This is a genomic window from Paracidovorax valerianellae (genome assembly GCF_900102625.1).
Lineage (GTDB): Bacteria > Pseudomonadota > Gammaproteobacteria > Burkholderiales > Burkholderiaceae_C > Paracidovorax > Paracidovorax valerianellae.
The window spans coordinates 1-112,362 of sequence record NZ_FMZC01000001.1 but is presented as its reverse complement, the minus strand read 5'-3'; the positions used below and the strand labels follow the sequence as shown (position 1 = coordinate 112,362).

General features: G+C 65.0%; 106 protein-coding genes, 2 tRNA genes and 1 pseudogene (1 of these 109 only partly in view). 68 read left to right on the top strand and 41 right to left on the bottom strand.

Annotated features, from left to right (window positions below):
- On the bottom strand, positions 1–72 hold the beginning of the coding sequence (locus BLT03_RS00540) for an amino acid aminotransferase (RefSeq protein ID WP_092739262.1). 1,125 nt of this gene lie to the left of the window's left edge; only the first 72 of its 1,197 coding nucleotides appear in the window; its start codon is at positions 70–72; its stop codon lies beyond the left edge, outside the window.
- A 104-nt stretch (positions 73–176) separates the two neighbouring features.
- Here BLT03_RS00540 and uvrB point away from each other — a divergent pair, with 104 nt between their 5' ends.
- The 16 genes from uvrB (at position 177) to BLT03_RS00460 (ending at position 12,440) form a co-directional block, all read left to right on the top strand.
- Entirely contained in the window at positions 177–2,258 is a 2,082-nt protein-coding gene (gene uvrB, locus BLT03_RS00535; RefSeq protein WP_092739260.1) for an excinuclease ABC subunit UvrB, read from the top strand.
- Between the two features lie 247 nt (positions 2,259–2,505).
- The gene (gene iscR / locus BLT03_RS00530) at positions 2,506–3,042 is read left to right on the top strand and encodes a Fe-S cluster assembly transcriptional regulator IscR (RefSeq protein WP_092739258.1); all 537 of its coding nucleotides are present in this window, start codon (positions 2,506–2,508) and stop codon (positions 3,040–3,042) included.
- 88 nt (positions 3,043–3,130) lie between these two features.
- Entirely contained in the window at positions 3,131–4,351 is a 1,221-nt protein-coding gene (locus tag BLT03_RS00525; protein WP_092739256.1) for an IscS subfamily cysteine desulfurase, read from the top strand.
- A 34-nt stretch (positions 4,352–4,385) separates the two neighbouring features.
- Positions 4,386–4,784, top strand: coding sequence for a Fe-S cluster assembly scaffold IscU (iscU, locus tag BLT03_RS00520; RefSeq protein ID WP_092739254.1), 399 nt, complete (start codon positions 4,386–4,388; stop codon positions 4,782–4,784).
- Positions 4,785–4,798: 14 nt separating this feature from the next.
- The gene (gene iscA / locus BLT03_RS00515) at positions 4,799–5,122 is read left to right on the top strand and encodes an iron-sulfur cluster assembly protein IscA (protein ID WP_092739252.1); all 324 of its coding nucleotides are present in this window, start codon (positions 4,799–4,801) and stop codon (positions 5,120–5,122) included.
- Positions 5,123–5,186: 64 nt separating this feature from the next.
- Complete coding sequence (gene hscB, locus BLT03_RS00510) at positions 5,187–5,705, top strand: Fe-S protein assembly co-chaperone HscB (protein ID WP_092740013.1); 519 nt, start codon at positions 5,187–5,189, stop codon at positions 5,703–5,705.
- A 74-nt stretch (positions 5,706–5,779) separates the two neighbouring features.
- Entirely contained in the window at positions 5,780–7,651 is a 1,872-nt protein-coding gene (hscA, locus tag BLT03_RS00505; RefSeq protein ID WP_092739250.1) for a Fe-S protein assembly chaperone HscA, read from the top strand.
- A gap of 19 nt (positions 7,652–7,670) precedes the next feature.
- Positions 7,671–8,009, top strand: coding sequence for an ISC system 2Fe-2S type ferredoxin (gene fdx, locus BLT03_RS00500; protein ID WP_092739248.1), 339 nt, complete (start codon positions 7,671–7,673; stop codon positions 8,007–8,009).
- Entirely contained in the window at positions 8,009–8,737 is a 729-nt protein-coding gene (gene dnaQ / locus BLT03_RS00495) for a DNA polymerase III subunit epsilon (RefSeq protein WP_092739246.1), read from the top strand. The genes fdx and dnaQ overlap by 1 nt, the downstream gene beginning before the upstream one ends.
- Positions 8,738–8,762: 25 nt before the next feature.
- A tRNA-Val gene (locus BLT03_RS00490) sits at positions 8,763–8,837 on the top strand.
- A 42-nt stretch (positions 8,838–8,879) separates the two neighbouring features.
- A tRNA-Val gene (locus BLT03_RS00485) sits at positions 8,880–8,954 on the top strand.
- A gap of 114 nt (positions 8,955–9,068) precedes the next feature.
- On the top strand, positions 9,069–10,130 hold the full coding sequence (locus BLT03_RS00480) for a histone deacetylase family protein (RefSeq protein WP_092739244.1): 1,062 nt from the start codon (positions 9,069–9,071) through the stop codon (positions 10,128–10,130).
- The gene (locus BLT03_RS00475; RefSeq protein WP_245711176.1) at positions 10,127–11,239 is read left to right on the top strand and encodes an NAD(P)/FAD-dependent oxidoreductase; all 1,113 of its coding nucleotides are present in this window, start codon (positions 10,127–10,129) and stop codon (positions 11,237–11,239) included. Before BLT03_RS00480 ends, BLT03_RS00475 begins: the two co-directional genes overlap by 4 nt.
- A gap of 125 nt (positions 11,240–11,364) precedes the next feature.
- Entirely contained in the window at positions 11,365–11,673 is a 309-nt protein-coding gene (locus tag BLT03_RS00470) for an ElaB/YgaM/YqjD family protein (protein WP_092740009.1), read from the top strand.
- A gap of 42 nt (positions 11,674–11,715) precedes the next feature.
- Positions 11,716–12,111: a phage holin family protein gene (locus BLT03_RS00465; RefSeq protein WP_092739242.1), complete on the top strand. Its 396-nt coding sequence runs from the start codon at positions 11,716–11,718 to the stop codon at positions 12,109–12,111.
- A gap of 5 nt (positions 12,112–12,116) precedes the next feature.
- Complete coding sequence (locus tag BLT03_RS00460) at positions 12,117–12,440, top strand: hypothetical protein (RefSeq protein ID WP_092739240.1); 324 nt, start codon at positions 12,117–12,119, stop codon at positions 12,438–12,440.
- Positions 12,441–12,509: 69 nt separating this feature from the next.
- Here the strand turns inward: BLT03_RS00460 and BLT03_RS00455 are convergent, their stop codons facing one another.
- Positions 12,510–13,586: a quinone-dependent dihydroorotate dehydrogenase gene (locus tag BLT03_RS00455; RefSeq protein ID WP_092739238.1), complete on the bottom strand. Its 1,077-nt coding sequence runs from the start codon at positions 13,584–13,586 to the stop codon at positions 12,510–12,512.
- Positions 13,587–13,621: 35 nt separating this feature from the next.
- Between BLT03_RS00455 and rpiA the strand changes: the two genes are divergently transcribed.
- Entirely contained in the window at positions 13,622–14,311 is a 690-nt protein-coding gene (gene rpiA, locus BLT03_RS00450) for a ribose-5-phosphate isomerase RpiA (RefSeq protein ID WP_092739236.1), read from the top strand.
- A gap of 124 nt (positions 14,312–14,435) precedes the next feature.
- On the opposite strand, the gene BLT03_RS00445 is transcribed toward rpiA, so the two are convergent.
- The 5 genes from BLT03_RS00445 to BLT03_RS00425 all read right to left on the bottom strand — a co-directional run bounded on the left by BLT03_RS00445 (position 14,436) and on the right by BLT03_RS00425 (position 21,335).
- Positions 14,436–15,077, bottom strand: a complete 642-nt coding sequence (locus BLT03_RS00445; RefSeq protein ID WP_092739234.1) for a glutaredoxin family protein — start codon at positions 15,075–15,077, stop codon at positions 14,436–14,438.
- 41 nt (positions 15,078–15,118) lie between these two features.
- Entirely contained in the window at positions 15,119–17,158 is a 2,040-nt protein-coding gene (locus BLT03_RS00440; protein ID WP_092739232.1) for a M3 family metallopeptidase, read from the bottom strand.
- A 56-nt stretch (positions 17,159–17,214) separates the two neighbouring features.
- Positions 17,215–18,066, bottom strand: coding sequence for a bifunctional methylenetetrahydrofolate dehydrogenase/methenyltetrahydrofolate cyclohydrolase FolD (gene folD, locus BLT03_RS00435; protein ID WP_092739230.1), 852 nt, complete (start codon positions 18,064–18,066; stop codon positions 17,215–17,217).
- A gap of 87 nt (positions 18,067–18,153) precedes the next feature.
- Positions 18,154–18,780 (bottom strand): response regulator transcription factor, encoded by a 627-nt coding sequence (locus BLT03_RS00430; RefSeq protein ID WP_092739228.1) that lies wholly within the window; start codon positions 18,778–18,780, stop codon positions 18,154–18,156.
- Positions 18,777–21,335: a PAS domain S-box protein gene (locus BLT03_RS00425; protein WP_092740007.1), complete on the bottom strand. Its 2,559-nt coding sequence runs from the start codon at positions 21,333–21,335 to the stop codon at positions 18,777–18,779. Before BLT03_RS00425 ends, BLT03_RS00430 begins: the two co-directional genes overlap by 4 nt.
- Before the next feature lie 167 nt (positions 21,336–21,502).
- Here BLT03_RS00425 and aceE point away from each other — a divergent pair, with 167 nt between their 5' ends.
- From aceE to BLT03_RS00405, 4 genes are all read left to right on the top strand, one after another.
- A complete protein-coding gene (gene aceE, locus BLT03_RS00420; protein WP_092739226.1) occupies positions 21,503–24,226 on the top strand; it encodes a pyruvate dehydrogenase (acetyl-transferring), homodimeric type in 2,724 nt (907 codons plus the stop codon).
- 112 nt (positions 24,227–24,338) lie between these two features.
- On the top strand, positions 24,339–26,057 hold the full coding sequence (gene aceF / locus BLT03_RS00415) for a dihydrolipoyllysine-residue acetyltransferase (RefSeq protein WP_092739224.1): 1,719 nt from the start codon (positions 24,339–24,341) through the stop codon (positions 26,055–26,057).
- A gap of 12 nt (positions 26,058–26,069) precedes the next feature.
- Entirely contained in the window at positions 26,070–27,950 is a 1,881-nt protein-coding gene (gene lpdA / locus BLT03_RS00410) for a dihydrolipoyl dehydrogenase (protein WP_092739222.1), read from the top strand.
- Between the two features lie 31 nt (positions 27,951–27,981).
- On the top strand, positions 27,982–28,707 hold the full coding sequence (locus BLT03_RS00405; RefSeq protein ID WP_139160253.1) for a hypothetical protein: 726 nt from the start codon (positions 27,982–27,984) through the stop codon (positions 28,705–28,707).
- 37 nt (positions 28,708–28,744) lie between these two features.
- Here the strand turns inward: BLT03_RS00405 and BLT03_RS00400 are convergent, their stop codons facing one another.
- Positions 28,745–29,482 carry a hypothetical protein gene (locus BLT03_RS00400; protein WP_092739218.1) on the bottom strand — a complete coding sequence of 246 codons (738 nt, stop codon included), beginning with the start codon at positions 29,480–29,482 and terminating at the stop codon, positions 28,745–28,747.
- Between the two features lie 104 nt (positions 29,483–29,586).
- Positions 29,587–30,408: a DUF2167 domain-containing protein gene (locus tag BLT03_RS00395; RefSeq protein WP_245711175.1), complete on the bottom strand. Its 822-nt coding sequence runs from the start codon at positions 30,406–30,408 to the stop codon at positions 29,587–29,589.
- Between the two features lie 371 nt (positions 30,409–30,779).
- Between BLT03_RS00395 and BLT03_RS00390 the strand changes: the two genes are divergently transcribed.
- On the top strand, positions 30,780–31,745 hold the full coding sequence (locus BLT03_RS00390) for a tripartite tricarboxylate transporter substrate binding protein (RefSeq protein WP_092740005.1): 966 nt from the start codon (positions 30,780–30,782) through the stop codon (positions 31,743–31,745).
- A gap of 103 nt (positions 31,746–31,848) precedes the next feature.
- Here BLT03_RS00390 and BLT03_RS00385 read toward each other — a convergent pair whose 3' ends face one another.
- Positions 31,849–32,145 (bottom strand): putative quinol monooxygenase, encoded by a 297-nt coding sequence (locus BLT03_RS00385; protein WP_092740003.1) that lies wholly within the window; start codon positions 32,143–32,145, stop codon positions 31,849–31,851.
- 125 nt (positions 32,146–32,270) lie between these two features.
- Positions 32,271–33,242: an AraC family transcriptional regulator gene (locus BLT03_RS00380; protein ID WP_092739214.1), complete on the bottom strand. Its 972-nt coding sequence runs from the start codon at positions 33,240–33,242 to the stop codon at positions 32,271–32,273.
- A gap of 113 nt (positions 33,243–33,355) precedes the next feature.
- Here BLT03_RS00380 and BLT03_RS00375 point away from each other — a divergent pair, with 113 nt between their 5' ends.
- Positions 33,356–34,309 (top strand): class I SAM-dependent methyltransferase, encoded by a 954-nt coding sequence (locus BLT03_RS00375; RefSeq protein WP_092739212.1) that lies wholly within the window; start codon positions 33,356–33,358, stop codon positions 34,307–34,309.
- 67 nt (positions 34,310–34,376) lie between these two features.
- On the opposite strand, the gene BLT03_RS00370 is transcribed toward BLT03_RS00375, so the two are convergent.
- Positions 34,377–35,453: an alkene reductase gene (locus BLT03_RS00370; protein WP_092739210.1), complete on the bottom strand. Its 1,077-nt coding sequence runs from the start codon at positions 35,451–35,453 to the stop codon at positions 34,377–34,379.
- An 89-nt stretch (positions 35,454–35,542) separates the two neighbouring features.
- Positions 35,543–36,343 carry an SDR family NAD(P)-dependent oxidoreductase gene (locus tag BLT03_RS00365; RefSeq protein WP_092739208.1) on the bottom strand — a complete coding sequence of 267 codons (801 nt, stop codon included), beginning with the start codon at positions 36,341–36,343 and terminating at the stop codon, positions 35,543–35,545.
- Between the two features lie 119 nt (positions 36,344–36,462).
- On the opposite strand from BLT03_RS00365, the gene BLT03_RS00360 reads away from it, so the two are divergent.
- Positions 36,463–36,996 carry a MarR family winged helix-turn-helix transcriptional regulator gene (locus tag BLT03_RS00360; RefSeq protein WP_245711174.1) on the top strand — a complete coding sequence of 178 codons (534 nt, stop codon included), beginning with the start codon at positions 36,463–36,465 and terminating at the stop codon, positions 36,994–36,996.
- Here the strand turns inward: BLT03_RS00360 and BLT03_RS00355 are convergent.
- Positions 36,978–37,691, bottom strand: a complete 714-nt coding sequence (locus BLT03_RS00355; RefSeq protein WP_175537617.1) for a TetR/AcrR family transcriptional regulator — start codon at positions 37,689–37,691, stop codon at positions 36,978–36,980. The genes BLT03_RS00360 and BLT03_RS00355 overlap by 19 nt on opposite strands.
- 107 nt (positions 37,692–37,798) lie before the next feature.
- Here BLT03_RS00355 and BLT03_RS00350 point away from each other — a divergent pair, with 107 nt between their 5' ends.
- From BLT03_RS00350 to BLT03_RS00315, 8 genes are all read left to right on the top strand, one after another.
- Positions 37,799–38,236 (top strand): ABA4-like family protein, encoded by a 438-nt coding sequence (locus BLT03_RS00350; RefSeq protein WP_092739202.1) that lies wholly within the window; start codon positions 37,799–37,801, stop codon positions 38,234–38,236.
- Between the two features lie 21 nt (positions 38,237–38,257).
- Entirely contained in the window at positions 38,258–39,061 is an 804-nt protein-coding gene (locus BLT03_RS00345; protein WP_139160251.1) for a hypothetical protein, read from the top strand.
- Between the two features lie 165 nt (positions 39,062–39,226).
- Positions 39,227–39,775 carry a sigma-70 family RNA polymerase sigma factor gene (locus BLT03_RS00340; protein WP_092739198.1) on the top strand — a complete coding sequence of 183 codons (549 nt, stop codon included), beginning with the start codon at positions 39,227–39,229 and terminating at the stop codon, positions 39,773–39,775.
- An 82-nt stretch (positions 39,776–39,857) separates the two neighbouring features.
- Positions 39,858–40,967 (top strand): FecR family protein, encoded by a 1,110-nt coding sequence (locus BLT03_RS00335; RefSeq protein ID WP_092739196.1) that lies wholly within the window; start codon positions 39,858–39,860, stop codon positions 40,965–40,967.
- A gap of 148 nt (positions 40,968–41,115) precedes the next feature.
- On the top strand, positions 41,116–43,560 hold the full coding sequence (locus BLT03_RS00330) for a TonB-dependent siderophore receptor (protein WP_092739194.1): 2,445 nt from the start codon (positions 41,116–41,118) through the stop codon (positions 43,558–43,560).
- Between the two features lie 22 nt (positions 43,561–43,582).
- Positions 43,583–45,229, top strand: a complete 1,647-nt coding sequence (locus BLT03_RS00325) for a PepSY-associated TM helix domain-containing protein (RefSeq protein WP_245711173.1) — start codon at positions 43,583–43,585, stop codon at positions 45,227–45,229.
- Positions 45,226–45,531: a DUF3649 domain-containing protein gene (locus BLT03_RS24740; protein ID WP_092739192.1), complete on the top strand. Its 306-nt coding sequence runs from the start codon at positions 45,226–45,228 to the stop codon at positions 45,529–45,531. The genes BLT03_RS00325 and BLT03_RS24740 overlap by 4 nt, the downstream gene beginning before the upstream one ends.
- A complete protein-coding gene (locus tag BLT03_RS00315) occupies positions 45,467–46,444 on the top strand; it encodes an alpha/beta hydrolase (protein ID WP_245711172.1) in 978 nt (325 codons plus the stop codon). Before BLT03_RS24740 ends, BLT03_RS00315 begins: the two co-directional genes overlap by 65 nt.
- A gap of 57 nt (positions 46,445–46,501) precedes the next feature.
- Here BLT03_RS00315 and BLT03_RS00310 read toward each other — a convergent pair whose 3' ends face one another.
- The 4 genes from BLT03_RS00310 to BLT03_RS00295 form a co-directional block, all read right to left on the bottom strand.
- Complete coding sequence (locus tag BLT03_RS00310; RefSeq protein WP_092739188.1) at positions 46,502–47,029, bottom strand: EVE domain-containing protein; 528 nt, start codon at positions 47,027–47,029, stop codon at positions 46,502–46,504.
- A gap of 160 nt (positions 47,030–47,189) precedes the next feature.
- Positions 47,190–50,024, bottom strand: a complete 2,835-nt coding sequence (locus BLT03_RS00305) for a DEAD/DEAH box helicase (protein WP_092739186.1) — start codon at positions 50,022–50,024, stop codon at positions 47,190–47,192.
- Between the two features lie 95 nt (positions 50,025–50,119).
- Positions 50,120–50,641: a hypothetical protein gene (locus BLT03_RS00300; RefSeq protein ID WP_245711171.1), complete on the bottom strand. Its 522-nt coding sequence runs from the start codon at positions 50,639–50,641 to the stop codon at positions 50,120–50,122.
- Between the two features lie 16 nt (positions 50,642–50,657).
- A complete protein-coding gene (locus tag BLT03_RS00295) occupies positions 50,658–50,909 on the bottom strand; it encodes a GlsB/YeaQ/YmgE family stress response membrane protein (RefSeq protein WP_092739182.1) in 252 nt (83 codons plus the stop codon).
- 249 nt (positions 50,910–51,158) lie between these two features.
- On the opposite strand from BLT03_RS00295, the gene BLT03_RS00290 reads away from it, so the two are divergent.
- Positions 51,159–51,542 carry a hypothetical protein gene (locus tag BLT03_RS00290; RefSeq protein ID WP_245711170.1) on the top strand — a complete coding sequence of 128 codons (384 nt, stop codon included), beginning with the start codon at positions 51,159–51,161 and terminating at the stop codon, positions 51,540–51,542.
- Positions 51,543–51,591: 49 nt separating this feature from the next.
- Here the strand turns inward: BLT03_RS00290 and BLT03_RS00285 are convergent, their stop codons facing one another.
- Positions 51,592–52,146 (bottom strand): C40 family peptidase, encoded by a 555-nt coding sequence (locus tag BLT03_RS00285; RefSeq protein WP_092739178.1) that lies wholly within the window; start codon positions 52,144–52,146, stop codon positions 51,592–51,594.
- Positions 52,147–52,417: 271 nt separating this feature from the next.
- Here BLT03_RS00285 and BLT03_RS00280 point away from each other — a divergent pair, with 271 nt between their 5' ends.
- Positions 52,418–53,524, top strand: coding sequence for a PQQ-dependent sugar dehydrogenase (locus BLT03_RS00280; RefSeq protein WP_092739176.1), 1,107 nt, complete (start codon positions 52,418–52,420; stop codon positions 53,522–53,524).
- An 86-nt stretch (positions 53,525–53,610) separates the two neighbouring features.
- Complete coding sequence (locus tag BLT03_RS00275) at positions 53,611–54,213, top strand: isochorismatase family protein (RefSeq protein WP_092739999.1); 603 nt, start codon at positions 53,611–53,613, stop codon at positions 54,211–54,213.
- A 56-nt stretch (positions 54,214–54,269) separates the two neighbouring features.
- Here BLT03_RS00275 and BLT03_RS00270 read toward each other — a convergent pair whose 3' ends face one another.
- Together BLT03_RS00270 and BLT03_RS00265 are read right to left on the bottom strand one after the other, a co-directional pair.
- Positions 54,270–55,211 carry a sulfotransferase domain-containing protein gene (locus tag BLT03_RS00270; protein ID WP_092739174.1) on the bottom strand — a complete coding sequence of 314 codons (942 nt, stop codon included), beginning with the start codon at positions 55,209–55,211 and terminating at the stop codon, positions 54,270–54,272.
- A gap of 63 nt (positions 55,212–55,274) precedes the next feature.
- Positions 55,275–56,597: a cytochrome P450 gene (locus tag BLT03_RS00265; protein WP_092739172.1), complete on the bottom strand. Its 1,323-nt coding sequence runs from the start codon at positions 56,595–56,597 to the stop codon at positions 55,275–55,277.
- Between the two features lie 387 nt (positions 56,598–56,984).
- On the opposite strand from BLT03_RS00265, the gene BLT03_RS00260 reads away from it, so the two are divergent.
- Positions 56,985–57,746 (top strand): class I SAM-dependent DNA methyltransferase, encoded by a 762-nt coding sequence (locus BLT03_RS00260; RefSeq protein WP_217640120.1) that lies wholly within the window; start codon positions 56,985–56,987, stop codon positions 57,744–57,746.
- A gap of 117 nt (positions 57,747–57,863) precedes the next feature.
- Positions 57,864–58,571 (top strand): sulfotransferase family protein, encoded by a 708-nt coding sequence (locus BLT03_RS00255; RefSeq protein WP_092739168.1) that lies wholly within the window; start codon positions 57,864–57,866, stop codon positions 58,569–58,571.
- A 55-nt stretch (positions 58,572–58,626) separates the two neighbouring features.
- Here BLT03_RS00255 and BLT03_RS00250 read toward each other — a convergent pair whose 3' ends face one another.
- On the bottom strand, positions 58,627–60,246 hold the full coding sequence (locus BLT03_RS00250) for a methyl-accepting chemotaxis protein (RefSeq protein WP_092739166.1): 1,620 nt from the start codon (positions 60,244–60,246) through the stop codon (positions 58,627–58,629).
- A gap of 306 nt (positions 60,247–60,552) precedes the next feature.
- Here BLT03_RS00250 and BLT03_RS00245 point away from each other — a divergent pair, with 306 nt between their 5' ends.
- On the top strand, positions 60,553–62,499 hold the full coding sequence (locus BLT03_RS00245) for a propionate--CoA ligase (RefSeq protein ID WP_092739164.1): 1,947 nt from the start codon (positions 60,553–60,555) through the stop codon (positions 62,497–62,499).
- Positions 62,500–62,639: 140 nt separating this feature from the next.
- Here the strand turns inward: BLT03_RS00245 and BLT03_RS00240 are convergent, their stop codons facing one another.
- From BLT03_RS00240 to BLT03_RS00225, 4 genes are all read right to left on the bottom strand, one after another.
- Positions 62,640–66,494, bottom strand: a complete 3,855-nt coding sequence (locus BLT03_RS00240; protein WP_092739162.1) for an EAL domain-containing protein — start codon at positions 66,492–66,494, stop codon at positions 62,640–62,642.
- A 233-nt stretch (positions 66,495–66,727) separates the two neighbouring features.
- On the bottom strand, positions 66,728–67,651 hold the full coding sequence (locus BLT03_RS00235) for a DMT family transporter (protein WP_092739160.1): 924 nt from the start codon (positions 67,649–67,651) through the stop codon (positions 66,728–66,730).
- Positions 67,648–68,250: a methylated-DNA--[protein]-cysteine S-methyltransferase gene (locus tag BLT03_RS00230; RefSeq protein ID WP_092739158.1), complete on the bottom strand. Its 603-nt coding sequence runs from the start codon at positions 68,248–68,250 to the stop codon at positions 67,648–67,650. Before BLT03_RS00230 ends, BLT03_RS00235 begins: the two co-directional genes overlap by 4 nt.
- A 71-nt stretch (positions 68,251–68,321) precedes the next feature.
- On the bottom strand, positions 68,322–69,935 hold the full coding sequence (locus tag BLT03_RS00225; RefSeq protein ID WP_092739156.1) for a DNA-3-methyladenine glycosylase 2 family protein: 1,614 nt from the start codon (positions 69,933–69,935) through the stop codon (positions 68,322–68,324).
- Between the two features lie 242 nt (positions 69,936–70,177).
- On the opposite strand from BLT03_RS00225, the gene BLT03_RS00220 reads away from it, so the two are divergent.
- The 3 genes from BLT03_RS00220 (at position 70,178) to BLT03_RS00210 (ending at position 73,870) form a co-directional block, all read left to right on the top strand.
- Positions 70,178–71,566 carry a phosphomannomutase/phosphoglucomutase gene (locus tag BLT03_RS00220; RefSeq protein WP_092739154.1) on the top strand — a complete coding sequence of 463 codons (1,389 nt, stop codon included), beginning with the start codon at positions 70,178–70,180 and terminating at the stop codon, positions 71,564–71,566.
- 82 nt (positions 71,567–71,648) lie between these two features.
- Positions 71,649–72,494 carry a carbon-nitrogen hydrolase family protein gene (locus BLT03_RS00215; protein WP_271466390.1) on the top strand — a complete coding sequence of 282 codons (846 nt, stop codon included), beginning with the start codon at positions 71,649–71,651 and terminating at the stop codon, positions 72,492–72,494.
- On the top strand, positions 72,491–73,870 hold the full coding sequence (locus tag BLT03_RS00210) for a 3-deoxy-D-manno-octulosonic acid transferase (protein WP_092739152.1): 1,380 nt from the start codon (positions 72,491–72,493) through the stop codon (positions 73,868–73,870). Before BLT03_RS00215 ends, BLT03_RS00210 begins: the two co-directional genes overlap by 4 nt.
- Positions 73,871–73,913: 43 nt before the next feature.
- Here BLT03_RS00210 and map read toward each other — a convergent pair whose 3' ends face one another.
- Entirely contained in the window at positions 73,914–74,717 is an 804-nt protein-coding gene (gene map, locus BLT03_RS00205; RefSeq protein WP_092739150.1) for a type I methionyl aminopeptidase, read from the bottom strand.
- Between the two features lie 5 nt (positions 74,718–74,722).
- The gene (locus tag BLT03_RS00200) at positions 74,723–74,965 is read right to left on the bottom strand and encodes a ParD-like family protein (RefSeq protein WP_092739995.1); all 243 of its coding nucleotides are present in this window, start codon (positions 74,963–74,965) and stop codon (positions 74,723–74,725) included.
- A 345-nt stretch (positions 74,966–75,310) separates the two neighbouring features.
- On the opposite strand from BLT03_RS00200, the gene BLT03_RS00195 reads away from it, so the two are divergent.
- The 5 genes from BLT03_RS00195 (at position 75,311) to xopAU (ending at position 81,844) form a co-directional block, all read left to right on the top strand.
- Positions 75,311–76,246 (top strand): hypothetical protein, encoded by a 936-nt coding sequence (locus BLT03_RS00195; RefSeq protein WP_092739148.1) that lies wholly within the window; start codon positions 75,311–75,313, stop codon positions 76,244–76,246.
- Positions 76,243–76,728 (top strand): hypothetical protein, encoded by a 486-nt coding sequence (locus tag BLT03_RS00190; RefSeq protein WP_092739146.1) that lies wholly within the window; start codon positions 76,243–76,245, stop codon positions 76,726–76,728. Before BLT03_RS00195 ends, BLT03_RS00190 begins: the two co-directional genes overlap by 4 nt.
- Before the next feature lie 131 nt (positions 76,729–76,859).
- Positions 76,860–79,553: a bifunctional acetate--CoA ligase family protein/GNAT family N-acetyltransferase gene (locus BLT03_RS00185; RefSeq protein WP_092739144.1), complete on the top strand. Its 2,694-nt coding sequence runs from the start codon at positions 76,860–76,862 to the stop codon at positions 79,551–79,553.
- An 80-nt stretch (positions 79,554–79,633) separates the two neighbouring features.
- Positions 79,634–80,134, top strand: coding sequence for a nuclear transport factor 2 family protein (locus BLT03_RS00180; protein WP_092739142.1), 501 nt, complete (start codon positions 79,634–79,636; stop codon positions 80,132–80,134).
- A 165-nt stretch (positions 80,135–80,299) separates the two neighbouring features.
- Positions 80,300–81,844 (top strand): XopAU family type III secretion system effector serine/threonine kinase, encoded by a 1,545-nt coding sequence (gene xopAU, locus BLT03_RS00175; protein WP_271466389.1) that lies wholly within the window; start codon positions 80,300–80,302, stop codon positions 81,842–81,844.
- Between the two features lie 14 nt (positions 81,845–81,858).
- Here the strand turns inward: xopAU and BLT03_RS00170 are convergent, their stop codons facing one another.
- The 4 genes from BLT03_RS00170 to BLT03_RS00155 all read right to left on the bottom strand — a co-directional run bounded on the left by BLT03_RS00170 (position 81,859) and on the right by BLT03_RS00155 (position 85,085).
- Positions 81,859–83,187, bottom strand: a complete 1,329-nt coding sequence (locus tag BLT03_RS00170; protein ID WP_092739140.1) for a TolC family outer membrane protein — start codon at positions 83,185–83,187, stop codon at positions 81,859–81,861.
- 69 nt (positions 83,188–83,256) lie between these two features.
- On the bottom strand, positions 83,257–83,601 hold the full coding sequence (locus tag BLT03_RS00165; protein ID WP_092739138.1) for a rhodanese-like domain-containing protein: 345 nt from the start codon (positions 83,599–83,601) through the stop codon (positions 83,257–83,259).
- A 31-nt stretch (positions 83,602–83,632) separates the two neighbouring features.
- Positions 83,633–84,343: a protein-L-isoaspartate O-methyltransferase family protein gene (locus BLT03_RS00160; RefSeq protein WP_092739136.1), complete on the bottom strand. Its 711-nt coding sequence runs from the start codon at positions 84,341–84,343 to the stop codon at positions 83,633–83,635.
- 31 nt (positions 84,344–84,374) lie between these two features.
- On the bottom strand, positions 84,375–85,085 hold the full coding sequence (locus BLT03_RS00155; RefSeq protein WP_092739134.1) for a TetR/AcrR family transcriptional regulator: 711 nt from the start codon (positions 85,083–85,085) through the stop codon (positions 84,375–84,377).
- A gap of 107 nt (positions 85,086–85,192) precedes the next feature.
- Here BLT03_RS00155 and msrA point away from each other — a divergent pair, with 107 nt between their 5' ends.
- The 10 genes from msrA to BLT03_RS00105 all read left to right on the top strand — a co-directional run bounded on the left by msrA (position 85,193) and on the right by BLT03_RS00105 (position 92,972).
- Positions 85,193–85,732, top strand: a complete 540-nt coding sequence (msrA, locus tag BLT03_RS00150; protein WP_092739132.1) for a peptide-methionine (S)-S-oxide reductase MsrA — start codon at positions 85,193–85,195, stop codon at positions 85,730–85,732.
- A gap of 169 nt (positions 85,733–85,901) precedes the next feature.
- Positions 85,902–86,306, top strand: a complete 405-nt coding sequence (locus BLT03_RS00145) for a hypothetical protein (protein WP_139160249.1) — start codon at positions 85,902–85,904, stop codon at positions 86,304–86,306.
- Positions 86,307–86,311: 5 nt separating this feature from the next.
- A complete protein-coding gene (locus tag BLT03_RS00140) occupies positions 86,312–86,515 on the top strand; it encodes a hypothetical protein (protein ID WP_139160247.1) in 204 nt (67 codons plus the stop codon).
- Between the two features lie 103 nt (positions 86,516–86,618).
- A complete protein-coding gene (locus BLT03_RS00135; protein WP_092739126.1) occupies positions 86,619–87,095 on the top strand; it encodes a Fur family transcriptional regulator in 477 nt (158 codons plus the stop codon).
- Positions 87,092–87,778, top strand: coding sequence for an ABC transporter ATP-binding protein (locus BLT03_RS00130; protein ID WP_092739124.1), 687 nt, complete (start codon positions 87,092–87,094; stop codon positions 87,776–87,778). The genes BLT03_RS00135 and BLT03_RS00130 overlap by 4 nt, the downstream gene beginning before the upstream one ends.
- Positions 87,775–89,025, top strand: coding sequence for an FtsX-like permease family protein (locus tag BLT03_RS00125; protein WP_092739122.1), 1,251 nt, complete (start codon positions 87,775–87,777; stop codon positions 89,023–89,025). Before BLT03_RS00130 ends, BLT03_RS00125 begins: the two co-directional genes overlap by 4 nt.
- Positions 89,026–89,082: 57 nt before the next feature.
- Entirely contained in the window at positions 89,083–89,343 is a 261-nt protein-coding gene (locus BLT03_RS00120; RefSeq protein ID WP_092739120.1) for a hypothetical protein, read from the top strand.
- Between the two features lie 165 nt (positions 89,344–89,508).
- A complete protein-coding gene (locus tag BLT03_RS00115) occupies positions 89,509–90,063 on the top strand; it encodes a DUF3299 domain-containing protein (protein ID WP_092739118.1) in 555 nt (184 codons plus the stop codon).
- A gap of 43 nt (positions 90,064–90,106) precedes the next feature.
- Entirely contained in the window at positions 90,107–90,544 is a 438-nt protein-coding gene (locus BLT03_RS00110) for a hypothetical protein (RefSeq protein ID WP_092739116.1), read from the top strand.
- Between the two features lie 223 nt (positions 90,545–90,767).
- The gene (locus BLT03_RS00105) at positions 90,768–92,972 is read left to right on the top strand and encodes a TonB-dependent receptor (protein ID WP_092739991.1); all 2,205 of its coding nucleotides are present in this window, start codon (positions 90,768–90,770) and stop codon (positions 92,970–92,972) included.
- 142 nt (positions 92,973–93,114) lie between these two features.
- Here the strand turns inward: BLT03_RS00105 and BLT03_RS00100 are convergent, their stop codons facing one another.
- Positions 93,115–94,410, bottom strand: a complete 1,296-nt coding sequence (locus tag BLT03_RS00100) for an aspartate carbamoyltransferase (protein WP_092739114.1) — start codon at positions 94,408–94,410, stop codon at positions 93,115–93,117.
- Positions 94,411–94,654: 244 nt separating this feature from the next.
- On the opposite strand from BLT03_RS00100, the gene BLT03_RS00095 reads away from it, so the two are divergent.
- Positions 94,655–95,539, top strand: coding sequence for a hypothetical protein (locus BLT03_RS00095; RefSeq protein ID WP_092739112.1), 885 nt, complete (start codon positions 94,655–94,657; stop codon positions 95,537–95,539).
- A 105-nt stretch (positions 95,540–95,644) separates the two neighbouring features.
- Here the strand turns inward: BLT03_RS00095 and BLT03_RS00090 are convergent, their stop codons facing one another.
- Positions 95,645–96,115 (bottom strand): GNAT family N-acetyltransferase, encoded by a 471-nt coding sequence (locus BLT03_RS00090; protein ID WP_092739110.1) that lies wholly within the window; start codon positions 96,113–96,115, stop codon positions 95,645–95,647.
- A 329-nt stretch (positions 96,116–96,444) separates the two neighbouring features.
- Here BLT03_RS00090 and BLT03_RS00085 point away from each other — a divergent pair, with 329 nt between their 5' ends.
- A complete protein-coding gene (locus tag BLT03_RS00085) occupies positions 96,445–97,398 on the top strand; it encodes an AEC family transporter (protein WP_092739108.1) in 954 nt (317 codons plus the stop codon).
- 16 nt (positions 97,399–97,414) lie between these two features.
- Here the strand turns inward: BLT03_RS00085 and pdxH are convergent, their stop codons facing one another.
- Together pdxH and BLT03_RS00075 are read right to left on the bottom strand one after the other, a co-directional pair.
- Positions 97,415–98,062 carry a pyridoxamine 5'-phosphate oxidase gene (gene pdxH / locus BLT03_RS00080; RefSeq protein WP_092739106.1) on the bottom strand — a complete coding sequence of 216 codons (648 nt, stop codon included), beginning with the start codon at positions 98,060–98,062 and terminating at the stop codon, positions 97,415–97,417.
- 46 nt (positions 98,063–98,108) lie between these two features.
- Positions 98,109–98,702 (bottom strand): gamma-glutamylcyclotransferase, encoded by a 594-nt coding sequence (locus BLT03_RS00075; protein WP_092739104.1) that lies wholly within the window; start codon positions 98,700–98,702, stop codon positions 98,109–98,111.
- Between the two features lie 58 nt (positions 98,703–98,760).
- On the opposite strand from BLT03_RS00075, the gene BLT03_RS00070 reads away from it, so the two are divergent.
- Entirely contained in the window at positions 98,761–99,291 is a 531-nt protein-coding gene (locus tag BLT03_RS00070) for an OmpA family protein (RefSeq protein ID WP_092739102.1), read from the top strand.
- Between the two features lie 117 nt (positions 99,292–99,408).
- Here BLT03_RS00070 and gntR read toward each other — a convergent pair whose 3' ends face one another.
- Positions 99,409–100,437, bottom strand: coding sequence for an HTH-type transcriptional regulator GntR (gene gntR, locus BLT03_RS00065; RefSeq protein ID WP_092739100.1), 1,029 nt, complete (start codon positions 100,435–100,437; stop codon positions 99,409–99,411).
- Between the two features lie 185 nt (positions 100,438–100,622).
- Between gntR and BLT03_RS00060 the strand changes: the two genes are divergently transcribed.
- The 6 genes from BLT03_RS00060 (at position 100,623) to eda (ending at position 106,795) form a co-directional block, all read left to right on the top strand.
- Positions 100,623–101,207, top strand: coding sequence for a gluconokinase (locus BLT03_RS00060; RefSeq protein WP_175537616.1), 585 nt, complete (start codon positions 100,623–100,625; stop codon positions 101,205–101,207).
- Positions 101,204–101,737, top strand: coding sequence for a TRAP transporter small permease (locus BLT03_RS00055; protein WP_092739098.1), 534 nt, complete (start codon positions 101,204–101,206; stop codon positions 101,735–101,737). Before BLT03_RS00060 ends, BLT03_RS00055 begins: the two co-directional genes overlap by 4 nt.
- Before the next feature lie 8 nt (positions 101,738–101,745).
- Positions 101,746–103,026, top strand: a complete 1,281-nt coding sequence (locus BLT03_RS00050; RefSeq protein WP_092739096.1) for a TRAP transporter large permease — start codon at positions 101,746–101,748, stop codon at positions 103,024–103,026.
- Positions 103,027–103,128: 102 nt separating this feature from the next.
- Positions 103,129–104,139: a TRAP transporter substrate-binding protein gene (locus tag BLT03_RS00045; RefSeq protein WP_092739094.1), complete on the top strand. Its 1,011-nt coding sequence runs from the start codon at positions 103,129–103,131 to the stop codon at positions 104,137–104,139.
- A 191-nt stretch (positions 104,140–104,330) separates the two neighbouring features.
- Positions 104,331–106,139 (top strand): phosphogluconate dehydratase, encoded by a 1,809-nt coding sequence (edd, locus tag BLT03_RS00040; RefSeq protein ID WP_092739092.1) that lies wholly within the window; start codon positions 104,331–104,333, stop codon positions 106,137–106,139.
- Positions 106,130–106,795, top strand: a complete 666-nt coding sequence (gene eda / locus BLT03_RS00035; RefSeq protein WP_434802318.1) for a bifunctional 4-hydroxy-2-oxoglutarate aldolase/2-dehydro-3-deoxy-phosphogluconate aldolase — start codon at positions 106,130–106,132, stop codon at positions 106,793–106,795. Before edd ends, eda begins: the two co-directional genes overlap by 10 nt.
- A 139-nt stretch (positions 106,796–106,934) precedes the next feature.
- On the opposite strand, the gene gloA is transcribed toward eda, so the two are convergent.
- Both gloA and BLT03_RS00025 read right to left on the bottom strand, forming a co-directional pair.
- Positions 106,935–107,360 carry a lactoylglutathione lyase gene (gene gloA / locus BLT03_RS00030; RefSeq protein WP_092739088.1) on the bottom strand — a complete coding sequence of 142 codons (426 nt, stop codon included), beginning with the start codon at positions 107,358–107,360 and terminating at the stop codon, positions 106,935–106,937.
- Entirely contained in the window at positions 107,357–107,908 is a 552-nt protein-coding gene (locus tag BLT03_RS00025; RefSeq protein ID WP_092739086.1) for a PaaI family thioesterase, read from the bottom strand. The genes gloA and BLT03_RS00025 overlap by 4 nt, the downstream gene beginning before the upstream one ends.
- A 48-nt stretch (positions 107,909–107,956) precedes the next feature.
- Between BLT03_RS00025 and BLT03_RS00020 the strand changes: the two genes are divergently transcribed.
- From BLT03_RS00020 to BLT03_RS00010, 3 genes are read left to right on the top strand one after another with little or no spacing between them, the layout of a single operon-like run.
- Positions 107,957–108,406 (top strand): MarR family winged helix-turn-helix transcriptional regulator, encoded by a 450-nt coding sequence (locus BLT03_RS00020; RefSeq protein ID WP_092739084.1) that lies wholly within the window; start codon positions 107,957–107,959, stop codon positions 108,404–108,406.
- 54 nt (positions 108,407–108,460) lie between these two features.
- Positions 108,461–109,756 (top strand): MFS transporter, encoded by a 1,296-nt coding sequence (locus BLT03_RS00015; protein WP_092739082.1) that lies wholly within the window; start codon positions 108,461–108,463, stop codon positions 109,754–109,756.
- 12 nt (positions 109,757–109,768) lie between these two features.
- On the top strand, positions 109,769–111,208 hold the full coding sequence (locus BLT03_RS00010) for an MATE family efflux transporter (protein WP_092739080.1): 1,440 nt from the start codon (positions 109,769–109,771) through the stop codon (positions 111,206–111,208).
- Positions 111,209–111,498: 290 nt separating this feature from the next.
- Here the strand turns inward: BLT03_RS00010 and BLT03_RS23645 are convergent, their stop codons facing one another.
- Together BLT03_RS23645 and BLT03_RS00005 are read right to left on the bottom strand one after the other, a co-directional pair.
- Complete coding sequence (locus BLT03_RS23645; protein ID WP_139160245.1) at positions 111,499–111,942, bottom strand: hypothetical protein; 444 nt, start codon at positions 111,940–111,942, stop codon at positions 111,499–111,501.
- A 196-nt stretch (positions 111,943–112,138) separates the two neighbouring features.
- Positions 112,139–112,362 (bottom strand): annotated as a pseudogene (locus tag BLT03_RS00005) (IS5/IS1182 family transposase); the annotation flags it as partial.

Here is a 112,362-nt window from a genome sequence, read left to right as displayed (position 1 = left end):
CGCGTTGTATTGCTCATTCAGACCCAGGATCGGGTCGCGGGGGGCCATTTCGACGGCGGTGAACAGAGACATTGAATAGTCCTTGGAGGTTGGAAATCTGACGTTGCGCCCCAAGCTGCGATAGGCTTTCGGGTCAACCGCAGATTTTAGCGGCCCACGCAAGCGGACCTCACACCATGCACCCAGTCATCTCAGAACCCGTGACCGGCCAGTTCGTCAGCTTCGCGGACTCGCCGTTCGAGCTGTATCAGCCCTATCCTCCGGCGGGCGACCAGCCCGAGGCCATCGAAAAGCTCGTGGAAGGCATCCAGGACGGCGAGGTCTTCCAGACCTTGCTGGGGGTGACGGGCTCCGGCAAGACATTCACCATGGCCAACGTGATCGCGCGAATGGGGCGTCCGGCCATCGTTTTCGCGCCGAACAAGACGCTGGCCGCCCAGCTCTACAGCGAGTTCCGCGAGTTCTTTCCGAAGAACGCCGTCGAGTACTTCGTGAGCTATTACGACTATTACCAACCGGAAGCCTATGTGCCGCAGCGGGACCTTTTCATCGAGAAGGACTCGGCGATCAACGAGCACATCGAGCAGATGCGGCTGTCGTGTACGAAGAGCCTGATGGAGCGCCGCGACGTGGTCATCGTGGCCACCGTATCGGCGATCTACGGTATTGGCGAGCCGGAGAGCTACCACCGCATGGTGATGACGCTGCGCGTGGGCGACAAGCTCAGCCAGCGCGACGTGATCGGGCAACTGATCCGGATGCAATACCAGCGCAACGAACAGGATTTCAGCCGAGGCAAGTTCCGCGTGCGCGGCGACACCATCGACGTGTTTCCGGCCGAGCATTCCGAGCTGGCCATCCGCATCGAGTTGTTCGATGACGAGATCGAAAGCCTGCAGCTGTTCGATCCGCTCACTGGCCGGGTCAAGCAGAAGATTCCGCGCTTCACGGTGTACCCAAGCAGCCATTACGTGACGCCCCGCGACAAGGTGCTCACGGCGGTGGAAACCATCAAGCTCGAACTGGCGGAGCGCCTGGGCCAGTTCGTGTCCGAAGGCAAGCTGGTGGAGGCCCAACGCCTGGAACAGCGCACGCGGTTCGATCTGGAAATGCTCAGCGAAGTGGGGCACTGCAAGGGCATCGAAAACTACACCCGCCACCTGTCGGGCGCTGCCCCGGGGGACCCGCCCAGCACCTTGACGGATTACCTGCCCAGCGACGCGCTGATGTTCCTGGACGAGAGCCACCAGATGATCGGCCAGCTCAACGCCATGTACAGCGGCGACCGCTCCCGGAAGACGACCCTGGTCGAGTACGGATTTCGCCTGCCGTCCGCGCTGGACAACCGGCCGCTCAAATTCGAAGAGTTCGAGACGCGCATGCGCCAGGTGATCTTCGTCTCGGCCACGCCAGCGGATTATGAAAAGACCCACTCCGGGCAGGTCGTGGACCAGGTGGTCCGGCCGACCGGACTGATCGACCCCGAGGTCGAGGTGCGCCCGGCTACGCATCAGGTGGACGACGTGCTGCAGGAGATCCGCATCCGCGTGGACAAGGGCGAGCGCGTACTGATCACGACGCTGACCAAGCGGATGGCCGAGCAACTGACGGATTACCTGAGCGACAACGGCGTCAAGGTGCGCTACCTGCACTCGGACATCGACACCGTCGAACGGGTGGAAATCATCCGCGACCTGCGGCTTGGGGCATTCGACGTGCTGGTGGGTATCAACCTGCTGCGTGAAGGCTTGGACATTCCTGAGGTGTCGCTCGTGGCGATCCTGGATGCCGACAAGGAAGGTTTCTTGCGTGCCGAGCGGAGTTTGATCCAGACGATTGGCCGCGCCGCCCGAAATTTGAATGGCAAGGCCATCTTGTATGCGGACCGTGTCACCGAGTCCATGAAAAAAGCCATCGGCGAAACGGAACGTCGGCGCATCAAGCAGATCGCACACAACGAAGAGAATGGAATTACGCCGCGGAGCATTGTCAAGCAGGTGCGAGACCTGATTGACGGGGTCTACAGCGAGAAAGCCGGCAAGGAAGCTGATCGGCTGGAGCAGGAATCGATGCGCCGGGCCCAGGTCGAAGACATGTCCGAAAAAGACGTAGCCCGGGAAATCAAGCGGCTCGAAAAGCTCATGCTCGAACATGCCCGGAACCTGGAATTCGAACAAGCTGCCCGTGTGCGTGACCAGTTGGGTCAGCTCAAGGCGCAGGCTTTTGGGGCGGCGGGTGGCGATCACGTCGCGTTGTAACGGCTGCGTTTGCGACGGCTGGGGGGAAAAGGTGACTGATGGGTTTTGTTACCCGACAAAAACAATAAGGATTTGTGCTATACTTGGGTGAAACACTCAACAAAACAGCCCAACGATGAAGGGCTCCCAAGTCTCAGCTTTTCAGGCGTGAGACACGGAGTTAGGGGCGGAGACGGTGCCTCAGGCGGCAATCATGTTGCCTCGGGGCGTTTCTATAACGGACAAGCCTGAAGACAAGGAGCTTGCGATGCGTCTCACTACCAAAGGCCGTTTTGCGGTCACCGCCATGATCGATCTGGCCCTGCGCCAGAACAATGGCCCCGTCACTCTGGCGGCAATCAGCCAGCGACAACAAATTTCGCTCTCGTACCTGGAGCAGCTGTTCGGCAAACTGCGCCGGCACGAACTCGTCGAGTCGACGCGTGGTCCAGGTGGCGGTTATACCCTGGCACGCAAGGCGGCAGACATCACCGTAGCAGACATCATTGTCTCTGTGGACGAGCCGATCGATGCAACGCAATGCGGTGGCAAGGAAAATTGCCTTGGCGAAGCGGGTCGTTGCATGACACACGAACTCTGGGCTTCGCTGAACCAGCGAATGGTCGAGTTCCTGGATTCTGTCACTCTCCAGAAGCTGGTGGACGATCAGTTGGCCAAGGGTGTGCAGATCGAAGACAAACCGGTGGTTCGTCGCGCAATTTCGACCACGCCTGTCGTCAAGCCTATTCGCGTCAACGCTCCCAATTCGGTTTTCGCATTGGGCAACGTGTTCGCCAAATCGTGATTGGATGCCCGGCCTGCGCCGGGCTATCACCACACGCCGGATTTTTGATTTCTGACTCTCGCCAGCCAGACACTTTACTGAGCCAGCCATGGACATGACCCCGCACTTTCCTATCTACCTCGACTACGGTGCCACCACGCCAGTGGACCCGCGGGTCGTGGATGCCATGATTCCTTGGTTGAGAGAGCATTTCGGCAATCCTGCATCGCGGAGCCATGCGTGGGGTTGGGAGGCTGAAGAAGCGGTCGAAAATGCCCGTGTTGAAGTCGCTCGATTGATCAATGCCGATCCCCGCGAAATTGTTTGGACAAGTGGCGCGACCGAGTCCAACAACCTTGCCATTAAAGGGGCAGGGCATTTCTACAAGGGCAAGGGCAAACACCTGATTACGGTGAAAACCGAGCACAAAGCTGTGCTGGACACCATGCGTGAGATGGAGCGTCAGGGTTTTGAAGTCACTTACCTTGACGTTCTGGAAAACGGTTTGCTCGATTTCGAAGTGCTCAAGGCCGCAATCCGCCCTGACACCATTTTGCTGAGCGTGATGTTCGTGAACAACGAAATCGGCGTGATTCAGGATCTGCCTGCCATTGGTGCACTGTGTCGTGAAAAAGGCGTCATCTTCCATGTTGACGCGGCACAGGCCTCGGGCAAGGTGGATATTGATCTGTCGACCCTGCCAGTGGACCTGATGAGCTTGGCTTCGCACAAGACCTATGGTCCTAAGGGCATCGGTGCTTTGTATGTACGCCGTAAACCGCGCGTGCGCCTGGAAGCGCAGATGCACGGCGGCGGGCATGAGCGCGGCATGCGTTCCGGCACCCTGCCTACGCACCAGATCGTTGGGATGGGAGAGGCGTTCCGTATTGCTCGTGAAGAGATGGCGCAAGATCTGGCAAAGGCCAAGGCATTGCAAAAGCGTCTTCTTGACGGCTTGCAGGACATTGAACAGGTGTTCGTCAATGGGGATATGGAGCGCCGCGTGCCCCACAACCTGAACATCAGTTTCAACTACGTCGAAGGCGAGTCGCTGATCATGGGTATCAAGGGATTGGCGGTTTCGTCCGGCTCTGCTTGCACTTCTGCCAGCCTCGAACCCAGCTATGTGCTGCGTGCGTTAGGGCGGAGCGACGAATTGGCTCACAGCAGTTTGCGCATGACCATTGGTCGCTTCACCACCGAAGAGGAAATTGACTACGCGGTGTCCACCATTCGCCATAACGTGGCGAAGTTGCGTGAGCTCAGCCCGTTGTGGGAAATGTACAAAGACGGCGTCGATATCAGCGCCATTCAATGGGCTGCGCACTGATCGCGTCGCACACCAGATTTAAGAGGTAAACATCATGGCTTATTCAGACAAAGTGATCGACCATTACGAGAATCCTCGCAATGTGGGCTCGTTCGACAAGGGTGATGATTCGGTGGGTACGGGCATGGTGGGCGCACCTGCCTGCGGTGACGTGATGAAACTGCAAATCAAGGTCAACCCAGAAACCGGCGTGATCGAAGATGCCCGCTTCAAAACTTACGGTTGCGGTTCTGCTATTGCTTCGTCTTCCCTCGTGACCGAATGGGTCAAGGGTAAAACGTTGGACGAAGCTGCGGCGCTCAAGAATGCTGAAATTGCACAGGAATTGGCTCTGCCTCCCGTGAAAATTCATTGCTCCATTCTTGCGGAAGACGCCATCAAGGCAGCCGTTCAAGACTACAAGGCCAAGCACGCTGCTGTGGCCACTGCTTGAGGCGGAGGAGTGACATGGCGATCACATTGACCGAAGCTGCGGCCCGACATGTGAGCCGCTACCTGTCTCGCCGCGGTAAGGGGGTGGGCGTTCGGCTTGGCGTGAAGACGACAGGTTGTTCTGGCTTGGCCTATAAGTTGGAATATGTTGACGAGCAGGGTCCGGAAGACATGGTGTTTGAAGACCATGGAGTGAAGGTGCTCATCGATCCGAAAAGCCTTGCTTACATCGACGGAACGCAGCTGGATTTCGTGCGTGAGGGTTTGAACGAAGGGTTCAAATTCAATAATCCGAATGAGCGCGATCGGTGTGGTTGCGGAGAGAGCTTTCGGGTCTGACGTTTCTTTTCACCGTTGCCATGAACCGCCAACGCGTTCCGTGCTGGCGGTTTTTTTTCTTGACATGAACCTTCAATCCGACGATTTCGAACTGTTCGGCGTACCCCGCCAATTCGCCCAGGATCGATCCTTCATCGATGCGCGGTGGAAAGAATTGCAGCGTGAAGCGCATCCGGACCGATTCGCAATGCATGGCGCTGCAGCGCAGCGCAAGGCAATGCAATGGTCGGTGCGTATCAATGAGGCGTACCAGCGCATCAAAGAGCCCCTCAAGCGGGCGGCATACCTCTGCGAGTTGGCAGGCGCTCCTATCAGGGCCGAGGACAACACGGCCATGCCAACAGCGTTTCTGATGCAGCAAATGGAGTGGAGAGAGGCTCTGGACGAGGCTACCGACGCCCCTGCCTTTGAAGAGTTGGATCAGACCGTCCGGCAAGCGAGTTTGGCTGCCCTGCAGCGTTGTGAGCAATTGCTGGACCAGCAGCACGACTACACCGCGGCCGCTAACGAAGTCAGAGCCCTCATGTTCATTGCGCGATTTGCCGAGGATATCGATCGCCGCAGGGACGCGCTGGGACAATAGCGTCCGCTCCCTGTCGAATGAATGGATGCGGCAGCCAACATGCTGCCTCACCTGCCACCTAAGAAAAAGACCCCATGGCGCTTTTACAGATATCAGAACCTGGCCAATCCCCCGATCCGCACCAAAGGCGCATTGCCGTTGGGATCGATCTCGGCACAACGCATTCGCTGGTAGCCGCCGTACGCAACGGTTTGGCAGAGTGCCTGCCCGATGATCAAGGCCGAGTGCTGTTGCCCTCGGTCGTCCGTTATTTGGAGCAAGGTGGGCGGCAGATTGGTTATGAGGCGGCGGCGGCCCAAGCGTCTGACGCCCGCAACACGATTGCCTCTGCCAAACGCTTCATGGGGCGCGGCTTGCAGGATGTTGCGCATCCAGAAAAGCTTCCCTACGAGTTTGTAATGCCAGAGGGCGCTGACGAACGTGGCATGGTCTCATTGCAGACGGTGGACGGAGTTAAATCGCCAGTGGAGGTGAGTGCCGAAATTCTCGCAACGCTGCGATACCGTGCCGAAGACACTTTCAATGACGAGATTTACGGTGCAGTCATTACCGTACCGGCTTACTTTGACGATGCACAGCGCCAAGCTACCAAGGATGCAGCGCGCCTTTCTGGGTTGAATCTTCTGCGTCTCATTAATGAGCCAACCGCGGCGGCCATCGCTTACGGGCTCGACAATGCGAGTGAAGGTGTGTACGCGGTGTATGACTTGGGCGGCGGCACATTTGATGTCTCGATCCTGCGGTTGACGCAGGGTGTGTTCGAGGTGATCGCCACCGGCGGTGACTCCGCGCTGGGTGGGGACGACTACGACGCAGCGCTGGCAGATTGGGTGCTGCAGCAAAACGGTGTGACAGCAACGACGCCTCAAGACAAAGCAGCAGTTCGTCTGGCCGCCCGTGCGTGCAAAGAGGCTCTCAGCGCAGCTGATTCTGCGGCTTTCATCGCTGAGATCTCAGGTTCGATTCTGACCAAAGAGGTGCAGCGCTCCGACTTCGAGGCGGCAACTGCCGGGCTCACCCAACGTTCGATCGCCGCAGCAAGGCGCACCCTTCGCGATGCGCAACTTTCTGCGCAGGAGGTCCAAGGCGTAGTGATGGTCGGAGGATCAACGCGCATGCCCCAAGTGCAGCATGCCGTGCGAGATTTTTTTGGTTCGGAGCCGCTGAACAATTTGAATCCTGATGAGGTGGTGGCTTTAGGCGCTGCCTTGCAGGCCAATCAGCTGGCAGGCAATAACTCTTCCGGCGACATGCTTCTGTTGGATGTGATCCCCTTGTCGCTCGGCATCGAAACCATGGGCGGGCTGGTGGAGCGAATCGTTTCTCGCAATGAAACCATTCCCACCGCCAAAGCCCAGGACTTCACCACTTACAAGGACGGCCAGACGGCTTTGGCCATTCATGTGGTGCAGGGCGAAAGAGACTTGGTGGCTGACTGCCGCAGTCTGGCCCGGTTTGAACTCCGCGGCATTCCGCCCATGGCCGCAGGCGCAGCACGCATTCGTGTCACTTTCACAGTCGATGCTGACGGTTTGTTGAGTGTCAATGCCAAAGAGCAAGGCAGTGGCGTGGAAGCGCGTGTCGACGTCAAGCCGTCTTATGGGTTGTCCGATGATCACATCGCGCGGATGTTGCAAGAAGGATTTGCCACTGCAGCGCAGGACATGCGGGCGCGGGCATTGGTCGAAGCACGTGTGGATGCCGACCGCATGCTGATGGCCATAAAGAGCGCGTTGGATGCCGATGCCGACTTGCTTGAGCCTGGCGAGCGCGATGTGATCAATGCCTTGATGGAAGCGTTGCGCACCGCAAGCGATCTAGACGACGCCGCTGCCATTGACGCCGCCACCCAGGCACTGGCCCACGGTACCGAATCGTTCGCGGCCCAGCGGATGAATCGCGGCATTCAGCAAGCCCTTGGCGGCAAGAACGTGCAGAACCTCTAATCGAGACAAACCAGCCCCCATGCCTGTCATCAAAATACTGCCCCATTCCGAATATTGCCCTGCGGGAGCACAGATCACTGCGCCATCGGGTACCTCGATTTGCGAAGCCTTGCTCGACAACGGCATCAAGATCGAGCATGCCTGCGATATGAGCTGTGCCTGTACGACCTGTCATGTGATCGTGCGCGAGGGCGGTGCCTCCCTGAACGAAGCCGAGGAAGAAGAGGAAGATCTTCTGGACAGAGCTTGGGGCCTTGAGCCGCAATCCCGGCTCAGTTGCCAAGCTATCCTGGCTCAAAGCGATGTCACAGTAGAGATACCCAAGTACACCATCAACCATGCCAAGGAAAACCACTGATGTCTCGGCAGATCGTTCTGGACACTGAAACCACCGGTTTGTCGGCAGAAGGTGGAGACAGAATCATCGAGTTGGGCTGCGTGGAACTGCTGAATCGCAAACTCACGGGCAATAACCTGCATCTGTACTTCAATCCAGGCCGGGACAGCCACGAAGACGCGCTGAAGGTGCACGGCATTAGCAATGAGTTTCTGAGAGACAAGCCGAAGTTTGCAGAGATGGCGAACGACATCCTGCAGTATCTGCAGGGCGCTGAAATCATCATTCACAACGCTGCGTTCGATGTCGGCTTCCTCAACAAAGAACTGGAACTGACCGGTCGTCCTGGGTTCAAGACCTATGTAGAGAGCGTGACGGATACGCTCGTCATGGCCAAGGAAATGTTTCCAGGCAAGCGCAACTCGCTGGATGCGTTGTGTGATCGCTTGGGTGTCGACAATTCGGGCCGTACCTTGCACGGGGCGCTTCTGGATGCGGAGTTGCTGGCGGACGTCTACATCAACCTGACGCGTGGGCAGGATCCGTTGCTCATCTCCGACGACGAGAGCGAGGCCAAGTCTGGAATACGTGTCGCTCCTGTCGATCTGAGCGCCCTGGTTTTGCAGGTACTGACGGCCAGCGAACAAGAGTTATCGTTGCACGAAGAGACGCTCATTCAGATCGACAAGGCCAGCGGCGGAAAAACAATTTGGCGTGTCGAGTCCGGTATGGAAAAAGCTGTGCAATAATCATGGGCTTGTCGCAAGACAACACGGGTGATTAGCTCAGCGGTAGAGCACTGCCTTCACACGGCAGGGGTCACATGTTCGATCCATGTATCACCCACCAGTGTTTTTTGAGTCAGGAGTGCACAGCCATTGCTGACTCAGCGGGTGATTAGCTCAGCGGTAGAGCACTGCCTTCACACGGCAGGGGTCACATGTTCGATCCATGTATCACCCACCACATAAACCCCTGCAGACTTTGTCTGCAGGGGTTTTTTGTTGCGTGATGGTTGCTCGATATCGTCCCTGAAGCTTCGGCCACAATGTCTGGTTTCGACTTCGATACCGGCAGACGATGCTCACCTTTCACAATCCCCTGCACACTTCGCATGCCCCTGTGCATGAGTTCTTTCGTGGCGACCGTGTGCCCTGCTTTGAAAAGCCGGCGCGCCAGGATTATGTGGAGCAGCGTCTCAAGGAGCGAGGCCATGTTCTGCATGCACCTGATGTGGACAGCCTTGCAGTGCTCAAGCAGGTTCACGCGCCGAGGTACCTCGCTTTTTTGCAGACAGCTTGGCAACAGTGGATTGCGCAAGATCCAGCGAATGCCAGCGTCCAACCATTCCCGTCGGTGTGGCCAGTACGCAGTCTGCGATCCGACATCGAGCCGATGAACTTCACAGCGCGGCTGGGCCTTTATTCGATGGACAACGGGACCCCGTTGGCGCAGGGCACATGGGCTGCAGCCAAGGCCGGAGCAGATGCCGCTGCCAGTGCTGCCTCCGCGGTAGCAAGCGGCATCGCAAAAGCTGCTTTTTGTGTCACCCGCCCGCCGGGACACCATGCCGGGCCCGATTTCATGGGGGGGTATTGCTTTTTGAACAACGCGGCGGTTGCTGCGCAAACCTTGCTCAATTCAGGCATGGAGCGCGTCGTTGTGCTCGATGTGGACTACCACCATGGCAACGGAACCCAGAGCATTTTTTACGAGCGGCCTGACGTGTTGTTCATCAGCATTCACGGCGACCCGCTGACCGAATACCCTTTTTACCTTGGCCATGCGGATGAAACCGGGCAGGACGCGGGGGAGGGATTCAACTTGAATTTGCCTTTGCCGGCAGGCACTACGTTTGAAGAGTGGTTCGCGGCATTGGAGAAGGCTTGCGCGGCCATCTCGGTTTATGAACCACAGGCCCTGGTCGTCTCTCTGGGGCTGGACACTTTCGAGGGCGATCCCATTTCCCGCTTTTCACTGGCTTCCGATGATTTTTTGCAGATCGGCAAGCGATTGGCCCAATTGAAGGTGCCAACGGTATTTGTACTGGAAGGTGGTTACGCTGCGGCAGAGCTGGGCCTCAACGCAGTGAATGTGATAGATGGATTTGAGGCGATCGGACACAGCGGAGACATCGCGTGACGGGTTCCATAGATTCCGTCGATTGCGTCGTGATCGGCGCAGGCGTGGTGGGACTGGCCGTAGCGCGGGCCCTTGCACTGCGTGGCCGTGAAGTTCTGGTGCTAGAGGGTGCGGACGCCATCGGCACCGGTACCAGTTCACGCAACAGCGAAGTCATTCATGCAGGCATCTACTACCCCAAAGGCTCGCTCAAAGCGAGGCTTTGCGTGGAGGGCCGCGACATGCTGTACGCCTACTGTGAATCAAGGGGCATTCCCCATCGGCGTTGCGGAAAGCTGATCGTTGCAACGTCCGACGATCAAGTGAAAGCGCTGGAGGGAATCCGGCAGCGGGCTCTAGCCAACGGCGTATCCGATTTGCAATGGCTGACAAGGGACCAAGCCAGGGCCCTGGAGCCAGCGCTCGAATGCGTGGCTGCGCTACTGTCGCCCAGCACTGGCATCGTGGACAGCCACGCCTTCATGCTGTCTCTTCAAGGAGACTTGGAGCACGCCGGAGGAATCGTGGCGCTGAATTCGCCCGTGGCGCATGCTGAGACTGAGGGGGGTGCTATCGTTTTGGAAGCGGCCGACGGTACGAGGCTACAAGCGCGCGTATTGATCAACGCTGCCGGCCTCCAGGCGCCAGCCCTGGCGTCGCGGATTCGCGGGCTGGACCAGCGCCATGTTCCCGAGGCGCGGTACGCCAAAGGCAACTACTTCGTGCTCACGGGAGCATCGCCGTTTTCACGGTTGATCTATCCCGTGCCCGAAGCTGCAGGTTTGGGCGTGCATCTCACCCTCGACATGGGTCACCAGGCGAAGTTCGGTCCGGATGTGGAGTGGGTGGACTCTGCGGACGATCTCACGGTGGATCCGGCGCGCGGAGATGGCTTCTATGCCGAAGTGCGCCGCTACTGGCCAGGATTGCGCGACGGGGCATTGGTACCCGGCTATTCGGGCATCCGCCCGAAAATTAACGGTCCGCACGAAGCGGCAGCAGATTTCTGCATTCAGGGTCCAGAGACCCATGGTGTCCATGGCCTGGTCCAGCTGTTCGGTATCGAGTCACCCGGGCTTACCAGTGCAATGGCGCTGGGGGCGTATGTTGCGGAGAAGGCCTGTCGCTGACTTTCTCAGCCAAGCGGTCATGGCCTACGGCTCTGTGTAAAGGGTGTGACTAAGATGGGGCATCCGCCTACAACCTCGCTGGAGGCGGCGGATTACCTTTATTCCATGCTATGAAAGGCTTGTTCATGACTTCTGCATCCAACACCCTGTCTTCCGCGCAAAACGAATTGGAAAAACTGGTTTCCGATCTGCGAGGTCTCCTGTCGAGCAAGGATTTGGACAGCGTCCCTGAAATCAAGCAGCTTCGCCAACGTCTGGATGAAGGAATTCACTCGGTCCGCGATTCCGCCGTGCGTGCAGCACAGGATGCGGCTTATCAAGCCAAAGAGGCCGCACGCGCCGCTGACCGCTACGCCCACGACGAACCTTGGCGCGTGGCGACGGCTGCATTGGCTGCCGGTGCATTGGTCGGCTTCCTGCTGGCACGCCGTTAACCCCTTTCATATCAATTACCTGATGGCTCAAGAGAGGCGCGCATGAATTGGTTGGCACTTCTGGGTTTGGATGGCTGGGTGGCGCGATGGCGCGCTGCAGTCATTGAAGGGGCCATTGCTGCGGAAGATCGGCTGGATCTGGCAAGGCTGGAATGGGCCGATCAGAAACGCCGCTTGGGCCTGATGGTGGTGCTGGTGATCGCTCTGGGCGGCCTGACCGTGGTGACCATGGTGCTCGCCTCCCTTGCCATCCTGGTGCAGTTTTGGGACTCCCCCCAGCGCACGATGGTTGGGTGGCTTGTGGCAGGCACTTGGCTGGTGCTCTGGGCTGGCGCGCTGATCGCGTTGGTCTCCATAGCGCGAAAGGCCGGCAATGCCTTTGCATTGACCCGTCAAGAGCTCGCCCAGGATTGGCGTGATATCAAGGAAAGGCTGTGACGAGCATGGCATCTCAATCGAATAGTAATCAGGGAGCCACCGCTGCAAGTGAAAGCCAGCAGCGCGTTCTGGAGCGCATTGCCTTGCAGCGCCAGCGTCTGAGGGCGCGCCGCGCGGCGCACTCCCAAGCCATGCAGGTTCAGGCGGCGCAGGAACAACAACAGGCCAGCGATCCCGATACGCCCTTGAGCCTTCGGCTGCTGGCCTTTGCTCGCTCTCATCCTGCGGCCGTAGCGGTGGCAGCCGGCTTGGCCGTGGTCGCCGGTCCGTCGCGACTGATACGTTGGGCGGGATTGGTCATGCCGCTCATCATGCGGATGCGGCGTTGATCCGCCTTTGAAAAGGCGCTGGGCTAGCTCAGCGAATCGAATGATGAAAAGGACCCGCACGGGTCCTTTTCAGTTTCTGCCACTTGCCTTGATCGCGCGAGCGGCTTGGGGGATCAGCGCCGGGCCTTGGTAAATCAATCCTGTATAGATTTGCACGACATCCGCGCCGGCCTTTATTTTGCTGACGGCATCTTCCGCGCTGAAGATACCGCCCACCCCGATGATCGGAAATTCTGAGCCCAGTGCTTGACGCAATTGACGGATGACACGGTTGCTGGCCTCCAGCACCGGCGCTCCGCTGAGTCCACCGGTTTCTTCGGAATGGACCATGCCTTTGACTGCCTCCCGACTGATCGTCGTATTGGTCGCCACCACGCCGTCCATGCCATGACGCTGCAAAGTCGCTGCAATCAACTGCACCTGGGTGGCATCTAAATCGGGAGCGATCTTCACGAACAGTGGGACGCGGCGAGGCGCTCCATCTGCGCGCGGGTGGCGCAATGCCAGCACTTCTCTGCGTTCAGCGAGGGCGCCCAGCAGTCCGTCCAGTGCTTCATCGCTTTGGAGCGCACGAAGGTTCTGCGTATTGGGCGAGCTGATGTTGACCGTCACATAGTCCGCATGCGGATACACGCCGTCCAGACACGCAAGATAGTCCGCCGTAGCGTTCTCGATGGGTGTCGCCGCGTTTTTACCGATGTTCAGGCCCAGCAACATCGGACGCTTGCCCGCCTGCGTGCGAAAGCGCGCCCGCTGCACGTTGTGCAAAAACGCATCGAGTCCTTCGTTGTTGAACCCCAGCCGGTTGATGAGTGCATTGGCCTCTGGCAAACGGAACATGCGTGGCTTCGGGTTGCCTGGCTGGCCTTTGGGGGTGACCGTGCCCACCTCGACGAATCCGAAACCCATGGCGCCGAGGGCGTCGATACAACGTGCGTTCTTGTCCAGGCCTGCCGCCAGGCCAACGCGGTTTGGGAAAGTAAGGCCCGCCAAAGTCACCGGGTCTTCCACGGCTTCGTTGCACCAGGCCCACTGCAGGGGCGTGCGCTGACCGCGTGCCAGCATGTCCATGGTCAGTTCGTGGGCGGCTTCGGCATCCATGCCGAAAAGAAGAGGGCGTGCGAGGGCGTAGGGGATCAGTGACATGGGGATAATTCGGTGATTACTTCGGATTTTCCTCCATGACGACTCCTTCTTCCTTCACGCAAGACGAACTCAAGGCTCTGGTGGGCCAAGCGGCCTTGCAATATGTGGTGCCCGGCGAGATTGTTGGCGTAGGCACCGGCTCGACGGTGAACCACTTCATCACCGCACTTGCTGGCATGAAAAGCGAAATCCGCGGAGCCGTTTCCAGTTCGGAAGCCAGCACCCAAAGGCTCAAGGCTTTGGGCATTCCCGTATTCGATTCGAATGAAGTGGAGTCTCTCGCGGTGTACATCGATGGCGCCGATGAAATCGATGCCCACGGACACATGGTGAAAGGCGGAGGCGCCGCACTCACGCGGGAAAAAATAGTCGCCGCACTGGCCGGCCAGTTCGTCTGCATTGCCGATGAATCGAAACTGGTGGACACGCTGGGCCACTTTCCTTTGCCGGTGGAAGTGATCCCCATGGCGGCGCAGCAAATCGCTCGCCGGTTCGCAGCGATGGGCGGCCAGGCCACGCTGCGGCAAAAGGACGGTGCACCGCTGGTCACCGACAACCATCAGCACATTCTCGATGTGCGAGGGTTGCGCATCAGCGATCCGCTGGCATTCGAATCATTGGTGAACCAATGGCCGGGCGTCATAACGGTAGGCGTGTTTGCTCACCAGAAGGCCCACGTTTGTCTGCTGGGCACCGCACAGGGCGTGCGCACCGTTCAGTACTGAGCATCCACGCTTTAAATGCAGTCCCTTTGAATGCGCGCGTTCGAGCGGTGCAAACAATAACGGGATGCGCGATGGCTTAAAAACCGTCGCGCATCCCGTTGTGGGCAGTGACTGCCGTGTTTTTTTAGAAGCTGATGCCGGCGGGATTGCTTGGCGTTCTGCCGCCGTTGCCGGTTGGCGCGGCAGGGCGGGGTGCTTCTGCCGCGGGAGCCGCCTGCGTTGCAGCGGCTGCCGGCGCGGCCGGCTTGGCGGCCACCAGCGGCGAGGCAGGCGCGCGGCGATAGCTCGGCGGTAGCGCGGATTGCTTGGGGTAGCCGGCAGCATCCAGATACTGGGTCCATTCGCTGTCTGCAAAGCCGATCAGCTGTTGGGAGCCAATGGTCCCGAAGGGCAGGCTGGTCGATCCGCTCAGGCGCTTGAGCGCTTCGGCATCCTCTTCGGTGTTCACCGTTCGCTCCGAGAAAGGCACCCCCCGGTTCATCAGCAGGTTGCGCGCGCTCACGCAGGGTGTGCAATCGTTGCCGGTGTAGAGCGTGACAGGAAATCGCGTGGCCACCTGCTGCAACTCATACGGCAGCGCAGGGCCGGTGGCACGGCCGCCACCCACCTGTGCTGGCGGCGTCTTGGCATCGGGCGCGCGATCGGAAAAGGTCACCTTTCCATCAGGACCGACGATGCGGTACACCTGCTGGGCCTGTGCGGGCAGTGCGCTTGCCGCCAGGAGGGCAGAGGCCAGCAGCGCGGTGGCAAAGAGCGGTTGCGTCATGTCTGAAGACTCCAGAGCGAAAGAGGACGGTCGGAAAGAGGTCAGGCATTGCCGGCCATGCCCTGGTGGCGCAGCAGCGCGTCCAGGCTGGGCGCGCGGCCTCGGAACGCCTTGAACGATTCCATGGCAGGGCGGCTGCCGCCCGCTTCGAGAATGGCTTGGCGATAGCGCCGCCCGGTTTCTGCGCTGGGCATGCCATCTGTGCCGGCGGTTTCCTCGAAAGCGGCATAGGCATCCGCGCTGAGGACCTCCGCCCACTTGTAGCTGTAGTAGCCCGCAGCGTACCCACCGGCAAAAATGTGGCTGAAGGTGTGCGCGGTGCGGCTGAACGCAGGCGGCGTGAGCACCGATACCTCGCTGCGGACCTGCGCCAGCAGCGGCATGAAGTCTTGCGACGGGTCGTGCGAGGTGTGCAGCAACATGTCGAACAGTGCGAACTCGATTTGGCGCAGTGTGCCCATTCCGCTCTGAAAGTTCTTGGCCGCGATCATCTTGTCGAACAGTGCGCGCGGCAACGGCTCGCCGCTCTCCACATGGGCCGTCATGTGCTTGAGCACATCCCATTCCCAGCAGAAGTTCTCCATGAACTGGCTGGGCAGCTCGACGGCGTCCCACTCCACGCCGCTGATGCCGGAGACATCGCGCTCGTTGATCTGCGTGAGCATGTGGTGCAGGCCATGGCCGAACTCGTGGAACAGCGTGATGACGTCGTCGTGCGTGAGCAGCGGCGGCGCTCCGTTGACGCCCTCGGCAAAGTTGCACACCAGGTGCGCCACAGGCGTTTGCAGCTTGCCCGTGTCGGGCCGCAGCCAGCGTGTGCGCACGTCGTCCATCCACGCGCCGCCGCGTTTGCCGTTGCGTGCCGGCTGGTCGAGATAGAACTGGCCGACGAGTTCGCTGCCGCGTTCGATGCGATAGAACTCCACGGCCGGATTCCAGACGGGCGCGCTGTCGCGGCGGATGGCCACTTCGAACAGCGTTTCGACGATCTTGAACAGGCCGGCCAACACTTTCGGCGCGGTGAAATACTGTTTGACCTCTTGCTCGCTGAAGGCGTATCGAGCTTCCTTCAGCTTTTCGGAGATGTAAGGCCAGTCCCAGGCCTGCGGATCGGGGACCCCTAAGTCTTTTGCGGCAAAAGCGCGCATGTCGGCAATGTCTTTTTCAGCATAGGGCCGGGCGCGGCGGGCGAGGTCGCGCAGGAAGTCGATGACCTCCTGCGGGGAGTCGGCCATTTTCGCGACGACCGATACTTCCCCGAAATTGGCGTAGCCCAGCAATTGGGCTTCTTCCTTGCGCAGCGCGAGGATCTCGCGGATGAGCGCGCTGTTGTCGAAGCGCTTGGCGTCGCCCTCAGCCTGATCGGATGCGCGGGTGACGTATGCGCGGTACAGCGTTTCGCGCAGCTTGCTGCTGCGGGCGAACTGCATCACCGGCAGGTAGCACGGCATCTTCAGGGTGAGCTTGTAGCCTTCCTTGCCTTCGGCTTGCGCAGCAGCCAGCGCGGCTTGCTTCACGTCGTCTGGCAATCCTTCCAGCTCGTCTGCACCGGCGTAGTAGGCAAACGCATCGGTCGCATCGAGTGCGTTTTCGCTGAACTTCTGGCTCAACTCTGCTTGGCGTTCCTGGATTTGCGCGAAGCGTTCGCGAGCAGCACCTTGCGACTCTGCGCCCGACAGCACGAAATTGCGGATCGCATTGCGCCACGCCTGCCGTTGCTCGGTGTTCAAGGTTTGCGGGTCGATGGCCTTGTACTTGGCGTACAGGCGCTCGTCGGCACCCAGGCGCGTCCAGAACTCGGTCACACGCGGCAAGGCTTCGTTGTAGGCGGCCCGCAACTCGGGCGTGTCGGCCACGCTGTTCAAATGGCTCACGGCACCCCAGGCGCGTCCCAATGCTTCGGTGGCGACATCCAGAACCTCCGCGATCGATTCCCAGCGCGCCGGAAAGTCCGGCGCCGTGACGGTTTCCAGTGCGGCGCTGGCCCGTTGCAGCAGCACATCGACGGCGGGTGCCACGTCGGTGGGCTGAATGCGGTCGAACAGGGGAAGGTCGGAGGATTCGAGGAGGGGATTGCTCATGCGCGATTAGATGGCGTCGGATGGGGCAGGTTCAAGCCGGTCGTTTCAGCGAAATCTCAAGCCGCTGCGCGCTCCGCGGCTTCCAGGGTGTTCACGAGCAGCATGGTGATGGTCATGGGGCCGACACCACCGGGCACGGGCGTGATCCAGCCCGCCACCTCGCTCACGCCGGCAAAGTCCACGTCGCCGCAGAGCTTGCCTTCATGGTTGCGGTTCATGCCCACATCGATCACGACCGCCCCGGGCTTGACCATTTCGGCGGTGAGCACGTTGCGCTTGCCCACGGCAGCCACGATCACGTCGGCCTGCAGTGTCTGGGCTTTGAGGTCTTGCGTCGCGCTGTGGCAGATCGTCACGGTGGCGTTCTGTTGCAGCAGCATGAGCGCCATGGGCTTGCCCACGATGTTGCTGCGGCCGATGACCACCGCGTGCTTGCCCTTGAGCGAGTAGCCGATCGATTCGAGCATCTTCATGCAGCCGTAGGGCGTGCAGGGCCAGAAGCCGGCCATGCCGGTCATGAGCGCGCCGGCGCTGGCGATGTGAAAGCCGTCCACGTCCTTGGCGGGCGAGATGGCCTCGATCACCTTTTGCGCGTCGATGTGCGCCGGCAGCGGCAACTGCACCAGGATGCCGTGGATGGCGGGGTCGTTGTTCAGGGCATCGACGCGGGCGAGCAGCTCGGCCTCGGTCATGGTGGCGTCGTACTTTTCCATCACCGAATGCAGACCGCTGTCTTCGCACGCCTTGACCTTGTTGCGCACGTAGACCTGGCTGGCAGGGTTGTCGCCCACCAGAACCACGGCCAGGCCGGGAACGGTGCCCCGCGCTTTCAGGGCGGCGGCGCGCTGGGCCACTTCAGTGCGCAATTGGCGGGAGAGCGCGTTGCCGTCGATCAGTTGGGCTGTCATCGTCGAAAAACTCAGGTTAGCAATGAAAACTGCTGCCCACCGCCGTCTTTATTGCGCTGGCAGCTATCAAATCAGGAGCGACTGCCGTCAGCCCTTGGGAGCGTTTTGGCCGAGGGCGATCTTGAGCAGGTCGGCCACGGTGTTGGCGTTCAGCTTTTCCATGATGTTGGCGCGGTGCGCCTCCACCGTCTTGATGCTGATTCCGAGGTCGTCGGCGATCTGCTTGTTCAGGCGGCCAGCGACGATGCGCTCCAGCACCTGGGCTTCGCGGCCGGTGAGCTTGGACAGCAGAGCGTCGCGGCTGGCGGCCTGCTGGTGGCCGGCGAACGATTCACGCGCCCGGTCGAGCATGCGGTCAACCAGGCCCACGAGTTCTTCTTCGTTGAAGGGCTTCTGGATGAAGTCCAGCGCGCCTTTTTTCATGGTGTTCACGGCCATGGGCACGTCACCGTGGCCAGTGATGAAGACAACAGGCAGGGGGGATTTGCGTTCGAGCAGACGGTCTTGCAGTTCCAGGCCGGTCATGCCGCCCATGCGGATGTCCACGATCAGGCAGGCGACTTCGCGGGGGTCGTAGCGCGAGAGGAAGGATTCCGCCGAATCAAAGCAGCGCACCCGGTAGTCCTTGCCTTCCAGCAACCACTGCAGGGAGTCGCGGACGGCTTCGTCGTCATCCACGACGTAGACGGTGCCTTTTTTCGGAATCAAGCTCATGCAGGGGTCCTTGGATGTGATGCGTTTGCTACAGAATTCGTAGTGGCATCCGCAGGCTGCGCCAGCGGAAGCCAGAAGGAGAACCGGCAGCCGGTGACCTCCGTTCCATTGTAGAGGTTCTCCGCCTGCATCCTCCCCTGGTGGGACTCGACGATGCTGCGGCACAGGTTCAGGCCCATGCCCATGCCTTCCTGCTTGGTGGAGAAGAAAGCCTCGAACAGATGCTCCAGCACTTCGGGTGCCAGGCCCTTGCCGGTGTCCTGCACCGTGAACTCGATCACCTCGCGTCCTTCGACCTGTCGCGGCACGACCCGCAGCTCCACGCTGCGCCGTGGCGGCGGGCGCTGGGCGTGCTCGATGGACTCGGCGCCGTTCTTCATCAGGTTGACCAGCACCTGCTCGATCAGGATAGTGTCCGCCATCACCTGCGGCAGCCGCGCCGCCAGGTAATGGGTCAGGCGCACGTTGTGCCGGCGCAGCTCGATGTCGGCCAGTTCCACGGCCTCGGTCACCATGGTGTGGACGTCTGCCAGCGCCCGGTTGGGCTCGCTGCGTTTCACGAAGGCGCGGATGCGCTGGATGATCTGCCCCGCGCGCTGCGCCTGGTGAGCAGTCTTCTGCAACGCGGAGAGCAAGGCTTCTTCGGTGATCTGACCGCTTTCGATGCGCGAGACCATGCCGCTGCAGTAATTGCTGATGGCGGTGAGCGGCTGGTTCAACTCGTGTGCCACGCTGGAGGCCATCTCGCCCATGGTGATCAGGCGGCTGACCGACTGGGCTCGCTCGGCTTGGCGCGCGGCTTGCTCTTCGGCCTGCCGGCGCGGCGTGATGTCGGTGGCGATCACCATCTGCGCCAGGCGGCCGTCCACCCAGTTCAGGTAGCGTGATCGCACTTCCAGCCATTTGCCCAGGTCGGGCAGGTAGATTTCGGCGTTTTCCGACCGGGCGCTGGTGAGCGGATCGGTGGGCAGGCCCATCAGACCGTCTTCGTCGTCCATGCCGCGGGAACTGGCGGTGGTGGAGGGCAGCACGCCCGCCTGCGCCACCAGTTGCAGATGCCCGCCGGTCTGCGAGCCGAACCACTGGCGGTACAGCTTGTTGGCGAACAGCAGTTCCTCGCTGCCCAGGGGCGCCACCGACACCGAAGCGTCGAGGGACTCCAGCACGATGGTGAAGCGCTCGTGCGATGCAGAAAGCTGCTCGCGCACGCGGTTCGGCTCGGTGATGTCGGTCATCGACGTCATCCATCCGGTCTGGTGCCCGTGCGCGTCGATCAGCGGCGAAACGTAGAGCCGCGCATCGAACAATGTGCCGCTCTTGCGCTTCACCCGCACCTGAAAGCCGCCGAGCGAGACCTTGCCGCTGAGTTCATCACGCAGTTTGGCGTGCAGCGCTTCATGATCGCTTTCGGGCCAATAGGTATAGGGCGGCGATTGGCCCACCAGATCGGCCTCGTTCCAGCCCGTCATCTGGCAGAACGCCGCGTTCACATAGGTGATGCGGCCTTGCATATCCAGCGCACGCATACCGGTGAGGATGGAGTTCTCCATCGCGCGGCGGAAGTTGGTCTCCGCCACCAGCGCCTGCTGGGCCTGCATGCGCCGCCGCGTGTGGCGCCAGGTGGCGATCAGCAGCCAGGCGGTCATCGCGCTCAGCGTGCCCACCAGCCAGAACAGCCCGCTGCCGACCACGCCGAGCGAGGTCCGATAAGCCTGTGCGCGCAGCACCAGCCCGTTGCCCACGGGGGACACCGGCACTTCGTATTCGTTGGCCCGCACCGTCCACGGCAGCAAGCCCGAGGCGGCCCGCGGCGTGAGGGCGCTGCCCGCCAGCACCTGATCGCGCCCGTCCAGCAGGGTGACGGCATACCGCGCGAGCACTTCGGTCGGCGTGCCGTAGCGCAGCAGACTGTCGATTGAATATTCGGCGAGCACGACGCCCGTGAACTTGCCCTGCGCGGCCAGCGGCACCTGCAGTTGCAGCAGCGGAGCGGTCTCGCCCTCGGTGCCGTTGGGCTGGGCGTACACGGGTTGCTGCAGATCGCGCGCCAGGCCGAACGTGTCGGCCGTGTCGCCGTTCTTCAGCACTTCGCCGGCCACGCGCAACTGCCCGCTGGTGACCGTGGGCGCGGCGTGGCTGGCGCGGATGCGGCGGCGATCGTCGATCCAGCTGATCGCCTGCAGCTCGGGGTACTGGCTGATGAGGCCCTCGGCGCGCGCCACGAAGTCGGCGCGTTCGAGGTCCTGATTGGAGAGATCGCGCGCGATGCGCATGATCTGCTCCTGCCGCTCCAGCAGCCGCAGCCGCACGCGCTGCTGCGCGTATTCCACGTCGCGCTTGAGGGCTTCCTGCTCGCGCTCGCCTTCTTCCATGCGCAAATACCAGAAGGCCGCCACGATGGCCGCGAGAAACATGAGCACGGCGGCCAGTGGCGCCAGAGCCGCGAAGCGGTCCTGACGCGTGGGCGAGAGGCTGCGCCACCAGGTGCGCCACCAGCGGGCCGGGGCGGCCATGGCAGGGCCGATGGCCGAGGGAGAAGAGGGCGGGCGATCCATGGGCCGAGTGTAGGGGAGCGCCATGCCGCGTAACCCCGCGAAAACAATGTGCACTTGCAGCATTATTTTGCATTGTGAAAACGAAAAGCACAATTTGAAATAGCAAAAAAATATGAGAAACTCGCCCGAAATTTCCAACGCCAAGCTTTCAATTCAAGGAGACAGGCATGTCAGCACAGACCGACCCCCAGGCCGGAAACCCGGCGTCGTCCACCCCCGACACCGACCAGCAGGAAACCCGTGAATGGATGGATGCGCTGACCGCCGTCATCGACAAGGAAGGCGCCGAGCGCGCTCACTTCCTGATCGAACAGTTGCTTGAACATGCCCGCCAAAGCAGCATCGACCTGCCTTTCTCCGCCAACACCGGCTACGTGAACACCCTGGAGTCGAACCAGGAAGCCCGTTGCCCCGGAAATCTCGAAATCGAAGGCCGCCTGCGCGCCTACATGCGCTGGAACGCCATGGCCATGGTCGTGAAGGCCAACCGCCAGCACCCTCCAGAAGGCGGTGACCTGGGCGGCCACATCGGCTCCTTCGCCTCGCTGGCCAACATGTTCGGCGCCGGCTTCAATCATTTCTGGCATGCCGAGAGCGAAAACCACGGTGGCGACCTGCTGTACATCCAGGGTCACGTGTCGCCCGGCATCTATGCCCGCGCGTATCTGGAAGGGCGCCTGTCCGAAGAGCAACTGCTGAACTTCCGCCAGGAAGTGGACGGCAAGGGCCTCTCCAGCTACCCGCACCCCAAGCTGATGCCCGAGTTCTGGCAGTTCCCCACCGTGTCGATGGGCCTCGGCCCGCTCATGGCGATCTACCAGGCGCGCTTTCTCAAGTACCTGCATGCCCGCGGCATCGCCAACACCGAAAACCGCAAGGTCTGGGTGTTCTGCGGCGACGGCGAAATGGACGAGGTCGAATCGCTGGGCGCCATCGGCCTGGCGGCGCGTGAGAACCTCGACAACCTGATCTTCGTCATCAACTGCAACCTGCAGCGCTTGGACGGCCCGGTGCGCGGCAACGGCAAGATCATCCAGGAGCTGGAAAGCGAGTTCCGCGGTTCCGGCTGGAACGTCATCAAGCTGTTGTGGGGCAAGGGCTGGGACGACCTGCTGGCGCGCGACAAGGACGGCGCGCTGCGCAAGATCATGATGGAATGCAACGACGGGGACTACCAGTCGTTCAAGGCCAACGACGGTGCCTACGTGCGCAAGAATTTCTTCGGCCGCGACCCGCGCACGCTGAAGATGGTCGAGCACATGAGCGACGACGAGATCTGGAACCTGCGCCGCGGCGGCCACGATTCGCAGAAGGTCTATGCCGCCTTCCACGCCGCCAACGAGCACAAGGGCCAGCCCACCGTGCTGCTGGTGAAGACCGTCAAGGGCTTCGGCATGGGCAAGATCGGCGAAGGCAAGAACACCGTCCACCAGACCAAAAAGCTGGGCGACGAGGACATCAAGGCCTTCCGCGACCGCTTCAACATCCCGATCCCGGACAGCCAGATCGCCGACCTGCCGTTCTACAAGCCGGCCGACGACACCCCAGAAATGAAGTACCTGCACGAGCGCCGCAAGGCTCTCGGCGGCTACCTGCCCAAGCGCCGCGTGAAGGCCGACGAGAGCTTCACCGTGCCGTCGCTGGACACCTTCAAGGCCATCCTCGACCCCACGCCCGAAGGCCGCGAAATCTCGACCACGCAAGCCTACGTGCGCTTTCTCACGCAGCTGCTGCGCGACCAGGCCCTGGGCCCGCGCGTCGTGCCCATCCTGGTAGACGAGGCCCGCACCTTCGGCATGGAAGGCCTGTTCCGCCAGATCGGCATCTACAACCCGCACGGTCAGCAGTACACCCCGGTCGATAAAGACCAGGTCATGTACTACAAGGAAGACAAGGCCGGCCAGATCCTGCAGGAAGGCATCAACGAAGCCGGCGGCATGAGCAGCTGGATCGCGGCTGCCACGTCGTACAGCACGAACAACCGCATCATGGTGCCGTTCTACGTGTACTACTCGATGTTCGGCTTCCAGCGCATCGGCGACCTGGCCTGGGCGGCGGGCGACATGCAGGCACGCGGCTTCCTGCTGGGCGGCACCTCGGGCCGCACCACGCTGAACGGCGAAGGCCTGCAGCACGAAGACGGCCACAGCCACATCCTGGCCAACACCATTCCGAACTGCGTGAGCTACGACCCCACCTTCGCGCACGAAGTCGCGGTGATCATGCACGACGGCATGAAGCGCATGGTCGAGCGCCAGGAAAACGTCTTCTATTACCTGACGCTGCTCAACGAAAACTACGCCATGCCCGGCCTGCAGCCCGGCACCGAAGAGCAGATCATCAAGGGCATGTACCTGTGCAAGCAGGCACCGGCCCTGAAGAAGGACGCGCCCACCGTGCAACTGCTGGGCAGCGGCACCATCCTGCGTGAATCGTTCTTCGCGCAAGAGCTGCTGGAAAAGGACTGGGGCGTGGCCGCTTCCGTGTGGAGTTGCCCGAGCTTCAACGAACTGACTCGCGACGGCCAGGAAGCCGAGCGCTGGAACCTGCTGCACCCCACCGACACGCCGCGCGTGTCGTTCGTGGAAGAGCAGCTGTCCAAGACCACCGGCCCGGTCGTCGCCTCCACCGACTACATGAAGGCCTACGCCGAGCAGATCCGCCCGTTCATCCCCAAGGGCCGCGCCTACAAGGTGCTGGGCACCGACGGTTTCGGCCGCAGCGACTTCCGCCGCAAGCTGCGCGAGCACTTCGAGATCAACCGCCACTACATCGTCGTGGCGGCGCTCAAGGGCCTGGCGGAAGATGGCGTGCTGCCTGCGTCCAAGGTGGCCGAGGCGATCAAGAAGTACGGCATCAACGCCGACAAGATCAACCCGCTGCACGCGTAACCGCGCAACCCAACCCACCTGAGACGTACGGTGAACCCCCACGCTCACATTCAATCGCTGCCCTCCAAGGGGGCACATGCCTCCTTTGAGGCGGCTCGGCAGGAGGCATAACATGGCATTGGTAGATATCAAGGTCCCGGACATCGGGGATTTCGACGAGGTCGGCGTGATCGAGCTGCTGGTCAAGCCCGGCGATACGGTCAAGGCCGAGCAATCGCTCATCACCGTGGAATCGGACAAGGCCTCGATGGAGATTCCGTCGAGCCACGCCGGCGTGGTGAAAGAACTGAAGGTCGCCGTGGGCGACAAGGTCAAGCAGGGCTCCGTCATCGTGGTGGTGGAAGCCGCCGGTGAAGCGGCCTCGGACCCAAAACCGGCTCCAGCGCAGGCGGAATCTGCACAAGGCGCTACTAAATCCGTAGCAAGCGCGCCAGCGCCGGCTGCGGCACCTGCACCCGCTCCAGCGGCCGCCGCCCCCGCTGCGGCAGGCCCTGTGGAAGTGCGCGTGCCCGACATCGGCGACTTCAAGGACGTGGGTGTCATCGAGCTGCTCGTGAAGGTGGGCGATACCGTCAAGGCCGAGCAATCGCTGTTCACCGTGGAATCCGACAAGGCCTCGATGGAGATCCCATCGCCGGCTGCTGGCGTGATCAAGGAACTGAAGGTCAAGATCGGCGACAAGCTCAACGTGGGCGATCTGGTCGCGATCATGGAAGGTGCCGCTGGCGCTGCTCCGGCCGCTGCCCCTGCGGCCGCAGCGCCTGTGGACCGCCCCGCGGCGCAGGCCGAGCCCGACGCCCGCGCCCCCAAACCATTGCCGGCCGAAGAAGCCGCGCCCCAGGCCGACGCCAAGCCCGCAGCGGCCCCCGCGCCGCACGCCCCGGGCGCTGCGCCCGTCGGCCTGCCGCACGCCAGCCCTTCGGTGCGCAAGTTCGCCCGCGAACTCGGCGTGCCCCTGGAAGAGGTCAAGGGCTCCGGCCCCAAGGGCCGCATCACGCAGGACGACGTGCAGGCCTTCACCAAGCAGGTGATGAGCGGTGCCGCGCAGACCAAGGCCCAGGCGGCCAAGCCCTCGGCCGGTGGCGGATCGGGTGCCGGGCTGGACCTGCTGCCCTGGCCGAAGGTGGACTTTTCCAAGTTCGGCACGGTGGAGCGCAAGGACCTGTCGCGCATCAAGAAGATCAGCGGCGCCAACCTGCACCGCAACTGGGTGATGATTCCCCACGTCACCAACAACGACGAGGCCGACATCACCGAGCTGGAAGCCTTCCGCGTCTCCACCAACAAGGAGAACGAGAAGAGCGGCGTCAAGGTGACCATGCTCGCCTTCGTCATCAAGGCCGTCGTGGCCGCGCTGAAGAAATTCCCCGAGTTCAACACCAGCCTGGACGGCGACACCCTCGTCTACAAGCAGTACTACAACGTCGGCTTCGCGGCGGACACGCCCAACGGCCTCGTGGTCCCGGTGCTGAAAGATGCGGACAAGAAGGGCATCATCCAGATCAGTCAGGAGATGGGCGAGCTCGCCAAGAAGGCGCGCGACGGCAAGCTGGGCTCGGCCGACATGCAGGGCGGCTGCATGTCGATCAGCTCGCTGGGCGGCATCGGCGGCACGCACTTCACGCCCATCATCAACGCGCCCGAGGTGGCCATCCTGGGCCTGTCCAAAGGCCAGATGAAGCCCGTGTGGGACGGCAAGGCCTTCGTGCCGCGCCTGGTTCTGCCACTGTCGCTGTCGTATGACCACCGCGTGATCGACGGCGCCAGCGCCGCGCGCTTCAACGCCTTCCTCGGACAAGTGCTGGCGGACTACCGCCGCATCCTGCTGTAAAGGAGCCTCCCTATGGCAGTGATCGACATCAAAGTACCCGACATCGGCGACTTCGCCGAAGTCGGCGTGATCGAATTGCTGGTGAAGCCCGGCGACACCATCAAGGCCGAGCAAAGCCTCGTCACCGTGGAATCCGACAAGGCCTCGATGGAAATCCCGTCCAGCCATGCCGGCGTGGTGAAAGAGCTCAAGGTCAAGATCGGCGACAAGGTGGCCGAAGGGTCCGTGCTGCTTACGCTGGAAGCGTCCGACGCCGCCAGCGCACCGGCGTCGGCTGCGGCCCCGTCGGCAGCGCCTGCAGCACCTGCAGCGGCTTCTGAGTCAAAACAGGCTCCAGCGCAATCAGCAGTAGGGGGTAGTGCTACAAAAAATGTAGCATCCACTCCTGCAGCCAGGTACAGCGGCACCGCTGATCTGGAGTGCGACGTGCTCGTGCTGGGTGGCGGCCCCGGCGGCTACAGCGCCGCCTTCCGCGCGGCCGACCTCGGCTTGAAGGTCGTGCTCGTCGAGCGCTACGCCACCCTCGGCGGCGTGTGCCTGAACGTGGGCTGCATTCCTTCCAAGGCGCTGCTGCACGTGGCGGCCGTCATGGACGAAGTCAGCCACATGGCCGACCTGGGCGTGAGCTACGGCGACCCCAGCCTGGACATCGACAAGCTGCGCGCCCATAAGGAAAAGGTCATCGGCAAGCTGACCGGTGGCCTCGCCGCCATGGCCAAGATGCGCAAGGTGACCACCGTGCGCGGCCTGGGCCAGTTCGTGGGTGCCAACCACCTCGAAGTGCAGGAAACCACGGGCGCCAAGGGCCAGGAGCAGACGGGCGGTAAGAAGGTCATTGCCTTCAAGAACGCCGTCATCGCGGCCGGCTCGCAAGCCGTGCACCTGCCGTTCATGCCCAAGGACCCGCGCGTGGTGGATTCCACAGGCGCGCTGGAACTGAAGGAAGTCCCCAAGCGCATGCTGATCCTGGGCGGCGGCATCATCGGCCTCGAAATGGGCACCGTCTACAGCACGCTGGGCGCACGCCTGGACGTGGTCGAAATGATGGATGGCCTGATGCAGGGCGCTGACCGCGACCTGGTCAAGATCTGGCAGAAGATGAACGCCAAGCGCTTCGACAACATCATGTTGAAGACGAAGACGGTGGGTGCCGAGGCCACGCCCGAAGGCATCAAGGTCACGTTCGCTGCAGCGGAAGAGGGCGGCACCGCGCCCGAGCCGCAGGTGTACGACCTGGTGCTGCAGGCCGTGGGCCGCACGCCCAACGGCAAGAAGATCGCCGCCGACAAGGCCGGCGTGGCCGTCACCGACCGCGGCTTCATCGACGTGGACATCCAGATGCGCACCAACGTGCCGCACATCTTCGCCATCGGCGACATCGTGGGCCAGCCCATGCTGGCGCACAAGGCAGTGCATGAAGCGCACGTGGCGGCGGAAGTCATCGCGGGCGAAATCCAGGGCAACAAGGAACTGGCCTCGGCCGCCTTCAACGCCCGCGTGATCCCGAGCGTGGCCTACACCGACCCCGAGGTGGCATGGGTGGGCCTGACCGAAGACCAGGCCAAGGCGCAAGGCATCAAGGTCAAGAAGGGCCTGTTCCCCTGGAACGCTTCCGGCCGCGCCATCGCCAACGGCCGCGACGAAGGCGTGACCAAGCTGCTGTTCGACGATTCGCCCGAGGCCCATGGCCACGGCCGCATCCTGGGCGGCGGCATGGTCGGCACGCACGCCGGCGACATGATCGGTGAGATCGCGCTGGCGATCGAGATGGGTGCGGATGCGGTGGACATCGGCAAGACCATCCACCCGCATCCCACGCTGGGCGAGAGCATCGGCATGGCGGCGGAGATTGCGCACGGGTCGTGCACGGACGTTCCGCCGCAGAAGAAGTGATGCTGGGCAGCGGTTAAGCGCCGCTGAACCAATGACCGCGCAGATTCCGAAAGGGCTGCGCGGTTTTTTATGGGCGGCGCTTGGCTTCGCATCGGGACCCCCGGCTTTCGCTTCAGAAGAGGTGGACTGCTTTTCTGCGAAAAATAATCTTCCAGATTTTTGGAAGATATCTCGCATGACTATCAACGCCAATTTGACGACTGCCCAATATGCGCTCGGCAGAGTCAAGGAAGAAATCTATAACAAGAGCAATTTCAAATCTTCCAACAAGACCAGCCTGAGAAAAAACGATACGTTGGAAAACGAGCGCATGCAGGCTGCGTCTGACCACATCGACGCCATCCGAGCGCCGAGAAATGTCTTCAATCTGAAGAAGGCCATTTGGGAAGGCCGTGGACACAACTGCGGCGAGTTGGCCAGCGCAGCGAAATACATCGCCGCTGAGAGAGGGGTGGCGGCGTGCGTCGTGCGGACGGAGGTGCACGGATTCGCGGTGATCGGTGACATCCCGCCGTCGACCGAGCTGCCCGGAAACATGGAGCACTGGCCGGAGCATCTGGCCGTTTGCGATCCCTGGGTGAATATCGCCTGTGAGGCCACTTCATACCCCCAAAAATTCATTGAAAAAATGGAGAAGTGGGAGCGAGACGAGAAGATTATCGAAAATCCATACTCTCAAACGGAGGATGACGGCTGGATTCGTCCCACCGATCCCGCGTGGACGCGGGCCGTGCTCGACGGGCCCAAGCCCGGCTGAACGGACCGACTCGGCCGATATCGACTTGACGGAGCTTTCAGCGCTCTCCCAACCGGTCTCGCGCCACGCGGAGTTGCCGAACCCGCTCCAGATCGTTCTCGGCCTGGGCTTCGTCCATGGCGGAATCGACGACGGCCTGCGCACGCTGCGCGAAATCGCGCCAGTCGTCACGCCTCAGCAGGTGCCGAGCCGCCTGCAGAAGATCGCACGTGGGCACATGGGCTGCCGATAGCTTGCGCACCGCATTCAGTGCAAAAGGCGGGCACAGGATCGCCTGCACCGCTACCGCGCGGGCCGCGCGCAGCGGCGTGTGGCCGCGCCGCCCGTGCCGCCGCGTCAGCAACGCGATCCACAGCGCAAAACCGTAGATCAGCGCGAGGGCGCTCAGTTGCGCTGCGTCGCTCGGCCAAATGAACAGCGCGGCGGGCAGTAATGCGAACAGGGTGAAGCCGAGCCCATACAAAGGCAGCGCGAACCCGCGAAAGCTGCCGGCGTGCTCTTTCAGCGCCTGCATGGCCCGGGTGTCGCCGGGCAGCTGGACGCAGGCCGGGTCCCAGCGCAGCCGATAGACCGGCCGATGCGGCAGCAGCAACGGCGGCCAGGCCAGGTAAGCCCAGCGGACCTCGAACGCCTGCGCGGCCAGCAGGCCGCGCCAGCCCGGGCGGGCGCGGCGCAGCAGGCCCGCGTCCGCAGAGAGCGGTATGCAGGCGTCGTACAGGTAGAAGGCGCAGATGGCGAGCATCACCTGCGCTTCGGGGCCGATGGGAATGAACACAGGGTGTTGTCAGAGAGGCAGAAACCAGGAAACCAGTAAGCGGGAGAAAGAAACAGAAAAAAGGCCGCCGCGCCGTCGAGCGCGGAGGCCTTGGGCCCGCGTGCTCAGGCTTCCTTCTTGCCCCGGCCGAACAGCTTGCCGATGGCGCCGAAGACGGCGGCCACGCCGACGAGCAGGAACTTCCAGAACGCGGCGATGAAACCGCCGATGACCGTCCAGAGGCCCTTCTTGGTGGCCACGGCGGCGGCGCCGCCCAGCACCAGGGCACCGAGGCCGATCTTGGCGAGCTTGTCGCCATTCTTGAACTCGGAATAGGTCTGGCCACTGTTGTAGTTGAAGCCCGTCAGCACCTGCTTGAACTGCTCGGTGTCTTTGGCCAGGCTCTGGGGGTCGGACACCAGGATGGCGCTCATCACGCCGGTGCGGCCCAGGATGCGCGAGGTGTAGTTGACGGCCTGGTGGCCGCTTTCGTCGCGCAGGCGCAGGCCCCATTCCAGGCGCTTGCTCTGCGAGTCGTAATGGGGTTCGACCTGCCAGCCTTCGGTGTAGAGGGCCTCCATGCCCAGCTTCTTGCGCTGCTTGTTGCCTTCGGCGTCCGCGGCCTTGATGGACGAGAGCAGCTCGGGGGCGTCGATCTTTTCGTCGTCCTTGATGTAGCCCGTGTCGTCGAACGAGAACACGGCGAACCAGTCCAGTGACCGGGGGGCGATCAGGTAATGGTTGGGGGTGGGCGGGTTGCCGTACAGCTCCAGGAGCTTGGCCGTGTCCTTGTCGTTCAGAAAGGCGTAGCCCTTCGGAATCTTGACGGTGGCGTTGCTGCCGATCTCTCCCTGGCCCTGATCGATCCAGTGCAAGGCTTTGACCTGCTCCGCGATTTTTTCCTGAGCCTGCGATTCGGGACTTTGGGCCCAGACGCCCACGGACATGCTGATGCCAATAATGGCCGTAGCCAATGACTTGATCATTTCTAACCCTGTTATGAATTGGTTTTTGGAGGTTGCGCGCAGGCCTTCCGCCAGCCCCATGGCTTTCTGCAGACACCTCTCCCACCCGAGCGCAGCGCAACTGTACCCGGTGCAGCGCCATCGCTCGATGGCAGCAAGGTGGGCGTGAGATGAGTGGCAGATGGCGAAGGATCGAAGGTTTCACGGACCGGAAGGTGACCAATCGCTGCCGATGGGGCCTTTCAGCGTGTGGATGGCGGCCTATCATGGACCGCGACTCCGGCCGGGGCGGTGCCTTCGCCGCACGCGCCGCAGGGAGTCGGCCCATCAACAAGAACCAGGAGACATGTCCCATGCGACTGAAGTTTTGCGTGCCCGCCGTTCTGCTCGCCCTGTCCAGCGCCGCCATGGCAGCCTGGCCCGAAAAGCCCATCACTCTGGTGGTGCCGTTTCCGCCCGGCCAAGCGACCGACATCTTCGCCCGGGCGCTGGCCGAAAAGCTGGGCACCCGCCTGGGCCAGCCGATGGTCGTGGACAACAAGGCCGGTGCGGGCAGCAACATCGGCACGGAGCAGGTGGTGCGTGCCAAGGCGGACGGCTACACGCTGGTGATGGCCGGCAGCGCGATGGCGGTGAACCAGACGCTGTACCGCAAAGTGAACTTCGACCCGCGCAAAGACCTGCAGGGCATCAGCCTGGTCGCCAAGGTGCCGCTGGTGTTTCTGGCGCACCCGGCGTCGGGCATCCAGTCCATGCAGGACCTGGTCACCCGCGCCCGGGCCGAGCCCGGCAAGCTGAGCTACGCCAGCGCGGGCATCGGCGGCACGCAGCACCTGAGCGCGGAGATGGTGAAGTCGCGCGCCAAGATCGAGATCGAGCACATTCCGTACAAGGGCAGCGGCCCCGCGCAGGCCGACTTCATCGGCGGGCAGGTGCCGCTGATGGTGGATTCGGTCACCGCAGGCCTGGCCAACATCCAGGCCGGGAAGGCCGTGGCGCTGGGCGTGACGTCCGCCACGCGGTCAAGCCAGTTGCCCAACGTGCCCGCCATCGCCGAGACCGGCCTGCCGGAGTTCAAGGGTTTCGAGGCCGTGGGCTGGCTGGGCCTGATGGCGCCCAAGGGCACGCCCCGTGAGGTCATAGATCGCCTGAACCGCGAGGTGGTGGACATTTTGGGCAGCGCAGACATGCAGAAGTTCATGCGCGACAGGGGTTCCGAACCTGCGCCCAGCACGCCCGAGGCGATGGACCGGTTCGTCGCCAGCGAGATCGTGGAGTGGGGCAAGGCGGTCAAGCAATCCGGCGCGTCGGTGGACTGAGCGAACGGTTGCGGATCGCCTCTGGTCGACCCGCGCCGCTTGGCGTTGCCACGGGCTTCTGGTCTTCGTGCGTTCGGCTTGGCAAGGTTTGCGCGCAAGCCCTTCAGTCCGCCATTTCGTTGAGGTAGCGACTCTCCGGCGCTTCGGACAGATGCGCTGCGAGCGCGTCCCATGCGCCGGACGAGACGACCTGCGCAATGTGCGCCTGGTGCGCGGCGACGGACGCCCAGGTTTCGAGCAGCGTGACCTTGCAGGGATCGTCGTGCTGCGTGAAAACGCGAACCGAACGGCAGCCCGGCACGGCGGGAAGGTCGTGCCGGACCTGCGCCATCAGCGCTTGGAACGTAGTGGCCGCTTCGGGGCGGGCGGTGAAGGAGATGAGGACGTGAGCAGCAGTCATGGTCATGGGCAGGGGCATGGGATGGAGTGAAGAGAGCCTTCGTCACCGAGTGATGGGTGCGAAGCCATCCGATGCTAGGGACCAGCCCTTAGCCCGTCATTGCCTGCCGCTGCGGTTGTCTTGACTCAGGCTGCGGAAGAATCAGGCGCCATAGCCATCGCGCTGGCCATGCGCCGCACATAAGCCGCAGGGGACGCCTCGAAACGCTGCTTGAACGCCCGGGTGAAGTGCGACACGCTGTCGAAGCCGACTGCGAAAGCCACCTCGCCGGGGCGCGACTGGCCCCCCAGCAGCATCTGCCGCGCCGCCTCCAGGCGCACATCGCGCAGGTACCGCATAGGACTCACGCCCGACACTTCGCGAAAGCAATGCGCGTAGTGCGAATCGCTCATGGCGGCTTCGCTGGCGAGTTCACTCACGGTGAGCGGCCTGGCGTGCTGGGCCGCCATGAACTGCATCGAGGCATGGATGCGCGCGGCCGACCGAGTGACCGCGGCAGCCCGCCGCAGCGCGAGTCCCACGCCGGACCGCAGCAGGCGCACGACGATCTCTTCGATCAGCAGCGGCGCGATCGTGGCGAGGTCGGCGGGGTCATCCGTCGCGGGCAGCAGGCGCAGAAAGGCATCGAGTACGCGGGCATCCACCGGGGACACGGAGACATCGCGGGCAGCCTCGGGCGCCATGGCCCAGGCCGCAGCAGGCTCAGGCGCCGATGGCAAGGCCAGCAGGGTTTTGACGACCAATGCCAGCGGCAGGTCCAGGTGAATGGCGAGGTAAGGCGACTGTGCATCGGCAGTCACCACCGTGCCTTCGCAGACGACACCCGCGCCAAGGATCAGGCACTGCAGTTCACCGTAAGCGTGGACAGCGTTGCGGATCGCGACCGTCTTGCGCCCCTGGAGCACGACGACGATCCCCGGCATCAGCACCTGCAGCTTGCGGTGCGTGACGGGCTGCGAAAAGCGGTAGTAGCGCAGGCCGGGGCACAGCGAATCCGTGCGGCCTTCCGAACCGGCACGCGCTGCGACCAGGGCGCGTAACGCTGCCGAAGAGGCCGCCAAAGAGGCTGAAAGAGGGGCCGAAAGAGAGGGGACCATGCGTGAGGAATTTGCTGAGAATGAATGGGTTGCTATTAAAACTATAGCTAATCACCCTAGTTAAATATGCGCTGGAGGGCATTTTGGCTCAATATCTTTGCCACAATTCCGCCATGCAACCTTTGCTCGATGCCATCGCCGCGATGGCTTTTCCCACCGATGCCCAGCGCATTTTCCATGGCCGCGGCGGGCTGTTTCCCGGCTGCGAGCAGTGGTCGCTGGATGCGTACCCCCCCGTGTTCGTTCTCACGAGCTTCGAGCCCGTCGCCGACGAAGAACTCGCCACCATCGGCGCGGCGTTGGAGGCCCGCTGGTCGCAGATTGCGCCGGGCGAGCCGTTGAACTGGGTTTTCCAGTGCCGGCACGAGCAAATGCGCGTGCAGGGCCGGGCCGACACGCGGCTGATGGCCGGCAGCGTGCCCGATCCGCACGTGGTCACGGAGCAGGGCGCGCGCTTTCGCGTGCATGTGCTGAAGGGGCAGAACCACGGCCTGTTCCTGGACATGGCCGAAGGGCGGCGCTGGGTGCGTGAGCATCTCGCGGCCGACAGGGCCCGGGAGCCGCGCGGCGCCAAGGTGCTGAACCTGTTCGCCTACACCTGCGCCTTCTCGGTCGCAGCGCTGCAGGCAGGCGCGCGGCATGTGATGAATGTGGACATGGCCCATGGCGCGATTGCCATCGGGCAGCAGAACCACCAACTCAACGGCTTGGCCAGCGGCGCGAGCTTTCTGGCGCACGACATCTTCAGCACCTGGGGAAAGATCACGCGCGGCGGGCCGTACGGACTGGTGATCGTGGACCCGCCCAGTTACCAGAAGGGCAGCTTCGTCGCGACCAAGGACTACGCCCGGCTGATGCGGCGGCTGCCCGATCTGCTGGCGCCGGGTGGCCACGCGCTGCTGTGCCTGAATGCGCCGGAACTGGGCACCGACTTTTTGCAAGGCCAGATGCAGGAACTGGCGCCGGAGCTGGCGTTCGTCGAGCGCGTGCCCAATCCACCAGTGTTTGCAGACGTGCAGGCGGAGAGGGCGCTGAAGGTGCTGGTGTACCGGGCGCCGGATTTGTAGGCGGGCCGGGTTCGGTCCTCCGCCCAAATTGGCCGGCGCTGGTGATCCGCCAGCGCCGGCACCTTGCCTAGGCAGAGAGCGTCGGGTAGTCCGTATACCCTTCGGCGCCGGGCGTGTAGAACGTGGCGGGAGAGGGCGCGTTCAGCGGCGCGTTCTTGCGCATTCTCTCGACCAGGTCGGGGTTGGCGATGAACGCGCGGCCAAAGGCGGTCAGGTCCGCGCGGCCTTCGGTCAGGGCCTGCTGCGCGCCGGCTTTGTCGAGTCCACCGGCGAGGATGAATGGGCCTTCGAAGGCGGCCCTCAAATCGGCTTTCAGTTGCGCGGGCACCGGCGGGGTGCCCATGGCCGAATGGTCCAGGACGTGCACGTACATCAGGCCAAGTGCCGAGAGCGACTTCACCAGCGCCAGATATTGTTCGTCCACACCGTCGAAGGCCCCGGCGCTGTTGACGACGCCGTGCGGTGACAGGCGGATGCCCACGCGCTCGGCGCCGATTGCCTTCGCCGCAGCCCGCGCGACTTCGAGCACCAGGCGGTTGCGGCCTTCGGCGGTGCCGCCGTAGCCGTCCGTGCGCCGGTTGATGTTGGCGTTCAAAAACTGCTCGAGAAAGTAGCCGTTGGCTGCGTGCAGTTCGATACCGTCGAACCCCGCTTCGATGGCCAGGCGCGCCGCCGTCGCGTAATCGCCGATGACGGCCTGGATGTCGGCCTCGTTCATGGCGCGGGGCGGTGTGTGCGGCTGGTTGCCCTGCGTGTCCGTCCACATCTCGCCGGGGCAGACGTCTGCCGAGGCGCTCAGCACCTCGGCGCCTGCGGGTAGATTGTCCTGGTGGGCCACGCGGCCGGTGTGCATCAACTGCACGACGATCTTGCCGCCCTTGGCATGCACGGCATCCGTCACCAGCTTCCAGCCTTGCACCTGGGCGTCATTGAACAAGCCGGGAATCCGCGCATAGCCCAGTCCGTTGGGGGACGGCGAGGTGCCTTCCGTGATGATCAGGCCGGCCTTCGCGCGCTGCGCGTAGTAGGTCGCCATGAGCGCGTTGGGCGTGTTGTGGTCCACCGCACGGCTGCGCGTGAGCGGCGACATCACGACGCGATTGGCGAGCGGTGTGTTGCGCAGGGAAAAAGCATCGAAAAGCATTCGGGCAATCCTTGGGGAGCGTGAATGAGCGGAATGAACGGGATAAAAGGGCGCCGGTAAGCCCTGTGGAGTGTCCCGGCGCTCGGGCATCAGATGACGCTGTAGCGAGGCGCTGGCGTGCCCATCTGCGAGCCCGCGAACAGCGCGGCGCGCGCTGCCTCGTACTTTTCCCACAGCGTCAGATCGGCGACCGAAGGCCAGGTGATCGCCTCGCCCTGGTCCAGGCCTGCCAGTGCGGCATCGACCAGGTGATCGGTGGTCATCAGCGTGTCTTTGTTGAGGGCGGCCAGCGGCACACCCGACAGGTCCCAGATTTCGGTGGCGGTCGATGCGGGCAGAACGAGCTGAACCTTCACGCCCGTGTCAGCCAGCTCCTGTTGCAGGCCCTGGCTGTAATGCAGAACAAAAGCCTTGGTGCCGCTGTAGACCGCACTGATGGGCATCGCATGGATGCCCAGCACGGAGGCAATGTTGATGATCAAGCCCTGTTTTCTGGCGATGAAGGGGTGCAGCACCGCCTGGGTCAGCCGGGTGAGGGCGGTGATGTTGAGGGCGACCTGGGATGCCGTGTCGTCGGCGGATCGTTGCGTCAACGGGCCCAGGCGGGCGATGCCGGCGTTGTTCACCAGGACGTGCAGGCGTTCGTTGCTGGACAGAATCGCTTCGATGCGCGCCAGGTCTTCCGACTGGCTCAGGTCTGCCACGACCGCCTCGGCTTTCACGCCATGGGCTTTGGTGATCTGGGCGCTGAGGGCCTGCAGGCGGTCGGCACGCCGGGCGACCAGAATAAGATCGTATCCACGTGCGGCGAGGCGATCGGCATAGACCGCGCCGATGCCGGAAGAAGCCCCGGTGATCAATGCGACTTTGTTGGAATTGGGCTGGGTCATCGGGTGTTCTCCAATAAAATTGAGGGCTCAACTAAATAGGTTGAGGGCTCAAATGTACGGTTGAACGGCTGTGCTTCAAAAATAGTGCAGCACTCAACCATTTGAAAAATATGGGAATTATGAAAACCCCCGCCGCTGTGGAAACCGACGCCGACTGCGCGCTCGCTCAGGCTGTCGCCAATGTCGCCGCCATGACTGGCGTGCAGGTCTGCACGAACACGTCGGTGCGCCTGGCGGCCCGAAGACTGGGTCAGCTGTACGACGAAGCGCTGGCGCCTTTGAACCTCAAGGCCACCCAGCTTGCGCTGATCGTGGAGATCGGCAAGTTCATGAGCGCCGATGGGCAAGGGCCGACGTTGCAGGACTTGGCAAACCGCCTTGCCATTCAGTTGTCGGCATTGACGCATGCGCTGCGGCCGCTGGTGCGCGATGGCATCGTCGAGCTTCACCAGGATGCCCAGGATCGCCGCAGCAAGCACGGCGTGCTCACCGCGCGCGGAAAGCAATTGCTGGCAGAAGCGATCGGGCGCTGGGCCGCCGCCAACGAGCGGGTCGAAGCGGTGCTGGGCTCGGCCTCGGCAGCGAACTTGCGGGCGCTGGCCGATCAGGTCGCATCCGACGCGTTTTTAGTGGCCTACAAGTCGGAGGCTTGACGCGCAAGACCGGCCGCCAACTGGTCGATGGCCCGGTCAACGATCAGCAACCGAGCATCCGATTCGAAGGGTTGCAGGAACGCCGCGGCCTCTTCGATCAACAGATGCGAAAGGCCGTGCACCAGGCCCCAGCTCGACGCCACGGCCGTTGCCACGTCGAGGGGTGAGGCACCCGGGCCCAGCGCGGCTTCGATGCACGAATGAAGCAAACCCAGCGGGTTGGCCGAAGTGCCGCCGTCTGGCGCTTCCACCGTCAGTTGCAGCGGCTGGTTGCCGAAGAACATCAACCTGAAAAGCTGCGGATTCTTCCGCGCGAACGCAACGTAGGCTTTGCCGGAGGCCGCCAACCTGGCGCGAGGGCTAGCCTCGGTCTGCGCCATCCCACGCTCCATCGCATTCGATAGCTGCGCAAAGCCCCGCAGCGCCAGCGCAGACAGCAGCGCCCCAGTGTTGGCGAAGTGGTGCGCAGGCGCTGCGTGGCTCACGCCTGCGCGCCGCGCGGTCCCCCGCAGCGAAAAGCCGGCCACGCCGTTCTCGATCAGTTCGGCCTCGGCTGCGTCGAGCAAGGCGGCGCGCAGGTCGCCGTGGTGATAGCCGCGATCCGCCACCCCTGCCGCTGGCAGCGCTGCGCGCTTCCTGGGAGCGGTGGGCGATGTTTTCTTCGGGCTGGTCGAGGTTTTTATCTTGTCTTCCATGCGCTGCCTTCTCATTCAAAACAGAATTATCTAGACACTGTAAAAATCTTACTTTACAGTGTCTGGATTGCGCCGTTATAGCGTGTTTTGTGAAGCAGTGAGTGCCTATGTCCCTTGATCACCTGTTTTCTGCGGCGTCCTTTCTGGCGATGGTGGGCTGGCTTGCGTTGCTGGCAAGCCCGTTCACACCGAAGTGGCCGAATCGCATCGCCGCTTGGATCGTTCCGTCGTTGATCGCGGTCGTCTACACCGCGCTGATGCTGGTCCATTTCAGTGGCGCGGACGGTGATTTTTCATCGCTCGACGGGGTGGCGCGCCTGTTTGCTTCGCGGCCGGTGTTGCTGGCCGGCTGGCTGCATTACCTGGCTTTCGACCTGGCCCTCGGGGCATGGGAGGTGCGCGATGCCTCGCGACGGAAAGTGTCGTTCTGGTGGGTGTTGCCGTGTTTGCCCGCGACCTTCCTCTTCGGCCCCGCAGGGTTTTTGATGTACCTGCTCGTTCGCACTCTTGTACCGCGCCGGCAGCCAGCCATGGCAGCGGCCTGAGCCTTTTCCGCAAAGACCGCCATGACGTCCATGACTGCGCCATCACCGTTCGCCACCCGAGACCGTTTTCCCGCCGTGTCGGATTGGGAACCTCTCATGACCCAGCTCGCCTTCGCCTTCTTGGCATTGCTGCCGGTGCTGGTGCTGGCCTGGCTGCTGGACCCGCGCGAGCTCCTGGGGGTGTCGGTCTGGGCCAAGCCGATCAAGTTCGCGGCGGGATTTGCGGTCTATCTGTTGAGCCTGGGTGCATTCGCCACATTCATCGATCCGGCGTGGCGCAAGACCGGCGCTTTTCGCTGGCCCGTCATTGCCGGCTCAGCGGCCATCGTGCTGGAGCAGGCCATCATCACCTTGCAGTCCGCGCGGGGCGTCGGCTCTCATTTCAACGCTGCCACGGCATTCGATGCGGCGCTGTATGCGGCGATGGGCGCAGGCTCCCTCGCGCTGCTGGCCCTGGCCCCGGTGGTTGCGCTGGGCCTTGCGCGCCATCCCAGCCGGCGGTCGATTGACGACGGCATGCGCGATGCCATCGTCATCGGCTTGTGGATGACAGGCGTGCTGACGCTCGCCACCGCCGGCACCATGGCCGTGCTGGGAAGCCACCGCTTCGGTGCTGCAGACCTTCGGGTGTCGCACTTTCTCGCCACCCATTCCATGCACGCCGTACCGCTGATCGTCTGGGCGCTTTCGCCGTTTCATGTCTTACGCCGCCAAGGCGTGCTGGCGGTGGCCGCCATTTACGGCGTAGCGGTCGTGGCGGTATTCGTTCAGGCGTTGAGCGGGCACCCATTTCCGGTTCCGATCTCCTGGCTTTCGCATGGGTAGCTGAAGCCGTTCATGACCTTTCGGAGAGGTTGCAGTTCGAAGTGAATCTCATTTACTGCATCTTTTATACTGCCGCCCTCACTTGCCTTTTGCGCTATCGATCCTGGCCGTCGCCGGGTCTGGCCATTCCGATGGGCAGTTGCCCATTTTCTGGCCCTGATTTCCGTGTTCGTGCGCTATTACCGAGAACTGCTGAGGTTCCTTCAGGGGTCCGTCAAGGACCGCGAGATGGCGGCCGACCTGGCGCAAGAGAGTTATGCGCGGGTGCTGGCCCTGGAGCAGTCGGGCGAGCGCATCGCGGAACCCCGTGCGCTGCTCTATCGCACGGCGCGCAATCTGGTGATCGACCAGCACCGCCGCCATGCCGTGCGCGGCCAGCACGCGCCGCTGGACGACGACGCCTTCGAGCACGCCACGCAAAGCCTGGCAGCGCCAGATGCCTTCGAACCCGAGGCCGCAGCCATGTCTTCGCAGACGGTGAGCGCCCTGCTGGCCGCCATCGGCGCGCTGCCGCTGCGGTGCCGTGAGGCGTTCATCCTGTACAAATTCGACGGCCTGACGCAGGCCGAGATCGCCCGGCAGATGGGCATATCGACCACCATGGTGGAGCGGCACATCCAGCGCGGCATGCAGGCTTGCCGCGATTGCCAGGACCAGTTGGAGGGCAGAGCTCTTCCGTCGGGCGATGTTGCCGACTCGAAGGGACCGCTTTGATGCCTCGCACCTTGGCTTGGCCGACGCAGGTTGGGATTTCGGCTGGCTGCGCGTCTACTCCCAGGTAGCCTTCCTACTTCGCATGACCGATCATCACCACGCTGCCCCTTCGCCCAGCGACCTCGATGCCGAGGCGCTGGAGTGGTTCGTGCGCCAGGGCCGGGCGGTGGGTTCGGGACAGGACGCAGAGTTTCATGCCTGGCTGGCGGGGCACCCGGGCCGGCGCGCCGCCTTCGCCCGCTGGCAGGCCGACTGGCAGCGGCTGGATGCCTTGCCCGCTGCGGGCGTGAAGCAATTGCGCCGACAACTGGCCAACGACAAAGCCGCACAGGCGAGCCAGTCCGAAAGCCCTTCGTCACAAGGCCGCAGAGCCTGGCTGCGGAACTGGTCCGCCCTGGTGCCTCAGGCGGCAGTGGCCGCCGTGGTGCTGGCGATGACCGGCGGCGGAAGCTATCTGGCCTGGGACCACTGGCAGCAGCAACCGCTCTTCGTGCAGAACTTTTCGACCGAGCGCGGCCAGCAATTGGATGTGCATTTGCCAGACGGCAGTCGCCTGCGGCTGGACACCGCCACGCGGGTCGAAGTGGCGCTGTACCGCCAGCGGCGCGAAGTGCGCTTGCCCGAGGGGCAGGCCATGTTCCAGGTGCAGGGCGATACCGCGCGGCCGTTCGACGTGTTCGCCGGCGCAGTGAAAGTGACTGTCGTCGGCACGCGCTTTTCAGTGCGCAACACCGCTGGCGTTACGGGGGATGAGGGCGTTCGGGTGGCCGTGGACGAAGGGCGTGTGCGGGTATCGGCCGTCGCCGCCGCAGTCCCTGGCAGGCCGCAGGGCACTCAGGCTGCAGAACCGGCCGTGGTGCTCACCGCCGGCCAACAGGTGGTGGCAGATGGTGCAGGGCGCCTGGCGCCCGTGAGCCCGGTGCCCGCGGCGGGCGTGGCGCCCTGGCGGGACGGCCGCATCACCTTCGACAACGTTCCGCTGGCGCAAGCCTTGGCAGAGTTCGAGCGCTACGGGCCGACCCGGCTGATGCTTCGCGACCCGGCCGTCGGCGCCTTGCGCGTCACCGGCACCTTCGATCCGCGCCACCTGGAGAACTTCCTGCAGGCATTGCCCAAGGTGCTGCCGGTTCGGCTGGAAAGCGACGGGGCGCAGATTGAAATCGTCGCGGCCGCCACTGCCACCGCGCACTGAGTCGAGCCGCGGCCGCCGGCCGGGCTGCCGGATGTCGAACACAGCTCGTTTCTTTTCAAAAAGTTATTCCAAACAGGTTGGGGGATTGCCGATTCGCGCGTCTACCTGAGAAGGCTTCTTATTCTCAACCTTCCCGGAGATCGCTCGCATGTCCCGTTTTCGCTTCCATCCTGCCCCGTTGGCCGTGGCCGCTGCCATGGCTTTGGGCGCGCTGTCCGCCCACGCCCAGTCGGGCACCGGGGCACCAGCCGCGGCGTCCGCGCCGGTGGATGTCCGCATCGCGGCCCAGCCCTTGGCCCAGGCGCTGGATGCGCTGGCGCGGCAGGCACGCCTTGAACTGATGGTGCAGCCCGCGCTGGTGGAGGGCAAGGTCTCGCCCGCAGTGGAGGGGCGACTGACGGCGCGCGAGGCACTCAACCGCCTGCTCGCAGGCAGCGGACTTTTTGCGGAAATCGAAGGCACCTCGGTGGTCGTGCGGCGAGTGCCGCAGGGGGCGGGCACGCTCACGCTGGCTCCCGTCACCGTGTCGGCACAGGCCGAGCGCACCGTGGCCACCGAACACACGGGCTCATACACCACCCGCGCCGTCACGGTGGGCAAGGGCGCCCAGGCGCTGAAGGACATCCCGCAGTCGATCAGCGTGGTGACGCGCCAGCTGATGGACGAGCAGAACATCACCTCCGTGTACGAGGCACTCGCCAGCACCACCGGCATCACGCTGGCGCAAAGCCCCCAGGGCGGCAAGTACATCTATTCGCGCGGCTTCGACCTGACCACCGTGCAGTACGACGGCGTGCCTTTGAACCGCGGCATGTACGGGCGGGCCAGCAACTACTCCTCGGGCATGGCGATCATCGACCGGGCCGAGGTGCTGCGCGGCGCGGCCGGCCTGCTGCAGGGCGAGGGCAGCCCGGGCGGCGCGGTGAACTTGGTGCGCAAGCGCCCGCTGAACTCCAACGCCACTACCGTCGAAGCGCGCGCGGGCTCGTGGGACCGATACGGCGCACAGATCGACGCCAGCCGGGTGCTGAACGAAGAAGGCACCCTGCGCGGGCGCGCGCTGATCGATTACGAAGACCAGCACTCGTTCATCGACTACGTGAACCGCCGCAGCCCGACTCTGTACGGCACGCTGGAGTACGACGTGTCGGCATCAACCCGCATCAACTTCGGCGCCAGTTCGGAAGAAAACCGCGGCCGGCCGTCGATGAACGGACTGCCGCGCTACGCCACGGGCGGCGATCTGAATCTGCCGCGCTCGACGTACCTGGGCGCCACCTGGAACCGGCAGGAATCGTCCAACCGCGGCCTGTACTTCGACGCCTCGCACCAGTTCAACGACGACTGGAAGTTGCAGTTCACCGCGCTGCACCTGAAGGAAGAGCACGACATGAAGTACGCGGGGGTCAACCGTGCGGTCAACCCGGCCCTCATGCAAAGCGCCAACATCGTCGCCCGCTCCATCGCCGACATCGAAACCTCGGGCATCGACGCCAACCTCACCGGCAAATTCGACGCGTTCGGCCGCCGGCACGAACTGGTGAGCGGGGTCAACTACACCTACACCACGAACGACACCGTCTACGGCTTTCGCACCAACTACAACATCTTCGGCCTCGGCAGCTACAACCCCGACTTCCGCGAACCCACCGACGCGGAGATCTACACCGGCACCCGCGAGGCCCGCCAGGGCAAGGCCCGGCAACTGGGCTTTTACAACGCCGTTCGCCTGCAGTTGACCGATCCGCTCAAGCTGGTGGTCGGCGCACGGGTCAGCTGGTTCCGCACCGACTGGGACACCGTCACCACCGGCGCGACCCCGTCCACCTCGGCCACCCACAGCCGCGAGAACGCCAAGGTCAACCCCTATGCAGGGCTGATCTATGCATTGAGCCCGCAGTGGTCCGCCTACGTGAGCTACGCGGACATCTTCAAACCCCAGGCCGAGCAGAACCAGGCCGGCGAACTGCTCAAGCCCATGGTGGGCGCCAATTACGAGGCGGGCCTGAAGGGCGAGCTGATGGACGGCAAGGTGAACGCATCGTTCGCCCTGTTCCGCGTGGACCAGAAGAACCGCGCGCAGGAAGACTTCAGCACCAGCCCCACCTGCCGCAGCGACTATTACTGCTACACCGACACGGGCGAAGTCCGCAGCCAGGGCCTGGACGCCGAGGTGAGCGGCGAGGTCGCGCGGCACTGGAACGTGTTTGCCGGCTACACCTTCAACCAGACCAAGTACCTGAAAGACGTGACCAGCGAAGGCCTGGCCTTCAACAGCTACACGCCCCGGCACCTGTTCCGCCTTTGGACCACCTACCAACTGCCGGGCGAGCTGAACGCCTTCACGCTGGGCGGCGGTGTCAACGCGCAAAGCGGCAGCTACCGTCAGATCGGTGCCGTGCGCGCCGACAACGGCGGCCGGGCGGTGTGGAACGCGCTGGTCAAGTACCAGATCAACCGCAACTGGACGGCCGCGCTGAACGTGAACAACGTGTTCGACAAGCGCTACTACGGCTCGGTCACGGCCCTGGTGAACGGCAGCTACTACGGCGATCCGCGCAACGTGATGCTCACCCTGCGCGGCGCGTTCTGAGCGTGAGGCAGGCGTTGCGCGCATGAAGGGCCAGGGCAACTTTCGCCAATCCATGTCGTGGCTGCACACCTGGTGCGGCCTGGTGTGCGGCTGGCTGCTGTGCGCCATCTTCCTCACCGGAACGCTGAGCGTGTTCCGCGAGCCCATCACGCGCTGGATGGAAGCGCGGCCGGTGCTGGAAGGCGCCGAGAGCCGCGCCGCTCGGGGCACTGCCGCGCTGCCCCTGGCGCAGGCTGTGAGGCATCTGTCTGAGCAGGCGCCCGCCGCCCGCTTCTGGCGCGTGGAACTGCCCCAGGGGCCGGGCGATGCGCTGCTGCTCGTGTGGCGCGAGGGCCGCATCAACCGGATGGCCGCGCTGCATCCGGTGACTGGTGCCGTGCTGCCCGCGCCATGGGGCCGCGCCACCGAGGGCGGGCGGCATTTCATGTCGTTTCACTACATGCTGCAATGGAACGCGCTCGGGTTCTGGGTCGTGGGCTGGGTGTCGATGTGCATGCTGGTCGCGCTGGTGTCCGGCGTGGTGGTGCACCGGCGCATCTTCCAGGACTTCTTCACCTTCCGCCCGCGCAAGGGGCAGCGATCGTGGATGGACGCGCACAACGCCACCGGGGTGCTGACGCTGCCGTTTCTGTTCATGATCGTCTACACCGGGCTGGCGATCTTCTACACCTCGTACATGCCCTGGCCCCTGCGGGCCGCCTATGGCGAGGGCGACAAGGCCTATGCCCAGTTTCAGACCGAACTGGCACACGGCGCCCGCGACGAACTGCGCCGCCCCCGCACCGGCCGCCCGGCTGCGCTGCACGACCTGACACCCTTGCTGGAGCAGGCCCGCACGCTGACCGGCCAGCCGCCGCGCATGCTGGTGATCGAATCCCCGGGCGATGCGAACGCCACGGTGCGCGTGCTCGGTCCACGCGAACCGGAAGCCGGCACCGGCCAGCGCCGCGCCTTGCTCAATCCGGTCGCCACCGTGGCGTTCGACGGGGTAAGCGGCGCCGTGCTGCAAGTGCGCCGGCCCGAGCCCGAGGCCGCTTTCGGCTCGGAACAGGTGCACGCCGCCATGGAATCGCTGCACTTCGCCCGCTTTGGCGGCTGGCCGATGAAATGGCTCTACTTTGTCAGCGGACTGCTGGGCACCCTCATGGTCGCCACCGGCACCGTGCTGTTCAGCGTGAAGCGGCGCGCCAAGTCCGGCAACGAATTCGGCCGCGCCACGGCAGGCGTTTACCGCGCCGTCGAAGCCCTGAACGTCGCCGCGGTGGCCGGCATTGCCGTGGCCTGCATCGGCTATTTCTACGCCAACCGGCTCCTGCCCACCGAACTGCCCGGCCGCGCGCTGTGGGAGATCCGGGCATTCCTTGGCATCTGGCTCGCGACACTGCTCCACGCGGCGTTGCGCCCGCCGCGCTGCGCCTGGGTCGAGCAACTGGCCGCAGCCGCGCTGCTCTGCATCGCGCTTCCGGGCTTGAATGCCTGGACCACGGGCCAGCACCTGGCAGCCTACGCGCTGTCGGCCGACTGGCAGCGGGCGAGCGTGGAGTTCACTGCGCTGGCCTGCGGCGCATGCATGGCGTTGGCAGCCCGCCGCACAGGGATTGGCTGGCGCCGAGCCGCGCCGGGCACACGGTCGAAGCGACCGGTGCCGAATGCAGAGGTGCGAGGATGAGCCGGCCGCCTCGAACCGGCGCGGGTTGGAAGTACCGATGGGGCATCGCCAGCCGCGTGCTGGCAGCGTGCCTCGGCGGCTACGCGCTGGCGTCTGTAATGGCTGCGGTGCTGGCACTCGCCGCACCCAGGCTCTTCGGCTGGACGCGCGCGGACGGCGTGCTGCTGGGCACGATGATCAGCTTTGCGCTGTACACCGTCGTCGCGCTGTGGGTGTTCTGTGCGCGAAGTGCGCTGCGTGCCTGGCTTGGCCTCGGTGCGGTGGCGCTGCCTTGCGCAGGGCTGCTGTGGTGGTGGCGGTGAGATCGTCTTCGCCGATGTCGAGAGGCTGACGTTCGATAGCATCGACACCATGAAACGTCGAATTCTCGTGGGCCTCGTCATGGCCTTTGTCGGCTTGGCCGCTGTCCTCGGTGCTGGCGAATTCCTGAGCCAGCCGCACCACCGATCCGTCGGTCCGGCGCCTGCGGGCCTGCCTGCAGTGAGTGTTCAATTCGATACTCCGGACCGCCACACCCTCTCCGGTTGGATCGTGCGTGGCCAGCCGGGTGCTGGGGCGGTGCTGTTGCTGCATGGCATCGGCGCGGATCGGAGGCAGATGCTCGGGCGGGCGCGGTTTCTGCACCGGTTGGGGTATTCGGTGCTGCTGATCGATCTGCCTGCGCATGGCGAAAGCGCAGGGGAGAAGGTCACGTTCGGGTGGAACGAGTCGCGCGGGGTTGCCGCGGCGCTGGGCTATCTCGCGCAGGCGTTGCCGGGCGAAAAGATCGGCGTGATCGGTGCGTCGCTGGGGGCGGCATCGCTGGTGCTTGCCCATTCGGCGGTGCCTCTGAATGCGGTGGTGCTGGAGTCGATGTTTCCTACCTTGGAAGAAGCCGTCGGCAATCGGCTGGCGCTGTACCTTGGACCTGCCGGGCGGTGGCTCACGCCATTGCTGCTGTGGCAGCTTCCCGTGCGGCTGGGTGTCTCAGCCGCGCAATTGCAGCCCATCGTCGATCTGCCGTCATTGCATGCGCCGCTGCTGATTGCCGCGGGCGCAGAAGATTGGCACACGACGCTGGCGGAAACGCAGCGGATCTATGCGGCGGCGCCCGAGCCTAAAGCGCTGTGGGTGGTCGATGGCGCAGCCCATGTGGACCTGCATGCGTTCTACACCACGACCTACGAGGCGCGCATTGCGGCCTTTATGGCGAAGCACCTGCGCGGCCGTGATTGACCCGCTCAGGAGCGGCGGTTGATCCGGCCTTTGTGCAAAACGTCGCCCCCCACGGCACTAGGCCGCGTTGCCGTCTGGACCTGTGCTTGCCAATGACGGCGGCACGCCCAGGAGTTCGGCGATCCGCTCCCAATCGGCCGCGTCCACGGGCGTGATCGACAACCGGCTGCCCTTTTGCAGCACTTGCAGCCCAGCCAGCTCGGGGTGCGCGCGCAATTCGGCCAGTGGCAGCAGGCGTGTCTTGCGCAGCGCCTGAACGTCCAGCAGCAGCCAGCGGGGCCGATCGGGCGGGGACTTCGGGTCGTGGTAGGGCGACTCGGGGTCGAACTGCGTCGGGTCCGGTCGCGTGGTGGAGGCGATGCGCGCCACGCCGGCGATGCCTGGCTCGGGGCAGCTGGAGTGATAGAACAGCACGCCATCGCCCACCTGCATGCCGTCCCGCATGAAATTGCGCGCCTGGTAATTGCGCACGCCGGTCCAGGGCACGGTAGCGTCAGGCGCGGACAGGGCGTCGTCGATGGAGCATTCCTGCGGCTCGGACTTCATGAGCCAGTAACGGGCTTCGCTGCGGGTGGTCGTCGTCATGGCGCCATTCTGGCCGCAGGGAATGCGTGGAACCAGGGGCAAAAAAGCGGGATTGGCCGGATGCTATTGTTTTTATAGCTGCCACCGCATGATTCCCTAGGGTGGGAGGCCAATATGACCATATTTCGGCATTCAGCTCCTGCACCCCTGTTCCGCTCGCTCAGCGCCGCTCGCCCGTGCCGCCCCAGCGGATCGCATCGGGCGGGGGGATGGCCAGCGGGTTGTCCTTGGGCTCGGTCAGCGGCGCCAGCAGCGCGTTCAAGTCTGCCTCGCTGAATTTGGCCGCACCTTCCGCGTCGTGCCCCAGCACGCCCTGAGCCAACGCCAGCTTGCGTGCCTGCAGCTCCAGCATGCGCTCTTCGATGCTGCCCTCCACCACGATCTTGTAGACGAACACCGGCTGGTCCTGGCCGATGCGGTGGGCGCGTGCCGTGGCCTGTTCTTCCACGGCCGGGTTCCACCAGGGGTCGAGGTGGATGACGGTGTCGGCCGCGGTCAGGTTCAGGCCCACGCCGCCGGCTTTCAGGCTGGCCAGCAGGATGGGCGGTGCAGCAGGATCGTCCTGCGATTGAAAACGCTGCACCACGGCCCCCCGGGCGCGGGGCGGCGTGTCGCCGGTGAGGGCGAGGTAGGGCAGGGCGAGCGCATCCAGTTCTTCGGCCACCAGCGTGAGCATTTCGGTGAACTGCGAAAAGACGAGCACGCGGCGGCCCTCGGCCACCAGCGCGGGCAGCTTATCGGCCAGCCATTCCAGTTTGGCGTGCTCCATGGTCGCGGGCTGCGCTCTGGCGGCTTCGCTGCCTTTGACCAGGCGCGGGTCGCAGCAGACCTGGCGCAGCTTGAGCAGCGCGTCCAGCAGCGTGATCTGCGCGCCGTCGAAGCTCTGGCGCTGCAGCACGCGGCGCACCTGCTTGTCGGCAGCCACGCGCACGGACTCGTACAGCTCGCGCTGTCGGCCCTGGAGCGACACGCGCACCATCATGTCGGTGCGCGGCGGCAGGTCAGCGGCCACGTCCTGCTTGCGGCGGCGCAGGACGAACGGGCGCACGCGCTGGGCCAGCAACTGGGCGCGCACGGTTTCGCCATGTTCTTCGATGGGTTTGCACCAGCGGGCGTTGAAGCTGCGCGCATCGCCCAGAAAGCCCGGCATGAGGAAGTCGAACTGCGCCCACAGTTCGCCCAGGTGGTTTTCCAGCGGGGTGCCGGTCAGGCACAGCAGGTGCGGCGCCTTCAGCCGGCGCAGGGCGCGGGCGCTGCGGCTGCCGGCGTTCTTGACCATCTGCGCCTCGTCCAGGATCAGCAGGTGAAACGGCTGAGCGGCCAGCGCGTCGATGTCGCGCCACATCAGCGGATAGGTCGTCAGCACCAGGTCGTGCCGGGCGATTTGAGCAAACCGCTCGCGGCGGTCGGGGCCGTGCAGCGACAGCACGCGCAGCCCGGGCGCCATGCGCTGCGCCTCGGCCTGCCAGTTGAACAGCAGCGAAGTCGGCAGCACGACGAGCGCCGGGTGCGCGAGGCGGCCGGCTTCTTTCTCGGTGAGCACGTGCGCCAGCGCCTGCGCGGTTTTCCCCAGGCCCATGTCGTCGGCCAGGATGCCGCCCAGCCCCTGGGCGCGCAAATACTGCAGCCACGCCAAGCCGTCGAGCTGGTAAGGGCGCAGCCGAACACCCAGGCCTGCGGGCGCGGCGACGGTTGGCGGCGGCCCGACGCCTTTCAGCCGCTGCGTCAATTGCGCCAGGCCCGCATCGCCCTGCAGTTGCCAGGCGTTGTCCCAGCCGTTCACCATGCCCACGCGGTGTGCCTGCACGAGGCCTGCGCGCAGCGCTTCCAGGCGGCGTACTTCCCATGGCCCTAGCCCGATCCGCAACGGGTCGCCATCCTGGCGCTGCCGGTTGGCATTGCGCAGCGGGTCGGTCAGCAAATCGACCAGCGCGCCGACGATGGCTTTCAGCGGCGCAGCCGGGGCATCGATGCGGCGCCCCCCGGGCGCTCGCAGCGAAACGATAGCGTGGTCGTCGATGGCGGCCAGTTGCGCGGCGTTCAGCCAACGCCGCTCGCGCTGGAGCAGGTCGGCCAGCAGCGGGGCGAGGTCCAGGCTTTCTCCGTCCACCTCGATCCCCAGGCTGAGCAGCCAGGCGCCTTCGCGCTCAGGCAGATGGAGCTTTTGCACGGGGCGCTCGCGCTCGCCCAGCGGGCCGGCCACCTGTTTGCCCAGCCATTCGCCGGTGTCGGGATCGATGCGTAGCGTCCAGCGCTGGACCGGTACGCTTTCGTGGGCAAAGCCCGGCAGCACCACAACCGCCCAGCCTCGCGATTGCAACTTCGGCACCTGTTCGGCCCAGAAGTCGCCGAATGCGGCTTCCTGCGGCAGTGTCCACACCGGGCCCAATACCGGAGCGTGCGCCCGGTCGCGCCACTGCAATGCGGATTCCGGCACCGGCAGCAAGCCCAGGTCGCGCACGAAGTCGATGGCATCGGCCTCCGCAGCCACGTCGCGCTGCAAGCGCACCACCGGGCCGCCGGTGTCGTACAGCTCTTGAACGGCGGGCGGCCGGCTGTTAAGCACCGAGGTGGGCGCGGGTGTTTCCCACGTCGCCCCGGTGGGCGTGCGGTAGGTCCAGTCGATGTGCGCCAGAGTGACCTGATCCCCGCGCGGGCCGATGGGGCCGTGGGGACGCAAGCCCAGCAGTCCCTCGCCACGGCCCAGCGTTTGCAGCGTGATGCGCGGCTGAAACTGGTCTTGGGTAGCTGACGGGCTCTCGGCCTCGGCTGCGTTGACTACGCTTTCAGGCGCTTGCGCAGGCGCATCGCCTCGCAGCCGTGCCATGACCTGGGCCGCATCGGCATCGGACAGCGTGGGCAGGCGCGCCAGCGTGGCGGCATCCGCCTTCCTGCGCAGCGCGTCGACCCATGCGGCGATCGCATGATCGCGTTTCACGGTCTTTGAAGGCGACTGGGGCGTGCTGGCAGTGCGGGGCGGTAGGCGCGAAGGCATCGCCGGCCATTTTGCCGGGTGTCAGCAGGGCAAACGGGAGTGAAGCAGGGAAAGGGAAAAAGGAGAACTGCCTGCCGTTGCGGCCACCCCAGCCGTCAGGACCGGCCGGTTTCTTTAGCGGCGGGCAGCGTTAGTTGGGCGGCTTTGGCAACCTGCACGCAATCGCGCAGATGTTGCTCGCCCAGCAATCGCAACGTGGTGTAGCCCAGCACCGCCGCAACGGCCTGGCCCGCCAGTGGCACGTATTTGGCGGCCTGCTTGGCGGTCAGGCGCATGCCAACGGCCCGCGTCGCGCGGATCACCAGTTCGCGTGTGACGAACTTTCCGATCAAGGCCGAGCCGACCAGGCCCACGGCCTTTTGCACTTGCTCGCGCTTGTGCGGGGTCAGGCGGTCGATCTGCTCGGGAGTGAGGCCGAATTCGGCGTTGATCTGCGGCACCAGCCGGGACAGCAGCGCAGCATCCACCGCCCAGTCCAGACCAGGAATGGGCACGGTCCCAGCCGCCGCGGCCATCAGCGCACGCCGATGCAACAGCCGGCGGCTGCGTTGCACGGCTGCCAGCAGGGCAGGGTCGCCCTCGGCCAATGCGACTGCGCTCGGAACACGTTTTGCCACGGGCGCCGCCTGACAGTTACTTCTTGCTCTTGAAGAAGCTGTACACCACCAGCAGCAGGATGGCGCCCAGGATCGAAGCGATCCAGCCGGCTGGCTCGCCTTCCTGGTACCAGCCCATCGCCATGCCGATATAGGTGGCGAGGAACGAGCCTGCGACGCCCAGCAGCGCCGTCATGATCCAGCCCAGCTTGTCATCCCCCGGTTTGAAGGCGCGGGCCAGCAGACCGACGACGAGACCGACGAGAAGAACACCTAAGACGGAAAACATGGGGGGCACTTTCTGGGAAGGTTGAGATGCGACGAATCTACCCGCGGCGCTGCGCCGTGCCCTGTCGGACAAGGCGCACTGTGACCGGCTAGAAAAATAGGGGCTTTACTGATGAGCGCCGAAAGACAGCAGCTCAGGGCGCACCGGTGTGGGAGCCCGCCGACAGATCGATGCGCACACATCCGGCGCCTCTTTTTTCAGCGGCTGGATAAGGTCGGTGTTCTTCCAACAAGAAATAAAGGAATGCACATGCCGATCCGATCTCCCCGCACTTTCCTGTCCGCCACCGTGCTGGCACTGGCCGCTGCAGCCGGCGGCGCCGTCCTCCCTGCGACGGCGATGGCGCAAAGCGATCAGGCTTCGCTGGACCGCGGTGCACGCCCCGACACGACGCCTGCCCAGCGCTACCAGACAGCGATTCGGGAAGCCGGCGGTGGATTGAAAGTCGCGTTGCAGGAATGCCGCGAAGGCGAGTCTGGCGCACGCAAATCGTGCGAAGCGGATGCCCGTGCCCGTTACAAGGCCGACATGGCCGCAGCCCGTGAAATGCTGCGCAATCCAGACGCCCGGCCGGTGAATGTGGTGGGAGAACCCATCCGCAGCACCGAGACCACGACGGTCATCAAGCCCTGACGGACGTCAGACCACCATGCGCGCACCGTGGCGCCCGGCGCAAAAACGATCAGTTGGCGGAAGCGTTTCCGTCTGCGTCGGCGGTGGTCACGCGGCGCGCGCCATTGAAGCGCCGCTGCCAGTAAGAGGCGCGCATGTCTTCCACGCGCACTTCGGCGCCGCTGCGAGGCGCGTGGATGAACTTGCCTTCGCCCACGTACATGCCGACGTGGCTGAAGGCGCGGCGCATGGTGTTGAAGAACACCAGGTCACCGGGCTGCAAGTCTTTTTTATCGATGGTCTCGGTCGCTGCGGCCTGCTGGTCCGCGCGGCGGGGAAGGATGAAACCGGAGGCTTGCCCATAAATGGTGCGGATGAAACCGCTGCAGTCGAACCCGGTTTCGGCGTTGTTGCCGCCTCGGCGGTATGGCACGCCCAGGAAGCCCATGGCGGTGGCAACCACCTCGCCGGCCTTGTCCTGAACGTTGTGCCGCGCTTCCTTCAACTGGGAAAGAACGGTCTTTTCGTGAACGAAACGGTCTAGATCATCAGAGGAGGGCGCATTGTTGGGTGCGGCGTGGGCGCTGGCGCAGGCCAGCAACAAGAGGCAAATCCATCGAGACATGGGGCCGGAGGGTACCACGCACCAAAACGTATCTCTTTGCAAAAAATGTCGCACAGAATGAGTTTTCATGGTTTTTGACTATGGACGGACGCCCGTGGCATGCTTTGGCAGAGCTGAGCCACGCAAGCAAAATGCCCGTTCATAGCCAAAAGGGTGTTCTCGCGCCCACTTATCACAGAAATTCCGTTCAATGAAATTTAAACAATCTGTGCGTTGTGTACCCATTTCTTACCGGGCGCTGACTCTTGGGTTCGCCGCCTTGATCAGTTCAATGCCTGGTCTGGCCAATGCCCAGGCGAATGCACGGACGGCCCCAGTGGCACCCCAGGCGGCACCTTCGCAGGGGAATGCGGTCACCGTCGCCCAGGACCTGGCCAACCCCTGGGGACTGGCGTTTCTTCCGGGCGGACGTTTTCTGGTGACGGAGCGCTCCGGGCGCCTTCGGGTGGTGGAAGCCAATGGCCGGGTGAACCAGCCTATTTCGGGCGTGCCGCCAGTCGTCTTCGGCGGACAGGGCGGCCTGCTGGATGTGGTGACCGATGCCGACTTCGAGCGCAACCGGCGCATTTTCTTTTGTTATTCCGAGCCCGGCGCCAAGGGCGAGCCCGGCAACAGCACGGCGTTGGCGAGCGCCGTGTTGCCTGCGGGTGAAACGGCTTTGAGCGACGTGCGCGTGATCTTCAGCCAGCGGCCGAAGGTGCAAAGCTCGCTGCATTTCGGCTGCCGCATCGCCCAGGCGCGCGACGGATCACTCTTTTTGACATTGGGCGAGCGCTCCACCCGCAAGGAAGATGCGCAAAAACTCGACGGGTACCTCGGCAAGGTGGTCCACCTGCAGCCCGACGGTTCCCCCGGCCCCGGCAATCCGGTGGTGGCGGGCGCGGCGCCCGGCATCTGGAGCTGGGGCCACCGCAACCCGCAGGGCGCCACCATCGCGCCGGACGGACAGTTGTGGATCAACGAGCACGGCCCACAGGGCGGCGACGAAGTCAACGTGCCGCAGGCCGGCCGCAACTATGGCTGGCCGGTGGTCACCCACGGCGAGAACTACGGCGGCGGCAAGATTGGCGAAGGCCTGACCCACAAGGAAGGGATGGAGCCACCGCTGCATTACTGGGTGCCGTCCATCGCCCCATCGGGCATGGCCTTCCTGACCAGCGACCGCTATGGCGCCGACTGGCGGGGCAGCCTGTTCATCGGTTCGTTGAAGTTCAGCCGGCTGCACCGTCTGGTGGTCGCGGACGGCAAGGTGGTCCGGGACGAAACCCTGCTGTCCGGTCTGGGCGAACGCATTCGAGACGTGCGCCAGGGACCGGACGGCTGGCTGTACCTGCTGACCGATGGCCCCCAGGGCCGGCTGCTGCGCCTGACACGCTGAACCACGCCGCAGCCGCGCCATCGCACCCGATGGCGCGGCTGCGACAATCCCCGCTTGTTCCCAACTTTGCCTTGCGCACCCTGCCCATGCTGCTCGACGCCTCCGAATCCCAACTCGTCCTGATCGACTACCAGGAACGCCTGATGCCGGTCATCTTCGAAGGTCCGGCCGTGCTGGCCAATGCCGTGCGGCTGGCGCGGGCGGCCCAGCTGCTGGACGTACCGGTGTGGGGCACCGAGCAAAACCCGTCGCGCCTGGGCGCCAACGACCCGGCGCTGCGTGCGCTGTGCCGCAAGACGCTGGCCAAAATGCACTTCAGCGCCGCCGAAGAAGGCCTGGGCGAATGGCTGCGCCCCGAGCCCAAGCCGCCGGCTGGCAACGCTCGCAGCCTGCCCAAGCACCTGCAGAAACCCCAACCCACGGCGGAAGAACCCGGCGCCATCGTCATTGCCGGCTGCGAGGCCCATATCTGCCTGCTGCAGACCGCGCTGGACCTGTTGGAAGACGAATTCGACGTGTGCGTGGTGACCGATGCCTGTGGCTCCCGCACCGAGCGCAACCGCGACGCTGCTTTCGACCGCCTTGCCGGCGCGGGCGCCGAACTGGTGACGACCGAGATGGTGATCTTCGAATGGGCCCGCACGGCGGAACACCCGGCTTTCAAGGATTTGCTGGCGCTGGTGCGATAAGCCTCGCGCTGCTGCGATGCACGCCTTTCATGACCCCAGGCAGAGGAGCGAGGTGGTCAGCAGGCCCCTCTCTCAGCGCTGGCGGGACGGGTGTCACATTCGCCGCTAGCCAACCACCGGGCGCATTCACTGCCCAGTTCATCGATGGCGAGCTGCTGGTATTTTTGGTTGGTTTCTGCTGGCAGCAGGCCTTGCCATCGACCGTTGCGCCCTTGGTGGAAGAATGCTTTACCGCCATCCTTCCATAGGCCGGCGCCCTGTGGAACATACCGGGCTGCGTTTTCCTTCATATAGTCGAACGCACAATGGGACAAGATGCGGTCCCATTGGGATTCTTCGATCGGCGTGCCAATGAAGTCAGCAATGCGTTGCGCTTCGCCAGGCAGGTTTTCGAGAAGATCGGAAAAATGGACCAGCAGGACGTTTGGTGCGTTCCGTATGGCCCACCACGAACGAACCCCTTCCCAAAACGGCCAGAAGGGATGGCCGTTCTTCTCGAGCCAATCGTTGAAGTATTCGATGACAGAAGCCGGCGGCGGCGGAACAACCCGCAGGCGGCCCGAAGGGTTGGCCCCTGGATCGAGCAATGCCTGTGCGTTCTGGCTGACTGCAGCCTGATGGGCGTGGAGGCTCCATGCAATGTCGCGCCCGTCGCGGCCGATGTAGATGTATTTTGCCGTTTCGGAAAAGACGAGAGCATCTGCAGGCAGGTGTGTTTTAAGGAAGCGGCGATGGCTCTGCGCTTCCACAAGCTTGATTTTCGTGGCCTTATCGGGATATACGGAGTCCAGCCAAGGCGAAACTTTTGATATTTCTACAACTTCATCCCCGGCGAATAGCAACTGGGCCACGACTTGCTGTAGAAATGTCGTGCCTGCCTTGGCGTAGCTCGCAATAACGATATCTCCGTCCCGATATTGAAAGTCATTCCAGACGGTGGAGTCGAAAAAGCGATTGTTATATTCTCTGATTTTTTGTGAGTGAGGAATATTTTTCATATATTTTAATTATTAAATTGGTTACTTTGGTTTCAATGTTATTAATATCCAAGATGTTTGATATCAATGCCGTGAAACCATGTTCACGCTCACGCCCAAGGGGCGTAAGACAAGGGCTGGAAAAGGTTTGACCACTGCACTGGGTTTCAGCGTCAAATCGAATTCCCGGGTGATGGCGGCAATGGTGGTGATGATTTGCATCATCGAAAGGTGGTCGCCTATACACTTCCTCGCACCGCCTCCGAAGGGGAAATAAGCATACTTGGGCAGACTTTCCGAGAAAGAATGATCAAGCCAGCGTTCCGGCCGATAAATGCCTGGGTCTTGAAAATAACGCGCATCCCGATGGCTCACCCATGGGCTGACGGTGAGGGTCGTACCGGCAGGGACGTGAAATCCGCCAAGAACTGTATCGCGCATAGCGATCCGTCCAGTCATCCATGCCGGGGGATACAACCGCAAGGCTTCTTTAACCACTGCCTGGGTGAAAGGAAGCTTTGGGAGATCCGCAGTGGACAAGCTTGCCTGGTCGCTTAAAACCAAATCCACTTCCTGCTGCAACTTCTGCTGTGCTGTCAAATGGGTTGCCAGCAGATAAAAAACCCAGGTCAATGCGTCAGCCATCGGTTCGAGGCCCGACATGATCATCGTGGACAACTCATCGCGCAGCCACCGTGATTTTCCCGTGCCATCATGGTCCAGCAGCATGCCAAGGAGGCAGGGGCTTGGCGACAAGGCACTCCTGTAGTTCTCAATGATGCGGTCCAGTGCTTTGTCGAGGTCGGCGCGGGCACGGCGCAAGCGAACATTATTGGGAGTGGGTATGAAGGCGGGGAACCTGATCTGGCTGCGCGTCAGGCCCATGATGGCGTCCACCATCCTCACGACTGCCTGCGTTTGCTCGCCTTCGGTCGAAGAATTAAACAGAAATGCGCCACCCGTGCTCATGCATATGCGCTGCATCTCTTGTCTTAAATCGGCGTCGGGCGTGTTTTGCCGCCAATGCTGAAGATACGACTGCGTGATGGCTGCGGAGCGCGCCATGCCGTCGTCCACCAATGCCCGTTGAAAAGCGGGTTGCAGCATCCGCCTTTTATTGCGCCAGTCCGAACCCGAGCTGCTCATGACTGATGCAGGGAAGGCGGATTGATTTTTCTGGCGATCGCTGGGATCGCTTTTTTCGTAAGTGCCATCTTTGTTGTGCAGCACTTGCTCAATCAATTCAGGATGACTGACCAGATAGGTTTTTTTGGATAGGACGACCAAGTCGCCATATTCATGGGAACATTTCAACAAGAAACCCAGAGGGTCTTCAGTGAACTCAATGATATTGCCGATAAATCTTCGACCTTTCGGGCCTGTCGGTATCTTTTCTTCAACAGCCACAGACCCCCGCTCCTATCAGAGAACCCTGAATTCAATGCCTTTGATTTGGCCGAATCTATTCGGCCAAATCTCAATTTTTGCCAGCAAACCTGGGAAAGGCCAGGCCTTTCCCAGGCGCTTTAAAAATCAATAGGTGTAGATGTAACCCATTTTGTTTCCACGCATCAGGCGAGCAAGCTTGGCGAAGGTGTAAAAAATGCTTTTCATGATGAGTTCCCTATTTTTAAAGTGACGAAGTTTTTTGACGCCTGCTGAACGTCCATTTCAGGTTACCAGCGGCTAATGAGGCGGTCAAGAAAAATGAATGGTATCCACGCCGTACGGCCTCTCTACCTCTTATCATCCTTGTGCTGCTATCCCGCACCAAAACTCAAGGGGAATTAGATCTTGCAACATTTTTGCAAAAATGGTTACGATTCGTATGCTGAGTTTTATGATACTTGGCATGATCGCTGGCCTGAAAACTCCAAAATGCATTGCGTGGATAAATTGGCGGAGATTGCGGCTGGCGAGGCTGCACTGGAGTTGGGGATAGGTACGGGCCGGCTTGGATTGCCTTTGGCCCAAAAGGGCGTGCCGGTATACGGCATCGATAATTCCGAGCCGATGTTGAATAAGCTCAGGGCCAAGCCAGGCTCGGAGAATTTATCCGTTGTCTGTGGTGATTTTTCCGGAATTCCTGTCGAGGGAGTTTTCGGATTGATTTACACGGTATTGTCTTTCGGCTATTTGCTGACGCAGCAAGAACAGGTTCGCTGCTTTGTCAACGCCCGTCAAAAAATCAAGCCGGGCGGCGCGTTTGTGATTCAAACGGCTGTGCCGAGACCCAACATATTCAACGGATCGAATCAGGTCGACGATATCTTTGACATTCCCTCAGAAGACGGAGCGGAACTGGACGCTGTCATGCTCCTGTGTTCCAAGACCGACGTCGTGCGGCAACTGATCGATCAGCGGGTCATCGTGCTGGGCGAGGCCGGCCCGAAGATATTTACCCACCAGCGGAGGTATGTATGGCCGTCCGAACTGGACCTGATGGCGCAGATCGCCGGGTTTACGCTGGATGGGCGGTGGGGCGGTTGGCGGCAAGAGCCGTTTACGGCGAAAAGTCCCACCCAGATTTCCGTCTACCGGCTGGCTGAAAGCTGAGTCCTTGCGTTGGCGGCCGATGCACCCAGCAGGCTCTGCCGACGCGTATGACGCCCATGCAAGCTGGTACACGACGCCTGTGATGCCAGCTTCTGGCGGGTGGTCGAAAGGATTGAAATGGCTTTGAAAGTGATTGGCGCCGGCCTGGGGCGCACCGGCACTCTGTCGCTGAAACTGGCGCTGGAGACTCTTGGATTGGGTCCCTGCTATCACGCGATGGAGGTTGCCGCGACTGTGCGCAGATCCCTTCCCCTGTGGAACGAGGCTATCCAGGGGCGTCCAGACTGGGATGCGATCTTCGATGGCTATGCCGCCACTACCGACTATCCGGGATGCTGTTTCTGGCGCGAACTGCTTGGCCACTATCCGCAGGCCAAGGTGATTTTGACGGTTCGAGATGCGGAGGGATGGTTTGAATCGGTGAGTGCGACGATTTTCGCTCCTGAGGGACGAAAACCGCTTTTGGGTACTGCCGGGGAAGCCCTGAGCCAATTCATGAGGCGCGATTTCGGGCCGCAGATCGGCAACCGAGCATTCATGACCGACTATTTCAATCGATGGAACCAGCAAGTCATCGACGAAGTGCCTGCCGAACGCCTGCTGGTGTTTTCCGCCCATGATGGCTGGGAGGCGCTGTGTGCCTTTTTGGACGTGCCGGTTCCCGCAATTTCATATCCGCGCAGCCATGAGCGAAGCGATAAGGAAGGCGCCAGCCGCAGCGTACCGTCCGATCCCGCAGAACTCGAAACCCGGATGAGGGCGTATCTGGATCGACTGGCGGCAGCGACTGGGGCGGCTCTGGCGGAAGGCCATCCGCCGCAGTGAAGTCCGCAGGGCGCGTGATGGAGAAAGCCCGAGTTCTGTGGCTCGCCTCTTGCTCTTATTGAAGCTGGCGCGGCACGTTACTGCCAGCAAGGGCAATGGATGATCGCGCCAGGCTCCCGCTCCCCATCGGATTGAGCCGGAACCGCGCCACCGTGGCGGCCAGGCGGCTGGCCTGCTCGTTCAGGCTTTCGGCCGCAGCGGCCGATTCTTCGACCAGCGCCGCGTTCTGCTGGGTCATCTGGTCGAGCTGGTTGACGGAGATGTTCACTTGGCGGATGCCGTCCGACTGCTCGGAGGTGGCTGCGGTGATCTCGCCGATGATGTCGCTCACGCGCTGCACGCTGTTCACGATCTCTTCCATCGTGGTGCCTGCGTCCTGCACCAGGCGCGAGCCCGCTTCCACCTTCTCGACCGAGTTGCCGATGAGCGCCTTGATTTCCTTGGCCGCTTCGGCCGAGCGGCCGGCCAGGCTGCGCACCTCGCTCGCCACCACGGCAAAGCCGCGGCCCTGTTCGCCGGCGCGGGCGGCTTCCACCGCAGCGTTCAGCGCCAGGATGTTGGTCTGGAAGGCGATGCCGTCGATCACGCCGATGATGTCGCTGATCTTGCGCGAGCTCTGGTTGATCTCGTCCATGGTGGAAACCACCTGCGTCACCACTTTGCCGCCGCGCGCCGCCACTTCGGCGGCCGAGCTGGCCAGCTTGTTGGCGGTGGCGGCGGAATCGGCCGACTGGCGCACGGTGGCGGTCAGCTCTTCCATCGAGCTGGCGGTTTCCTGCAGATTGCTGGCGGTTTGCTCGGTGCGCGCGCTCAGGTCGGCGTTGCCCGTGGCGATCTCACGCGTGGCCGTGGCGATCGAGTCGGCCACGTTGCGCACTTCCATCAGCGAACCTTCGAGCGCACCGCGCATGGAGCCAAGGGCGCGCAGCAGCATGCCGGTTTCGTCCCCGGCGTGGCGGCCGTGGTCCTGCCCCGTGAGGTCCATCGCGGCAATTTGCTCGGCCACGTCGCGCGCCTCGGCCAGGGGGCGCGTGATGCTCAAGGCCAGGCGCCAGGCCAGGAAGGCGGCCAGCAGCAGCGAGCCCACGCACAGGGCGGTGAGCAGACCGGTGGCGGCGTGGCTGGCAGCGCGGATGCGCTCTCCGGCCGCGTCCAGTTCGCTGCGCTGCAGGTCGACCATCTTGCCCATCGTCTGCTGGAAGTTGATGGAAGCGGGCTCGTAGCGCTGCGTGAAAGCGCGCGCCACCGCTTCGGGATCGCCTTCCTTCTTGAGCTTGGTCACTTCATCGCGGGTGGAGAGATAGGCCTTGCGGTGCTCGCCGATCTGGGCGAACAGCGCCCGGTCGGCATCGCTGTCCAGCAATTTCTCGATCTGCTGCTGCAGCGCGGACGACTGCTTGCTCGATTCCGCCGCGGTGGCGGCAAAGAAGTCCGCCAGGACGGGATCGCTGCTCTTGGCGATGGCGGCCACGCGCTGTGCGCCGTTGGTGATGTTGCGGTACCAATCGCTGGCAGCCCGCTCGGTCGCGAGCGACCGGCTGAGCATCACGTTCATCTCCTGGGTGACGGCCCGGAGCTGGAAGATGCCGTACAGGCAACTGATGAGAAACAGCACCAAGATGGTGCCGAGCACCAGCGCCAGACGGCGGCCGATGGTGAAGTGGGTAGGGGTCATGAGAGGTGCTTCCAGGACAGGAGCCAGAGGGATGAGGGCTTCGGGCGGCCTGGAACAGCCTCCCGATGTTTCAAAGTGTATGCGGGCCGTGCGCCAAAAGGGGGAATCGGGGCCGATCAGGAGCTTTCGCACCGCGGAATTTGCCCCGTTGCCACAATGCGTTCCCTGTAGGCAACAACTTCACCGCTCCTGCGCGACCGCATCGGTCGTGGCCCATAGCTGCGTGGCCGAGCGCGACCGGCACGCTCCTCATCTCTTGGCAGAATGGCCCGTCCTGGCACAAGAACGATCCCAAGGAGACAAGCCATGCCCCGTTATGCCGACTTTCACCGCCGGTCCCTCGAAGACCGTGACGCTTTCTGGGCCGAACAGGCCCGCCTGATCGACTGGCACACCCCGCCGCAACAGATCTGCGACAACAGCCGCCCGCCTTTCGCGCGCTGGTTTGCGGGCGGCACCACCAACCTGTGCCACAACGCGGTGGACCGGCACCTGGCCGGGCGGGCCGATCAGCCGGCGCTGATCGCGGTGTCCACCGAGACGAACACCGAGCGCACCTACACCTTCGCCGAACTGCATGCCGAAGTGCAGCGCATGGCCGCCGTTCTGCGCGCGCTGGGCGTGGGGCAGGGCGACCGCGTGCTGATCTACATGCCGATGATTGCCGAGGCCGTGTTTGCCATGCTGGCCTGCGTGCGCATCGGCGCGCTGCATTCGGTGGTGTTCGGCGGCTTTGCGGCGACCTCGCTGGCCTCGCGCATCGACGATGCCGAGCCCGTGGCCGTGGTGAGCGCCGATGCCGGCTCGCGGGGCGGCAAGGTCGTGCCGTACAAGCCGCTGCTGGACGAGGCCATTGCCCAGTCGCGCCACCAGCCCGCGGCCGTGCTTCTGGTGGACCGGGGCCTCGCGCCCATGGCGCTGCAGCCCGGCCGCGACCACGACTGGGCGACGTTGCGCAACGAGCACCTGCACGCCAAGGTGCCCTGCGAATGGGTGGACGCCACGCACCCCAGCTACACGCTGTACACCAGCGGCACCACGGGCCGGCCCAAAGGCGTGCAGCGCGACACGGGCGGCTACGCGGTGGCGCTGGCGGCCAGCATGCAGCACATCTTCGGCGTGGGCGGCCACCCCGCAGAAGCCGCCGCCGACGGCCAGCTCGCCGAGGCGGCGGGCACGGGGCCCGGCGTTTTCTTTGCCACCAGCGATATCGGCTGGGTGGTCGGCCACAGCTACATCGTCTACGGCCCGCTGATCGCCGGCATGGCCACGCTGGTGTACGAGGGCCTGCCCACGCGGCCCGATGCTGGCGTGTGGTGGAGCCTGGTGGAAAAGTACCGCGTCACGCACATGTTCTCGGCCCCCACGGCGGTGCGCGTGCTCAAGAAGCAGGACGCCTCCTTTCTGCGCCGCCACGACGTGTCGAGCCTGCAAGGCCTGTGGCTGGCGGGCGAGCCGCTGGACGCGCCGACGGCCGAGTGGATCGCCGATGCGCTGGGCGTGCCGGTGATCGACAACTACTGGCAGACCGAGACCGGCTGGCCCATCCTCACCCTGGCCCGCGGCGTGGAACCGCAGGCCGCGCGCCTGGGCAGTCCGGGCCGCGCGATGTACGGCTACGACGTGAAGCTGATCGACGAAGCGACGGGCGAGGAACTTACCGAACCCCAACAGAAGGGCGTGCTCGCCATCGAGGGGCCGCTGCCCCCCGGCTGCCTGCAGACGGTGTGGCGCGACGACGAGCGCTTCGTGCAGACCTATTGGCAGAGCCTGCCCGGCCCGATGCGCTACAGCACCTTCGACTGGGGCATTCGCGATGCCGACGGCTATTACTTCATCCTGGGCCGCACCGACGACGTGATCAACGTGGCCGGCCACCGTCTGGGCACGCGCGAGATCGAAGAAAGCATTGCCGGCCACCCGCAGATCGCCGAGGTGGCGGTGGTGGGCGTGGCCGACGCGCTGAAAGGGCAAGTCGCCATGGCGTTTGCCGTGGTGCGCGATGCGGCGGCGCTGGCCGACGATGCCGCGCGCCTGAAGCTGGAAGGCGAGGTCATGCAGCAGGTGGCCCAGCGCCTGGGCGCCGTCGCGCGCCCGGCGCGCGTGCACTTCGTGGCGGCGCTGCCCAAGACGCGCAGCGGCAAGCTGCTGCGCCGCGCGCTGCAGGCCGTGGCCGAGCGGCGCGACCCCGGTGACCTGACCACGATGGAAGACCCAGCCGCGCTGCAGCAGGTGAAGGAACTGGTGGGCTGAGGAAAAACCCACTGAGAGAAGGCCAGTGGAGCAGCGGCCGCGTGACCAGTGCAACTGCTACTATTAATATAGCAATGTGCCCTAGTGCTTATTGCGCTGGAGGCACTTTTGACCAGTGGCCTCCAAGCGCGCCTCGATGGCTACAGACCACGCCGCGCCTGCCAGCCCTCGGGCGCCTGCCATTGCGCAAGCCACTGCGGCAGTTCGCCGGACGGCATGGGCCGGGCGATGCAGTAGCCCTGTGCCAGCGCGCAGCCCATCTGCAGCAGCATCTGGCCCTGCTCCACGGTTTCCACGCCTTCCGCCACGATCGAATAGCCGAACGAGCTGGCCAGGCCGATCACGCCCTGCACGATGGCCAGGTCGCCCGAGTCGGTCATCATTCCGTGCACGAAGCTCTGGTCTAGCTTGAGCGTGTCCATGGGCAGCCGGCGCAGGTACGACAGCGATGAGTAGCCGGTGCCGAAGTCGTCCAGCGACACGGTCACGCCCAGGTCGCGCAACTGCTGCAGTTGCAGCGCCACGTGGCCGATGTCGTACAGCGCGGCGCTTTCGGTGATTTCCATGTCCAGCAGGGCAGGGGGCACATCCGGGCGCCGCGCCAGCCGCTGGGCCAGCCAGTCGGCGAAGCCGTCCTGCTGAAGGTGCTGGGCCGAGATGTTGACGCTCACCGGCAGCCGCAGCCCGGCGTGCAGCAGCGCGGCGATGCAGTCCAGCGCCGCGTCCACCACCCATTCGCCGAACTGTATTTCGAGTTCGGTACCGTCCATCAGGTGGAGGAAGGCGCCGGGCGCCAAGGTGCCGCGCTGCGGGTGGTGCCAGCGCGCCAGCGCTTCGGCGCCCACCACGGTGCCCTGGCGCATGTCCACCTTGGGCTGCAGGAAGAGCGCGAACTCGCCCGCGGCGATGGCATCGCGGACCTTCTCGCCTTGTTCGCGGTGGCTTTGCAGGGCACGCTCCTGGGCGGCGTCGAAGGCATGGAAGCGGTTGCGGCCTGACTGCTTGGCCGCGTACATGGCCTGGTCGGCGTGGCGCAGCAGCGCGTCGGCGTCGGCATCATCGTCGGGGTAGAGGGTGTAGCCGACGCTGGCCGTCACGGTGACTGCAGCGCGCTCTGCGCCCAGCGTATAGGGCGCCGCGACACTTTCCATCACCCGGCGCAGCAGGCGCTCGCCGTCGGCGCGTGTTGCCAGGTCGGGCAGCAGGATGACGAATTCGTCGCCACCCAACCGGGCCACACAGTCCACCGGGCGCAGCGCCCGGGTGAGGCGGCCGGCCACGATCACCAGCAGGCGGTCGCCCGCGTCATGGCCGAGCCGGTCGTTCACGGGCTTGAAGCCGTCCAGGTCCAGGTAGGCCACGCCCAGCAACTGGCCTCTTTCGCGCGCCCGCGCCATGACCTGCTGCAGCCGCGTGGCCAGCAGCACCCGGTTGGGCAGGCCGGTGAGCGCATCGAAATGGGCGAGCTTTTGCAGCAGCTCTTCCTGCACGCGTTGGCTGCTCACGTCGATGCCCACGCCCAGCATGCGCTGCGGCCGGCCGGCTTCGTTGTGGTTCACGATCTTGCCCAGGTTGCGCACCCAGCGGCCGGGGCCTTGTGGCAGCGCGATCTGCCAGGTGGCGTCGAACGGCGTGGCGGGATGGGTCGTGTGCCGCCCCAGCTCGGCGGTCACGGCTTCGATGTCGGCGGGCGCCATGCCGGTGGTCCAGTGCACCGGCGAGGCATCGGTCAGTTCGGCAGGCAGGCCCTGCAGGTCGCGCCAGCGGCTGTCGCCCGTGAGCAGGCCGGTCTGCAGGTTCCAGTCCCACAGGCCGATGGAGGCCGCGGAAATGGTGAGCGACAGCAGCGCCTCGCGCTCGCGCACCTGGTCTTCCATGCGCTTGCGCTCGGTGATGTCATGCCCTGAGAACAACCAGGCGGGCACTCCGTCGATCTCGGTGGCGTGCATGGACTGCAGCACCGTGCGCGAGCCGTCGTGGCGCGAATGCATCGTGAGTTCCACGCCGTTGACGGCGGTGCGGTTCTGCACGGACTCCAGCATCGCCTCGCGTTCTTCTTGCGTGACGATGCCCAGTTCGACCGAGGTGCGGCCGATGGCCTCGCTGCGCGGGATGCCCAGCATGGCTTCCCAGGCCGGATTGACGTCGATGTAGGCGCCGTCCTCGCGGCGCGACAGGCCCATGGGGTAGGGCATGAGCCGGAAGACGCGGTCGAACCGGTCTTCCGACTGGCTGAGCCGTTCGGTGGCGCGCTTGGATTCGTCGATGTCCTGGATCACGCCGCGCACGCGCACCACTTCGCCGGCTTCGATCACGGGCTCGGCACTGGCGCGTACCCAGGCGCGCCGGCCGTCGTCGGCCCGCACGATCTGCATCTCCAGGCTCCACTCGGCCCGGTCGGTCAGGCAGCGGATGAAGCACTCGCGCAGCGGCTCGCGGAACTCGGGCAGCACGAAGCGCTCGGCATAGTCCTGCGGCAGGGGCGCGTCGGGCGGCAGGCCGTGGATGTCGAACGACACGTCCGACCAGTACGCCAGGCCCTGCCCGACGATGTGCTCCCACGCCCCCAGGCGGGCCAGCCGGCCGGCCTGCTGCAGCAGGCGGTTGGCGCCCAGCAGTTGGTTGCGGCTGCGCTCTTCGGCCGTCATGTCGTGGAACACGAAGACGATGCATTCCTCGCCGGAGATCGTCACCGGCCGCACCGACATCAGCCCGGGAATGTGCTGGTGCCCGCGCTGCGCCACCATGGGCAGGTTCTCCACGAAGCCGTCGCGGCGATACAGCGCCACCATTTCGTCGCGCTGCTCGGGGTGCGCCCAGATGTCCAGCGAGAGCGACGTGCGCCCGACCACCTCGTCGCGGGTGTAGCCCAGCAGTTCGGTGAAGGCCTGGTTCACGTCCAGGTAGCAGCCGTCCGCCAGCCGCGTGACGCCGGCCGGGTCGGGCAGCATCTGGTAGATGGTGGTGTATTTGATCTCGGACAGGCGCAGCGCCTCTTGCAGCTCGTGCAGCGAGGTCACGTCCAGGTCCATGCCCACCAGGCGCAGCGGGCGGCCGTTGGCATCGCGCTCGGCCACCTGGCCGCGGGCGATCAGCCAGCGCCAGTTGCCATGGATGTCGAGCATGCGGAATTCGGCCTTGAAGCTGTCCTCATGCCCCTCCATGGCGCGCTGCAGGTAACTGGCCAGCCGGGCGGCATCGTCTGGATGGCGGCGCTCGTTCCACAGCTGCCAGTCGCTGGCATGGCGCGCCGGCGTGCCGTTGCGGGCAGACTCGCGGCCTTCCAGCCCGAAGGCTTGATAGAAACTGCCGCGGTACGAAAAGCGCCGCTGGGGCACGTCCCACTCCCAGCGGCCGCCGCCCGTGGCATCGAGCGCCATGAGCAGTTCCTGCTCCTGGCGGCGCAGCGTTTCGAGGGAATGGGCCCGGCTGCACAGCAGCTGCGTGCCCCCGCCCAGGATCAGAAAGCCCGTGAAGTACCGCCACGGCATCTGCTGCAGCCAGGCGAGCAGACCTTGCAGATCACCCGCGGGAAGGAACGCGGCAGGCCCTTCGCGCCAGAACAGCATGCAGGGCGGCAGGCTCGCGGCCAGGGCGACGATCACCACCCACAGGTTCAGGCCAGTGCGCACCCGCACCGTGCGCCAAAACAGGCTGACGGCGAACACCGTGCCGATCACGCCCAGCCCGGTGGGCAACGGCCCGGCCGCCAGCAGCCAGAAGCCCAGCGCCGTGAGCGCGGCGCAGATCGCACCGGCCACCGGCCCGAACATCAGCGTGCACACGGCCGCGATGGTGGGGTGGGGCAACGCGGCATTCGCAGGGTCGAAGGCCCGGGTGAACACCATGATCAGCACCGCGGCCACGCCGCCCGCCAGGCCGGCACGCACCCGCGTTCGGCGGGAGGGTTGGAGCAGTTCGGCGCCAGGCAACAGCGCCAGCACCGCGATCAGGAGGAGGTGGACCCCGCCGAGGAGAAAGATCTCATGCCCCATCGTGCGCCGCCAACGGGGTGGCAGCCCTGCGGCCCATGGCACGGGCCAATGGGGGGCAGTCCATGCAGGGGATGAGCGCAGTAAGCATCCGCGGAGTTTAGAACGGGTTCATGACCCCGGCACCGCTCCCCGGGTACGAAATTCGTGGCCCTGGCGCCCACTTCGGCAGGGCGCGATGGGCGCATGGGCGCGATAGGGCGCGATAGAGCGCCCCCACCGGTGGCTTCGGCGCATTACCCCGCGCCGGTCCGCCGCTTCGGCCCGATCAGCCCGGTGGACAGCATGGTGCCGCACACGATCACCATGCCGCAGCCCACCATCCACGGCGTGATGGCTTCGTGCAGGAAGACCGCGCCGTAGAACACCGCGAACACCGGCGCCAGGAACGTGACCGCCAGCGCCCGGCTGGGCCCGGCGTGGGCGATCAGTCGGAAGTACAGGATGTAGGCGATGCCTGTGCACAGCACCGCCAGCGCCACCACGGAAAGCCACGCATTCAGGCCCGGCATTTGCGCGGGCCACAGCCATGCGGCGGGCACCAGCAGAACCAGCGTGGCGCCCAACTGGCTGCCGGTGGCGGTGGCCAGCGGCGGAATGCCGACAAGGTAGCGCCGCGCGAAGCTCGCCGCCACCGCGTAGCACGACGACGCCAGCAGACACGCGCCCAGCGCCCATCCCGCGTGGCCGCTTTTCAGGCCCATGCCGGCCGGTGCGCGCCAGGCCAGCAGCGCCACGCCGACGAAACCCAGCGCCAGGCCCAGCCAGCGCAGCTTGCTGATGCGGTCGCCCAGCCAGGCCCACGCCACCAGCGCGCCGAACAGCGGCACGGTGGCGTTCAGGATGGACGTGAGCCCGGTGGTGAGGTGCATGACCGCCCAGGCGAACAGAGAGAACGGAATGGCGGAATTGATCACCCCCGACAGCAGCACCGGCTTCCAGTGCTTTCGCAACGCCGGCCACTGGCCTTGCCGCAGCAGGATCGGCCACAGGAACAACGTGGCCAGCCCGACGCGCAGGCCGACCACCGGGATGGCGCCGAACTCCGACGCGCCCAACCGCATGAAGAGAAACGACGCGCCCCACAGCGCGGACAGCAAGACGAACTCGCCCAGCCACGCCTTCTGGGCGGTGCCGGCGGTAGAAGGCAGTGCGCTCATGCGGCGGCTCCTGTCAGCAAAAGGGATTCGTCGTCGGCGAACAGCGCCAGCGTGCGAGGGATGGGGGCGCTGCGACCGGCACCCGGCTGCGGGGTGGCGCCTTCGCGCTGCAGCAGCCATTCCTTGCGTGGCAACCCGCCGGCGTAGCCCGTCAGGCTGCCGCTGGTGCCCAGCACACGGTGGCACGGCACGATCACGCTCACCGGGTTGCGGCCCACTGCGGCCCCCACGGCGCGCACGGCCAGCGGCCGCTCCAGCACGCGGCTCAGGGCGCCGTAGCTCGTGGTCGCACCGCAGGCAATGCCCAGCAACGCCTGCCATACGGCCTGTTGGAAGGGCGTGCCGCCCGACAGGTCCAGCGGCAGATCGAAGCGCGTGCGCTGGCCGGCCAGGTATTCCTGCAACTGGGCAGCGGCCTGCCGCAGCACGGGGTGCGCATCGTCCACCGGCCAGGCGGCCGGGCCGTCAAGCCAGTGCGACGGCTGGTGGCGTTGGCCGTCGAACCACAGGCCCGACAGGCCCTGGGGCGACGCGGCCAGGCGCACGTCACCCAGCGGGGTGGGGGTACGGCTTTGGACCGTAGAGGGATGGAATTGCATGATGGGCTTCAGGTGAAAAAGGCCGCCAGCGCAATGAATACGGCGGCAGTGCGCTATCAATTTTATAGTGATTAATGGGTGCCGGCCAACGGTGCAGCGGGTTCGGATGCGGCGATGCCCGCCGGCGTAACGGGTGCCAGCGGTGCCGATGGTGCCGCCGTGCCCCCCAGCGTCCAGGCGCGAATCACGGCGTAGCTGCGCCAGGGTCGCCACGCCTCGGATGCCTCGGCCGCGGCCTGTGCGGCGCGCCGTTCGCCCTGCACGCCCAAGGCCTTGTGCAGCGCGACGTCGCCCGCCGGAAACGCATCGGGCCAGCGCAGTGCGCGCATGGCGATGTACTGCGCCGTCCAGTCGCCGATGCCGGGCAGCTCGCAAAGCGCGGCGGTGGTCGCGGCCACGTCGGCGGCGCCGTGCAGCGCCAGGCGGCCGCTGTCCACCGCCTGGGCCAGCGCCACGATGGCAGCCTGCCGCTGGCGCACGATGCCCAGTTGGCCGAGCGCATCGCCGGCAGCGCCCGCCAGCACGGCCGGCGAAGGAAAGAGCCGCGTCAGCGCGGGCCAGGGCGTTTCGATGGGTTCGCCGAAGCGCTCCATCAGCCGCTGTGCCAGCGTGCGCGCGGCCGCCACGGTGATCTGCTGGCCCAGCACGGCGCGCACCGCCAGCTCGAACCCGTCGAACGCACCCGGCACGCGCAGCCCGTCGCCGTCAGGGAACGCGCCATGCAGCACGGCGTTGATGGCCTGGGGGTCGGCGTCCAGGTCGAGCAGGGCGCGCACGCGGGCGATCACCAGCGGCAGCACCGGGTGCAGGTTGTCGCTGGTCTGCAGCAGCACCTGTGGCCGGGCTGGATCGAACCGCGCGCTCAGCCAGCCCGCGTACACCTGCCCGCCCACCACCAGCCGCACCGTGCGCCGCAGCGCCTGTTCGCCCTCGGTGGCGACCGACTCCACGGCGTGGATCTGCCGTTTGGCGAAGAACGCCAGCAACGCCGCCACGTCCAGCGGCGGCCGGTAGGCCAGGCGCACCGTGCTGCTGGCGCCGCCTGCCGCCGCGCCGGTGCCGGTCTTGCGCAGCTGGGTGGGGTTGAGCCCGTAGTGCCCGGCAAACGCGGCATTGAAGCGCCGCACGCTGCCGAAGCCGCTGGCCAGCGCCACCTGGGTGACGGGCAGGTCGGTGTCGGTCAGCAGTTGCTTGGCCGCCAGCAGGCGGCGCGTCTGCAAATACTGCAAGGGCGATACGCCCAGCGCGGTTTCGAAGATGCGGCGCAGGTGCCGGTCGCTCACGCCCAGGCGAGCGGCCAGGCGCTGCAGGGGCGAGCCGGCCATGTCGTCCCCTGCGCTGTCCGCCGGGGTGGCCCAGGCGCTTTCGCCTTCCAGCAGGCGCAGCGCCTCGCGCACCAGGATGTCCGGCGCATCCTGCATCGACCATGCCAGCGAGCGCGGCGCCAGTTCGGGCCGGCAGCGCAGGCAGGGGCGAAACCCGGCGCTCTCGGCCTGGGCCGCCAGGGAGAAGAAGCGGCAGTTTTCTCGCCGCGGGGTGCGCACGGCGCACACGGGCCGGCAGTAGATGCCGGTGGAGGTCACGCCGGTGAAGAACCGCCCGTCGAAGCGCGCGTCCCGCGCCGCCATGGCCCGGTAGCGGGCATCGTCCGGGTCGTTGGCCAGGGGAGGGCGGGGGGTGCTCATGGAGCGCAATCATAGGCCGCCACCCTCGGGGCGCTGGCCGTTTCCGGACATGTGCCTGGGCCCTGCGGCACGGCGTATCGCTCAGCCGAAGATGCGGCCTCGGCCTACGCATCGGCCCCCCGGCGGCGGCCGATGCGGCGCCTACAATGCCGCGACCCATTCCACCGAGAAGGGGCGTCGTCCGCGCCAATCGCGCCCGGCGGCGCTCCGCGATTTCTCCCGAACCGCGAAGGATTCCACCAGTGCAGCCCACGCCCGCCATCTTCAAGGCCTACGACATCCGCGGCATCGTGCCGAGCACCCTGAACGAAGACGTGGCCCGGGGCCTCGGGCGTGCCTTCGGCACGGCGGCGCAGGCCGAAGGGCAGACGGTGGTGGCCGTGGGGCGCGACGGGCGTCTGTCAGGTCCCTCGCTGTCCGCCGCGCTGATCGCCGGCCTGGTGGACGTGGGCATCGAGGTCATCGACATCGGCCCCGCCACCACCCCCATGCTGTACTTTGCCGCCCACACCCTGTGCCAGAGCGGCATCCAGGTGACCGGCAGCCACAACCCCAAGGACTACAACGGCTTCAAGATGGTGCTGGCCGGCCGCGCCATCTACGGCGAAGAGATCCAGGCCCTGCGCCGCACCATGGAAGAAGAAAGCTGGCAGATGAAGGATGGCGGCCGCGTGCGCCAGGCCGACGTGCTGCCCGCCTACGTGGAACGCATCACCAGCGACGTGAAGCTGGCGCGCCCGATCAAGGTCGTGGTGGACAGCGGCAACGGCATCGCCGGCGCCTCGGCCCCCGGCATCTTCCGTGCGCTCGGCTGCGAAGTGATCGAGCTGTTCTCCGAGGTGGACGGCAACTTCCCCAACCACCACCCCGATCCGAGCAAGCCCGATAACCTGCGCGACCTGATCGCCACGCTGCAGTCGAGCGACGCCGAACTGGGCCTGGCCTTCGACGGCGACGGCGACCGGCTGGGCATCGTCACCAAGGATGGCCAGAACATCTTCCCCGACCGCCAGATGATGCTGTTCGCCCGCGATGTGCTTTCGCGCGTGCCCGGCGGCCACATTCTGTTCGACGTGAAGTGCACGCAGCGCTTGGCGCCCGCCATTGCCGAGGCCGGCGGAAAACCCGTCATGTACAAGACGGGCCATTCGCTCATCAAGGCGCGCATGAAGGAGCTCGACTCGCCCCTGGGCGGCGAAATGAGCGGCCACATCTTCTTCAAGGAACGCTGGTTCGGCTTCGATGACGGCACCTACGCCGGCTGCCGCCTGCTGGAAATTCTGAGCCGTGAAAGCGACCCCGGTGCCGTGCTGAACGCATTGCCCACCAGCCATTCCACACCCGAGCTGAACGTGTCGTGCGAAGAAGGCGAACCCCACCGCCTGACGGCCGAGCTGCAGGCCCTGGCTGCCGAAACCTTCGCCGCGCCCGCCGAGATCAACACCATCGACGGCCTGCGCGTGGACTGGCCGGACGGCTTCGGCCTGATCCGCGCGAGCAACACCACGCCCGTGCTGGTGCTGCGCTTCGAAGGCCACACGCCCGAGGCGCTGGCGCGCATCGAGGCCGCCATGCTGGCGCTGCTGCGCCGCGTGAAGCCCGACGCGCACGTGGGTGCCGCGGCGCACTGACCGGCGGCTGCCGGCTATTGCCAGCACTGCCCAGTCCTTCCCGGCCCCAATCAGCCCATCCCCGTCCACAGACCGCCCGCACTTGAACCCTCCCGCCCCCAAGCCGCTGCGCACCGTTGCAGCGGCGCAGTCGATGTCCGTTCCCGGCGACGTGCCGGCCAATGTGCAGTCACACCTTGCCATGGTGCAGGCCGCTGCCTCGCAGGGCGTGCAACTGCTGGTGTTCCCGGAGCTGTCGCTCACGGGCTATGAGCCGGACCTGCTGGCCGGCCATGTGCTCGATGCGGACGACGCCGTACTGGCGCCGCTGCGCGATGCCGCGCGTGCCGCCGGCATGGCGGTGGTGGTGGGCGCACCCGTGGCGCCCCTGGTGCCCGGCGGCAAGCCGGCCATCTGCGCCATGACGTTCCATGCCGATGGCCGCGCCACGCTGTACCGCAAGCGCTATCTGCACGCCGGTGAGGAAGCCTTCGCCAGCGCAGGGGCCGAGGATTTTCAGGTGCTGCCATTTCCGGGGCAGCCCACGGCACTGGCTGTGTGCGCCGACACCACGCACCCCGAACATGCCCGGGACGCACGCCAGGGCGGTGCCGCCCTGTACGCCTGCGGCTCGGTGATCTCCGAAGGCAGCTATGCCCGCGAGTCCGGCCAATTGCAGGGCTACGCGGCCGAATGGGGATTGGCCGTGCTGCTGGCCAACCATGGTGCCCCGACCGGCGGCTATCCCTGTGCGGGGCGCAGCGCCTTCTGGGCGCCCGGCGGCGAGTGCGTGGTGGCGGCGCCCGGCACGGGCGCCTGCCTGGTCATCGCCTCGCAAGAGGGTTCTGGCGATGCGGGGGAGGGCGGCGATGCCACCTGGCAGGGCCGCGTGATCGACCTGTCCGCTGCCGCCACCGCCACCACCGCCACTGGCGCACCCGGGCAGTGACCCCCGCCCGCGCCCTGTATTCGGCGGTCACGTGGCTGGCGCAGCCGCTGCTGCGCGCCAAGCTGCGCCGCCGCGCCGCCACCGAGCCGGGCTACGGCGTGGCGGTGGAAGAACGCTTCGGCCACTATCCGCCCGCGATGGACAGCCTGAGCCCGCTCAGCACCACCGGCCTGGGCGGCCACTTCGTCTGGCTGCATGCCGTGTCGCTGGGCGAAACCCGCGCCGCGGCCATCTTGCTGGCCGAGTTGCGGCAACTGCTGCCCGGCATGCGCCTGCTGCTCACCCACGGCACCGCCACCGGCCGCGCCGAGGGCGAAAAGCTGCTGCAGCCCGGCGATGTGCAGGTCTGGCAGCCCTGGGACACGCCCGGCGCCGTGCGGCGGTTTCTGCAGCAGTTCCGCCCGGCGGTCGGCATCCTGATGGAAACCGAGATCTGGCCCAACCTGCTGGCCGGCTGCCGCCACCGGGGCATTCCGGTGGTGCTGGCCAATGCCCGGTTGAACGAGAAATCGCTCGCCGGCGCACGCAGGCTGTCGTGGCTGTCGCGTCCGGCCTACGCGGGCCTTGCCGCCGTCTGGGCGCAGACCGATGCCGACGCCGAACGCCTTCGGGCTGCCGGCGCGGCGGTGCAGGGCGTGTTCGGCAACCTCAAGTTCGACGTGGTGCCCGACGCGGGCCAACTGGCGCAAGGCCGTGCCTGGCGCGACGCCAGCGGCCGCCGCGTGGTGCTGCTGGCCAGCAGCCGCGAGGGCGAAGAGGCGATGTGGCTGGAGGCCTTGCAGTCAAAACGGCCTCCAGCGCAATCAGCACTAGGGCAGGGCGCTATCAATTCAGGAGTAGCTGGTACAGCGGGACCAGCGGGCCTGCCAGTGCAGTGGCTGGTGGTGCCGCGCCATCCGCAGCGCTTCGATGCCGTGCGGCAGTTGATCGAAGCCGCCGGCCTGACCGTCTCCGCACGCAGCACCTGGGGTGCAGCGCCCGAGCCCGCCGATGTGTGGCTGGGCGATTCGCTCGGTGAAATGGCGCTGTACTACGGCATGGCGCACGCGGCGCTGCTGGGCGGCAGCTACGCACCGCTGGGCGGGCAGAACCTGATCGAGGCCGCCGCCTGCGGCTGCCCGGTCGTCACCGGACCGCACACGTTCAACTTCGCCGAAGCGGCGCGGTTGGCCTGCGAGGCCGGCGCGGCCCTGCGCGTGGCCGACATGGGCGAGGGCGCGGCCACCGCCGAGGCGCTGGTGCACGACCTTCCCCGGCTGGCCGACACCCAGCAGAAAGCGCTGGCCTTCACGGGTGCGCACCGGGGCGCGGCGCTGGCCACCGCTTTGGCCGTGGCGCAGTTGCTGCGCGGCCATGCCGGCGCCGAGGTGGACTGAACGAAAGGGCCGGCGCCCGGTGTCGGCGTGAGCGCTGGTGGCGTCAGGCCACCGGGTCGATGGCGGGGTAGCTGCCCGTGCCGTCCGGCCACGCCGTCAATACTTCGAACCCGGTCGGCGTGACCGCCACCATGTGCTCCCACTGCGCCGAGAGCGAGCGGTCCTTGGTGACCACGGTCCAGCCGTCTGCCAGCGTCTTCGTGTCGCGCTTCCCGGCGTTGAGCATGGGCTCGATCGTGAAGACCATGCCGGCTTTCAGCCGCAGGCCTTCGCCGCGCCGGCCGTAGTGCAGCACCTGCGGCTCGTCGTGGTAGATCTGGCCGATGCCGTGCCCGCCGTAGTCGCGCACCACGCTGAAATGCTCGCGGTGCGCCACCGTCTGGATCGCGTGGCCCACGTCGCCCAGGGTCGCGCCCGGCCGCACCTGCCGGATGCCGGCCACCATCGCCTCGTAGGTGGTCTCCACCAGCCGGCGAGCCAGGGTGGAAGGCTCGCCCACGAAGAACATGCGGCTCGTGTCGCCGAACCAGCCGCCGCGGTTGACCGCCACATCGATGTTGACGATGTCGCCGTTCTTCAGAATCTTGTCGGGCGACGGAATGCCGTGGCACACCACCTGGTTGACCGAGGTGAGGATGGTGTTGGGATACCCCAGGTAGCCCAGATTGGCGGGAATGGCGCGCTGCACGTTCACGATGTGGTCGTGGCAGAGGCGGTCGAGCGCGTCGGTGCTGACGCCGGGTTTGACGTGCGGAGCCACCATGGCAAGCACTTCGGCCGCCAACTTCGCGGCGGCGCGCGACATCGCCAGTTCTTCCGGCGTTCGGAGGGGAACGTTGCCGCCCATCGCGCTCAAGCCGCCGAGCGGGGCGCTGCGGCCGCGCGGGATGCCAGCCAGTCCAGGTCGAGTCCGCCGGATTGTTCGGCTTCGATCAGCAATTGGCTGATCTCGCGGTGGTTGAGGTCTGGATAGAGTTCGGCCAGCATGCCGACGCGCATCCAGTGCTCCGCCTGCGAATTGATGGAACGGCTGAGCGCGTTGCCCGCGATGCGCAGGTTGGCGTGCATGAGGTCGGAAATTTTGAGAATGCCCATGGCGCGCATTTTATATATGAAACGTATATGAAGCATATATTTTTGGCGTGTTGGCGCAGCGCGACAGGGTTTTCTCGATGGTGCTGAATACTGTTTTTATGTACAGTATTTACAGGTGTCGCCGTAGCTTCAGACCGCAGCGCAGCAGCCTGTGATGAAGCGCTTTCAAGTCGGTTTGGCCGGCCCACGCGGCACACGCTACCGTGACGGGCGCCCTGGAGGCGGCCGTTCACGTTTTCATCGTCGAAGCCATCGGCCGTTTCCATCCAGAGGCTTCGCAGTCATGCCGGCCGCAGCCCGTTTCAGTGCGGTCTGGGCGGCAGCAATCCATTCGGGAGGCAAAAAATGCGGGTCAAATTCATGGGGTTCCGTTTCGTATTGAAGCTCGGCAGCCTGTCGCTGGCGACGTTTGCACAGGCGCTGTCGGCCAAGGGTTACGACCCGAACGCACCGACGGACGAGCAGCGCCTGTTCTTCATGAGCGATTCGGCCGACCCCGACTACTACGTGGGCGTCGTCATCACCATCAAGGACCACAAGACGTATTGCGAGCTGGTGCGCGCGCCGACCAACATCCTGGTCCGCGTGGCGGAGGTGCAGCACGATGCCAGCCTGATGGACTTCAACTTCTTCGTGCTGAACAAGCGCACGGGGGCGGGCATGTACCAGTACTACCACCACTCTTGCAGCGTGAGCGCGTTCTGCCACCTGGCAGGCAGCAAGTTCAACGAGTACAAGGAACAGGTGATCGCCGAAAAGATCGCGGAGGAGTCGTCCGGCGAAGAGCTGACCGAGGCGAGAAGGGCGAAAATCCGCCGCGAGCACAATTCCCGTTTTTCGTGGGAAGTGCTGGTGCGCCAGGAGGCGCTGGAAGCCATGATCGAAGAGCTGCACAAGGTGAAGAGCTTCGAATACCTGATCGCCACGCCCGAGGTGCCCGAGGCGGAGTTCAAGGCGCACACGGCCTACATCAAGAGCCGCACGAGCAAGATCACCTTCGTGGCCGATACGCCCGGCAAAATGCTGGCTTCTGCCATCAAGGCCTGCGTGGTGGCCGAGCGGCCCAAGCGGGGCCGTGTGGAGGGCGTGGACGGTTACGGCGTCGAGAAAGTGATTTCCATCTTGGACAACCCTGAAAATTTCGGCGAATACGACTACGACCAGCTGGCCGCCAAGCTCGACCAGCTGGACGTGACCCGGTTTTCCACGGCCTGGGTGGTGGGCGAACTGCTGCGCCAGTGCCGGGACCACAAACACATCTTCGAGATGCCCATGCGATGAGGCGCTATGTTCTGCAGGCGCTGCTGTTTTCGACCCTGGTGGTGGCGGGCGTCGTCTACTGGGTGCCCGACGCCCACGGCGCCATGCAGTTCTACGCCGACAAGATCCGGGCGAGCCTGTTCACCGGGCTGCTCACCACCGGCAGCTTTCTGCTGTCGCTCAAGATCTTCATCGTCGTCAAGTTCAAGGAGACGGTGTTCGACACCCCGCGCTACCGCGAGCTGTTCGAGCAGCTGAAGAAGATCGACCCGCGCTTGAAGCGCTACACGCAGGTACGCAACGTCAGCAACCTGATCTTCGCGTCCATCGTCTCGGCCCTGATCGGCGCGGCCGCGCAGGTCACCCTGGGCCTGGTGGATTACTTTCCGTGCTTTCTCGCCTGTATCGCCATCGCGGCGTTTGCGGGCGCCATGCTGTTCCAGACGCTGTGGCTGGTGCACACCATCATCTCGGACTGGCTCGACCGCACCGAAGACCTTTGAGGCCGGGCAACACCGCAGCCAAGCCCGATGCCGCAAAATGCCGGCAACGCGCCACCCCGCGGTATCGCCGCCGTATCGCCGCCGTGCACGAACGGATGGACCGGCTGTGACGCGCATGACCGCTGACTGCCATGATCGAAAAACACTACCTCACCCCGCTCTTCGCCCCCAGCTCCATCATCGTGCTGGCCGGCCAGGCCGAAGTCCCTGATTCGCTCGTCCCCTGCGCCCGCGCGCTGCACACCGCGCTGCGGGCGCAGCGCTTCACCGGCACCCTGCAGTTTCTGGACATCCACACCAGCGGCACGCTCGCCGATCTGGCGCAGACTCGGGCCGATCTGGCGCTGATCGCGCTGCCGCCCGAGGACGTGGTCGCGGCGATGGAGGTGGCCGGGCGCATCGGCTGCCGCGCCGCGGTGGTGCTGTCGCACGGCATGGATGCCGAACAGGCGGCGCGGCTCAAGCACATCGCCCGCCGCGAAGGCATGCACCTGCTGGGGCCCAACTCGCTGGGCCTGCAGCGCCCGCACCTGCAGCTCAACGCCAGCGCGGCCGGGCCGCTCGCGCGGGAAGGGTCGCTGGCGCTGGTGTGCCAGTCGGGCGCGCTGACCTCCTCGATCCTCGACTGGGGCACCAAGAACGCGGTGGGCTTTTCGACCGTGGTGTCGCTGGGGCCGAACACCGACGTGGACATCTCGCAGGTGCTGGACTTTCTGGCCAACGATGCGCGCACGCAAAGCATCGTGGTCTACATGGAAGGCATCTCCAGCGCGCGCCGGTTCATGAGCGCGCTGCGCTCGGCGGCCAATGCCAAGCCGGTGGTGGTGCTCAAGGCCGGCCGCAAGCCCGCCGGCAACGAGGCCGCCCACACGCACAGCGGCGCCATCGTGGGCAGCGACGACGTGTTCGATGCCGCCCTGCGGCGCGCAGGCGCGGTGCGGGTGCGCTCGTTCGTGGAGCTGTTCTCGGCCGCCAAGTGCCTGGCCTCGCGCTACCGGCCGGTGGGCCGGCGGCTGGCCATCGTCACCAACGGCGGCGGGCCGGGCGTGCTGGCCGCCGACTGGGTGAACGAAATCCTGCTGCAACTGGGTCGCTTGTCGCCCGCGTCGGCCGACGCGCTCGCGCCGCTGCTGCCGCCGCTGGCTTCGCTGGCCGACCTGATCGACGTGTCGGAAGAGGCGGGCCCCGAGCATTTCCGCCACGCGGTCGAGGCTGCCGAGAAAGACCGGCAGATCGACGGCGTGCTCGCCATCTATTCACCCAAGCCCGGCATGGATGCCGCCGCCGTCGCCACCGCGCTTGCCGAAACCAAGCGCCGCATGGGCAAGCCGCTGCTCGCATGCTGGATGGGCGACGCCTCGGTGGGCCCCGCGCGCGAGGTGCTGCGCGCCGCCGCCATTCCCAGCTTTCGCACGCCGGAGGCCGCCGTGGGCGCCTTCGGCAACATCGCCTCGTTCTATCAGAACCAGCAGTTGCTCCAGCAGACGCCGCCGCCGCTCACCTCGCTGGCCAAGCCCGACATCGAAGGCGCGCGCCTCATGATCGAAAGCGTGCTGGCCGAGCGTCGCCACGTGCTGACCGAGATGGAGTCCAAGACGCTGCTGGCGGCCTTCAACGTTCCGGTCACCAAGACGCTGCTGGCCCGCAGCGCGCACGAGGCCATGATGATCGCCACGCAACTGGGCTTTCCGGTGGCGCTCAAGATCGATTCGCCGGACGTGAGCCACAAGTCCGACGTGGGCGGCGTGGCGCTCGACATCCACTCCGGCGCCGCGGCGCGCGACGCCTACACCGACATGGTGCAGCGCGTGGCCCGACTGCAGCCGGGCGCGCGCATCCAGGGCGTGACGGTCCAGAAAATGGCGCGTGCCCGCCGCGGCCGCGAGATCTGCATCGGCCTGGTCACCGACGACCCGTTCGGCCCCGTCATCACCTTCGGCGCGGGCGGCACCATGATCGAGCTCATCGACGACCGCGCCATGGAGCTGCCGCCGCTCAACCAGTTTCTGGCGCGACGGCTCATCGAACGTTCGCGCGTGGCGGAAACGCTGGGCGAATGGCGCGGCGCGAGTGCCGTGCACCGCGAAGGGCTGGAGCAGGTGCTGCTGCGCGTCTCTGAAATGGTGTGCGCGCTGCCGCAACTGCGCGAGATGGACATCAACCCCCTGATCGTGGACGAGCAGGGCGCCGTCGCGGTCGATGCGCGCATCGTGGTGGGCCACGCTGCGCAATCGGTGGGCGGGCGCAGCGACCGCTACGGGCACTTGGCCATCCTGCCGTACCCGGCCCGCTACGAACAGCTTTGGCCCCTGCGCGGCGGCGGCGAATACCTGGTGCGCCCGGTGCGGCCGGACGATGCGCAGATGCTGCAAAAGCTGGTGAAAGAACTGTCGCCCGAGAGCCGGTACTTCCGCTTCATCTCGCAGATCGCCGAGCTGCCCGCATCGATGCTGGCGCGCTTCACCCTCATCGACTACGACCGCGAAATGGCGCTGGTGGCGGTGTACCGCGAACGCAGCGCGGGCGAAGACGGCGAGATCGTCGGCACCGAACGCATCGTGGGTGTATCGCGCTATGTGACCAACCCCGACCAGTCGAGCTGCGAATTCGCGCTGGTGGTGGCCGACGACTTCAACGGCCGGGGCATGGGGTCGCGCCTGATGCTCAGCATCATGGACGTGGCCCGCGAGCGCGGCCTGTCGGAGATCGACGGGCTGGTGCTGGCCAACAACCCCAGCATGCTCAAGCTGATGCGGCGCCTGGGGTTCGAGGTGAAGGCGTACCCTGACGATCCGGACTTCAAGCTGGTGACGCACCAACTTTGAGCCCGGCCTTGATCGGGCCTTCTGTCGCCGTCCCGCCAGGGGATCGGCGAACCTTCAACCGCACTGCACGCACGGCCTTCATGAAAAAACACCTCGCCCATTGGATCTTCGCCCTCAGCGCCGCGCTGCCCCTGGCCGGCTTCGCGCAGGTTCCCGTCCAGCCGGCCGCCGATCAGCAAGCGCTGCTGGCCAGCGCGGACCCGGTGCTGCGCGCCAACAAGCGGCTGGTCTACGACTTCTGGCGCGAGGTGTTCGAGGCCGGGCAGGTGGCGCAGGCCGACAAATACGTGGCCGAGTCCTATGTGCAGCACAACCCGAACGTGCCGACCGGCCGCGCCGCCATGGTCGCTTTCGTGCTACGCAGGAATCCCGCGCCCCAGCCGGTAGAAGAACGCATCAAGGCGCCACTCGTTTCGATCGTCGCCGAGCGCGACATGGTGATCCTGAGCTTCGTTCGCGAATACCCCGAGCCCAAGGACCCTGGCCGCAAATACACGACCACTTGGTTCGACATGTTTCGCATCGAGAGCGGCAAGCTCGCCGAGCACTGGGACGGCGCGGTGAAGCCGGTCAATCCCTGAACGCTTGCACTGGCGGCGGCGAGGTAATTCCGCGGCTGGTACCTGCCGGTTGCTGCCGGGTTCGGATGATCGCTCAGCGTTTCGGGTCTGCGCGTGCGAAACGGCCCCGGTCGGGGTCTAGTGGGCATCCTCCCGTCGTACGGCCCTTCGAGCCCGCCCGCCACCATGATTTCTCATCCGCTTTCGGCCAGTCCCCGTCCGGGCGCGCAAGAGAGCCGAACACCTGCCAGCCCGGAACCTGGGCCTGCGGCGAATCCCCGCCCGCCTGAAGCGGAGGCGGACGATCCGCCTGCGCCTCTGCTGAAGCGGCGGCGCCTCCGACTGGGCGAGCAGGCGGGCGAGGGCCTGCGGTTCAATGCGCAGCTTCCATCGCTGGCCGATCGCATGGCGAGGGCGTTCAGTCCAGGCTCCTTGCCGGGTGGGGCCAGTCCATTGCCAACGCCGCGCTTCAGCCCGGGCGCGAAAGCGTTTCCCAGTCCGCCTTCGACGCTCGCTGCGCTTTTGGACCCGCCCACGCCAGTGTCCCGGCACAAGCCGTCGGATGCGTGGAATGCCCCCATGGCATTGGGCAACGAGCGCAGGCTGCACAGCATCATGCGTTCGACCAGCCCGGGCGTGGTGATCAGCCCGCGCCTGGTGCGAAGGCTCAGCCTGCAATCAAACATGCCGGATCTGGCGGAAAGACTGGCCGCGTTGAAACCGGGCGCAGCGGAAATCAGCAATGGATTCACTGTGGTTGCACTGGACCGTTCGGGGGAAGGCTCTTGCGACTTCGCCCAAGGCATGCAACGACTGGGCTCGGGTGTCTCCGGCGCGGCGTACGCGGTGCGGCTGGCCGAGAACTTCTGGCGCGATGGCCGGGATTGCGGGCGAGACTTCGTCTTCAAGGCGATGCTGTGCACCGACCCTACCAACCCGGTGTTCAACAAGTTTTTCCACACGCTGCCTGCCGGCGAGAACAGCCTGTCCGATGCGATCGAACAGGAGAAAGCCAAGATCTACAAGGAATACCAAGTGGCGGCTTCGCTCGGAGACACCGCCCAGGTCATGCGCGTGTATGGGCTGGTGCAGATCGATGCCCTGTTCGGAATCCTCCTGGAGAAAATCGAGGGGCCCACGGTTCTCCAGGTGATCGGCCAGTCCCGCCACGCGCTGGACCAGGGCGCCATCCAACCACTCGACTACCTGGCCCTCGGGCGGCAGATGGTGGCCGACGTTCTCATCGGTGCTTCACGGTTCGCCGACGAGGGGGTGGTGCACCAGGACATCTCGCACAACAACGTCATCTACGATGAACGGCAGAAGATGTTCCGGCTGATCGACATGGGTCTGGGCCGCGAAGAGGGCGAACCCATCCAAGTCGGCACCGCGGGCTACTTTGAAATGCGGCCATCGGCCAGCCACCACAAGCGCGACGTCTACAGCGTGGCCCAGTTGCTCGTGCACTTCCTGAAAACGCCCTCCCGCGCGATGGGCCTGGTCGGCCTCAGCAGCGCCTCTTCGGTCGATACCTTCCCGTTCATGGAAGCGTTGCAGAAGTTGCCTGCAGGCGAAAAAACGCACATCGTCCAGCTCATCAACCGGATGATTGCCCGAGATCCTGATGAGCGCGCCAGCGCCGCAGCATTGCTGCAGGACCCGTTTTTCGGCGAGTTGCCGCCCCGCGATGACATCCATGCGATCTATGAGCGGTTGGGCGGCGCGGCTTAGCCGCTCTGCCGCCCTCAGCGCACCGTCAGCGCATCGATGGCCAGCAGGTCATCCTGTGACAGCGTGCCGGCCGCCTGCCGCAGCTTGAGCGTGCCCAGCAGCACGTTGTAGCGCGCCTGCGCCAGGTCGCGCTTGGTCTGGTAGAGCTGGCTCTGGGAGTTGAGCACGTCGATGTTGATGCGCACGCCCACCTGGTAGCCCAGCTGGTTGGCTTCCAGCGCGCTCTGGCTGGAGGCCTCTGCCGCTTCCAGCGCGCGCACCTGGCCCTGGCCGGACTGCACGCCGTAGAACGCCGAGCGCGTGGCCTGTGCCACGGTGCGGCGGGCGTTGTCCAGGTCGGCAAGGGCCTTGTCTTCGAGCGACAGCGTTTCCTTGATGCGGTTTTGCACGGAGAAGCCGGCAAAAAGCGGCAGCGTGAGCTGCACGCCCACGGTGGCGTTGTTGGTGCGCGAGTTGACGTTCGGGATGGTGGGCGTGCCCTTGGGGTTGCGCGACACGCTGTAGCCGGCCTGCAGGTCCACGGTGGGCAGGTGGCCGGTTTCGGCCTTCTTCGTTTCCAGGCGGGCCACATCAAGGGCGATGGCGGCTTGCCGCACTTGCGGCTGCAGCTCTTCCGCCGAGCGCACCCAGGTGCCCACATCGGCGGGGGCCACTTCAGGCAACTGCACTGGCAGGGCCAGCGGTTGTGGTGCCACGCCGGGGCGGCCCACGACCTGATCGAGCGCCAGTTGCTTGACGCGCAGGTCGTTGTCGGCCGCGATCTCCTGGGCGATGACGAGGTCGAAGCGCGCCTGCGCTTCGCGCGAGTCGGTCACGGTGGAGGTGCCGACTTCGAAGTTGCGCTTGGCCGAGGCCAGTTGCTCGGCCACGGCCGCCTTTTGCGCCTGTACGAAGGCGAGGGTGTCACGCGCCGCCAGCGCGTCGAAATACGCCTGGCTGACCCGCACGATCAGGTCCTGCGCCACGCCTTCCAGTTGCGCCTGCGCCAGGTCGGTGCCGCGCTTGCCCTGCTCGAAGGTGATGCGGTTGGCCGGCCGGTACAGCGGCTGCGAGGCGGTCAGGCCCACGCTCTGGCTCGGGGCGCTCAGGTCCACGGGTGGTCGATTCACATCGGTGTTGGCGTAGTTGGCACCGGCGGACAGTCCCGCACTCGGCAGCAACCCGGCCCGGGCCTGCTCGGCACGGCTACCGGCGGCATCGTACTGGGCCTTGGCGGACTGGAACGGCGCGTCGTAGCTGCGCGCGATCTCCACCAATTGGGACAGGCTCTGGGCCTGCGCGCCATAACTGGCGAGCGCGGCAGCCACGGCCAGGGACAAGGGAATGCACCGAAGCAGGGTCATGAACGTCTTTCAGGAAAAAGGAGGCGTGGCACCACGCGCTGCCGGGCCAGTGGCCTCGGCCGGAGTGGATCAATACCGGGGGACCGCCGTGTCGCGCTCGTGCGACCAGGCATCGATGCCGCCGCTGATGTTGGCCACGCGGTCGAAGCCTTGCTGGTCGAGGTAGGTGGCCACGCGCAGGCTGCGCATGCCGTGGTGGCACAGGCAGGCGATGGGGCGGTCGCGGTCCAGTTCGGCCAGGCGCGAGGGCAAGTCGCCCATCGGAATGGTGGCCACATCGAACCCATCCTCGGCCTTGACGCTCGCGGTCTGCAGCTCCCACGGCTCGCGCACGTCCAGCACCAGCGGGCGGGCACCGACGGAGGTGGCGGCGAGCCACTCGGTGAGCTGGGCGGGGCGGACGTGGTCGATCATGCGGATTCCTGAGAAAGACGGAAAGAAAGGATCAGAACGTGAAGCGCGAAGGCTCCGGGAAATGCTGCAGGCGCGGGGCGATGGTGTCCCACGGCTTGGTGGTCTCGAAGCGGTCGCCGGCGCGGCGGATGAAGGTGGCGCGCATCATGGGTTCGCCGCCGACGATGGCTGCGAGGCGGCCGCCTTCGCGCAATTGGGACAGCAGGGCCTGCGGCACGTCGTTCACCGAGCCGCTGAGCACGATGACGTCGAACGGGCCGTCGGCCGCGGCGCCTTCGGCACCGTCGGCCTGGCGCACTTCGGCGTTCTGAATGCCGGCGCTGCGCAGGTTTTCACGGGCGAACTCGACCAGGTCGGGCACCAGTTCCAGCGTGAGCACGTGCTCGGCGCGGTGGGCCAGCAGCGCGGCCATGTAGCCCGAGCCGGCGCCGATCTCCAGCACCCGGTCGGTCGGCTTGACCTGCAGGTCCTGCAGCATGCGGGCTTCTACGCGGGGAGCCAGCATGCACTGGCCCAGGCGCTGGGCCTGCTCGTTGGAGGCGTTGAGGGGGATTTCCATGTCCATGAACGCCATGCCGCGGTAGGCGGGCGGCACGAAGTCTTCGCGGCGCACGACGGCCAGCAGGTCCAGCACGTCGGTGTCGAGCACGTTCCAGGGGCGGATCTGCTGCTCGATCATGTTGTAGCGGGCTTGCAGGATGGGATCGCTGATGTTGGCGGACGTGTTCAGGGGCATGTTCATGGGATTACTCCGGGCGGGATCGTGGATCGGGTCAACCCTCGATTTTAGGGGCCCCGGGCAGAGCAGGCACCGGGGCTGGCGTGCCCTGCACGCACAGTCCGCAAAGGATGTTGTCCACCTGCGCCGCGATGAAGCGCTCGGGCGTGATGCGCTCCAGGTCGGGCATGCACGCCGACGAATGGCGCCACATGGTCATGAAGATGAGCGGCGCCAGCACGATGTGAATGGCGCAGTCCATGTCCGTGACCCGGAATTCGCCCCGGTCCACGCCGCGCTGGAGGATGCGGCGGATGAGCTTTTGCCCGGGATCGACCACCTCGGTGCGGTAGAACTCCACGATGTCCGGGAAATTGTTCGACTCGCCCAGCATCAACTTGGTGATGCCCGACGCCGGCGTGGCGCCGATGCGTTCCCACCACAGTTGGTAGGCATAGCGCAGCAGTTCGCCGGTGCCGTGCGGGTACTGGTCGATCTCCAGATCCCACTCGGGGAAATGCCGGCCGATGTTTTGCCGCACGACCTCTTTGAACAGGTCTTCCTTGCTGGGGAAATACAGGAACAGCGTGCCCTTGGACACGCCGGCACGCGCTGCGACCTCGTCCACCTTGGTGGCGGCGTACCCTTTTTCGACGAACAGCTCGAGTGCCGCGTCCAGCAGCTCGCCCGGCCGTGCCTCTTTGCGGCGCTCGCGCTTGGAGGCCTCATGGGACGGATGGGGGGCAGAGGAGGGGAGCGAATTCATAATTAATGACTGACTGGTTAGTAATGTAGCAATCCCGCAGAGGAGCGTCAACGCGGCAGGACTTCCATAATGGTTCGATTGCCACTTCCAACCTGTAAGACCTTCCCATGACCCTGCAAACCATCACCCTGGGCGGCGGCTGCTTCTGGTGCACCGAGGCCGTGTTCGACCGCGTTCGCGGCGTGACCGATGTGGAAAGCGGCTACGCCAACGGTCGCAACCCCGACCCCACGTACGAAGACGTCTGCACCGGGACCACCGGCCACGCCGAAGTGGTGCGGCTCACCTTCGACCCCGCCGTGGTCAGCCTGCGCGACCTGCTGGAGATCTTCTTCGCCACGCATGACCCCACCACCTTGAACCGCCAGGGCAACGACGTGGGCACGCAATACCGCAGCGGCATCTACACCGAAAACCCCGAGCACCACGCAGAAGCCGAGGCGATGGTCCGGCAGATGTCTCAAGACAAGCTCTTCGGCGCACCCATCGTGACCGAGGTCGTCCCGCTCAAGGGCTACTGGCCGGCCGAGGACTACCACCAGGACTATTTCCTCAATCACCCGGGCCAGGGCTACTGCGCCTTCGTGGTAGGCCCGAAGGTAGACAAGTTCCGCAAGACGTTCACGCGGTTCCTGAAGCCGGACTAAATATTTCTGCGCTTAAAGAAGATAGTTTTTAACTATTTATTACACGATAGTTAACTAAATAATGTGACTTTTTGTCTGCACTTCACCGGTGAAAAATAAAGATCGGAGGTGAGTGATGGCGGCAGGCGCAGAGAATGATCCTGGGTGGTTGGACTATTGGAGAGAGAACATGGAGGCATTGGGCATTCCGGTTCCTTCAACAGCGTTTCCCAATTACGCGCTGGTCGTGGCCAGTATCAAGGCGTTGGTGGATGCAGCACGCGCACACGGGCGACGCGTGACGGTTATTGAACTGGTGGGCGCTGGAACGCTGCTGGAACAACTCGCGGTGCTCGGTTCCCTGAGTGTTGCGTTTCTGGCCGGGGCTGCGGTGGGTAGCGCGGCAGTGGCTACTGGCCGTGTGCTGTCGGGAGGCACCACCCTCAGTGACGTACTCTTCTACGCAGCGCGGCACGGTTTTCTCAGTCCGCAGGTTGGAACCGTGCTGCAGACCCATCCTCAGATTTACCAACGTCAGCATGCTGGTCGGCTCACCCTCGCGCTGTCGCGGCAGAGTCTCGCCAAGCTGAAATGACTGCGATGAGAACAACATCTTTCAAGGACGGCTTGTACCTGCTGGTGACCGCATTGGCTTGCGCGACCGTAAGCTGGTTGGCTTTCGTCTATTTCGGTGAAGCCGTCTATTACGTGTTGTTCGGTCTTTCCTGGACGGCCCTCAGTCTGGACAATGTCCGGCTGCGGCGAAAGCTACAGCGGCTGCAAGACGAACAGTTATCAAAGTAGATGGGAAAGGGCGGTTCGGGTAAAGGTGCAATAATGCAACCCGTTTGCGTTAACCAGCGCCGATGCCCCGCGCCGCCTCAGCGCATGGCAGGCCGCCTTGCCCATGCCCCGCACACCCCATTCCGATTCCTCCGCTCCCCGCGCATTGCCGCCTGGCCTGCGCTCGACCCGTGCCACGCGCGCGCTCCTGGCGTTGATGTCATCCCAACCTTCGGTCGCCGTGTCCGGTGCCGAAGTCGAAGCCGCTCTGGCGCGGCGGGGCGTGGTGGTCAACCGGGTCACGGTCTATCGACTGCTCGATAGGCTGGCCAGCGCCGGCCTGATGCGGCGGCAGATCGACGCCCAGCGCGTGGCTCGCTACACGCTCGTGAGCCAAACCAGGAGCGAGCCGGCCGCGCCGCATTTCGAGTGCAACGATTGCCACCGGCAGTTTCCCGTGTCCGAAGGCACCGCGCCTTTGCAGGCCGCGGCGCGCCAGATGCTCAAGGCGCTGGCGTCGGCGGGCCATGAGCCGTCGGCCGTGGACATTGCCGTGCGCGGCCGCTGCGCCAGCTGCGCGCACCCAGAGGGCACCGAGTGATTCGAACGCAGGCGCTGGCGTTTGCGCACGCCGGCTTCGCGGCGCTGCAGTTTCCGGATGTGGACCTGCCGCAAGGTGGGCGCCTGTTGCTGCAGGGCCGGTCCGGGACGGGCAAATCGACCTGGCTGGCGCTGGTGGCCGGGCTGCGCAGCGCCACCAGCGGCACGGCCCAGGTAGCGGGCCAGCCACTGGGTGAACTGACCGGCGCGGCCCGCGATGCCTGGCGCGCCCGGCACGTCGGCTTCGTGCCGCAGACCTTGCACCTGAGCGCCGCGCTCACCGTCGCCGAAAACCTCGCGCTGCCGTATTTCGCCGCCGGGTTGCCGCGCGATGCCGGCGCCATCCACACCGCGCTCGACCGGCTGGGCGTGGCCGGGCTGGGGGCGCGGCGGCCGCACCAGCTTTCGGGCGGACAGGCGCAGCGCGTGGCGCTGGCGCGCGCGGTGCTGCTGTCGCCCACTGTGCTGCTGGCGGACGAGCCCACCGCCAGCCTGGACGACGAGGCTGCCGCCGATGCACTGGCGCTGCTCATGGCCTGCGCCGCCGACTGCGGTGCCAGCTTGGTGGTGGCCACGCACGACCGCCGCGCGGCGCAGGCGCTGGCAGCACAGCCGGGCACGCAGCGGCTGGATTTGAATGAAATCGGCCTCCAGCGCAATCAAGACGCCGGCAGTGCGCTATGAAAAATATAGCAAACGGTTTGCGACTCTCGTGGCGCTACCTTTGGTCGCGGCCATTGCCGGCGGCGTTGAACCTGCTGCTGCTCTCGCTCGGGCTGGCCGCCGTCACGCTGGTGCTGCTGGTCAGCCGCCAGATTGACGACGCGTTCGAACGCGACGTGCAGGGCATCGACCTGGTGGTGGGGGCCAAGGGCAGCCCGCTGCAGTTGATCCTGGCGGGCGTGTTCCACATCGACGTGCCGCCCGGCAACATCGCCCTGGCCGACTTCGAGGCGCTGGCCAAGCAACCGCTGGTGGCCGAAGCCATTCCGCTGAGCCTGGGCGACAGCTTCTCGGGCTACCGCATCGTGGGCACTACGCCGCAGTACCCGGAGCACTACGGCGCCTCGCTCGCGCAGGGGCGGCTGTGGCAGCAACCCATGGAGGCCGTGCTCGGCGCCACGGTCGCACGCGCCATGGCGAGTGCCGCGCAAGATGCGCCGCCAGGGCAGGGCGATGCGCTGCTGGGGCGGCGCTTCGTCGGCAGCCACGGACTGGCGGGCGGCGGGCATGCGCATGGCGACCATCCCTACACCGTGGCGGGCGTGCTGGCCGCATGCGGCTGCGTGCTCGACCGCCTGGTGCTGACCGCCACCGAATCGGTGTGGACGGTGCACGAGACCGCTCAGGCCGACGACCCCGACGATCTGGAGGCGCTGCGCCAGGAGCGCGAGGTGACGCTGGCGCTCGTGCGCTACCGCAGCCCGCTCGCAGCGGTGACGCTGCCGCGCTATATCAACGCCAACACGCCGATGCAAGCCGCCGCGCCCGCGGTTGAAGTGACGCGGCTGCTGCGCCTGCTGGGCGTGGGCGCCGACGTGTTGAAGGCCTTCGGCGCGGTGCTGCTGGGCGTGGCGGCGTTGAGCGTGTTCATTGCGCTGTGGAACGCCGTGCGCGAGCGCCGGGCGGACCTGGCCATGCTGCGCATGCTGGGCGCTTCGCCCGCACGGGTGGGCGGCCTGTTGCTCGCCGAAGCGCTGTGGCTGGCGTTGCTGGCCTCGGCGCTGGGCCTTGCGGGCGGCCATGCGCTGGCCGCCGTGGTGGGCTGGATGCTGCAGGCGCAGAACGCCATGCCGGTGACCGGCGCGCTCTGGCTGCCCGAGGAATGGGCCGTGCCCGGCCTTGCGGTGGCCGTGGCGTTCGTGGCCGCGCTGCTGCCGGCCGTGCAGGCCTACCGCGTGGATGTGGCTGACCTGCTGGCCCGCCCATGAACACCGCGTAACCCGAGTTTTATTGTTGTCTCCACCCTCCCCGAAAGGACCTTTCCCATGTTCAAGACCCCGAAGTTTCGCGCGCTGGCGCTGGCACCGCTCTTCCTGTTGATGGCTGCGGCCGCCCAGGCACAAAAGCATTCCGATGAAGACACCAAGGCCGACATCGAACGCCACCGCGCCATGGCCGCGGCGCACGAGGCCGCCGCCAAGTGCCTCGAATCCGGCAAGGGGCACGACACGTGCGAGAAAGAACTGCAGGCCGCCTGCAAGGGCCTGGCCATCGGCAAGTACTGCGGCATGAAGCACCAGCACTGATCGCTGCCGGCCCCATGCGCGGCAGATGGCGCATCGGCCTGAATCCACGCATTGGTCGAATCATCCAGTTGTGCAAAGTCTTCCGATGGCGCCACCCGGCGGCGGCTGGTATCTTCCAGTCCTTGCGGGCCATCCGCTCGCAGATTTTTCCTTGAGGTCTTCCGCATGAAACCCCTTTCGACTCTCGCATTCGCTGGCCTGCTGGCTTGCGGCGTGGCCGGAGCCCAGGCACCGCAGGGGGGCCAGGACGCGCAGGGCGCGGGCGCCGCGCTGTCGTCGCCGCTCGGCGGGGGCGGGCTGCCGCAGGGCAGCGGGGCGGGTTACCACAGCCCGCAAAGCCCGATCAAGCCGCTGCCCACCCGCACCGACGTCGTGCCCTGGTCCACGCTGAGCAATCTGCAGAAGAAGACGCTCAAGACCCGCATCGAACCTCTTTTCAACGCCGAGCAGAAAGCGCTGGACCAGACGGTGCAGCGCGTGCAGGGTTTCATGGTGCCCATGACCGCCAAGCCGCAGCAGCGGCACTTTCTGCTCACCTCGGTGCCGCTCACCTGCGCGTTCTGCATCCCCGGCGGTCCGGAGAGCATGGTCGAGGTGAAGGCGTCTTCGCCGGTAACGTATTCGCTCGAACCCGTGGTGGTCGAGGGCCGGTTCGAGACGCTGCGCAACGACGAATACGGCCTGTTTTACCGCATGGTCGAGGCCAAGCCCGTCCAGTGACACGAGCGCTTCGCTGAACAAAGTCGCCGCCCGAATCTCCACCATGAACCCCGTGCGCCCTCAGCCATTGCCGCACCGCCAGCACGTCGCCGTCTGGTGGCTGGCGCTTGCGCTGCTGCTCGCGCCATTGCTCGGCCGCATGCACCAGGTGGTGCATGGTCTGGGGGGCGGGCCATCGGCCGTGGCGCACCTCGCTGCGCCTGGCGCCTCGCACTTCGATCGCGACGCCAATGCTTCCGTGGCCCTTCAGGCCCGCGCGGCGGGGCAGGGCGGCGACGCGCTCCATGCGCTGTTCGCCGGCCACCACGGCGCCGACTGCCAGTTGCTGGACCAGCTCCTGCTCGGTGGCGCGCTGCTGGCAGCCCTGGTGCTGCCGACGGTGCACGGCGCCGCGCAGGCACCGCTGCCGGAACACGCGTCGCACGCCGGCACGCGCCAGCGGTCGGCCTTTCTCGCCCGCGCTCCCCCTGCACAGGGCTGACGCGCGCCCCCTCTGCGGCCCCAGGCCGCAGAGCGGTTACTCCTGATTTGATAGCTACCCGCCCTAGGTGAATATGCGCTGGTGGCACTTTTTTGCCTGATTGACTGACTGACTGCCTGCATTGCGCCTAGGCCGTCCCGCCTGCCTGGGTGTTGCCGGGCCGGCGCGGATGGGCCGCGCGTGCACGCAGCCGTTCCCCCTTTTTTTCGTGAAGCCTTCGTCCATGAACTCCCACACTTCCACCGCGCGCGCACCCCGCACCGCCGCTCCGCGCCGCGCCACGTTGCGTCCCCTGGCCTGGGCCGCTCTTCTTGCGCTGGGTGGCCCCGGCCTGGTGCCGGCCGTCCACGCCCAGTCGGCCGCCGCCGGCACCATCACCACCGCCCCAGCATCTGCTGCGACCGAACCCACAGGTTCAGCGCCGGCTGCGCGCCTGCCGGAAGTGACCGTCACCGGCAACCCGCTGGGCGCTGCCAATGTCGTCGCGCCCGCGGCGCAACTGTCGGGCGATGCGCTCACCCTGCGCACCCAGTCCACGCTCGGCGAAACGCTGGACGGCCTGCCGGGCGTGAGCAGCACGTACTTCGGCCCCAACGCCAGCCGCCCCATCATCCGAGGGCTGGACGGCGACCGCATCCGCATCCTGCAAAACAGCGGCGCCACGCTGGACGCCTCGGCGCTGAGCTTCGATCACGCCGTGCCCACGGAAGCGCTGGTCACCGAGCGCATCGAAGTGCTGCGCGGCCCTGCAGCGCTGCTGTACGGCGGCAGCGCCGTGGGCGGCGTGGTGAACGTGATCGACAACCGCATTCCGCGCGAGCCCATCAACGGCGTGACGGGCAAGGCCGAAGCGGCTGCCGCCACCGGCAATGGTGAGCGCTCCGGCGGCGCCATGATCGAAGGCGGCAACGACCGCTACGCCCTGCATGCCGACGTGTTCGACCGCGACACCGACGACGTGCGCGCCCCGGCCGATCTGGCCTGCGAAAAGCCCGGCTCGCCGGGCCTGGCGCGCCGGATCTGCAACTCGGCCAGCCATACGCGCGGCGGCGCGGTGGGCGGCACGCTGTTCTTCGACCGTGGCTACCTGGGTGCCTCGGCCAGCACCTACCGCAACGACTACGGCACCGTGGCCGAGGATGACGTGACGATCGGCATGCGCTCCAACCGCTATGCGCTGGACGGCGAATGGCGCATCGACGCCGGGCCGCTGCAAAGCATCAAGATGCAGGCCAGCCACACCGACTACGTGCACACCGAATACGAAGGCGGCGAAGCCGGAACCACCTTCCGCAACCGCGGCAACGACCTGCGGCTGGAGGCCAAGCACGCACCGCTCGGCGCGCTGCAGGGCGTGATCGGCCTGCAGGCCGAATCGTCGCGCTTCTCGGCCGTGGGCGAAGAGGCCTTCGCGCCCTACAGCCGCAGCCGTTCCACCGCGCTGTTCGCGCACGAAGAACTGGCCACCGGGTGGGGCAAGCTGACCTTCGGCGCTCGCACCGAGCAGGTAAGCGTGGAATCGTTCGGCAGCGCCGACACGAACCGCTTCGAGACCGGCAAGCACACCTTTCACCCGCACAGCGCGGCGGTGGGGGCGCTGGTCAACCTGGCCCCCGATTGGCAACTCACCTCCAACCTGTCGTACACCCAGCGCGCCCCCAAGGACTACGAACTGTTCGCCAATGGCCCGCACATCGCCACCGGCGCGTGGGAGACGGGCGACAGCCGCCTGGGCCTGGAAAAAGCGACCAGCATCGACGTGGGCGCCGCGTGGAAGAGCGGCCCCGACCGCTTTGCCGTCACCGCGTTCTACAGCCGGTTTTCCAACTACATCGGCCTCACGCCCACCGGTGCCAGCCTGACGGAAGACGGCGAGCGCGTGCCCGCCGGCACCGCCGACGCGCTGCCCGAGTACCGCTACGAGGGCGTGCGCGCCAAGTTCTACGGCCTGGAGGCCAGCGGCAGCGTGCGCCTGGTGGGCGAGAGCGGCCTGGCCAGCGCCACGCTGTTCGGCGACACCGCTTCCACGCTCGACCTGCAACTGCGCGGCGACATCGTGCGCGCCACCAACGAAGACACAGGCGAGCCGCTGCCGCGCATCGCGCCGATGCGCGTGGGCAGCACCCTGGCCTGGGCCAGCGGACCATGGCGTGCCGGCGTGGGCTTCGACCACCTGGCCGCGCAAGACCGCGTGCCCAGCGACGGCACCCGTGCCACCGGCGCGTACACGCTCTGGAACGCCTCGCTGGCCTACCACCAGCAGGTGCAGTTCGGTGCCACGCGCAGCAATCTGCTGTGGTATGCGCGCCTCGATAACATCACCGACAAGCTGGCCTACAGCGCCACGTCGATCCTGACCACGACGGCATTCCCGAAGTCGCCGCTGCCGGGCCGCAGCTTGAAGATCGGGGTGAAGGCGACGTTCTGAGGCCAGCAACCGCCCAGGTTGTCGCAGCACCGCAGGCGAACAGACCAACAGGCGCATAGGCGCCTGCGGTGCGCCGGCTGACTTTTTTATCCGCTCATGGGCTCACTGCTTCACCGTGAGCGCCGGCAGTGCAGCGCCGGCTTCAGTCCAGCCCGTCGAAGTCCGCATCGTCCGGCCCGATGTGCGCGGGTGACACCCAGCTCGCGTCGCGCATCGAACGCGCCACCTGTTTCTCCACCCCCATCAGCACCGCGAAAAGCGCCATGCGAATGGGGATTCCGTTGTCGGTCTGCCTGAAGATCGCAAGCCGGGGGTCGTGGTTCAGGTCCACGCTCAAATCGTTCGCGCTCGGCCGTTCGTCGCGCGGCAAAGGGTGCATCAGGATGGTGTCCGGTTTGCACACACGGTCCACCAGCGCCTTGCACACCTGGAAGTCGGGTGCGTACCCCTCTATCGCCTCGCCATCGGCAAACCGCTCTTTCTGCACGCGCGTGGCGTACACCACATCCGCCCCGCGCAGGCCGTCTTGCAACGACGAGGTCTGCTCGATCACGTGACCCTGGTTCGCCACCAGTTCCACCAGGTAGGCCGGCATCTCCAGCGAACGCGGGGCGATCAGCGTGAACTTCAGGCCCCGGTACAGCGACAGCAGCCGGATCAGCGAATGCACCGTGCGGCCATATTTGAGGTCGCCCACCATCGCGATGTGCGTGCCGTCGATCAGCTTGCCGATGCGCGAGAACTCGCGCTGAATCGTGTAGAGATCGAGGATGGCCTGGCTGGGGTGCTCCCCCGGCCCGTCGCCCGCGTTGATGACGGGAATATTGGTCGCCCGCGCGAACTCGGCCACCGAGCCCTGCGCGGGATGGCGCACCACCAATGCATCCACGTAGCCGCTCATCACGCGGCTGGTGTCGTAGATGGACTCGCCCTTGGCCATTGAAGAGAAGGTGAACCCGGTGGTGTCGCAAACGGTGCCGCCAAGCCGGCAAAAGGCCGCGCCGAAGCTCACGCGCGTGCGCGTGCTGGCCTCGAAAAACAGGCTGCCGAGAACGGCCCCTTCCAGAACCCGCGTGACCTTCTGGCGACGCGCAATCGGCTGCATCACGTCGGCCACCTGAAACAGCTCTTCAAGGCTCCCGCGATCGAACTGCGAGACCGACAGCAACTGCGGTTTGCCTTCGGCCCCGATCCGCTTGACGAGCGGGGCCGGGTCTGCTCGTTCGCTGCCTGGGGCATTGCCCGTCGCTGTGCTTTGAAGAATCTCGGAGACGAACCGGGCCGCGATCTCCGGCATGGCGCGAGCCTCTTTGGAGTCGGACGGCAACAGCCATGTGTCCAAGGCGCGGCGGCGGACTCCAAGCCGATCCGAGAACCCATCCCGCGTGAGGTTGAGGCGGCGCATGGCGTCCCGCAGAAGGTCTTGCTGTTGATTCATGCTGGAAGTGTACGCTTTGCGTTTTTTGATGATACGCATTGCGTATTTAAGACTCGGCTCCAGGGAGCTTGTACGATGACCGCTATCGGCCTGGAGCAGTCGTTCGTTTCAGTAGCTGCAAAGTGGACACCCCTCCATTTGTGGGATAGGGCTGGGTGACCTGCTTTCCTAGAATCACCGTCCCCGAACAGACAGTCGCGGACTGCCTGCGGACTTACTTCAAACGTTAAGGGGTCAAAAGTCCATGCGCATTCTCATTCGCTATGGTTCGATCACTCGGAAGTTCATGGTCTTGGAAACCAGCGACCGAGACGGTTCTCTAAGCCTGACCATCCGGAGGGAAGGCGTTAGCACGTCACGAACAGCATGGAGCACGAGGCCGGGAGAGCAAGAGACAAAGACCATTGCGTTTGATCCGCCGCGTCCAAAGAACAAGCGGATCACGATTCATCAATCTGGCCGCGTGAACTACCACGAGAATGGATGCGCCATCTTCGTCGCCCCGCTCACTCAAACTACACAGCCTTGCGCCATCTACGGGTATCGCGTGCCTGCGCTTGATCGGTTGGACATCCATGGCGAAGACATCGCGGAAGAAGACGCTGTATTCGATTTGACCGATCTACCTGAGGGGCCAGTTTCTTTCTCCGTAATCCTCGGCCCAGGGGATTTCACCCCACACGGACGAGCTATCAAGCTGGGGTATAAAGTCGAAGGCTACTCGATGACACTTCAAGTTGACCCGGTCCCGTTCGCTGTGCCGTCTGATCTGGACCAACACTTCACCACATTGACACCCGACAGAGGTCTGTTTTCACAGCAGCAGATGGAAGAGTGTCAAGCAATGATCTCCTACCATCAAGCCCTGACGGGGACAAAGGACGCAATCCTCTACGCACCAAACCGTGAGGGCGTGATTCGAATGATCTTTTCCGTGCCGATGAGGATCGCTCCGCGGTACAAGATAGAACTCGTCGACCCCGTACTTCACGTCTCAGACCAAGATGTCCAGAGGGACGGGAGGTCTGAGAAGGTGATGCTTAAATTCAAGGTCAGACATCGAAAGTCCGGGCAGATTGTGCGACAGCCGATTGCTATCAAGTCGATCGAGCTGGACGCTGAACTGTGAGGGTCGCACTTCTGCTTCCCGCAGTGTGCTAGCCACCTTTGCTCTGAACGTCTGCGTTCCCCGGCGGACGACCGCCCGTTTTGGGCCCATTGCGGTCCCTGGGCATTACCGAGCGGACTCGACATTAAAGTCCCGGCGGTATTTGACAAAACCCCTCTTAACTGAGCTGTCGAAGCCTTGAGACTCAAAAAAGCGGTGGGCTTCAGCGCGGCCATTGGAACTCAGAAGCATCATCTTTGAGCACTGGCTGTGGCGGCAGAAGGATTCGGCCTGCTTCAGCATGGCGGCGCCGACGCCACACTTGCGAGAGCCTTGGTCAACGACGACATTCTCGATGACGGCAAACGGCTGTCGGCTGAACATGACATCTGCGCATAACGACACAAGGAGCGTGCCGCAAACGACTCCGGCTACTTCCGCAACCAGGAGCAGCGCATTTTCACCGCCCTGCAACTCCTGAATCTGCTCCGGTAGGACTCGGTGGTGAGCACTACCCAGAAGTTGGCGGTAGAGGGAATCGACGCTCTCCGCGTCTTCTGGGCGCGCCTGGCGGACTTCAACGGTTGGAGCAAACATCGTGGCTCTATTCTCAGCTACTTCAGCGGCTGCTTATAGCCGATGGCGGGCGCTCAGCATCGTAGCCCAGCCGTGCGCTCGCTCCTTGGGATGAGCAATACAACCCGCTCAAGTTCAAAGGTGCGCTTACTGCATGTCGTACCGTACTGTGCGCCATAGGTAAGTCCATCGATCGACGACAGTTGCGCCCCACTACTTTTTGACGTTCAACCAGCCGGCACGGCAAGCGATTGATCGGAAAAGCGCGGCACGATAATCCAAGGCTTTGCCCGAGTGCCTACCTGGCCGCCCGTGCAAGCTTTTTTCTCTATTGCTGCAGGACCGCCGCCGTGAATTCCCCCGTCTTCGCTTCCATGATCCCGGTGATCCTGTTCATCGCCATCGGCTTTCTGGCCGGGCGCCTGGGCTGGGTGCGGGCTTCGGCGGTCAAGGATTTGTCGAACCTGGTATTTCTCGTGCTCACGCCCGCGCTGCTGTTTCGCACCATGGGCACGTCGCGCGTGCAGGACCTGAACTTCGAGCCGGTGGGCCTGTACTTTCTCGCGGCCGGGCTGGTGTTCGTGGTGTCGCTGGCGGTCATGGGCTTTTCCACCCGGTCGGCGGCGTTCGGGCTGGCCAGCATGTTCAGCAACACGATCATGATCGGCGTGCCGCTGGTGGGCCTGGTCTATGGCCAGGAAGGGCTGGTGACGCTGTTCACCCTGATCTCGCTGCATGCGCTCATCTTGCTCACGGCGGCCACCGTGGTGTTCGAACTGGCGCAGGCGCACGAAAGCCAGCGCGACGGCCGCAGCCCACCACGGCCCATGCTGCACACGGTGCTGCAGGCGGTGCGCAACGGCATCCTGCACCCGGTGCCGCTGCCCATCCTGGCCGGGCTCTTGTTCGCGCAGACGGGCCTTCATCTGCCCGAGGTGGTGGACAAACCTCTGCAACTGCTGGGCATGGCACTCGGCCCCATGGCGCTGCTGCTGGTGGGCGTGACGCTGGCCTTCAGCAAGGTCGGCAGCCACGCGCGTGACGCATTGCGCATTTCGGTGGTGAAGAACGTGGCCCATCCGCTGTTGCTGCTGGCGCTGGCATGGGCTTTCGGACTGAACGGCACCTCGACGGCGGTGATGTTCCTGGCGGCATCGCTACCGGTGGGCGCCAACGTGTTCCTGTTCACGCAGCGGTATGGCGCGATGCAGGACGAGGTGACGGCCAGCATTGCCGTCTCCACCGCGCTGGCACTGGTGACGGTGCCGCTGATGTTGATGCTGGCGCAGCGGTTCTTTCACTGAAGCGCTGCGACAGAAATCAGGGCGCGAGGCGTTCTCGCACCCACTGGTCGCCATCGGCCCGGTAGCGAAGGCGGTCGTGCAGGCGGCTCTTGCGGCCTTGCCAGAACTCCCATTGCTCGGGCTTCAAGCGGTAGCCGCCCCAATGCGGCGGGCGTGGCGGCTTCAAAAGGAACTGCGCGCCGTATTTGGCGGCGTTGGCCACCAGCACGCTGCGCCCGGGAATGACTTGGCTCTGGGGACTGGCCCACGCGCCGATGCGCGAGTCGAGCGGGCGGCTTTGAAAGTAGGCGTCGCTCTCGGCGTCGTCCACTTTTTCCACCGTGCCTTCGATGCGCACCACGCGCTCGAGCTCGACCCAGTGAAACTGCAGTGCGGCGAACGGGTTGCCGGCCAGTTGGCGGCCCTTGCGGCTTTCGTAATTGGTGAACCAGACGATGCCGCGCTCGTCGTAGCCTTTGACCAGCACGATGCGGGTGCTGGGCCGCAGGTCGGCGCCCACGGTGGCGAGCGTCATGGCATTGGGCTCGGGCACCTGAGCGGCCAGGGCCTGCTGCAGCCATTGGTCGAACTGGGCCAGGGGGTTTGCGTGGGAGGCGTCTTCGCTGAGTTCTGCGCGCTCGTAGCTCTTGCGCAGGTCGGCGATGGAGGAGGAAAGGCTGCTCATCGGGCGATTGTGCCCCGTCGGTGCGCCATCCGCGAGCCGGTGCGCGTCAGCGCTTGTCCGAAGCCAGCGAAAGCAGCTTGCCCAGCGCCCGGTCGTGGATGCCCAGTCGGCGCAGCTCGTCGTAGGTGGCCTGGGCGTAGTCCCGCGTGGTGCCGTAGATTCCGGTGGCCTGCTCAAAGATGCGGCGGTATTCGTCATCGGGCAGCACGCCGGCATGGCTCGGGCTGCGTCGCGACAGGGTGAAGGCGAGGGCGCGCACGGTGCCCTGCGGCGTCTGGCAGGGCAGCCAGCGTGGGTCATAGACGGCCAGGGCCATTTCACGCTGCCAGAGGTTGACCATGGTCTGCCGGGCATGTTCTCGGTCCACGCGGAACACCATGCCGCGGCAACTACCTCCCGACAGCATGCCGAACACCAGCCCGGGCCGCTCGGGGGTGCCGCGGTTGATGCGGCTCCACATCTTGAGCGCGCGATGCCAGCCGTGCACGCGGGCAGGGCGCTGTTCGGCAAAGTCGAAATCGGGGCGCCAGATCAGCGAGCCGTAGCCGAAGATCCACAGATCGTCCTGGCCGCCCCATTCGTCCAGCGTGCGCTGGAGCAGGGGAGCGGGGTCGCGCAAGGGGGCGGGAAGCGGCGTCATGACTCTACAATCGCGGGTTGTCTTCAGACCCCATTATTTACTTTACGGAGTTCTTTCCATGGCCTTCAGCAGTTCCGACGACGACAGCCAGCAACGTTTTGCCCTCGGTTTCCTGTTCGCACTGATTGCGCTGGTGGTGTCTTCGGTGGTCGGAGTCACGGTGTACAAGCAGCGCAGCCTGGCGCGTGCGCCGGTGGTCGAGCCCGCAGCCGTGGTCGTGGCCCCGGCCGGCACGCTGGTGGTGGCCGAGGACGAAATGGCCCGCGTGGTGGTGGATGGCGGCCTGGTCCGTTTCTATTTCGCCTCCGGCCGCGCCAACCTGGCACCCGGCGCTGCACCGGCACTGGCCGATGTCTCCCGCGCTGTGGCCGAAGGCCGCTCGGTGGTGGTGTCGGGCTTTCACGATGCCACGGGCGATGCCGCTGCCAACGCCCAGTTGGCCAAGGACCGTGCCCTGGCAGTGCGCGATGCCTTGAAGACGGCTGGCGTGCCGGAAGACAAGATCGACCTGCGCAAGCCGGAAGTCACGCAAGCTGGCGGCAACAACGCCGAAGCCCGCCGCGTCGAAGTCACGCTGGCCCCGCGCTGAGGGCTGGGGCCATCGGCCTCGTTTCACCCTTGCATGCAAAAGCCCGGTTCGCCGGGCTTTTTCTTTGGATGCTGTCAGAGCCGACGGTTGCCTCTTATTAGCGTCTTATTGGCATTTTCAGCTACTGCCGCGCACGACGAGTTCGTAGCCCAGCTCGACGCAACTCGGCCCTGGCGGCGCTCCGCGCATCAGGCCCAGCAGCATGGCCGCCCCTGCGCGTCCGACCTCTGCCCGGGGGGTGCGCACGGTGGTGAGCGTGGGCACCATCTGGTCGCTGCCGGCCAGGTCATTGAAGCCCGCCACTGCGATCTGCGCGGGCACCGCCACCCCGAGCCGGTTGGCAGCCAGCAGCCCACCCTGGGCGATGTCGTCGTTGCAAAAAAAGATGGCATCCACGTCCGGCATGCGGCGCAGGACTTCTTCGAAGAGCCGCGCACCCAGGGCGACGGACGATCCCTCCGGGCTCAGCAATTCGAGTTGCGGATCGTAGAGGCCGGCTTCGCGCAGGCAGCGGCGGTAGCCTTCGGCCCGCTGCAGCACACGCGGGTCCAGTTGCGCAGCGCAAAACGCGATGCGGCGGCGGCCCCGGTCCAGCAGATGGCGGGTGATGGTTGCGCCGGCGTCGGTCTGCGAAAAGCCCACGCACTGCACGCCCGGCGCGCGGCTGGTCTCCATCAGGTGCACGCAGGGCACGCCGCTGCGGGCGATGAGCTGGCGCGCCGTCTCGCTGCGGTCGAACCCGGTCACCAGCAAGCCGGCAGGCCGATGGGGCAGGTAGGTGCGCAGCAGCAGCTCTTCTTCGGCGATGTCGTAGTGGGTCACGCCGATCAGCGGCTGAAAGCCTTCGGGGAACAGCGTGCGGTGCACCGCCTCCAGCAGATCGACGAACAAGGTGTTGGACAGCAGCGGCACCAGCACCAGCACCTGGGTGCTGCGCTGGGAGGCCAGCGCACGTGCGGCAGGGTCGGGCACGTAGCCCAACTGCTCGGCGGCGGTGTGCACGCGCTGCGCCAGTTCGGGGTCCACGCTGCGTTCGCGGCGCAGGGCGCGCGATACGGTGATCGGGCTCACCCCCGCAGCACGGGCCACGTCGTCGAGGGTGATGCGGCCGCTGGAGCGGCGAGGGCGGCGGGGCGCGTCGGTCAAGGGTTAATCCGGATCGGCATAGGGACCATTGTTGTCTAGGATAGCGCTATCTCCATCAGGGTAAACCTCGGTGCGATCTCTACGCTCCGTAGATGACGCGATGTTTTAGTCCTCTGCATGGGCGATGATTATTTCAAACCGGTGGGCGGCCTGATCTTGAGGCACCCGCCTTTTTATGAATTGCAATGGACAGCGCTATCCCAAACAAATCCCAGCCACGGTCGCTCAGCTCCATCGTGGTGATGGGCGTGTCCGGCTGCGGTAAGTCGAGCGTGGCGGAAGCCTGCGCCCGTTCGCTCGGCTGGACGCTGCACGAAGGCGATGCCTACCATTCGCCCGCCAGCATCGCCAAGATGCGTGCCGGCATTCCGCTCGACGATGCCGACCGGGCCGGCTGGCTGGATCGGCTGGCCGGGCTCCTGTCCGACCCCGCAAACGGTGGTGTGGTGCTGACGTGCTCGGCGCTGCGCCGCCGCTACCGCGACCGGCTGCGGGCTGCCTGCCCCGCGCTGGGCTTCGTGTTTCTGGAACTGGACTACGACGCGGCGCTGGCACGCGTTCAAGCCCGCCCCGGACACTTCTTCTCGCCCACCTTGGTGGCCGACCAGTTCGCCACGCTGGAATCACCCCGTGGCGAGCCGGCCGTGCTGGCGCTGGATGCCCTGCGCCCCGTGGCCGATCTGGCTGCCTCGGCGGTGGAGTGGGTGGGCGCCAGCGGGGCGCGTCCTGCCACCGACCTCACCTTGCCCGTTTTGGGAGACGCTGAATGACCGCCCCTGCTTCTTCATCCAACACGGCGCATGTGCCGGCGCGCCGCAAACCGGTGCTGCAGCGCATGGCCGAACACTTCATGGTGCTGGCGCTCGCCGGCATGGTCGTGGCCGTGTTCGTCAACGTGGTGCTGCGCTACGCCTTCGGCACGAGCATCGTCTCGTACGAAGAAATCTCGCGCCTGCTGTTCGTCTGGCTGGTGGCGATCGGCGCCATCGTGGCCGCATTCGAAGGCAAGCACCTGGGTTTTGACATGGTGACGTCTCGCCTGAAGGGCCATGCGCGCACGGGCATGTTCTGGATCGCGCAACTGATCGCCGGCGGCTGCATGGTGCTGCTGCTCATCGGCTCGTGGCACCAGGTGGTGGCCGGCATGGACAGCTTCAGCACGGTGCTGGGCTATCCGCTGGCATTGGCGGCGGCAGCTACGCTGGTCCTGGCGGTGGGGTTGCTGGCTGCCATCGTGGTGGACTTGATCCGGCGCGGGCCGCCCCAGCAAGCCGCCGACGCGGAAGCCACGGTGGAATAGGGCGCGCCATGATCGTCACTCTTCTCTTTCTGGCCGTGCTGATCGGCGGGATGGTGATCGGCATGCCGATCGCCCAGGCACTGGTGCTCACCGGCGTTGCGCTGATGTGGTACCTGGACTTCTTCGACGCGCAATTGCTCGCGCAGAACCTGCAAGCGGGGTTCGACAACTTTCCGCTGCTGGCGGTGCCGTTTTTCATTCTGGCCGGCGAACTGATGAACGCGGGCGGCCTGTCGCGCCGCATCATCGACCTGGCGCGTGCTTTCGTGGGCCACATCCGTGGCGGCCTGGGCTTCGTGGCGATCGGCGCCGCAGTGCTGCTGGCCTCGATGAGCGGCTCGGCCATCGCCGACACGGCGGCGCTGGCCACCATCCTGCTGCCCATGATGCGCCAGCAGAACTACCCGCCCAGCTACAGCGCGGGCCTGCTGGCTTCCGGCGGCATCATCGCGCCGATCATTCCGCCCTCGATGCCGTTCGTGATCTACGGCGTGACGACCAATACCTCGATCAGCAAGCTGTTTCTGGCCGGCGTCTTCCCCGGCCTGATGATGGGCATTTTCCTGATCGCTGCCTGGTGGTGGATCGCCCGTAACCACCAGTTGCCAGCGATGGAGCGCGTGGCGTGGGGCCCGCGGCTGAAGGCATTCGTGCAGAGCTTCTGGGCCATGATGATGCCGGTCATCATCCTGGGCGGATTGAAGGGTGGCATCTTCACGCCGACCGAGGCTGCCGTGGTCGCCGCCGTGTACGCGCTGTTCGTTTCGATGTTCGTGTACCGCGAACTCACCTGGGGCGGGCTGTACGAGGTGTTCCTGGCCGCCGGCAAAACGACTGCGGTGGTGATGTTCCTGTGCGGTGCGGCCACGGTCACGGCCTACATGATCACGCTGGCCGATCTGCCTAACCTGCTCGCCGGCAGCTTCGCGGGTGTGATGGGCAACCCGATCGTGTTCATGGCGCTGATGATGCTGTTCCTGCTGGTCGTCGGCACGGCGATGGACCTGACGCCCACCATCCTGATCTTCGGCCCCGTGTGTGCGCCGCTGGCGATCAAGGCGGGGATCGATCCGGTGTACTTCGGCTTCATGTTCATCTACGTGGGCTGCATCGGGCTCATCACCCCGCCTGTGGGCACGGTGCAGAACGTGGTGGCGGGCGTCGGACGCCTGCGCATGGAGACGGTGATCAAGGGCACCACGCCGTTCCTTGCCATGTACGTGGTGCTGCTGGTGCTGTTCGTGCTGTTCCCGGCGCTCGTGACCGCACCGCTGCGCTGGCTGCACTGAGGCTTTTCCGCCCGGCCACTCGCTGCTTCGTTCTCGTTTTTTGTTTTCGTTTTTGTTTTTGTTTTGGCTTTCTTGTTCGCTCATTCCAACCAGGAGACATCCATGCGCATTCGTTTTGCTCTCGCCGGCCTCGTGGCCGCCCTCGTCGCCAGCGGCGCCGCCCACGCACAGGACTTCAAGCCGCGCATCGTGCGGTTCGGCTACGGCTTGGTGGACGATTCCAACCAGGGCCGCGCCGTGCGCCTGTTCGCCCAAGAGGTGGAAAAAGCCAGCGGCGGCAAGATGAAGGTGCGTACCATCGGCAATGCGGCCCTGGGCTCGGACACGCAGATGCAGCAGGCGCTGATCGGCGGCGCGCAGGAAATGATGGTCGGCTCTACCGCCACGCTGGTGGGCATCGTGCCCGAGATGGCCGTGTGGGACACGCCGTTCCTGTTCAGCAATGCCAAAGAAGCCGATGTGGTGCTCGACGGCCCGATCGGCGAAAAGGTCAAGGCCAAGCTCGAACCCAAGGGAATGGTCGGCCTCGTGTATTGGGAAAACGGCTTTCGCAACCTGACCAACAGCAAGCGCCCCGTCAACAAGCTGGAAGACCTGGGCGACATCAAGCTGCGGGTCATGCAGAACAACGTGTTCCTGGACAGCTTCAAGGCGCTGGGCGCCAACGCCGTGCCGCTGCCGTTCTCCGAGCTGTTCACGGCGCTGGAAACCCGCGCGGTGGACGGTCAGGAAAACCCGTTCAACACGGTGGTGTCCAGCAAGTTCTATGAGGTGCAGAAGTACCTGACCGTGACCAACCACGTGTACAGCCCCTGGATCGTGACGGTCAGCAAGAAGTGGTGGGATGGCCTTTCCGCCGCCGAAAAGAAGGTGCTGCAGGACGCCGCCATCAAGAGCCGTGACTTCGAGCGCAAGGACACCCGCGAAGAAGCCGCCAAGGCCCTGGCCGACCTCAAGTCGAAGGGCATGCAGGTCAACGAACTGCCCGCGGCCGAAGCCAACCGCATGCGCGAAAAGCTCACCAGCGTGAACGCCGGCATCGCCAAGACGGTCGGGCAGGAGACCTGGGATGCGGTGAACGGTGCCGTCAAGCAGGCACGCGGCGCACAGTAAGTCACGCAGCCAGCCGAGGTGCCGCCCTGCGGCGCCTCGGCCATCGGCCTGGCGCCCAGGCCCGACCAGCCCTGACGCCCGGCGGTTGCGCGAGGCGCAGGGCCTGGACACATGTGCCCTTTGCCTACAAACGACGCGGTCTGCGGGTTTACCATGGGCCCTTCGCCAGCCGTCGCCAACCCTCAGCCAGCATGCCCATCCACGATACCGTTGAAGCCGTCACCCGACGCATCCGCGAGCGCAGCGCGCCCACCCGTGCCGAGTACCTCGCACAGCTCGAAGCCCATGCCCACAGGGACCGCGGCGCCGACCGCCTGGGCTGCGCCAACGTGGCGCACGCCTTCGCCGGCATGCCCAGCAACGACAAGCTGCGCGTCGTGGCCGAGAAGGCCCCCAACATCGGCATCGTCAATGCCTACAACGACATGCTCTCGGCCCATGCGCCGCTGCAGCACTACCCCGATCTGATCAAGGAAGAGGCCCGCAAGCGCGGAGCCACTGCCCAGGTGGCCGGTGGAGTGCCGGCCATGTGCGACGGCGTGACGCAGGGCACGCCGGGCATGGAATTGAGCCTGTTCAGCCGCGACGTGATCGCCATGGCCACGGCCGTGTCGCTGAGCCATGACGTGTTCGATGCCGCGCTGATGCTGGGCGTGTGCGACAAGATCGTGCCCGGCCTGCTCATCGGGGCACTGCAGTTCGGGCACCTGCCCACGGTGTTCGTGCCCGCCGGGCCGATGACCTCGGGCCTGTCGAACGACGCCAAATCCAAAGTGCGCGAACAGGCCGCACAAGGCCTGGTCGGCCGGCCCGAACTGCTGGCCGCCGAGTCCGCCGCGTACCACAGCCAGGGCACCTGCACCTTCTACGGCACGGCCAACAGCAACCAGATGCTGATGGAGGCCATGGGCCTGCACGTGCCCGGCACGGCCTTCATCAACCCCGGCCAGACGCTGCGGCAAGAGCTGACGCGCGAAGCCGCGCGCACGGTGCTCGGCGCTCAGTGCCCGCCCATCGGCAAACTCGTCGATGAGCGGGCCATCGTCAATGCCATGGTCGCGCTGCTGGCGACCGGCGGCTCCACGAACCACCTGATCCATTGGGTGGCAGTGGCGCGCGCCGCGGGCATCGTCATCGACTGGGACGACTTCGCCGCACTGTCGCATGCCGTGCCGCTGCTGGCGCGCGTGTATCCCAACGGCAGCGCCGACGTGAACCAGTTCCAGGCGGCTGGCGGCCCCGGCTACGTGCTGCGCGAGCTGCTCGACGCCGGCCTGATGCACGAAGACGTGCTGACCGTGCGCCCCGGCGGCATTCGCGAATACACCCGGCTGCCGAGTGGCGACGCCGAAGGACGCCTGGGGTGGACGGATATCGGTGCCAGCGGCGACGATTCCGTGCTGCGCCCGGCCACCGATCCCTTCAGCGCCACGGGCGGGCTCAAGCTGCTGCAGGGCAACCTGGGGCGCAGCGTGATCAAGGTCTCCGCCGTGCCGGAAGACCGCCATGTCATCGAAGCACCTGCCGCCGTGTTCGGCTCGCAGGCCGAGCTGCAGGCCGCATTCCAGGCCGGCCAGCTCGACCGCGATGTCGTCTGCGTGGTCCGCTGGCAAGGCCCGCAGGCCAACGGCATGCCCGAACTGCACAAGCTGACTCCGCCGCTGGCCGTGCTCCAGGGCAAGGGCTACCGCGTGGCGCTGGTGACCGATGGCCGCATGAGCGGCGCCTCCGGCAAGGTGCCCGCCGCCATCCACGTCTCGCCCGAGGCCAATGCAGGCGGCGCGCTGTCGCGCGTTCAGGACGGCGACGTCATTCGGCTGGACGCCGAGGCCGGTACGCTCGATGTGCTGGTCGACGCCGCGGTCTGGCAGGCGCGCACGCCGGCCGTGCTGCCGCCATCCCAGGCCAGGGACAACGCCCACGGCTGGGGCCGTGAACTGTTTGCCGGATTCCGGCGCAACGCGCTCAGCGCGGAAGAGGGAGCCTGCTCGTGGCTGTGAACGACACCAATCCATCCCATGGCAACGCCACATTGACGGCCATCGAGGTCATGCGCGATGCGCCGGTGATTCCGGTGATCGTGCTGAACGACGTGCAGCACGCCGTGCCCATGGCCCGCGCGCTGGTGGCCGGCGGCATCCGCATGCTGGAGGTCACGTTGCGCACGCCACAGGCCCTGGCCTGCATGGAGGCGATTGCCCGCGACGTGCCCGAGGCCGTGGTCGGCGCCGGCACCGTGCGCTGTGCTGCCGATGCACAGGCCGCGGCGCGCGCCGGTGCCCGCTTTGCGGTCAGCCCGGGTTTCACTCCGGCCGTGGGCCAGGCCTGCCGCGACCTGGGCCTACCGCTGCTGCCCGGCGTGGTGACCGGCAGCGAAATCATGATGGCGCAGGAAGAGGGCTTCAAGGCGCTCAAATTCTTCCCTGCCGTCCAGGCCGGCGGCTTGGCCATGCTCAAGGCGTGGCAGGGTCCGTTCGGTGACGTGGTGTTCTGCCCGACGGGCGGCATTCAGCCGGGCAATGCGGCGGAGTTTCTGGCGCTGGGTAACGTGGCCTGCGTAGGGGGTTCATGGCTGGTGCCGGGGGATGCCCTGGCACAAGGCGATTGGGCGCGGGTGACGGAACTGGCGCGCGGCGCCGTGGCGCTGCGCACCTGACGTCGATCACTGGGGCGGCCCGCGTCGGTCAGCAATGCGGGTCAGGCAAGGCAAGCCGCTGCGCTGAGAGGCGATTTGAGTCAAATCGGCCTCCAGCGCATATTCCCCTAGGGTAGTTAGCTATAAAAACAATAGCAAATCAACGGCTCTCGCGCAAACCGGTGCCTGAGCCGACATCGCTCTTGCGCTCGATCAATTCGATCTTGTAGCCATCGGGATCCGTCACGAAGGCGATCACCGTGGTGCCGCCTTTGACCGGGCCGGCCTCGCGGGTCACGTTGCCGCCGGCTGCCTTGATCTTCTCGCATGCCGCATAGGCGTCCGGCACGCCCAGCGCGATGTGGCCGTAGGCGGTGCCCATGTCGTAGCTTTCGGTGCCCCAGTTGTAGGTGAGTTCGATCTCGGCCTGGCCCGGGTTGCCGCCATCGAAGCCGAGGAACGCCAGCGAGTATTTGTACTCCGGGTTTTCCGAGGTGCGCAGCAGCTGCATGCCCAGCACTTGGGTATAGAAATCAATCGAGCGTTGAAGGTTGCCAACGCGAAGCATCGTGTGGAGAAATCTCATGCCCGCGATTGTGCCGGCAGTTCGAAAACCAGGCAGGTCGTTGTGGCGTGCGCATACAGCGTGCCGTCCGGCCCCACCAGGCGCGCATCCGCCGTCGCCAGTTGCCGACCGCAATGCAGGATGCGGCCTTCGGCGCGGACCCGCTGCACCTTCGGCGTCAGCGCCCTGACGATGTTCACGCTCAGCTCCGCAGTGGTGTAGGCACGGCCGACTGGCATGCAGGTGTGCACGGCGCATCCCAAGGCCGAGTCGAGCAGCGTGGCGAACCAGCCGCCATGCACCGTTCCCATGGGGTTCAGGTGCGCAGCGCCGGGCCTGCCCTGGAAGATGGCCGATCCTTCGCCGACTTCGATCAGCATGAAGTCCAGCGTGCGCGCAATGGTGGGGTAGGGCAGTTCGCCCCTCAGCATGGCTTGCATGGCCTGCAGCCCGGTCTTGCCGGCGATCTGGTCCGGCGTGGCGACACCGGGCCCCGGGCCGGCATCCACCTGTGCCATCACGGCGCGTTCTTCTTCGATCCATTGCGTGAGCGTGTCAGTAGAAGCCATCGGCACTCCTTTGTTGCATATGCAATCATTGTAGTACAATCTTTTGCCATGGACACCAATCAACGGCCTCGGGGTTGCACCAACCTCAAACTGCGCCAGCTCACCCGGCTGGTCACCCAGCACTACGACAGCGAGATGGGCAAGACCGGCCTGAAAACCACCCAGTACTCCTTGCTCTCGCACATTCAGACGCTGGGGCCTGTGCAGCCCGGCGAACTGGCCAAGGCCATGCGGATGGATGCCTCCACGCTCACCCGCAACTTGAAACCGCTGCAAGAGGCTGGCTGGGTGGACATGCTGCCCGGGCCCGACGCACGCAGCCGGATCGTGCAACTCACGCCGGCCGGCCTGGCCAAGCGGCAGGAAGCACAGCGCCACTGGCGCCTCGCCCAGGAATCCTTCAACGAGCGAGTAGGGCCGGCGCATGTCGTGGCGCTGCACGCCTTGATCGACGAAACCATGCGCCTGCTGGATCACGACCCCGAAGCCCAGCCGTGAGCCGCTGAGAGCTCCCGCTGCCTCTCTTTTCCTCCTCCTTCCCAAGGCCCTTCCATGCTTTCCAATCTCGCCGCGCGGTGGCTGCAGCGCCATCGCATCCATTACGGCTGGCTGGTCGCCGCGATCACCTTTCTGACGATGCTCACCATGTCTGCCGCGCTGGGCTTGCCCGGCGCGATGCTCAAGCCGTTGTCGCAGGAATTCGGTTGGTCCACCGATCAGATTTCGACGGCGCTGGCCCTGCGTTTCGCACTGTTCGGGCTGATGGGGCCATTCGCGGCGGTGTTGATGGAGCGTTGGGGTTTGCGAGCCGTGATGTGCCTGGGCCTCGGTCTGGTGGGCACCGGCATGGCGCTGGTCACGCTGGCCAGCCAGCTCTGGCAACTGTTCTTGCTTTGGAGCCTGCTGCTGGGCCTGGGCACCGGGCTGACGGCGTTGGTGCTGGGCGCCGTGGTGGCCAATCGCTGGTTCGTCGCCCGCCGTGGGCTGGTGGTCGGGCTGCTGACGGCCAGCGCGGCCACGGGGCAGTTGGCGTTTCTGCCATTTGCCGCCTGGATGATCGAGCACTGGGGTTGGCGCTCTGCGATCGCGCCCATCTTCATCGCCTGCGCACTCGTGGGCGTGCTGGCGCTGGCCTTCATTCGCAACCGCCCGTCGGACGTGGGGTTGGCACCTTACGGTGACACCGGGCCTGCCGCTACCGCGCCACCGCCCGCCATGGTGATGAACTTCGCCACGCCGTTCAAAGCGCTGGCGGAGGCATCGCGCAGCGGTACCTTCTGGATTCTGTTCGCCACCTTTTTCATCTGCGGGTTGTCCACCAACGGGCTCTTGCAGACCCATTTCATCTCACTGTGCTCGGACAACGGCATGAGCGCCGTGCCGGCGGCTTCGGTGCTCGCCATGATGGGCGCGTTCGATTTCGTCGGCACCATCCTCTCGGGCTGGCTGTCGGACCGCTATGACAACCGCAAGCTGCTGTTCTGGTATTACGGGCTGCGCGGCCTGTCGCTGTTCTGGCTGCCGCACTCCGAGTTCACCTTCTATGGCCTGGGCCTGTTCGCGATGTTCTACGGGCTGGACTGGATTGCCACGGTGCCTCCCACGGTCAAACTCGCCGGGGCCACGTTTGGCCCGCAGAAGGTCGGCCTGGTGTTCGGCTGGATCTTCGCCGCCCACCAGATCGGTGCCGCCGTGGCGGCCTGGGGCGCAGGACTGACGCGCACGCTGCTGCTGACCTACACCCCCGCGTTGTCCGCCGCCGGGGCCGCCTGTCTCCTGGCCGCCGTGCTGGTGATGCTGATTCAGCGGCCGGCCAAACCCGTTTTGCCCGCAGCGCAGGCCGCCTGATCGAGCACGGCCATGACATCTGCATCCTCAAACCCCGCCGATCTCGATCCCCGCACCCGCCGCATGCTGGAAGCGCCGCTGGCGCCCCTGATGCTGCGTATGGCGGCACCTAACGTGCTCATCATGGTGGCCCAGGCATCGGCCGGCCTGATCGAAACCTGGTTCATCGGGCGCCTGGGTACCGATGCGCTCGCCGGCATGGCGCTGGTGTTTCCCATCGTCATGCTGATGCAGATGACCTCGGCAGGCGCCATGGGCGGCGCCATCGCCTCGGCCATCGCGCGTGCGCTGGGCCGCCGTGACCGCGCCGCAGCCGAATCTCTGGCCTGGGCCGGCCTGGTGATCGCCGTGGCGTTCGGATTGTTCTTCACCGTGGTTCTCTGGTGGGGCGGGGCGGCACTGTACCGATCGATGGGCGGGGAGGGCGCTTCGCTGGCGGCCGCGCTCACCTATTCGCACGTGGTATTCGCTGGGGCCGTGTTGATCTGGCTTTTCAACGCCCTGTCCGCCGTGGTTCGCGGCACCGGCAACATGGCGCTGCCAGCCAAGGTCACCACGGCTGGCACCTTGCTGCTGGTGCCAGTTTCGCCATTGCTGATCTTCGGTTGGGGCCCGATTCCTGGCCTGGGCATCGCTGGCGGAGCGCTGGCGCTGGTGCTGTACTACCTGGGTGGCACCTTGGCGATGTGCGGGTATCTGCGGTCGCGCCACAGCCTGCTGCGGCTGACCAGAAGCGGCTTGCAACTGCGCGCAACGCTGTTCGGCAGCATTCTGCGTGTAGGCCTGGCCGGTGCGGTATCGACCGTAGCCACCAATCTCACCATCGGCATCGCCACCGCGCTGACCGGCCATTTCGGCCCAGCGGCCATCGCAGGCTATGGAACGGCGTCGCGGCTGGAGTATTTGCTGGTGCCGCTGGTGTTCGGACTGGGCGCGCCGTTGGTCACGATCGTCGGAACCTGCATGGGCGCCGGCCGGCCGGATCGGGCCTTGAAAGCCACCTGGATCGGAGCGGCCGTCGCGTTTGCGATGACGGAATGCATCGGGATCGTGGCAGCGCTTTTTCCGCATGCCTGGCTGGGCCTGTTCGGCCAGGACGCCGCCATGCACGCAGCGGGCTCGCAATATCTGCAAGTGGTCGGTCCCGTCTATGGATTTTTCGGACTTGGTTTGGTTCTTTACTTTGCCTCGCAAGGTGCTGGGCGCTTGGCATGGCCCGTGGGTGGCAACATCGCGCGCCTGCTCGTGGCAGGCATCGGCGGATGGTGGGCATTGCGTTCGGGCGGCACACTCACTCAGGTGTTCATGGCGCAGGCCGTGGCGCTGGTGGTGTATGGATTGCTGAACGCGGCGGCGATAGCAGGCGGCGCATGGTTCGGGCGCGTCGGGTGGCCTCGGTCTGTGGGGAGGCAGGTCCGGTTGCTGGACGGAGCCGGCGCGATGCATCGATGAACGTATGGGTTCAACGGTCGCCAAGGTCTGGCGGCAGCTTCTGCCAAACCATCCATGACTAGATACGATGTATATAGTCATTATCACGATGCCCCAGATAATAATCTTCCTTGACGGATAAAAAAAGGGGGCGAAGCAAGTTATCCACATAAAACAGGTAAATACCTGTCTTTCATGGCGCGAACAGCACCAGGTGGACGTAACAGCACTGCGACGCGAATACCGCCCGCAAATAACCCAAGGCTGAATGCTGCGCTTCGCTACATGGGGGCCACGGCCCCCATACCCCCTTATGGAGAGATGGCTTGAAGCGCGTGTCTTTCCAGTTCAACTGGTAGAGGTTCGCCAATCTGATGACGCAAGAGCGCAGGAGTTAACACAGGCGGTGCAACTTTGATGCGCGCCCGTTTGAGAACCTCTGAGAACTCAACCTCATTCAGGAATGGCCCAACAGTGCGCAAAGTGATAAGCGCACGCTTACGAGATGAAGCCTTCCCCATTTCAGGCCCCGATGGCGGGTTTGAATTCGAACGGTGTAGTCCAATCAGGAAAGTCCTGCAGATGAACTTTACGGTCAGCAGACCACTGATCTTTGCGCACACCCACAGAATGAGCGTGAGGAAGAAGCTTTCCAGAAAGGCGATCCGCCAAGAACTCAGCGAAAGCCTCACGTGTATACCAACCCGGTCCAGCCTCAGGATCAGGCTCAGCGCGCCATCGAGTGCATTCACCATAAAAAGCACTCAGAGCCAAGCGAATGACTTCCTCAGGAGTGATCCAATCCGACACATCCGCAGCGCAGGTAGCGGGCTTAAACTCAGAAACAGCCATCTTTCAGTTCCTTTTCAACTGGGTTTTGGTCAGGGGTGCCGAGTGCTAAAGACACTCGGAGTCCCCGCCTTAATTAGTCCGTCCTGAACAATCCCGTTTTCAGCTGCAGGCAGATTGGGGTCCATGCGCTACGGGGATCATTGCAGCAATGACCGCCTGCATGGACAGCCCGAATCGGGCGCAACAAAGCCGCAGCGCGGCCAGGATCAGACGCAGGTTGTGCCCGGCGCCGCACATCACCGCATGCAGCGCATCGCCCAGCGCGCCCTTGAGCGGATTGCGGGCGAGGCGCCCGTCCATCTTCATGTGCCCGATCGCCGGCT

Coding starts and splice junctions, on each gene's coding strand:
- uvrB (WP_092739260.1), top strand. CDS start 177: ATGCACCCAGTCATCTCAGAACCCGTGACCGGCCAGTTCGTCAGCTTC.
- iscR (WP_092739258.1), top strand. CDS start 2,506: ATGCGTCTCACTACCAAAGGCCGTTTTGCGGTCACCGCCATGATCGAT.
- BLT03_RS00525 (WP_092739256.1), top strand. CDS start 3,131: ATGGACATGACCCCGCACTTTCCTATCTACCTCGACTACGGTGCCACC.
- iscU (WP_092739254.1), top strand. CDS start 4,386: ATGGCTTATTCAGACAAAGTGATCGACCATTACGAGAATCCTCGCAAT.
- iscA (WP_092739252.1), top strand. CDS start 4,799: ATGGCGATCACATTGACCGAAGCTGCGGCCCGACATGTGAGCCGCTAC.
- hscB (WP_092740013.1), top strand. CDS start 5,187: ATGAACCTTCAATCCGACGATTTCGAACTGTTCGGCGTACCCCGCCAA.
- hscA (WP_092739250.1), top strand. CDS start 5,780: ATGGCGCTTTTACAGATATCAGAACCTGGCCAATCCCCCGATCCGCAC.
- fdx (WP_092739248.1), top strand. CDS start 7,671: ATGCCTGTCATCAAAATACTGCCCCATTCCGAATATTGCCCTGCGGGA.
- dnaQ (WP_092739246.1), top strand. CDS start 8,009: ATGTCTCGGCAGATCGTTCTGGACACTGAAACCACCGGTTTGTCGGCA.
- BLT03_RS00480 (WP_092739244.1), top strand. CDS start 9,069: ATGCTCACCTTTCACAATCCCCTGCACACTTCGCATGCCCCTGTGCAT.
- BLT03_RS00470 (WP_092740009.1), top strand. CDS start 11,365: ATGACTTCTGCATCCAACACCCTGTCTTCCGCGCAAAACGAATTGGAA.
- BLT03_RS00465 (WP_092739242.1), top strand. CDS start 11,716: ATGAATTGGTTGGCACTTCTGGGTTTGGATGGCTGGGTGGCGCGATGG.
- BLT03_RS00460 (WP_092739240.1), top strand. CDS start 12,117: ATGGCATCTCAATCGAATAGTAATCAGGGAGCCACCGCTGCAAGTGAA.
- BLT03_RS00455 (WP_092739238.1), bottom strand. CDS start 13,586: ATGTCACTGATCCCCTACGCCCTCGCACGCCCTCTTCTTTTCGGCATG.
- rpiA (WP_092739236.1), top strand. CDS start 13,622: ATGACGACTCCTTCTTCCTTCACGCAAGACGAACTCAAGGCTCTGGTG.
- BLT03_RS00445 (WP_092739234.1), bottom strand. CDS start 15,077: ATGACGCAACCGCTCTTTGCCACCGCGCTGCTGGCCTCTGCCCTCCTG.
- BLT03_RS00440 (WP_092739232.1), bottom strand. CDS start 17,158: ATGAGCAATCCCCTCCTCGAATCCTCCGACCTTCCCCTGTTCGACCGC.
- folD (WP_092739230.1), bottom strand. CDS start 18,066: ATGACAGCCCAACTGATCGACGGCAACGCGCTCTCCCGCCAATTGCGC.
- BLT03_RS00430 (WP_092739228.1), bottom strand. CDS start 18,780: ATGAGCTTGATTCCGAAAAAAGGCACCGTCTACGTCGTGGATGACGAC.
- BLT03_RS00425 (WP_092740007.1), bottom strand. CDS start 21,335: ATGGATCGCCCGCCCTCTTCTCCCTCGGCCATCGGCCCTGCCATGGCC.
- aceE (WP_092739226.1), top strand. CDS start 21,503: ATGTCAGCACAGACCGACCCCCAGGCCGGAAACCCGGCGTCGTCCACC.
- aceF (WP_092739224.1), top strand. CDS start 24,339: ATGGCATTGGTAGATATCAAGGTCCCGGACATCGGGGATTTCGACGAG.
- lpdA (WP_092739222.1), top strand. CDS start 26,070: ATGGCAGTGATCGACATCAAAGTACCCGACATCGGCGACTTCGCCGAA.
- BLT03_RS00405 (WP_139160253.1), top strand. CDS start 27,982: ATGACCGCGCAGATTCCGAAAGGGCTGCGCGGTTTTTTATGGGCGGCG.
- BLT03_RS00395 (WP_245711175.1), bottom strand. CDS start 30,408: ATGTCCGTGGGCGTCTGGGCCCAAAGTCCCGAATCGCAGGCTCAGGAA.
- BLT03_RS00390 (WP_092740005.1), top strand. CDS start 30,780: ATGCGACTGAAGTTTTGCGTGCCCGCCGTTCTGCTCGCCCTGTCCAGC.
- BLT03_RS00385 (WP_092740003.1), bottom strand. CDS start 32,145: ATGACTGCTGCTCACGTCCTCATCTCCTTCACCGCCCGCCCCGAAGCG.
- BLT03_RS00380 (WP_092739214.1), bottom strand. CDS start 33,242: ATGGTCCCCTCTCTTTCGGCCCCTCTTTCAGCCTCTTTGGCGGCCTCT.
- BLT03_RS00375 (WP_092739212.1), top strand. CDS start 33,356: ATGCAACCTTTGCTCGATGCCATCGCCGCGATGGCTTTTCCCACCGAT.
- BLT03_RS00370 (WP_092739210.1), bottom strand. CDS start 35,453: ATGCTTTTCGATGCTTTTTCCCTGCGCAACACACCGCTCGCCAATCGC.
- BLT03_RS00365 (WP_092739208.1), bottom strand. CDS start 36,343: ATGACCCAGCCCAATTCCAACAAAGTCGCATTGATCACCGGGGCTTCT.
- BLT03_RS00360 (WP_245711174.1), top strand. CDS start 36,463: ATGAAAACCCCCGCCGCTGTGGAAACCGACGCCGACTGCGCGCTCGCT.
- BLT03_RS00355 (WP_175537617.1), bottom strand. CDS start 37,691: ATGGAAGACAAGATAAAAACCTCGACCAGCCCGAAGAAAACATCGCCC.
- BLT03_RS00350 (WP_092739202.1), top strand. CDS start 37,799: ATGTCCCTTGATCACCTGTTTTCTGCGGCGTCCTTTCTGGCGATGGTG.
- BLT03_RS00345 (WP_139160251.1), top strand. CDS start 38,258: ATGACGTCCATGACTGCGCCATCACCGTTCGCCACCCGAGACCGTTTT.
- BLT03_RS00335 (WP_092739196.1), top strand. CDS start 39,858: ATGACCGATCATCACCACGCTGCCCCTTCGCCCAGCGACCTCGATGCC.
- BLT03_RS00330 (WP_092739194.1), top strand. CDS start 41,116: ATGTCCCGTTTTCGCTTCCATCCTGCCCCGTTGGCCGTGGCCGCTGCC.
- BLT03_RS00325 (WP_245711173.1), top strand. CDS start 43,583: ATGAAGGGCCAGGGCAACTTTCGCCAATCCATGTCGTGGCTGCACACC.
- BLT03_RS24740 (WP_092739192.1), top strand. CDS start 45,226: ATGAGCCGGCCGCCTCGAACCGGCGCGGGTTGGAAGTACCGATGGGGC.
- BLT03_RS00310 (WP_092739188.1), bottom strand. CDS start 47,029: ATGACGACGACCACCCGCAGCGAAGCCCGTTACTGGCTCATGAAGTCC.
- BLT03_RS00305 (WP_092739186.1), bottom strand. CDS start 50,024: ATGCCTTCGCGCCTACCGCCCCGCACTGCCAGCACGCCCCAGTCGCCT.
- BLT03_RS00295 (WP_092739182.1), bottom strand. CDS start 50,909: ATGTTTTCCGTCTTAGGTGTTCTTCTCGTCGGTCTCGTCGTCGGTCTG.
- BLT03_RS00290 (WP_245711170.1), top strand. CDS start 51,159: ATGCCGATCCGATCTCCCCGCACTTTCCTGTCCGCCACCGTGCTGGCA.
- BLT03_RS00285 (WP_092739178.1), bottom strand. CDS start 52,146: ATGTCTCGATGGATTTGCCTCTTGTTGCTGGCCTGCGCCAGCGCCCAC.
- BLT03_RS00280 (WP_092739176.1), top strand. CDS start 52,418: ATGCCTGGTCTGGCCAATGCCCAGGCGAATGCACGGACGGCCCCAGTG.
- BLT03_RS00275 (WP_092739999.1), top strand. CDS start 53,611: ATGCTGCTCGACGCCTCCGAATCCCAACTCGTCCTGATCGACTACCAG.
- BLT03_RS00270 (WP_092739174.1), bottom strand. CDS start 55,211: ATGAAAAATATTCCTCACTCACAAAAAATCAGAGAATATAACAATCGC.
- BLT03_RS00255 (WP_092739168.1), top strand. CDS start 57,864: ATGGCTTTGAAAGTGATTGGCGCCGGCCTGGGGCGCACCGGCACTCTG.
- BLT03_RS00250 (WP_092739166.1), bottom strand. CDS start 60,246: ATGACCCCTACCCACTTCACCATCGGCCGCCGTCTGGCGCTGGTGCTC.
- BLT03_RS00245 (WP_092739164.1), top strand. CDS start 60,553: ATGCCCCGTTATGCCGACTTTCACCGCCGGTCCCTCGAAGACCGTGAC.
- BLT03_RS00240 (WP_092739162.1), bottom strand. CDS start 66,494: ATGGGGCATGAGATCTTTCTCCTCGGCGGGGTCCACCTCCTCCTGATC.
- BLT03_RS00235 (WP_092739160.1), bottom strand. CDS start 67,651: ATGAGCGCACTGCCTTCTACCGCCGGCACCGCCCAGAAGGCGTGGCTG.
- BLT03_RS00230 (WP_092739158.1), bottom strand. CDS start 68,250: ATGCAATTCCATCCCTCTACGGTCCAAAGCCGTACCCCCACCCCGCTG.
- BLT03_RS00225 (WP_092739156.1), bottom strand. CDS start 69,935: ATGAGCACCCCCCGCCCTCCCCTGGCCAACGACCCGGACGATGCCCGC.
- map (WP_092739150.1), bottom strand. CDS start 74,717: ATGGGCGGCAACGTTCCCCTCCGAACGCCGGAAGAACTGGCGATGTCG.
- BLT03_RS00200 (WP_092739995.1), bottom strand. CDS start 74,965: ATGGGCATTCTCAAAATTTCCGACCTCATGCACGCCAACCTGCGCATC.
- BLT03_RS00195 (WP_092739148.1), top strand. CDS start 75,311: ATGCGGGTCAAATTCATGGGGTTCCGTTTCGTATTGAAGCTCGGCAGC.
- BLT03_RS00190 (WP_092739146.1), top strand. CDS start 76,243: ATGAGGCGCTATGTTCTGCAGGCGCTGCTGTTTTCGACCCTGGTGGTG.
- BLT03_RS00185 (WP_092739144.1), top strand. CDS start 76,860: ATGATCGAAAAACACTACCTCACCCCGCTCTTCGCCCCCAGCTCCATC.
- BLT03_RS00180 (WP_092739142.1), top strand. CDS start 79,634: ATGAAAAAACACCTCGCCCATTGGATCTTCGCCCTCAGCGCCGCGCTG.
- xopAU (WP_271466389.1), top strand. CDS start 80,300: ATGATTTCTCATCCGCTTTCGGCCAGTCCCCGTCCGGGCGCGCAAGAG.
- BLT03_RS00170 (WP_092739140.1), bottom strand. CDS start 83,187: ATGACCCTGCTTCGGTGCATTCCCTTGTCCCTGGCCGTGGCTGCCGCG.
- BLT03_RS00165 (WP_092739138.1), bottom strand. CDS start 83,601: ATGATCGACCACGTCCGCCCCGCCCAGCTCACCGAGTGGCTCGCCGCC.
- BLT03_RS00160 (WP_092739136.1), bottom strand. CDS start 84,343: ATGAACATGCCCCTGAACACGTCCGCCAACATCAGCGATCCCATCCTG.
- BLT03_RS00155 (WP_092739134.1), bottom strand. CDS start 85,085: ATGAATTCGCTCCCCTCCTCTGCCCCCCATCCGTCCCATGAGGCCTCC.
- msrA (WP_092739132.1), top strand. CDS start 85,193: ATGACCCTGCAAACCATCACCCTGGGCGGCGGCTGCTTCTGGTGCACC.
- BLT03_RS00145 (WP_139160249.1), top strand. CDS start 85,902: ATGGAGGCATTGGGCATTCCGGTTCCTTCAACAGCGTTTCCCAATTAC.
- BLT03_RS00140 (WP_139160247.1), top strand. CDS start 86,312: ATGAGAACAACATCTTTCAAGGACGGCTTGTACCTGCTGGTGACCGCA.
- BLT03_RS00135 (WP_092739126.1), top strand. CDS start 86,619: ATGCCCCGCACACCCCATTCCGATTCCTCCGCTCCCCGCGCATTGCCG.
- BLT03_RS00125 (WP_092739122.1), top strand. CDS start 87,775: ATGAAAAATATAGCAAACGGTTTGCGACTCTCGTGGCGCTACCTTTGG.
- BLT03_RS00120 (WP_092739120.1), top strand. CDS start 89,083: ATGTTCAAGACCCCGAAGTTTCGCGCGCTGGCGCTGGCACCGCTCTTC.
- BLT03_RS00115 (WP_092739118.1), top strand. CDS start 89,509: ATGAAACCCCTTTCGACTCTCGCATTCGCTGGCCTGCTGGCTTGCGGC.
- BLT03_RS00110 (WP_092739116.1), top strand. CDS start 90,107: ATGAACCCCGTGCGCCCTCAGCCATTGCCGCACCGCCAGCACGTCGCC.
- BLT03_RS00105 (WP_092739991.1), top strand. CDS start 90,768: ATGAACTCCCACACTTCCACCGCGCGCGCACCCCGCACCGCCGCTCCG.
- BLT03_RS00100 (WP_092739114.1), bottom strand. CDS start 94,410: ATGAATCAACAGCAAGACCTTCTGCGGGACGCCATGCGCCGCCTCAAC.
- BLT03_RS00095 (WP_092739112.1), top strand. CDS start 94,655: ATGCGCATTCTCATTCGCTATGGTTCGATCACTCGGAAGTTCATGGTC.
- BLT03_RS00090 (WP_092739110.1), bottom strand. CDS start 96,115: ATGTTTGCTCCAACCGTTGAAGTCCGCCAGGCGCGCCCAGAAGACGCG.
- pdxH (WP_092739106.1), bottom strand. CDS start 98,062: ATGAGCAGCCTTTCCTCCTCCATCGCCGACCTGCGCAAGAGCTACGAG.
- BLT03_RS00075 (WP_092739104.1), bottom strand. CDS start 98,702: ATGACGCCGCTTCCCGCCCCCTTGCGCGACCCCGCTCCCCTGCTCCAG.
- BLT03_RS00070 (WP_092739102.1), top strand. CDS start 98,761: ATGGCCTTCAGCAGTTCCGACGACGACAGCCAGCAACGTTTTGCCCTC.
- BLT03_RS00060 (WP_175537616.1), top strand. CDS start 100,623: ATGGACAGCGCTATCCCAAACAAATCCCAGCCACGGTCGCTCAGCTCC.
- BLT03_RS00055 (WP_092739098.1), top strand. CDS start 101,204: ATGACCGCCCCTGCTTCTTCATCCAACACGGCGCATGTGCCGGCGCGC.
- BLT03_RS00050 (WP_092739096.1), top strand. CDS start 101,746: ATGATCGTCACTCTTCTCTTTCTGGCCGTGCTGATCGGCGGGATGGTG.
- BLT03_RS00045 (WP_092739094.1), top strand. CDS start 103,129: ATGCGCATTCGTTTTGCTCTCGCCGGCCTCGTGGCCGCCCTCGTCGCC.
- edd (WP_092739092.1), top strand. CDS start 104,331: ATGCCCATCCACGATACCGTTGAAGCCGTCACCCGACGCATCCGCGAG.
- gloA (WP_092739088.1), bottom strand. CDS start 107,360: ATGAGATTTCTCCACACGATGCTTCGCGTTGGCAACCTTCAACGCTCG.
- BLT03_RS00025 (WP_092739086.1), bottom strand. CDS start 107,908: ATGGCTTCTACTGACACGCTCACGCAATGGATCGAAGAAGAACGCGCC.
- BLT03_RS00020 (WP_092739084.1), top strand. CDS start 107,957: ATGGACACCAATCAACGGCCTCGGGGTTGCACCAACCTCAAACTGCGC.
- BLT03_RS00015 (WP_092739082.1), top strand. CDS start 108,461: ATGCTTTCCAATCTCGCCGCGCGGTGGCTGCAGCGCCATCGCATCCAT.
- BLT03_RS00010 (WP_092739080.1), top strand. CDS start 109,769: ATGACATCTGCATCCTCAAACCCCGCCGATCTCGATCCCCGCACCCGC.
- BLT03_RS23645 (WP_139160245.1), bottom strand. CDS start 111,942: ATGGTGAATGCACTCGATGGCGCGCTGAGCCTGATCCTGAGGCTGGAC.